Source organism: Rhodococcus koreensis (genome assembly GCF_017068375.1).
GTDB lineage: Bacteria > Actinomycetota > Actinomycetes > Mycobacteriales > Mycobacteriaceae > Rhodococcus_F > Rhodococcus_F koreensis.
This window is the reverse complement of sequence record NZ_CP070609.1, coordinates 1,632,501-1,746,347: the sequence shown is the minus strand read 5'-3', so window position 1 is coordinate 1,746,347 and position 113,847 is coordinate 1,632,501. Positions and strand designations below refer to the sequence as shown.

The 113,847-nt window shown below is 67.9% G+C and carries 105 protein-coding genes, 2 tRNA genes, 1 rRNA gene and 4 pseudogenes (2 of these 112 running past the window's edge); 75 read left to right on the top strand and 37 right to left on the bottom strand.

The window, feature by feature from the left end; all coding sequences use genetic code 11:
- Positions 1–176: the end of a multicopper oxidase family protein gene (locus tag JWS14_RS08115; protein ID WP_206012832.1), read on the top strand. It extends 1,612 nt beyond the left edge of the window; 176 of the gene's 1,788 nt are visible here — the last part of the coding sequence; its start codon lies beyond the left edge, outside the window; the stop codon is at positions 174–176.
- Positions 177–179: 3 nt separating this feature from the next.
- On the opposite strand, the gene JWS14_RS08110 is transcribed toward JWS14_RS08115, so the two are convergent.
- The 5 genes from JWS14_RS08110 to JWS14_RS08090 form a co-directional block, all read right to left on the bottom strand.
- Entirely contained in the window at positions 180–1,367 is a 1,188-nt protein-coding gene (locus tag JWS14_RS08110) for an MFS transporter (protein ID WP_206012831.1), read from the bottom strand.
- Between the two features lie 19 nt (positions 1,368–1,386).
- Positions 1,387–2,631, bottom strand: a complete 1,245-nt coding sequence (locus JWS14_RS08105; protein WP_206012830.1) for a dihydrolipoamide acetyltransferase family protein — start codon at positions 2,629–2,631, stop codon at positions 1,387–1,389.
- 30 nt (positions 2,632–2,661) lie between these two features.
- The gene (locus tag JWS14_RS08100) at positions 2,662–3,645 is read right to left on the bottom strand and encodes an alpha-ketoacid dehydrogenase subunit beta (RefSeq protein WP_206012829.1); all 984 of its coding nucleotides are present in this window, start codon (positions 3,643–3,645) and stop codon (positions 2,662–2,664) included.
- Positions 3,642–4,739, bottom strand: coding sequence for a pyruvate dehydrogenase (acetyl-transferring) E1 component subunit alpha (gene pdhA / locus JWS14_RS08095; protein WP_072945967.1), 1,098 nt, complete (start codon positions 4,737–4,739; stop codon positions 3,642–3,644). The genes JWS14_RS08100 and pdhA overlap by 4 nt, the downstream gene beginning before the upstream one ends.
- A 240-nt stretch (positions 4,740–4,979) precedes the next feature.
- Complete coding sequence (locus JWS14_RS08090) at positions 4,980–5,348, bottom strand: DoxX family protein (protein ID WP_206012828.1); 369 nt, start codon at positions 5,346–5,348, stop codon at positions 4,980–4,982.
- Positions 5,349–5,463: 115 nt separating this feature from the next.
- Here JWS14_RS08090 and JWS14_RS08085 point away from each other — a divergent pair, with 115 nt between their 5' ends.
- A complete protein-coding gene (locus JWS14_RS08085; RefSeq protein WP_072945972.1) occupies positions 5,464–6,492 on the top strand; it encodes a phosphotransferase family protein in 1,029 nt (342 codons plus the stop codon).
- A 22-nt stretch (positions 6,493–6,514) separates the two neighbouring features.
- Here the strand turns inward: JWS14_RS08085 and JWS14_RS08080 are convergent, their stop codons facing one another.
- Positions 6,515–6,952: an acyl-CoA thioesterase gene (locus JWS14_RS08080; RefSeq protein ID WP_072946165.1), complete on the bottom strand. Its 438-nt coding sequence runs from the start codon at positions 6,950–6,952 to the stop codon at positions 6,515–6,517.
- An 82-nt stretch (positions 6,953–7,034) separates the two neighbouring features.
- Here JWS14_RS08080 and JWS14_RS08075 point away from each other — a divergent pair, with 82 nt between their 5' ends.
- Genes JWS14_RS08075 through JWS14_RS08065 form a run of 3 tightly spaced genes read left to right on the top strand, consistent with a single transcriptional unit; the run spans position 7,035 to position 10,016 of the window.
- Positions 7,035–8,225, top strand: coding sequence for a benzoate/H(+) symporter BenE family transporter (locus JWS14_RS08075; RefSeq protein WP_095865754.1), 1,191 nt, complete (start codon positions 7,035–7,037; stop codon positions 8,223–8,225).
- 7 nt (positions 8,226–8,232) lie between these two features.
- On the top strand, positions 8,233–8,742 hold the full coding sequence (locus JWS14_RS08070; protein ID WP_095865753.1) for an O-acetyl-ADP-ribose deacetylase: 510 nt from the start codon (positions 8,233–8,235) through the stop codon (positions 8,740–8,742).
- Positions 8,739–10,016, top strand: coding sequence for a cation:proton antiporter (locus tag JWS14_RS08065; RefSeq protein ID WP_206012827.1), 1,278 nt, complete (start codon positions 8,739–8,741; stop codon positions 10,014–10,016). Before JWS14_RS08070 ends, JWS14_RS08065 begins: the two co-directional genes overlap by 4 nt.
- Positions 10,017–10,063: 47 nt before the next feature.
- Here JWS14_RS08065 and JWS14_RS08060 read toward each other — a convergent pair whose 3' ends face one another.
- The 6 genes from JWS14_RS08060 to JWS14_RS08035 all read right to left on the bottom strand — a co-directional run bounded on the left by JWS14_RS08060 (position 10,064) and on the right by JWS14_RS08035 (position 14,787).
- Positions 10,064–11,515 (bottom strand): nucleobase:cation symporter-2 family protein, encoded by a 1,452-nt coding sequence (locus JWS14_RS08060; protein ID WP_095865751.1) that lies wholly within the window; start codon positions 11,513–11,515, stop codon positions 10,064–10,066.
- A gap of 10 nt (positions 11,516–11,525) precedes the next feature.
- Positions 11,526–12,419, bottom strand: a complete 894-nt coding sequence (gene pucL / locus JWS14_RS08055; protein ID WP_095865750.1) for a factor-independent urate hydroxylase — start codon at positions 12,417–12,419, stop codon at positions 11,526–11,528.
- Positions 12,420–12,421: 2 nt separating this feature from the next.
- Entirely contained in the window at positions 12,422–12,766 is a 345-nt protein-coding gene (uraH, locus tag JWS14_RS08050) for a hydroxyisourate hydrolase (RefSeq protein WP_072946167.1), read from the bottom strand.
- The gene (gene uraD, locus JWS14_RS08045) at positions 12,763–13,272 is read right to left on the bottom strand and encodes a 2-oxo-4-hydroxy-4-carboxy-5-ureidoimidazoline decarboxylase (protein WP_206012826.1); all 510 of its coding nucleotides are present in this window, start codon (positions 13,270–13,272) and stop codon (positions 12,763–12,765) included. Before uraD ends, uraH begins: the two co-directional genes overlap by 4 nt.
- Positions 13,273–13,502: 230 nt before the next feature.
- On the bottom strand, positions 13,503–13,970 hold the full coding sequence (locus tag JWS14_RS08040) for a DUF6328 family protein (protein WP_072945984.1): 468 nt from the start codon (positions 13,968–13,970) through the stop codon (positions 13,503–13,505).
- 1 nt (position 13,971) lies between these two features.
- Positions 13,972–14,787, bottom strand: coding sequence for a shikimate 5-dehydrogenase (locus JWS14_RS08035; RefSeq protein WP_206012825.1), 816 nt, complete (start codon positions 14,785–14,787; stop codon positions 13,972–13,974).
- 85 nt (positions 14,788–14,872) lie between these two features.
- On the opposite strand from JWS14_RS08035, the gene JWS14_RS08030 reads away from it, so the two are divergent.
- Positions 14,873–16,447: a molybdopterin-dependent oxidoreductase gene (locus JWS14_RS08030; protein WP_206012824.1), complete on the top strand. Its 1,575-nt coding sequence runs from the start codon at positions 14,873–14,875 to the stop codon at positions 16,445–16,447.
- A gap of 13 nt (positions 16,448–16,460) precedes the next feature.
- Here JWS14_RS08030 and JWS14_RS08025 read toward each other — a convergent pair.
- Positions 16,461–16,742, bottom strand: a pseudogene (locus JWS14_RS08025) (HNH endonuclease family protein); the annotation flags it as partial.
- A 422-nt stretch (positions 16,743–17,164) separates the two neighbouring features.
- On the opposite strand from JWS14_RS08025, the gene JWS14_RS08020 reads away from it, so the two are divergent.
- From JWS14_RS08020 to JWS14_RS08010, 3 genes are all read left to right on the top strand, one after another.
- Positions 17,165–18,103, top strand: coding sequence for a tyrosine-type recombinase/integrase (locus JWS14_RS08020; RefSeq protein ID WP_206012823.1), 939 nt, complete (start codon positions 17,165–17,167; stop codon positions 18,101–18,103).
- 70 nt (positions 18,104–18,173) lie between these two features.
- Complete coding sequence (locus tag JWS14_RS08015) at positions 18,174–20,261, top strand: tyrosine-type recombinase/integrase (RefSeq protein WP_181450652.1); 2,088 nt, start codon at positions 18,174–18,176, stop codon at positions 20,259–20,261.
- 11 nt (positions 20,262–20,272) lie between these two features.
- A complete protein-coding gene (locus JWS14_RS08010) occupies positions 20,273–20,674 on the top strand; it encodes a DUF6262 family protein (protein ID WP_061042815.1) in 402 nt (133 codons plus the stop codon).
- 143 nt (positions 20,675–20,817) lie between these two features.
- On the opposite strand, the pseudogene JWS14_RS08005 reads toward JWS14_RS08010, so the two are convergent.
- From JWS14_RS08005 to JWS14_RS07995, 3 genes and pseudogenes are all read right to left on the bottom strand, one after another.
- Positions 20,818–21,243: pseudogene (locus JWS14_RS08005) on the bottom strand (deoxyribonuclease); the annotation flags it as partial.
- Positions 21,244–21,308: 65 nt separating this feature from the next.
- Complete coding sequence (locus JWS14_RS08000) at positions 21,309–21,626, bottom strand: hypothetical protein (RefSeq protein ID WP_012688484.1); 318 nt, start codon at positions 21,624–21,626, stop codon at positions 21,309–21,311.
- 73 nt (positions 21,627–21,699) lie between these two features.
- Entirely contained in the window at positions 21,700–22,602 is a 903-nt protein-coding gene (locus tag JWS14_RS07995) for an NADP-dependent oxidoreductase (RefSeq protein ID WP_206015938.1), read from the bottom strand.
- A gap of 374 nt (positions 22,603–22,976) precedes the next feature.
- Between JWS14_RS07995 and JWS14_RS07990 the strand changes: the two genes are divergently transcribed.
- The 6 genes from JWS14_RS07990 to JWS14_RS07965 all read left to right on the top strand — a co-directional run bounded on the left by JWS14_RS07990 (position 22,977) and on the right by JWS14_RS07965 (position 32,539).
- Entirely contained in the window at positions 22,977–25,808 is a 2,832-nt protein-coding gene (locus JWS14_RS07990) for a DEAD/DEAH box helicase (RefSeq protein WP_206012822.1), read from the top strand.
- Complete coding sequence (locus JWS14_RS07985) at positions 25,805–26,578, top strand: SWIM zinc finger family protein (protein WP_072945990.1); 774 nt, start codon at positions 25,805–25,807, stop codon at positions 26,576–26,578. The genes JWS14_RS07990 and JWS14_RS07985 overlap by 4 nt, the downstream gene beginning before the upstream one ends.
- Before the next feature lie 60 nt (positions 26,579–26,638).
- Positions 26,639–29,650: an ATP-binding protein gene (locus JWS14_RS07980; RefSeq protein ID WP_206012821.1), complete on the top strand. Its 3,012-nt coding sequence runs from the start codon at positions 26,639–26,641 to the stop codon at positions 29,648–29,650.
- Between the two features lie 48 nt (positions 29,651–29,698).
- A complete protein-coding gene (locus JWS14_RS07975; RefSeq protein ID WP_072945994.1) occupies positions 29,699–31,123 on the top strand; it encodes an FAD-binding oxidoreductase in 1,425 nt (474 codons plus the stop codon).
- A gap of 80 nt (positions 31,124–31,203) precedes the next feature.
- Positions 31,204–31,683, top strand: a complete 480-nt coding sequence (locus JWS14_RS07970; protein WP_241031286.1) for a DUF1990 family protein — start codon at positions 31,204–31,206, stop codon at positions 31,681–31,683.
- 112 nt (positions 31,684–31,795) lie between these two features.
- The gene (locus JWS14_RS07965; RefSeq protein ID WP_072945999.1) at positions 31,796–32,539 is read left to right on the top strand and encodes a GntR family transcriptional regulator; all 744 of its coding nucleotides are present in this window, start codon (positions 31,796–31,798) and stop codon (positions 32,537–32,539) included.
- Positions 32,540–32,558: 19 nt separating this feature from the next.
- Here the strand turns inward: JWS14_RS07965 and JWS14_RS07960 are convergent, their stop codons facing one another.
- Together JWS14_RS07960 and JWS14_RS07955 are read right to left on the bottom strand one after the other, a co-directional pair.
- Positions 32,559–33,023: a PTS sugar transporter subunit IIA gene (locus JWS14_RS07960; RefSeq protein ID WP_206012820.1), complete on the bottom strand. Its 465-nt coding sequence runs from the start codon at positions 33,021–33,023 to the stop codon at positions 32,559–32,561.
- On the bottom strand, positions 33,020–33,331 hold the full coding sequence (locus JWS14_RS07955; RefSeq protein WP_143051459.1) for a PTS sugar transporter subunit IIB: 312 nt from the start codon (positions 33,329–33,331) through the stop codon (positions 33,020–33,022). The genes JWS14_RS07960 and JWS14_RS07955 overlap by 4 nt, the downstream gene beginning before the upstream one ends.
- A gap of 166 nt (positions 33,332–33,497) precedes the next feature.
- Here JWS14_RS07955 and JWS14_RS07950 point away from each other — a divergent pair, with 166 nt between their 5' ends.
- The 8 genes and pseudogenes from JWS14_RS07950 to JWS14_RS07915 all read left to right on the top strand — a co-directional run bounded on the left by JWS14_RS07950 (position 33,498) and on the right by JWS14_RS07915 (position 41,298).
- A complete protein-coding gene (locus JWS14_RS07950) occupies positions 33,498–34,745 on the top strand; it encodes a PTS transporter subunit EIIC (RefSeq protein ID WP_206012819.1) in 1,248 nt (415 codons plus the stop codon).
- Between the two features lie 2 nt (positions 34,746–34,747).
- Positions 34,748–35,017: an HPr family phosphocarrier protein gene (locus JWS14_RS07945; RefSeq protein WP_206012818.1), complete on the top strand. Its 270-nt coding sequence runs from the start codon at positions 34,748–34,750 to the stop codon at positions 35,015–35,017.
- Positions 35,017–36,696, top strand: coding sequence for a phosphoenolpyruvate--protein phosphotransferase (gene ptsP, locus JWS14_RS07940; protein ID WP_095865739.1), 1,680 nt, complete (start codon positions 35,017–35,019; stop codon positions 36,694–36,696). The genes JWS14_RS07945 and ptsP overlap by 1 nt, the downstream gene beginning before the upstream one ends.
- Positions 36,693–37,877 (top strand): N-acetylglucosamine-6-phosphate deacetylase, encoded by a 1,185-nt coding sequence (locus tag JWS14_RS07935; protein WP_095865738.1) that lies wholly within the window; start codon positions 36,693–36,695, stop codon positions 37,875–37,877. Before ptsP ends, JWS14_RS07935 begins: the two co-directional genes overlap by 4 nt.
- The gene (gene nagB, locus JWS14_RS07930) at positions 37,865–38,644 is read left to right on the top strand and encodes a glucosamine-6-phosphate deaminase (RefSeq protein WP_072946011.1); all 780 of its coding nucleotides are present in this window, start codon (positions 37,865–37,867) and stop codon (positions 38,642–38,644) included. Before JWS14_RS07935 ends, nagB begins: the two co-directional genes overlap by 13 nt.
- Positions 38,645–39,358, top strand: a complete 714-nt coding sequence (locus JWS14_RS07925) for a copper homeostasis protein CutC (protein ID WP_095865737.1) — start codon at positions 38,645–38,647, stop codon at positions 39,356–39,358. It abuts the gene before it with no gap.
- 87 nt (positions 39,359–39,445) lie between these two features.
- A pseudogene (locus JWS14_RS07920) lies at positions 39,446–40,770 on the top strand (HNH endonuclease signature motif containing protein).
- Between the two features lie 36 nt (positions 40,771–40,806).
- Positions 40,807–41,298 (top strand): pyridoxamine 5'-phosphate oxidase family protein, encoded by a 492-nt coding sequence (locus tag JWS14_RS07915; protein ID WP_072946019.1) that lies wholly within the window; start codon positions 40,807–40,809, stop codon positions 41,296–41,298.
- Positions 41,299–41,325: 27 nt separating this feature from the next.
- Here the strand turns inward: JWS14_RS07915 and JWS14_RS07910 are convergent, their stop codons facing one another.
- Positions 41,326–41,766 (bottom strand): nucleotidyltransferase family protein, encoded by a 441-nt coding sequence (locus tag JWS14_RS07910; RefSeq protein WP_241031285.1) that lies wholly within the window; start codon positions 41,764–41,766, stop codon positions 41,326–41,328.
- A 96-nt stretch (positions 41,767–41,862) separates the two neighbouring features.
- Between JWS14_RS07910 and JWS14_RS07905 the strand changes: the two genes are divergently transcribed.
- Genes JWS14_RS07905 through JWS14_RS07885 form a run of 5 tightly spaced genes read left to right on the top strand, consistent with a single transcriptional unit; the run spans position 41,863 to position 47,303 of the window.
- Positions 41,863–43,365, top strand: a complete 1,503-nt coding sequence (locus JWS14_RS07905; RefSeq protein WP_206012817.1) for a CoA-acylating methylmalonate-semialdehyde dehydrogenase — start codon at positions 41,863–41,865, stop codon at positions 43,363–43,365.
- Positions 43,366–43,375: 10 nt separating this feature from the next.
- Entirely contained in the window at positions 43,376–44,539 is a 1,164-nt protein-coding gene (locus tag JWS14_RS07900) for an isobutyryl-CoA dehydrogenase (protein WP_206012816.1), read from the top strand.
- Entirely contained in the window at positions 44,536–45,597 is a 1,062-nt protein-coding gene (locus JWS14_RS07895) for an enoyl-CoA hydratase/isomerase family protein (protein ID WP_206012815.1), read from the top strand. Before JWS14_RS07900 ends, JWS14_RS07895 begins: the two co-directional genes overlap by 4 nt.
- 33 nt (positions 45,598–45,630) lie before the next feature.
- Positions 45,631–46,530, top strand: coding sequence for a 3-hydroxyisobutyrate dehydrogenase (mmsB, locus tag JWS14_RS07890; RefSeq protein ID WP_072946029.1), 900 nt, complete (start codon positions 45,631–45,633; stop codon positions 46,528–46,530).
- Positions 46,527–47,303: an enoyl-CoA hydratase gene (locus JWS14_RS07885; protein WP_072946032.1), complete on the top strand. Its 777-nt coding sequence runs from the start codon at positions 46,527–46,529 to the stop codon at positions 47,301–47,303. The genes mmsB and JWS14_RS07885 overlap by 4 nt, the downstream gene beginning before the upstream one ends.
- A 57-nt stretch (positions 47,304–47,360) precedes the next feature.
- Here the strand turns inward: JWS14_RS07885 and JWS14_RS07880 are convergent, their stop codons facing one another.
- Entirely contained in the window at positions 47,361–47,894 is a 534-nt protein-coding gene (locus JWS14_RS07880; protein ID WP_072946034.1) for a MarR family winged helix-turn-helix transcriptional regulator, read from the bottom strand.
- 54 nt (positions 47,895–47,948) lie between these two features.
- The gene (locus tag JWS14_RS07875; protein ID WP_072946172.1) at positions 47,949–49,199 is read right to left on the bottom strand and encodes a multidrug effflux MFS transporter; all 1,251 of its coding nucleotides are present in this window, start codon (positions 49,197–49,199) and stop codon (positions 47,949–47,951) included.
- A gap of 92 nt (positions 49,200–49,291) precedes the next feature.
- On the opposite strand from JWS14_RS07875, the gene JWS14_RS07870 reads away from it, so the two are divergent.
- A tRNA-Cys gene (locus tag JWS14_RS07870) sits at positions 49,292–49,363 on the top strand.
- Positions 49,364–49,418: 55 nt separating this feature from the next.
- Here the strand turns inward: JWS14_RS07870 and JWS14_RS07865 are convergent.
- A complete protein-coding gene (locus JWS14_RS07865) occupies positions 49,419–51,365 on the bottom strand; it encodes an ArnT family glycosyltransferase (RefSeq protein WP_206012814.1) in 1,947 nt (648 codons plus the stop codon).
- Between the two features lie 113 nt (positions 51,366–51,478).
- A complete protein-coding gene (locus tag JWS14_RS07860; protein WP_095865734.1) occupies positions 51,479–52,087 on the bottom strand; it encodes a TetR/AcrR family transcriptional regulator in 609 nt (202 codons plus the stop codon).
- 99 nt (positions 52,088–52,186) lie between these two features.
- On the opposite strand from JWS14_RS07860, the gene JWS14_RS07855 reads away from it, so the two are divergent.
- From JWS14_RS07855 to JWS14_RS07845, 3 genes are all read left to right on the top strand, one after another.
- Entirely contained in the window at positions 52,187–53,974 is a 1,788-nt protein-coding gene (locus JWS14_RS07855) for an N-acyl-D-amino-acid deacylase family protein (protein ID WP_206012813.1), read from the top strand.
- Complete coding sequence (locus tag JWS14_RS07850; RefSeq protein ID WP_206012812.1) at positions 53,971–54,819, top strand: alpha/beta fold hydrolase; 849 nt, start codon at positions 53,971–53,973, stop codon at positions 54,817–54,819. The genes JWS14_RS07855 and JWS14_RS07850 overlap by 4 nt, the downstream gene beginning before the upstream one ends.
- Positions 54,820–54,883: 64 nt before the next feature.
- On the top strand, positions 54,884–55,231 hold the full coding sequence (locus JWS14_RS07845; protein WP_206012811.1) for a helix-turn-helix domain-containing protein: 348 nt from the start codon (positions 54,884–54,886) through the stop codon (positions 55,229–55,231).
- Between the two features lie 9 nt (positions 55,232–55,240).
- Here JWS14_RS07845 and JWS14_RS07840 read toward each other — a convergent pair whose 3' ends face one another.
- Entirely contained in the window at positions 55,241–55,825 is a 585-nt protein-coding gene (locus tag JWS14_RS07840; protein WP_072946042.1) for an ATP-dependent Clp protease proteolytic subunit, read from the bottom strand.
- Between the two features lie 4 nt (positions 55,826–55,829).
- Positions 55,830–56,438, bottom strand: coding sequence for a ClpP family protease (locus JWS14_RS07835; protein WP_005568279.1), 609 nt, complete (start codon positions 56,436–56,438; stop codon positions 55,830–55,832).
- A 208-nt stretch (positions 56,439–56,646) separates the two neighbouring features.
- Between JWS14_RS07835 and JWS14_RS07830 the strand changes: the two genes are divergently transcribed.
- Positions 56,647–57,330 carry an arsenate reductase/protein-tyrosine-phosphatase family protein gene (locus JWS14_RS07830; RefSeq protein WP_095865730.1) on the top strand — a complete coding sequence of 228 codons (684 nt, stop codon included), beginning with the start codon at positions 56,647–56,649 and terminating at the stop codon, positions 57,328–57,330.
- Here the strand turns inward: JWS14_RS07830 and JWS14_RS07825 are convergent.
- The 3 genes from JWS14_RS07825 to JWS14_RS07815 are packed head-to-tail and all read right to left on the bottom strand — an operon-like array spanning position 57,314 to position 60,451.
- Positions 57,314–58,471: a sulfotransferase family protein gene (locus JWS14_RS07825; protein WP_095865729.1), complete on the bottom strand. Its 1,158-nt coding sequence runs from the start codon at positions 58,469–58,471 to the stop codon at positions 57,314–57,316. The genes JWS14_RS07830 and JWS14_RS07825 overlap by 17 nt on opposite strands.
- Positions 58,472–58,490: 19 nt before the next feature.
- On the bottom strand, positions 58,491–59,288 hold the full coding sequence (locus tag JWS14_RS07820) for an SDR family oxidoreductase (protein ID WP_206012810.1): 798 nt from the start codon (positions 59,286–59,288) through the stop codon (positions 58,491–58,493).
- The gene (locus JWS14_RS07815) at positions 59,285–60,451 is read right to left on the bottom strand and encodes a hypothetical protein (RefSeq protein WP_206012809.1); all 1,167 of its coding nucleotides are present in this window, start codon (positions 60,449–60,451) and stop codon (positions 59,285–59,287) included. Before JWS14_RS07815 ends, JWS14_RS07820 begins: the two co-directional genes overlap by 4 nt.
- Before the next feature lie 91 nt (positions 60,452–60,542).
- Between JWS14_RS07815 and JWS14_RS07810 the strand changes: the two genes are divergently transcribed.
- The 7 genes from JWS14_RS07810 to JWS14_RS07780 all read left to right on the top strand — a co-directional run bounded on the left by JWS14_RS07810 (position 60,543) and on the right by JWS14_RS07780 (position 67,603).
- A complete protein-coding gene (locus JWS14_RS07810; RefSeq protein WP_206012808.1) occupies positions 60,543–61,466 on the top strand; it encodes a helix-turn-helix domain-containing protein in 924 nt (307 codons plus the stop codon).
- 124 nt (positions 61,467–61,590) lie between these two features.
- Complete coding sequence (gene cysD, locus JWS14_RS07805; protein ID WP_072946051.1) at positions 61,591–62,508, top strand: sulfate adenylyltransferase subunit CysD; 918 nt, start codon at positions 61,591–61,593, stop codon at positions 62,506–62,508.
- Complete coding sequence (gene cysC, locus JWS14_RS07800; protein WP_072946053.1) at positions 62,508–64,358, top strand: adenylyl-sulfate kinase; 1,851 nt, start codon at positions 62,508–62,510, stop codon at positions 64,356–64,358. Before cysD ends, cysC begins: the two co-directional genes overlap by 1 nt.
- Positions 64,348–65,478 (top strand): 3'(2'),5'-bisphosphate nucleotidase CysQ, encoded by a 1,131-nt coding sequence (locus JWS14_RS07795; RefSeq protein ID WP_206012807.1) that lies wholly within the window; start codon positions 64,348–64,350, stop codon positions 65,476–65,478. The genes cysC and JWS14_RS07795 overlap by 11 nt, the downstream gene beginning before the upstream one ends.
- Complete coding sequence (locus JWS14_RS07790) at positions 65,475–65,876, top strand: nuclear transport factor 2 family protein (RefSeq protein ID WP_206012806.1); 402 nt, start codon at positions 65,475–65,477, stop codon at positions 65,874–65,876. Before JWS14_RS07795 ends, JWS14_RS07790 begins: the two co-directional genes overlap by 4 nt.
- A 94-nt stretch (positions 65,877–65,970) precedes the next feature.
- The gene (locus JWS14_RS07785; protein WP_206012805.1) at positions 65,971–66,963 is read left to right on the top strand and encodes a phosphotriesterase family protein; all 993 of its coding nucleotides are present in this window, start codon (positions 65,971–65,973) and stop codon (positions 66,961–66,963) included.
- A gap of 1 nt (position 66,964) precedes the next feature.
- Positions 66,965–67,603, top strand: a complete 639-nt coding sequence (locus tag JWS14_RS07780) for a TetR/AcrR family transcriptional regulator (RefSeq protein ID WP_095865727.1) — start codon at positions 66,965–66,967, stop codon at positions 67,601–67,603.
- Positions 67,604–67,610: 7 nt separating this feature from the next.
- On the opposite strand, the gene JWS14_RS07775 is transcribed toward JWS14_RS07780, so the two are convergent.
- The gene (locus tag JWS14_RS07775; RefSeq protein WP_095865726.1) at positions 67,611–68,237 is read right to left on the bottom strand and encodes a TetR/AcrR family transcriptional regulator; all 627 of its coding nucleotides are present in this window, start codon (positions 68,235–68,237) and stop codon (positions 67,611–67,613) included.
- A 192-nt stretch (positions 68,238–68,429) separates the two neighbouring features.
- On the opposite strand from JWS14_RS07775, the gene JWS14_RS07770 reads away from it, so the two are divergent.
- Entirely contained in the window at positions 68,430–69,806 is a 1,377-nt protein-coding gene (locus tag JWS14_RS07770; protein WP_206012804.1) for an MFS transporter, read from the top strand.
- Between the two features lie 72 nt (positions 69,807–69,878).
- Here the strand turns inward: JWS14_RS07770 and JWS14_RS07765 are convergent, their stop codons facing one another.
- The 3 genes from JWS14_RS07765 to JWS14_RS07755 are packed head-to-tail and all read right to left on the bottom strand — an operon-like array spanning position 69,879 to position 72,936.
- A complete protein-coding gene (locus tag JWS14_RS07765; RefSeq protein WP_072946177.1) occupies positions 69,879–70,886 on the bottom strand; it encodes an NADP-dependent oxidoreductase in 1,008 nt (335 codons plus the stop codon).
- A gap of 5 nt (positions 70,887–70,891) precedes the next feature.
- Entirely contained in the window at positions 70,892–72,451 is a 1,560-nt protein-coding gene (locus tag JWS14_RS07760; RefSeq protein ID WP_241031284.1) for an AMP-binding protein, read from the bottom strand.
- Positions 72,452–72,456: 5 nt separating this feature from the next.
- Complete coding sequence (locus tag JWS14_RS07755; protein WP_072946070.1) at positions 72,457–72,936, bottom strand: MaoC family dehydratase; 480 nt, start codon at positions 72,934–72,936, stop codon at positions 72,457–72,459.
- Between the two features lie 160 nt (positions 72,937–73,096).
- Here JWS14_RS07755 and JWS14_RS07750 point away from each other — a divergent pair, with 160 nt between their 5' ends.
- Genes JWS14_RS07750 through JWS14_RS07705 form a run of 10 tightly spaced genes read left to right on the top strand, consistent with a single transcriptional unit; the run spans position 73,097 to position 83,624 of the window.
- Positions 73,097–73,915, top strand: coding sequence for an SDR family oxidoreductase (locus JWS14_RS07750; protein WP_072946072.1), 819 nt, complete (start codon positions 73,097–73,099; stop codon positions 73,913–73,915).
- A complete protein-coding gene (locus tag JWS14_RS07745) occupies positions 73,912–74,724 on the top strand; it encodes an enoyl-CoA hydratase-related protein (RefSeq protein WP_072946075.1) in 813 nt (270 codons plus the stop codon). The genes JWS14_RS07750 and JWS14_RS07745 overlap by 4 nt, the downstream gene beginning before the upstream one ends.
- Complete coding sequence (locus JWS14_RS07740; RefSeq protein ID WP_206012803.1) at positions 74,711–75,961, top strand: acyl-CoA dehydrogenase family protein; 1,251 nt, start codon at positions 74,711–74,713, stop codon at positions 75,959–75,961. Before JWS14_RS07745 ends, JWS14_RS07740 begins: the two co-directional genes overlap by 14 nt.
- A gap of 1 nt (position 75,962) precedes the next feature.
- Entirely contained in the window at positions 75,963–76,745 is a 783-nt protein-coding gene (locus JWS14_RS07735; RefSeq protein WP_072946080.1) for an SDR family oxidoreductase, read from the top strand.
- Positions 76,738–77,772: a phosphotransferase family protein gene (locus JWS14_RS07730; RefSeq protein ID WP_206012802.1), complete on the top strand. Its 1,035-nt coding sequence runs from the start codon at positions 76,738–76,740 to the stop codon at positions 77,770–77,772. The genes JWS14_RS07735 and JWS14_RS07730 overlap by 8 nt, the downstream gene beginning before the upstream one ends.
- Before the next feature lie 17 nt (positions 77,773–77,789).
- The gene (locus tag JWS14_RS07725; protein ID WP_206012801.1) at positions 77,790–78,980 is read left to right on the top strand and encodes an acyl-CoA dehydrogenase family protein; all 1,191 of its coding nucleotides are present in this window, start codon (positions 77,790–77,792) and stop codon (positions 78,978–78,980) included.
- A complete protein-coding gene (locus tag JWS14_RS07720; RefSeq protein ID WP_206012800.1) occupies positions 78,977–80,077 on the top strand; it encodes an acyl-CoA dehydrogenase family protein in 1,101 nt (366 codons plus the stop codon). The genes JWS14_RS07725 and JWS14_RS07720 overlap by 4 nt, the downstream gene beginning before the upstream one ends.
- Positions 80,078–80,112: 35 nt before the next feature.
- Positions 80,113–81,096, top strand: a complete 984-nt coding sequence (locus tag JWS14_RS07715) for an NADPH:quinone oxidoreductase family protein (RefSeq protein ID WP_206012799.1) — start codon at positions 80,113–80,115, stop codon at positions 81,094–81,096.
- 27 nt (positions 81,097–81,123) lie between these two features.
- Positions 81,124–81,912 carry a RhlG family 3-oxoacyl-ACP reductase gene (locus tag JWS14_RS07710; RefSeq protein WP_206012798.1) on the top strand — a complete coding sequence of 263 codons (789 nt, stop codon included), beginning with the start codon at positions 81,124–81,126 and terminating at the stop codon, positions 81,910–81,912.
- A 53-nt stretch (positions 81,913–81,965) separates the two neighbouring features.
- Positions 81,966–83,624, top strand: coding sequence for an AMP-binding protein (locus tag JWS14_RS07705; RefSeq protein ID WP_206012797.1), 1,659 nt, complete (start codon positions 81,966–81,968; stop codon positions 83,622–83,624).
- Between the two features lie 10 nt (positions 83,625–83,634).
- On the opposite strand, the gene JWS14_RS07700 is transcribed toward JWS14_RS07705, so the two are convergent.
- Positions 83,635–84,795, bottom strand: coding sequence for a N(5)-(carboxyethyl)ornithine synthase (locus JWS14_RS07700; protein WP_072946095.1), 1,161 nt, complete (start codon positions 84,793–84,795; stop codon positions 83,635–83,637).
- Positions 84,796–85,004: 209 nt separating this feature from the next.
- Positions 85,005–85,080 (bottom strand) — tRNA-Arg (locus tag JWS14_RS07695).
- Positions 85,081–85,246: 166 nt separating this feature from the next.
- On the opposite strand from JWS14_RS07695, the gene JWS14_RS07690 reads away from it, so the two are divergent.
- Positions 85,247–87,649: a phosphoketolase family protein gene (locus JWS14_RS07690; protein WP_206012796.1), complete on the top strand. Its 2,403-nt coding sequence runs from the start codon at positions 85,247–85,249 to the stop codon at positions 87,647–87,649.
- A gap of 9 nt (positions 87,650–87,658) precedes the next feature.
- Here the strand turns inward: JWS14_RS07690 and JWS14_RS07685 are convergent, their stop codons facing one another.
- Both JWS14_RS07685 and JWS14_RS07680 read right to left on the bottom strand, forming a co-directional pair.
- A complete protein-coding gene (locus JWS14_RS07685; protein WP_206012795.1) occupies positions 87,659–88,393 on the bottom strand; it encodes a DUF305 domain-containing protein in 735 nt (244 codons plus the stop codon).
- Positions 88,386–89,306, bottom strand: a complete 921-nt coding sequence (locus JWS14_RS07680) for a DUF3105 domain-containing protein (protein WP_206012794.1) — start codon at positions 89,304–89,306, stop codon at positions 88,386–88,388. Before JWS14_RS07680 ends, JWS14_RS07685 begins: the two co-directional genes overlap by 8 nt.
- A 208-nt stretch (positions 89,307–89,514) precedes the next feature.
- Here JWS14_RS07680 and argS point away from each other — a divergent pair, with 208 nt between their 5' ends.
- The 21 genes and pseudogenes from argS to JWS14_RS07575 all read left to right on the top strand — a co-directional run bounded on the left by argS (position 89,515) and on the right by JWS14_RS07575 (position 111,195).
- Complete coding sequence (gene argS, locus JWS14_RS07675; RefSeq protein WP_072946104.1) at positions 89,515–91,167, top strand: arginine--tRNA ligase; 1,653 nt, start codon at positions 89,515–89,517, stop codon at positions 91,165–91,167.
- Positions 91,164–92,585 (top strand): diaminopimelate decarboxylase, encoded by a 1,422-nt coding sequence (gene lysA, locus JWS14_RS07670; protein ID WP_206012793.1) that lies wholly within the window; start codon positions 91,164–91,166, stop codon positions 92,583–92,585. Before argS ends, lysA begins: the two co-directional genes overlap by 4 nt.
- Positions 92,582–93,894, top strand: a pseudogene (locus tag JWS14_RS07665) (homoserine dehydrogenase). The gene lysA and the pseudogene JWS14_RS07665 overlap by 4 nt, the downstream one beginning before the upstream one ends.
- Positions 93,891–94,973, top strand: coding sequence for a threonine synthase (gene thrC, locus JWS14_RS07660; protein WP_072946109.1), 1,083 nt, complete (start codon positions 93,891–93,893; stop codon positions 94,971–94,973). The pseudogene JWS14_RS07665 and the gene thrC overlap by 4 nt, the downstream one beginning before the upstream one ends.
- Before the next feature lie 44 nt (positions 94,974–95,017).
- Positions 95,018–95,962 carry a homoserine kinase gene (thrB, locus tag JWS14_RS07655; RefSeq protein WP_095865910.1) on the top strand — a complete coding sequence of 315 codons (945 nt, stop codon included), beginning with the start codon at positions 95,018–95,020 and terminating at the stop codon, positions 95,960–95,962.
- 328 nt (positions 95,963–96,290) lie between these two features.
- Positions 96,291–98,348 (top strand): transcription termination factor Rho, encoded by a 2,058-nt coding sequence (gene rho / locus JWS14_RS07650; protein ID WP_206012792.1) that lies wholly within the window; start codon positions 96,291–96,293, stop codon positions 98,346–98,348.
- A gap of 228 nt (positions 98,349–98,576) precedes the next feature.
- Positions 98,577–98,819 (top strand): 50S ribosomal protein L31, encoded by a 243-nt coding sequence (gene rpmE / locus JWS14_RS07645; protein ID WP_005252948.1) that lies wholly within the window; start codon positions 98,577–98,579, stop codon positions 98,817–98,819.
- Between the two features lie 92 nt (positions 98,820–98,911).
- Complete coding sequence (gene prfA, locus JWS14_RS07640) at positions 98,912–99,991, top strand: peptide chain release factor 1 (RefSeq protein WP_072946113.1); 1,080 nt, start codon at positions 98,912–98,914, stop codon at positions 99,989–99,991.
- A 54-nt stretch (positions 99,992–100,045) separates the two neighbouring features.
- The gene (gene prmC, locus JWS14_RS07635) at positions 100,046–100,975 is read left to right on the top strand and encodes a peptide chain release factor N(5)-glutamine methyltransferase (RefSeq protein ID WP_072946115.1); all 930 of its coding nucleotides are present in this window, start codon (positions 100,046–100,048) and stop codon (positions 100,973–100,975) included.
- Positions 100,972–101,628 carry an L-threonylcarbamoyladenylate synthase gene (locus tag JWS14_RS07630; RefSeq protein WP_072946118.1) on the top strand — a complete coding sequence of 219 codons (657 nt, stop codon included), beginning with the start codon at positions 100,972–100,974 and terminating at the stop codon, positions 101,626–101,628. Before prmC ends, JWS14_RS07630 begins: the two co-directional genes overlap by 4 nt.
- Positions 101,625–102,806, top strand: a complete 1,182-nt coding sequence (locus tag JWS14_RS07625; protein ID WP_012688415.1) for a glycosyltransferase family 4 protein — start codon at positions 101,625–101,627, stop codon at positions 102,804–102,806. The genes JWS14_RS07630 and JWS14_RS07625 overlap by 4 nt, the downstream gene beginning before the upstream one ends.
- A 38-nt stretch (positions 102,807–102,844) precedes the next feature.
- Positions 102,845–103,318, top strand: a complete 474-nt coding sequence (locus JWS14_RS07620) for a Cg1360 family ATP-synthase-associated protein (RefSeq protein ID WP_072946122.1) — start codon at positions 102,845–102,847, stop codon at positions 103,316–103,318.
- A gap of 321 nt (positions 103,319–103,639) precedes the next feature.
- Positions 103,640–104,425: a F0F1 ATP synthase subunit A gene (gene atpB, locus JWS14_RS07615; protein WP_371851572.1), complete on the top strand. Its 786-nt coding sequence runs from the start codon at positions 103,640–103,642 to the stop codon at positions 104,423–104,425.
- 85 nt (positions 104,426–104,510) lie between these two features.
- Entirely contained in the window at positions 104,511–104,756 is a 246-nt protein-coding gene (locus tag JWS14_RS07610; protein ID WP_072946125.1) for an ATP synthase F0 subunit C, read from the top strand.
- A 9-nt stretch (positions 104,757–104,765) separates the two neighbouring features.
- On the top strand, positions 104,766–105,326 hold the full coding sequence (locus tag JWS14_RS07605; protein WP_095865710.1) for a F0F1 ATP synthase subunit B: 561 nt from the start codon (positions 104,766–104,768) through the stop codon (positions 105,324–105,326).
- Between the two features lie 5 nt (positions 105,327–105,331).
- On the top strand, positions 105,332–106,159 hold the full coding sequence (locus tag JWS14_RS07600) for a F0F1 ATP synthase subunit delta (protein WP_206012791.1): 828 nt from the start codon (positions 105,332–105,334) through the stop codon (positions 106,157–106,159).
- A 62-nt stretch (positions 106,160–106,221) separates the two neighbouring features.
- Positions 106,222–107,865, top strand: a complete 1,644-nt coding sequence (atpA, locus tag JWS14_RS07595; protein WP_012688409.1) for a F0F1 ATP synthase subunit alpha — start codon at positions 106,222–106,224, stop codon at positions 107,863–107,865.
- Positions 107,866–107,913: 48 nt separating this feature from the next.
- Positions 107,914–108,894: a F0F1 ATP synthase subunit gamma gene (locus JWS14_RS07590; RefSeq protein ID WP_095865708.1), complete on the top strand. Its 981-nt coding sequence runs from the start codon at positions 107,914–107,916 to the stop codon at positions 108,892–108,894.
- 3 nt (positions 108,895–108,897) lie between these two features.
- A complete protein-coding gene (gene atpD / locus JWS14_RS07585) occupies positions 108,898–110,349 on the top strand; it encodes a F0F1 ATP synthase subunit beta (protein ID WP_005252960.1) in 1,452 nt (483 codons plus the stop codon).
- Positions 110,350–110,355: 6 nt separating this feature from the next.
- The gene (locus JWS14_RS07580) at positions 110,356–110,724 is read left to right on the top strand and encodes a F0F1 ATP synthase subunit epsilon (RefSeq protein ID WP_007300053.1); all 369 of its coding nucleotides are present in this window, start codon (positions 110,356–110,358) and stop codon (positions 110,722–110,724) included.
- 48 nt (positions 110,725–110,772) lie between these two features.
- Positions 110,773–111,195, top strand: coding sequence for a DUF2550 domain-containing protein (locus tag JWS14_RS07575; protein WP_124395819.1), 423 nt, complete (start codon positions 110,773–110,775; stop codon positions 111,193–111,195).
- On the opposite strand, the gene JWS14_RS07570 is transcribed toward JWS14_RS07575, so the two are convergent.
- Positions 111,196–111,771 carry a cob(I)yrinic acid a,c-diamide adenosyltransferase gene (locus JWS14_RS07570; protein WP_206012790.1) on the bottom strand — a complete coding sequence of 192 codons (576 nt, stop codon included), beginning with the start codon at positions 111,769–111,771 and terminating at the stop codon, positions 111,196–111,198.
- Positions 111,772–111,825: 54 nt separating this feature from the next.
- Here JWS14_RS07570 and murA point away from each other — a divergent pair, with 54 nt between their 5' ends.
- Together murA and JWS14_RS07560 are read left to right on the top strand one after the other, a co-directional pair.
- Positions 111,826–113,100 carry a UDP-N-acetylglucosamine 1-carboxyvinyltransferase gene (murA, locus tag JWS14_RS07565; protein ID WP_072946140.1) on the top strand — a complete coding sequence of 425 codons (1,275 nt, stop codon included), beginning with the start codon at positions 111,826–111,828 and terminating at the stop codon, positions 113,098–113,100.
- A gap of 615 nt (positions 113,101–113,715) precedes the next feature.
- Positions 113,716–113,847: ribosomal RNA gene (locus JWS14_RS07560) — 16S ribosomal RNA — on the top strand (it continues 1,386 nt past the right edge of the window).

Genomic DNA, 113,847 nt, shown 5'->3' with positions numbered 1-113,847 from the left:
CGACCGCGGAGTCGCTGGGCTTCGATCCTGATGCCGTGTTCGGGCACGGGGCACACGACGCCCACGGGCACGGCCCCGGTGGAGTTCCGCGATCACTGCAGGGTTACGTGTGGCACTGTCACATCCTCGATCACGAGGATCACGAGATGATGCTCAGGTACCGCACCGTCGCCTGAGGTTCAGGTGCGCCGGACCGCCCCCGCGAACGTGGCGGCCACCAGCACACAAACGAGTGGCACCACCATCGCGACGGTCAGGGGAACCACCTGGGTGATCCAGCCGATGGTGGCCGGTCCGGCGAGAAATCCGACATACCCCAGCCCGACCACGCGGGACATGTTGGTGCCGGCGGAACCCGCGCCGAGGTTGCCCGCGGCGGTGAAGATCTGCGGGACGCAGCCCGACAGTCCCAGGCCGAACAGCGCCCAGCCGAGGATCGTGAGCGGGAGCAGCGCCGAGACGAGGACGAGCAGCATGCCGAGCGCGGCGATCAGGGTGCCGTAGCGGACGACGGCGACGGGGCCGAGCGCGGCGCTCACGCGGTCTGCCGTGAACCGGCCCACCGTCATCATCACCGAGAAGGCGCCGAACGAGAGGGCGGCGACGGAATCCGACGTTCCGAGGTGTTCCTTGACCTGCAGGGTGCTCCAGTCGTTCGCGACACCCTCCGACAACATGAGGACGAAGGCGATGCCGCCGAGCGCGAGCACCCGCGCGGACAGTCGACCGTGGGCCTTCTCGGCGGGTGCCGGGTCGTGCCGTGAGCGGGGACGGTCCGCCATCAGCCGGCGGGAGCCCACGGCGACGGTGACGACCCCGATGCCGCCGGCGACCAGCAGCGCCGTCAGGGGCGCCCATCCGGCGGCGAGCGTCGCCGCGCCGAGCAGGGACCCCGCCACCCCGCCGACGGAGAACAGGGCATGGAACGCCGACATGATCGGCCGTCGATATCGCTGCTCGACTTCGACGGCCTGGGAGTTCATCGAGACGTCCAGTGCGCCGTTGGCGAAGCCGAACACGAGCAGGGTGAGACCGAGTTGCCAGGCAGTGGACGCCAGCCCCGGACCCACGGTGGCGACCGACAGCGCGAGTCCGGCGACGACCACCATCCGCCTGCTGCCGAACCGGTCGGCCAGGGGGCCGCTGACCTGCATGCCGCCGATCGCGCCGACCGCCAGCAGGAGCAGCAGCGAACCCAGCGTGGAGTGGCTGATGCCGGTCCGGTTCTCGATCGCCGGGATGTGCACGACCCACATGCCCAGCAGGAACCCGTTGATCCCGAAGATCCCGAACGTTCCCGCCCTGGCCCGGCGGAGCGGCTCCGCCGGCACACGCTTGTCGACCGGGGATGCTCGGGAAATGCTCACCGACCAAACGTACCGAGGATCAGAGGTGCGCGAGCAGTGAGGCGGGATCGTGCAGCATGGCCGCGACGGACGACAGGAACCTCGACCCCTGCTCGCCGTCGACCACCCGGTGATCGAACGACACGCTCAACGTGGTGACCCACCGCACCGCGAGTTCGTCCTCGTGCACCCACGGTCTCTTGCCGACGCTGCCGAGGCACAGGATGGCCGCCTCGCCGGGGTTGAGGATGGGTGTGCCCGCGTCGACACCGAACACCCCGACGTTGGTGATCGACACCGTGCCGCCGGTCAACTGCGCGGGATCGGCCTTGCCGCTGCGTGCGGTCGCGGTCAGTTCGGTGATCGCGCGGCACAATTCGACCAGGCTCAGCGACTGCGCCTCCTTGATGTTGGGGACCACCAGACCGCGGGGTGTGGCCGCGGCGATACCGAGATTGACGTAGTGCTTGGTGACGATCTCCTGGTTCTCCTCGTCCCACGAGGCGTTGAGGCTCGGGTTCGCCCGCAACGCGACGATCATCGCCTTCGCGACCAGGCTCAGCGGTGTCACCGACAGCCCCTCGAATTCGGGGAGGGCCCGCAGACGCCCGAGCAGTTCCACCGAGCGCGTCACGTCGACGGTCACGAATTCGGTGACGTGCGGGGCCGTGAACGCGCTGCGGACCATCGCCGCCGCCGTCTGCTTGCGGACACCGCGGATCGGGGTGCGGGTCTCGCGCTGCAGCGACTCGGAAGGCTCCGGCGAGACTGCCGGCTCAGTCGATCCCGCGTGGGATTCCACGTCGTTCCTGGTGACGGCGCCGGACGGTCCCGTTCCCGTGACGACCGCGAGGTCGATCCCGCGTTCACGGGCCGCGAGCCGGGCGCCCGGCGACGCGTCGGGGCGCCTGCGGTCCGGGCGGGCAGACTCCGGGCGGGCAGTCTCCGGGCCGACGGATCGCCGCCGGGCACGCTTGCTCTCGGCGGCGGCTTCGGGCCCGTACCCCACCAGGACGGGTGTGCGCACGGGAGCCTCCTCGATGGCCGCATCCGTCGCGATCCGGATGATCGGTGTCCCCACCGGCACCGTCGCGCCCGGGGCGACCAGCAGTTCCTCCACGACACCCGGGTACGGCGAGGGCAACTCGACGAGCGCCTTCGCCGTCTCGACTTCGCCGATCACCTGATTGAGTTCGATCGTCTGGCCCACCTCGACGGCCCAGGAGACCAGTTCGGCCTCCGTCAGTCCCTCACCGAGATCGGGTAGGCGGAATTCCTGTGCCAACGGACAACTCCTCTCCTCCGGTGAGTGCGATCAGGCCGCGAGACTGCGATCGACGGCGTCGAGCAGGCGGTCGGCGTCCGGCAGATGATGCCGTTCCAGCTTCGACGGGGGATACGGGACGTCGAATCCGCCGACCCGCAGGACCGGAGCGTCCAGTTGGTAGAAGCACCGCTCGGAGATGCGGGCCGCGATCTCCGCACCCAGCCCGAGGAATGTCGACGCCTCGTGCGCGATGACGAGTCTCCCGGTCTTGCGAACCGATTCCTCGACGGTGTCGAAGTCGATCGGGGAGAGGGAGCGCAGGTCGATCACCTCGAGGGAGTGCCCCTCGTCGGCGGCGATCGACGCGGCCGACAGGGCCGTCGGCACGACGGAGCCGTACGCGACGATGGTGGCATCCGTGCCCGCCCGGACCACCCGGGCCCGATGCAGCGGCAGGTCCGGTTCGGCGTCCACGTCGAACTCGGCCTTGTCCCAGTACCGCCGCTTCGGTTCGAAGAACACCACCGGATCGTCCGCCGCGACGGACTGCTGAATCATGTGGAACGCGTCCGCCGGGTTGCTGGGGGTGACCACGCGGAGTCCGGCGGTGTGGACGAAGTACGCCTCCGGCGACTCCGAATGGTGCTCGACTGCGCCGATGCCGCCGCCGTACGGGATCCGGATCGTCAGGGGCGCGGTGACCCGGCCCTGCGTGCGGTAGTGAATCTTGGCGACCTGCGACACGATCTGGTCGAACGCAGGGTAGACGAATCCGTCGAACTGGATCTCGCAGACCGGCCGGTAGCCGCGCAGCGCCATCCCGAACGCGGCGCCGACGATTCCCGATTCGGCGAGCGGGGTGTCGATGACCCGGTTGTCGCCGAAGTCCTTCTGCAGAGTGTCGGTGACGCGGAAGACCCCGCCGAGGCGTCCGACGTCCTCGCCCATGATCACGACCTTCCGGTCGTGTTCGAGAGCGCGCCGCAGACCTGCGTTGAGTGCGGCGCCGAGCGACAGCGTGGTGGTGGTCATGACAGTGCCTCCTCGATGCCGGCGAAGCCTGCGAGGTACGCGGCGTACTGCTCGCGTTCCTCGTCGATGAGCGGGTGGTCGGTGGAATAGACGTGGTCGAACAGATCGAGCGGCGCGGGGTCGGGCGCCTCGACGGTCCCCGAGCGCAGTCGCGCGGCAACGGCGTCGGCGGTGGCCTGCACCCGGGCGAGGAAGTCGTCGCCCAGCAGTCCCTCCCGGTCGAGGAGTCGCCTCATCCGGTCGATGGGGTCGCGGGCCTTCCAGATCTCCGTCTCGGCCGCCGCCCGGTACCGGGTGGGGTCGTCCGACGTGGTGTGGGGGCCCATCCGGTACGTGATGGCCTCGATGAACGTCGGTCCACTGCCTTCGCGGGCGCGTTGGGTGGCCTGGCGGGTGACCGCCAGGACCGCGAGAACGTCGTTGCCGTCCACCCGGAGGGCGGGCATGCCGTAACCGGCGGCGCGCTGCGCGATGGGGACGGGACTCTGCAGGTGGACCGGTTCGCTGATCGCGAACTGGTTGTTCTGGCAGAAGAATACGACCGGCGCGTTGAAACTCATCGAGAAGCCGAGGGCCTCCGCGAGGTCGCCCTGACTGGTGGCGCCGTCGCCGAAGTAGGCGATCGTCGCGATCTCCGCACCGTCGAGGTGGGCGCCCATGGCGTACCCGGTGGCGTGCAGCCCCTGCGAGCCGACGACGATCGCCGGATTCGTCACGTTCACGGAACTCGGATCCCAGGCGGAATGCGCGCATCCCCGCCACATGCGGGTCATCACACCCGGGTCCACGCCCCGGCAGTAGGCGACGGCATGTTCGCGGTAGCTGATGAACGCGTAGTCGTCGGGACGGAGGGCGCGGGCGGAGCCGACCTGGGCGGCTTCCTGACCGAGCAGCGGGGCCCAGAGTCCCAGTTCACCCTGGCGTTGCAGAGCGACCGCCTCGACATCCATCCGACGCGCGACGACGAGGTCCTCGTACAGGTCGCGCAGTTGGTCGGGTCCGATGTCGCGGACGAGGCTCGTGTAGTCGGGTCTGAAGACCCGTCGGCCGTCCGGCTGGATGAGCTGGACCGGATAGGCAATCTTGTCGACCATCGGGGTCACCTCGTGTTGTCGAGTCCGTGAACCTTGTGGGTTCGTCGGAGACGGGTACTGCGGTAGGACGGGTGTGTCCTACTTCACAGCATCCACGGGAACGCGAAGTGCGCAAGTGGCACCGGCGACGTCGAGCAGAATGCCCAGTTTCGGGGGTGCGATGGGTGTCATGCTGCGTCTAATGACCAATGCAAACGCCACCGACGCATGGTTGTCGCTGCAATTGTCCGAAACGTCCGATCACCCCGCGAACACGAACCCGATCGAGGCGAGGACGGCGAGCACTGTGAGGTAGACCGCGGGCATCGCGACGGCCCGGGTATCGGGATTGCCGTAGTCGCCGTGTCTGACGTGAAACGCGATAGCGCACAAGAGGAGAATCAGCAGCGCCACCGTCGCGATCACGCCCAGCGGAGTCCAGTAGAGGCCGACGAGAACGCCGATACCGCCGGCGAGTTCCGCCACGCCGATCAGCCGCACCTGCTGCCCGCTCAGGCCCCGGGCCTGCAACCCCGTCCACGCGGTTCCCTTCAGTCTCAGCTTGGGAATGCTCACGGCGACGGCACTCACGGCGAGGAGCACGCCACACACGATGAGGAAAACTTCCACGTCCGTCCCTCCAGTTCCGGCCGATTCGGCCTCACTGTTGCCACCCTAGGGCCGCGACCTGCGGTGCGGACCGGTTCCCTCCGCATCGGGCTTCCGAGCGGTTAGCATCGAGCGCGTGAATGCTGTGGGGCTGAACGAAGATGCCGTTTCTGCGTGGATTGCCGGACTCGGTGTGGGAGCGATCGCGCCGCTGAGCTTCGAGAGGATCGGGAACGGTCAGTCGAATCTCACGTACGCGGTCAGCGACGCGGGTGGCGGACGGTGGGTGCTGCGGCGACCACCGCTCGGACATCTGCTCGCGTCGGCGCACGACGTGGTCCGCGAACACCGGATTCTGTCCTCTCTGCAGGGATCCGACGTTCCGGTGCCGAAGATCCTCGGGCTCACCGAAGATCCGGAGGTCACGGACGCGCCGCTCGTGCTGATGAGTTACGTCGCGGGGGTGGTGATCGACAGTGTCGGCGTGGCGAAGAAGCTGACACCCGAGCAGCGGGGTGCCGTGGGGCTGGCGATGCCGAAGGCGCTCGCGAAGATCCACGCGGTCGATCTCCGGGACGCAGGGCTGGAGGACCTGGCCAGCCACAAACCTTACGCGGCAAGGCAGTTGAAGCGCTGGACGGATCAGTGGGAGAAATCCCGCACCCGCGAGGTCCCGGCCATCGAGGATCTGGCCGGGATCCTCGAGCGCAACATGCCGGAGCAGGCCGAACTGTCGTTGGTGCACGGTGATTTTCACCTGAGCAACGTCATCACCTCGCCGGAGGAGGGCGAGGTGGTCGCGGTGGTCGACTGGGAACTGTGCACGCTGGGAGACCCGCTCGCCGACGTGGGCGCGCTGCTGGCCTACTGGCCCGAGGCAGGCGACGAGGACGCGGGACCGTTCCCCGCCTCCACCCTCGAGGGATTCCCCACCCGGGCCGAACTCGTGGAGGCCTATGTCCACCACACCAAACGCGATGTCACTCATGTCGGGTACTGGCACGTGCTGGCGTTGTGGAAGCTGGCGATCATCGCCGAAGGCGTGCTGCGCCGCGTGATCGACGACCCCCGGAACAAGGCCGAGACCGGTGCGCCCACGGTCGCGCTGATCGACGGGATCATCGCCCGGGCGGTGGCCACCGCCGAGGCCGAGGGCCTGCACTGAACCACCCGGTGGTGCCGGACCCTCAGGGCGTGTCCGGCACCACCAGAACGGTTACGGCGCTGCGAATTTCGTCAGGGATCGGAACCGGCTTGCGGGTCTTCGCGTCCACGTAGACATGAACGAAGCGGCCGAGAGCCGCGAGGTCGAGTGCGTCGCCGTTCTCGCGGAAGATGGCGAGCGCATACACGATGCTCCGGGTGCCCAGCTTCTCGACGGACAATCCCACCTGCAGGCGGTCCGGGAACGTCAGCTCGCTGACGTACCTGCAGGACGTCTCGGCGACCACGCCGATGGCGGGCAGATCCCGGATGTCGGTGCCCGTCGACGCGATCAGCCAGCCGTTGACGGCCGTGTCGAAGTACGAGTAGTACGTGACGTTGTTGACGTGCCCGTAGTGGTCGTTGTCCGCCCAGCGGGTCGGCACCGGCCACAGCGCGGGGAAGTGTGCGGCGGTCGGCATCACGGGGGCGTCGTCGTGTTTCACCGTCCCGACCCTAATGCCACGGATCGTCTGCACCACGCGTCGGGCAGAATCGCGTCCTATGTCTGTGCCCGACAGTGATGTGCGTTCACCGGATTCCGCCGCCCAGCCGATCAGCGCCGGAATCGTCACCGCTCTGGTGGGCTTCACCAGTTCGTTCGCGGTCGTACTCACCGGGCTGACGGCGGTGGGCGCGAACTCCGCCCAGGCCGCGTCGGGACTGCTGGCGCTGTGTGTGACGCAGGCGCTGGGGATGCTGTGGATGTCGCGGCACTACCGCATGCCGATCACCCTCGCGTGGTCGACGCCGGGCGCGGCTCTGCTCGCCGGGGCGGGAACGGTGAGCGGCGGGTGGCCCGCCGCGGTCGGGGCGTTCGCCGTCGTGGGGGCGGCGGTGATCCTCACCGGGCTGTGGCCGCGGCTGGGACGGCTCATCGCGGCCATCCCCCCGGCACTGGCGCAGGCGATGCTCGCGGGAGTACTGCTGCCGCTGTGCCTGGCGCCGGTGCTGGCGTTGCGTGACGCCCCGCTCGCCGTTGCGCCCGTCGTCCTCGTGTGGCTGGTTCTGCAGCGGTATTCGCCGCGGTGGGCGGTCCCGGCCGCGTTCGCGGCTGCCGCGGTGGTGATCGCGGTCGGTCTCGTCTCCGGCAGCGACACCCTCGACACGAGCGCGCTCCTGCCGAGGCTCGACGTCACGGCACCGGCGTGGACGTGGCAGGCGATGGTCGGGATCGCGATCCCGCTGTACATCGTGACGATGGCGTCCCAAAACATTCCCGGCACCGCCGTCATGAATTCCTTCGGATACCGGGTGCCGTGGCGGCCGGCCATGCTGGTGACCGGTGTCGGGACCCTCGTCGGCGCCCCCGCGGGTGGGCACGCCATCAACCTCGCCGCCATCAGCGCCGCCCTCGCCGCCGCGCCGTCCGCGCATCCCGACCCGCGGAAACGCTGGGTCGCGGCGTTCACGGCGGGCTGGGCGTACCTCGTGCTCGCGGTGTGTTCCGCCGCGGTCGCCGCACTCATCGCGGCGGCGCCCGAGGGCGTCGTGGAGGCCGTCGCCGGACTCGCCCTCCTCGGCACCCTCGGCGGCGCTCTGGCCTCCGCCCTCGACGACGTCCGCGAACGGGAAGGCGCCGTCGTCACGTTCCTGATCGCCGCCTCGGGGGTGAGCATCCTCGGCATCGGGTCCGCGTTCTGGGCGCTGGTCGCCGGACTGATCGTGCGGGTCGCGGTGGGTTCGCGGCGATAATGGGCACATGACCACCATCGAGGTAGTGCAGGGTGACATCACGACGGTCGAGGTCGACGCGATCGTCAACGCCGCCAACTCCGGACTGCTCGGCGGCGGTGGCGTGGACGGCGCCATCCACCGGGCCGGTGGCCCCGAGATCCTCGCCGAATGCCGGCAACTGCGGGCCACCACATTGCAGGACGGACTGCCGGCGGGACAGGCGGTCGCGACGACGGCGGGCCGGTTGCCCGCCCGATGGGTGATCCACACGGTCGGCCCCGTCTATTCCGCTTCGGACGATCGGTCGGCCACCCTGCGCAGCGCGTACACCGCGAGCCTGGCGGTGGCCGCCGACCTCGGCGCGCAGTCCGTCGCGTTCCCGCTGATCTCGTCCGGGGTGTACGGCTGGCCCGCGGACGACGCCGTCCGGCAGGCGGTCGGCGCCGTCCGGGACTCGGACTCCGGGATTCCGCGGGTGCTGTTCGTGGCGTTCGACGCACGGATGGCGTCCCTGCTGCGCGGCGAGGTGGGGTGACTGCGCTGAACACCGATCTCGTGTATCTGACAGCAGGACTGGCTCTTCTGCTGGCCGCGACCGTTCCAGGCCTGTTCCAGGACCGTGCCGTCTCGGCGCCGCTGATCGTCCTGGCGGTCGGAGCGGGGGCCGGCCTGTTTCTCGGCAAGTCGGGCACCGACACCCTGTCGCCGGCACTGCATCCCGCTGTGACGGAACACCTGAGCGAAACCTGCGTCATCGTCGCCTTGATGGGTGTGGGACTGGCGATCGACAGGCCACTGGGCTGGCGGACGTGGAATTCGACGTGGCGTCTGCTGCTGATCGCGATGCCCTTCGGTATCGCCGCTGTCGCGCTGCTCGGCTGGTGGGTGGCGGCATTGACCCCCGCCGTCGCGATCCTGCTCGGGGCCGTCCTCGCGCCCACGGACCCGGTTCTGGCGTCCGACGTGCAGGTGGAAGGTCCCACGTCGGGCGGCGAGTCCCATCGGGAGGACGACGAGGTCCGGTTCGCGCTCACCTCGGAGGCCGGGCTCAACGACGCTCTCGCGTTCCCGTTCGTGTATCTGGCACTGTTCATGATCGGCAAGGGGCCGATCGAGCAGTGGATCGTGCAGTGGGTGGCCTGGGAGCTGATCGGCAAGGTCGTGATCGGCGCGGCCCTGGGGTGGATTGCCGGTGACCTGTTCGGTCGCGCGGTCTTCCGCTTCCCGATCGCACACATGCGCCTAGCCGAACGCAGCGAACCCATCTTCGCGCTCGCCGCCACATTCGCCGTCTACGGACTCACCGAACTGGCCGGAGGATACGGGTTTCTCGCCGTCTTCGCCTGTGCCGTCGCCATCCGTCGGACGGAGCGGGCCCACGAGTATCACGCCGAGATGCACAGCCTGATCGAGCAACTCGAACACGTGCTCACCCTCGCCGTCCTGCTCCTGCTGGGCGTGGCACTCACGTCCGGACTGCTGGCCGAACTGACGTGGGGCGGGGTTCTCGTCGCGGCGGCCCTCGTGTTCGTCATCCGGCCGGTGGTGGCATGGCTTTCGCTGCTGGGCTGCGAGGAGATGTCCGGCCCCGAGCGCCGGGTCACCGCATTCTTCGGGGTTCGCGGAATCGGGTCGATCTACTATCTCGCCTACGCCGCCGCGGAGGCCGGCGTGGAGAACGAGAAATGGTTGTGGTCGACGGTGGCCTTCACGGTCGTCCTCTCCGTCCTCGTCCACGGGGTGAGCGCGACGCGCGTGATGCGCCTGCTCGATCTTCGTCGGGAAGGCGGTGCAGTCGCGGACCGATAGCGTCGCGACTGCACCGCCCGACCAGCGTGTTGCGGTGGTGCGATCCTTCACTCGTTGCGCACGGCGGAGGTGCGCGCCGTGTCTGCGGGATGCCCCGTGTCTGCCGGGTGCGCCGTGTCCTCGGCGCGGTGGACGGCGACGGGAGGCGCCGCCGACACCACCGACGGCGTGGGCCGGTTGCCCGCCTTGATCTCGTTGAACAGGATGTTCAGTAGCACCGCGACGATGCTCGCCGCGCTGATTCCCGAGTCGAAGACGATGTGCACCCACTCCGGGAAGGCCGAGTAGAACTCGGGCACCGCGATCGGGATGACGCCGAATCCGAGGGCCACCGCGACGATCACCAGGTTCAGGTTGCCGTCGTACGACACCTTGGACAGGGTGCGGATTCCGCTCGCGGCCACCGAGCCGAAGAGCACGATCCCGGCGCCGCCGAGGACGGGCAGCGGCACGGACGCCACCAGCCGACCGAGGATGGGGAACAGCCCGAGAGCGAACAGGACCGAACCGCCGGCCGCGACGACGTACCGGCTCTTGATCCCGGTGATCGCGACGAGTCCGACGTTCTGGGCGAACGCGCTGGCCGGGAACGTCCCGAACACCGGCGCCACGGTGGTGGCGAGCATGTCGGCGCGGAGTCCGTCGCCGACCCGGCGAGCATCTACCTTCGTCCCCACGATCTCGCCGACCGCGAGGATGTCCGCCGTCGTCTCGGTCATGATCACCAGGATCACGACGGTCATCGAGATGATCGCGCCGATCTGGAACAGCGGGGTGCCGAACGAGAACACCTGCGGCAGTTCGAAGATCGCGCCCTTCCCGACCGCACTGAAGTCGGCCTTGCCGATCAGGGCGGCGAACAGGGTGCCTACCACGATGCCGATCAGGATGGACAACCGCGACAGGGTGCCCTGGACCAGTCGGCTCACCAGCAACACGACGAACAGGCTGAACCCGGCGAGTCCGATGTTGGACATCGATCCCCAGTCCGGGGCCTTGGCGTTGCCGCCCATCGCCCACCGCACCGCGACCGGCAGGAGGGAGATGCCGATGACCGTGATGATCGACCCGGTGACGACGGGTGGGAAGTAGCGGACGATCTTGCAGAAGAAGGGGCTGATCAGCAACCCGATGACGCCTGCGACCATGATGGCCCCGAACACGGAGCGCAGCCCGCCCGGACCGGCGGCCACCGCCACCATCGTCGACACCGAGGCGAAGGAAATGCCCTGCACCAGGGGGAGTTTGGCGCCGAAGAAGGGAACGCCGAGGGTCTGCAGCAAGGTGGCGGCGCCGCTGACGAACAAGGCCGCCGACACCAGCAGGCCGATCTCGACGCCGGTCAGTCCGGCGGCGCCGCCGACGATCAGGGGAGGCGCGATCACGCCGCCGTACATGGTCAGGATGTGCTGCAACCCGTAGATGTACGACTTTCCGAGCGGCAAACGCTCGTCTTCGGGTCCGGTCGTTCCGGCGACCCGATGTCCGATCCGCTTCATCGCCGCGCTCCTAGCAGAATCCGGGAACGGAATCCCAGGCGCGGCCGGCGTCGGGCGCGCCCTCACGCTCGACGGTCGCCTCGATCAACCCGTAGGGGCGGTCGGCGGCGAAGAACACCTCGCCGGGGTTGTCGAGTCCGAACGGTTCCAGGTCGACCAGGAAATGGTGCTTGTTCGGCATCGAGAACTTCACCTCGGCGATCTCCGGATGCGCCTCGAGGACCGCCGAACCCATCTGGAACAGCGACTGCTGCAGCGCGAGCGAATGGGTTGTGGCGAACGCCTCCAACATGATTGCGCGCACGTTCTCGAACGTCTTGTCGAAGTCGACGTCGGTGGTGAGGTACCGCCATCGGGCGCTCACCGACGTCGCGAGGATCCGGTCGGACGTCTCCTGCAGGGTCGTGTACCTGTCCTTCGGGTATCCGCGGAACTCCGAACCCGTCGACTTCAACACCACCATGTTGCTGAGACCGGACACGATCCACGTCCGGTCGCCGTCGACGGTGACCACGGTGTTCCGTCGTTCGTCGCTGGATCGGACGAAGGAGTGGTCGTGGCCCTCGCCGTCGACCGGGATCCGAGCCCACGAGTACTGCTCGATCTCCCACCGCCCGCCGGTGATCCACTCGAACTCGCCGGTGAAGTGCTTCCCGAGTCGCATCGCGAACGACTCGATCGCGCCGACGCCGTCGCGAGCGAACGCGTACACCGTGTTCTTCTGGGTGTCCGTGGCCACGACGTGCGCGTTGTCGCCTTCGGTGTGTACCGCGTCGAGGTCTCCGCGCAGTTGCGAAGTGACGGTGACGTCTTCGATCTCGTGTCGCTTTGTGTCCCGGGTGATCTTGACCAACCGGACTTCCGCCTTGCCGTACTGGTTCTGGCCGAGCACGATCTTGCTCATGATTAGCTCCCTCGGTAGGTCGAGTATGCGAATGGACTGAGAAGGACAGGTACGTGGTAGTGCTGTTCGCTGTCGGTGAGGGCGAACGTGATGGTGATGTCGGGGTAGAACGTCGGACGTCCCTTCGCGGCGAAGTAGCGTCCGGTGTCGAACACGATCCGGTAGGTGCCCGGCTCGAGACGGGCAGGTCCCAGAGCTGCGGCGCGCCCGTCGTCGTCGGTGACGGCGTCGGCGACGGTGACCCAGGCGGACTCTCTCAGGACCGCCAGCGTGACCGGCACCTCCCGCGCGGGCATGCCTTCGGCCGCGTCCAGCACGTGGGTGGTGACCTGGCTGACGTCGCTCATGCGTCCAGCATCCCGGCGAGCCGGAGTGCGGCGATGTCGCGCAGTTCCTCTGCGACAACGGCCAATTCGCCGGCCTCGTCGTTGACCAGCCTGCGGTCGAGGGCGGTGAGGACGTCGGACGTGCTGCGCCCGGCGGCGCGGATCAGGAAGACCCGTCCGAACTTGTCCTCGTAGGCACGGTTGCCGTCGGTGAGCCGCTTCCTGGCGGCAGCGTCGGACGAATCGACGTTCGACTGTTCCGAGCGGGCCAGGTGCGCCTCGGCGCCGTCGCCGCCCGGGGGTTCACCGATTCGGGGGTGGCGGGCGAGGGCCAGTTCAATCTCCTCCGCGGAGAGCGGGCCGGCCCCCGTCCTGGCCGCGGTGAGCAACGAGGCGCGATCGGGGTACGGCCGGGCGGAGACGAGTTCGTCTGCCCACCGGGGGATGTCCAGGCAGATCCGCGCCCATTCCGTCGCCTCGGACTGTGACGCCTCGTTGAATCGTTGGAGTCCTGCATCGAAAACCATGCGACCCTTCTTCCACAATGCGAAATAATGATTCCGTATAGAGAAGCGTGACAGGGGTCACAATTCGTGTCAAGACCCAAAATTGAATTAATCCAGATTCGGACATGGGTGGGGTTTACGGCCGACCGGGGGAGTGACGGGTCCCGGGTGCGGTGGTGGGGGAACCACCTGCGATGAGAAAACGTTGTCGGGCAACAGCTCACGGACAACGGGACGCGGTACGGCGGGACCTACTCCTCGCCGTCGGCGTGGTGATTGAAAAGACGGGGCAACACGAACCACAGCGTCGCGAACATCAGCGCGGCCGCCACGCCGATCACGATCGCGCCCGGACCGCCCACTGCCACTTCGGCAATCAGGATCACGGTGCCGGTCATGGCGGCGGCCAGAAATCCGATACCCCACAGCGCGAACAGGTTGGCCTTGCGCAGGATGTCGGCCCGGCGGCCCTGACGGAACAGCACGCGATGCCAGACCGCCGGGGCGATGAGGAGCGCCGAGGACACCGTCGTCAGGAGCACCGTGACGAGGTGCAGCATGCGGAGGCCGAACGACTGCTCCTCGTACGCCTCGGTGAAGGCGACCGCCAGGAGGAAGGCGAACAGGATCTGCACACCGGCCTGCGCGACACGGAGTTCCTGCAGCAGCTCGCTGAAATTGCGGGCGAGCCGCTGCGCGGGTGTCTCGGCGGTGCTCACCTCACGACCGTGAATACTCGGAGGCCCTGCGGATCTCTTCGGGAGACGGGCGCACGCCGGTGTAGAGGACGAACTGTTCCGCGGCCTGCAGCGCGATCACCTCGGCGCCCGTGATGACGGTCTTGTGGCGTTCGGCCGCAGCCCGGATCAGTGGCGTTGCGGCGGGCATCGCCACCACGTCGAATACGGCCTCCGCCGCGTCGATCGCGTCGAGTTCGAATGCCAGATCCTCGGCCTCGGGACCACCGGCCATTCCGATGGGGGTGGCATTGATCAGCAGCCCCGGTCGCGCCGCGCCCAGTTCGGGCTGCCAAGCGAATCCGTACTGCTTCGCGACGGCGCCGCCGGTCGTCTCGTTGCGGGCGATCACGGTGACGTCGGTGAACCCGTAGTCGCGCACGGCGGCGACGACGGCCTTGGCCATGCCGCCGCTCCCGGCCACCGCCACCGAGAGCGAGTGGGGCAACGCGTTGTCGCGCAACAGGTTCGCGATGGCCTGGTAGTCGGTGTTGTAGGCGTGCAACGCCCCGTCCTCGTTGACGACCGTGTTGACGGACTCGATGACCGACGCCGATTCGTGCATCACGTCGACGTAGTCGATGATCTGCTCCTTGAACGGCATGGAGACACCGGCGCCGCGGATCCCCAGCGCCCGGATGCCGCCGACCGCAGCCTGGAGGTCGTTGGTGGTGAAGGCTTTGTACACGAAATTGAGGCCCAGCTCGCCGTACAGATAATTGTGAAACCGGGTGCCGATGTTGCTCGGCCGGCCGGAGAGCGAGATGCAGAGAAGAGTGTCTTTGTCGAGCTGGTTCATCCGGTAAATACTAGTGGTGGGCTCCCATCCGTGCGCGTTCTCAGCTCCGAATACACGGTGACGACCGCAAAGGAGCAAGGCTGCGATGACTACCACGATCGGTGACCGGCACGAGGCGGCGCGGACGCCACGGAGACGGCGGCACCTGTTCTCGCGCGCGCTCGCCGGAGTGATCGCCGCCGGCATGGTACTCGGAGTGGGCGAACTGCTGGCGGCGCTGATCGACCCGAATGCGTCGCCGTTCTACGCGGTCGGATCGACGACGGTGGACCGCAGCCCCGCCTGGGCCCGCGAGTTCGCGATACACACGTTCGGCACCAACGACAAACCCGCGTTGTTCGTGGGCATGACGATCCTCATCGTGCTCCTCGCCGCAGTCGCGGGGATCGTCGAGCGCCCCCGCGCCCCGTTCGGCAGCGCAATCCTCGCGGTGCTCGGGCTGGTGGGAATCGTGGCCGCGACCCAGCGTCCCGGCGCCACCTGGATGTATGCGCTGCCGACAGTGGTGGGCGTCGTCGCCGGTATCGCGGTCCTGCGGGTGCTGACGGCCACCGCGCGGGCTCCCGAGAACTCGGATTCCGAGGATTCGTGGTTGCCGCGCCGCACTTTTCTCCTGTTGGCGGCGGGAGCCGCCGCGACGGCCGCGGCCGCGGGAGCCGCGGGCCGGTACCTCGGGCAGCAGGTCGCGGGCGCCGTGGACAACCGCCGCGCCTTCGCGGTTCCCGGGGTGACGGACCGGGCGGCCGCGATCGTTCCGGGCACCGACATCGGCGTGCCGGGCGGCACCCCGTTCGTCACGTCGAACGAGGACTTCTACCGGATCGACACCGCCCTCCGGGTGCCGCGGCTGACGACGGACGACTGGCAACTGCGCATCCACGGCATGGTGGACCGCGAACTCACCCTCTCGTGGGACGACCTGATCGCACGCACACCCGTGGAACGGCTGATCACGTTGACGTGCGTGTCGAACGAGGTCGGCGGAAACCTCGCAGGCAACGCCACGTGGATCGGCTACCCCATCAAGGACATCCTCGACGAGGCAGGCGTGCACCCCGACGCCGACATGCTGCTCTCCACGAGCAGCGACCACTTCACGGCGGGCACCCCGGTCGCGGCGCTGCGGGACGGACGCGACGCGATTCTCGCGGTGGCGATGAACGGTCAGCCGCTGCCGTTCGAACACGGTTACCCCGTGCGGCAGGTCGTCCCCGGTCTCTACGGCTACGTGTCGGCCACCAAATGGGTGGTGGAGTGGGAACTCACACGATTCGACAAGGCCGAGGCCTACTGGACGAAGCGCGGATGGTCCGCGGAAGGTCCGATCAAGACCGCATCCCGGATCGACGTGCCAGCCCCGTTCGCACCCACCGCGCCCGGCCCGGTACTCGTCGCCGGAACCGCATGGGCGCAGCACCGCGGCATCGAGAAGGTGGAGGTACGGGTCGACAACGGAGCATGGCAGACCGCGACCCTCGCCCCGCAGTACAGCATCGACACCTGGCGGCAGTGGACGTGGGAGTGGGAGGCCGCGTCCGGCCTGCACACACTTCAGGTGCGCGCCACCGATCTGGACGGCAACGTGCAGGTGGAGGAGCGGACGCCGCCGGTCCCGAGCGGCGCCACCGGCTGGCACACCCGGTCGTTCACCGTGGCCTGAGGCGCCGGGACGATCACGGACACCGCTCCGCCACCTCGGCGAGCGCGTCGCGGTCCGCCTGCGTCACCGGAAGTCCGTACTCCACCGCCACCGAGAGGTACTTGCCCGCGTAGAAGCAGCGGTACGCCGGGTTCGGTGGCAGCCAGTCCTGCGGGGTCTGGTCGCCCTTGTCCTGATTGTCGGCGCCGTTGACGGCCAGCAGGTTGAACGTGACGTCGTTGGCGAACCGGAGCCGGCGCTCGGGCGGCCACGTCGACGCGCCCATGTCCCACGCCGCTGCCAGCGGGTAGACGTGGTATCCGGTACTAGGAGTGTTGTGCCGTTCACATCATCGACATGGGTGTAGTTCATTGGCCATCCTCGTCACTGGTACGCGTATCGGACATTGGCATGCGATGCCGACGACATCGCTGACACACCGGACGGCAATCCCGAGACCGAGGCGTTGAGCGCGTTAGCGTGGTCACGTCGAAGGAGACCAGATGGCGTCCACTCAACGTGTGATGACCGGTGGAGAGACGACGTGGACGGTGGTGTCCGATTCCCACACACTCGTCGAACCGATCGAGCAGTATCTGGAATTCGCTCGTCAATCGGAGTTCTCTCCCAAACACCATCAAAACGTACGCGCGTGGTCTAGCGCTCTGGTGGTCCTACCTGGAGAAGTCCGATCGGCAGTGGGATACGGTCCAGCTCAGCGACTTCGGCCATTTCCTGATGGCCGTGCGCACCGGCCAGTTCGACCCGTTCGTCCGGCAACTTCATCCGGAAGCGACTGTCACAGAAGCGACCGTGGCGATCCGCATACGACCGGTGATGAGCTTCTACCGATACCATGCCGCGTTCGGCGTCGATGCCGCATCGTTCCTCTACGAGCACGTGCGATCACGACCGGCTAGGTATATGCCGATTCTCGAACATATTGCTCGTCGAAATGCTCAGCGACGGACAGCTATCCGCGTGAGACTCCGAAACCGGCAGACTCCACTGCTGGAGCCGGACTCCATCGATGCCCTGATCGCAGCCGAGGCATCTTGCGCGCCGACCGGCGACTGGTCAGGAGATCTGCGGTACCGATTTCTCTGGACCTTGCTGGCCGAGACCGGCATGCGAATCGGTGAAGCACTCTCACTTCAGCATCGAGACTGGAACACCAGCCGTGGAGACACGGCATCGGTTGCCATCGTGCCACGACCACACCCCCACGGACTGATACCGAAATCCGGCTACCGCAAGGTCTTCGTCGGCAGCCGCCTCGACCGCCTCTACGGCGATTTCGTGTGGTGGCTCTGCGAGCACGGCGCAGACGGTGTAATCGACGACTGGGACAGTGGATACATCTTTTGCAACACCCGACGCGAACCGCTCTACGCACCGCTGCGCGGCGAAAGTGTGTATGCGCACCTGCGGGCGATGAAACGGAAGGTGCCGCAGCTACCGGAGGCGATGACGCCGCATTGGTTCCGTCATTCCCACGCCACCGCACTGCTGCTCGCGGGAACACCTCTGCATGTGGTCAGCAGGCGCCTTGGGCACCGAGACGTGCAAACCACGATCAACAGGTATGGGCACGTCACCGAGGACGCTGAGCTGGAAGCGCTGGCGAACTGGCGCGACGTCGTATCGGGATGGGAGACGAAAACCGATGTCCCGTAGCCCAAGACGCGAGCCCAGGCCAGAACCTAAACGTCTCGAAGGCCGCGACCTGCGGCTGCCTGTCTCGGAGATGTTCGACCCCCTTCGGGCACGGCAGCTGTGGGATTCACTGCCCGAGCCATGCCGCAGCGATCATTTCGACAAGAAGAACATGCCCGACATCTACGCCCCCGCGGTCGCCGAGCGCAGTGTGGGAGGAGGACCATGGACGTCGGTAGCCCTGAACTTTCGCTCGCTGCCGGAACCGATGACCTGGGAGCTGGCCTGGCTGATCCACCGGGAGGTGGAATTGGGCAGAATTATCCACCCGACGCACTTCAACGCCACCACAGGAATCCTGCGCGCCGCTACTGGCTATGGCGGGAAGACTGCCCGGTCAGCGGAGTCATTGCTGCACCTCACCCCCGAACAGTGGCTGAGAGAGGCGCAGCGGGCGCAGTTGCGCGGCCTGCAGCGCGGGACCAGCAACGACAGCAAGGCTCTCCACCGTTTGCGTCGCCTGCAGGACATTCTCGTCTACCCCTACCATCAGGGCCCGTGGTGGCAGCTGAACCTGTGGAATCCACAACTCGACCCCCGCGTTCCCCAGCGTGAACACGAACCGATGAGCCACCACACCGCCAACTTCAGTCGACTGAGCAGTGACTGGCTCCGTGAGGGAGCCAAACTATGGCTCTCGGAGAACCTCGAGAACGGCCGCTACAGCTGGAGCACGATCAAATCGCGTCTCGACGCACTCAAATGGCTTCAACGCCATCTCGACACGGTCGGCGACGCCGGCCCCACCCTGACCAGCGACCCCTCCGCTTTCCGGCCGTTCGTGCGGGGATTCTGCGAGATGCTACGCACGCACACCGTCACCACCGGAAAGAACAAGAACCAGCTCCTGGGCAAGAATCCGCGCCGAAACATCATGACCGCAATCGAGCAGTTCTACCAATGGATGTTTGACCATCGCGACGAAGCGTCCCACACGCTGGGCCAACCCGAATGGCGGCTGCTGCGCCCCGAGCACTGCGTGTTGTTCCGGCCCGAAGACAAACCACGCCTGACCAACAAGCGACACGACGATGACATGGTCCTCGAAGACGCGGTGGTCACCAGAATCGCCGCCGGCGCCGAACTGCTCGCGAAGCCACGCACCGAGGGTGGCCTCGGTGACATTCAGGCCTTTCACATATTGATGCTCCTCATTCGCACCGGACGCCGAGTCAACGAGATCCTCATGATGGACTTTGACCCCTTGATCCCACTCCAGAGGACATCGAAGTCGCCTCCCGACACGGTCGACAGCGCAGACTTCGTGGCCCGCCTGCGCTACCAACAGACGAAGATCGAATCCGCACACCCCGCCTCGATCCCGGTCGACGCCGAAATCGTCACCGTCATCAGGGCTCAACAACAGGTCGCGCGAGAGCACATGGCGCGAGTCGGCAGACCAGATCAGACCCCCAGATACCTTTTCCTGAGACGTATTCAGAACCGCAACGGCACCGCGTCCTACCCGATGCCCACGTTGCATACGCACCTGGCCGCACTCGCGGATCGCTTGGCGATCACCGACAGTGCCGGACACCCGGTAATGATCAGTAAGACACACCGCTTCCGACACACGGCCGCCACCAACCTGCTCAACGCGGGCGTTCCATTGCACGTGGTGATGAGATACTTCGGACACGTCAGCCCGGAAATGACCATGCATTATGCGGTGACGCTGTCGGAAACCCAGGAGCGTGAATTCCTGCGCTACAAGAAGGTCACCAGCGACGGCCGAACCCCGGGGATCGACACCTCGGATCTCTACGACTTCCTCAAGCTCGACAGCCGGGCCGATCGCGTTCTGCCGAACGGTTGGTGCACCCTCCCACCGAGGCAATCCTGCGACAAGGGAAACGCGTGCTTGACCTGCCCGAAGTTCGTCACTGATGCCACCCACGCCGCCGAACTCTCCCGGCAACTCGAGGAAACCCAGCGGCTCATCGAGATCCGCAAGGAGACATTTGCGGCCCGCTACGGAACGCAGATGAGCGAGGACAACGTCTGGCTACAAGGCCGCACCGACGAGGTCACCTCACTCAACCAGATCCTGCTCGCGATCACCGACACCGCCGACCAACACGGAATCCGCGGCGCCGGAGTCCGAGACCAGACCGCCTGATAGGAGTCGACATGTCCGAACACCTCCAGCGAGCCGCGCGCCTCCGACACGACCAGGCCATGGCACGCGCCACCGACGCACTCCGCGAGCTCTCCGCCGCGGGCCAGCAAATCACCTTCGTGAGTGTCGCCCGCAGGGCCCATCTCTCGACCGACTTCCTCTACAAGCACAGCGACCTCCGCCGAAAGATCGAAGACCTTCGCACCTCGACCGGTCACCGCAGCACGGGCCCCGACGCAGCACCCGACGAGCAACCGACCACATCCTCCGCAGTCCGCGCACTGGCCACCCAGCTGAAGGAAATCCGCAGCCGCCACCACGCAGAAGTGCTAGCGCTCCGCCAAGCCCTCGCCGCCGCCCACGGCGAGAATCTCACACTCCGCCGCGAAATAGCCCAGCTCAGACCGCTCTAACTACACGGCGGTCATACGGCCCCCATCGGCCAGGGCAATGCCTCGATGCCGCGCTTACCTACGACCGGTTCCGGCGTCATCGGCATGTCGATGACACTATGACCTGGGCTTATTCGGGGATATATCGTCGAAGTGACGGATACGACGTGGTCGATCTGGACGGCTTTCGCGTCCGCCCGGTCGAACGGGAGCACCTCACCGGAGTACGGATCGGCGAGGACCCCGCTGAGCACTACGCAGTCGCGGGTGCCGTCGCGGAAGATCACCGAGCGGAGATCGATCGCCAGAACGTTGTTGCGGGTGTCGCACCCGTCGTGGCCGCCCGCGGCGTCCTGGTCGTCGGTCCAGGCCGGTCCGAAGACGCACAGCTCCCGGCCGGAACACCCGCGCTGGTATCCGCCGGGGTGCGGACGGGATTCGACCGTGGCGACCCGCCCGAGCAACTCCTCGATGTGCGCGCGCGGCGGGCTGCCCGGTGCGGGACTGTCGCCCAGGTCGAGCAGCGACACTCCGCAGCCACCGGCCGACAGGATCACGGCCAGCCACGCCGTCACGTACAGAAGTCTCATGCGTCCCCCGGCGCTCGAAAACTCTTCCCCTACCGTCCAGGAGTATGCACCGGGCCCCCGACAGGTCAGCTGAAGGGCAGGCGCACCGCGGCGATCGACGACACGTGCGTGCCGTCGTGACCGATGACCCAGGAACCGCCGCTCTGCCGGCATTCGGCCAGCAGGTCGAGCGTGCGCAGGAGGAAGAAGATCGCCTCGCTGGCGACGGGGGTGACCGCAAGCCGGTGCGCCTCACCGTGTTTCATTCCGTCGAGCCACACACCCGACTGCCCGTCCAGGCGAATGGTGACGATGTGGGTGGCATCGACGAAGGCGTACTTCCGTTGCTCCCACGGGGTGGTGAGCGCGTACCCCTGTTCGAGAACCTGGATCAGGATGCTCATGGCCGACTCCCGAGAGTTTCCGGCAGCTACGTCTCTCCAGCATCTACCTCGGGCCGGGTGAAAGCCAGACCCGCTAACCGAACTCGATCACGACCTTGCCGCTCGTGTGACCGGATTCGACCGTCGCGAGAGCGTCACCGGCGTGCGCGAACGGGAACCGGTGGGCCACCCGCGGGTCGAGGGTTCCGTCGGCCACCAGCGCGGCCACCTCCGCGAACACCGCGGACGTGCGGCGCCGTTCCACTCCCGAGCCGCCGAGATCCCGTGCCGCGAGTGGGTCGCCGACACTGATGATCGCCGCCGGATCCGTCACCACCCGCGCCGCCTCGGCCAGCGCGGCACCGCCGACGAGATCGAAGACGGCGTCCACCGGGCCGGGCACCCGTTCGGCGAGTCCGTCCCCGGACGCCACCCACGTGGCGCCGAGCGATTCGACGACCTCCCGTTTGCCCTCGCTCGCGACCCCGATCACGGTGACGTCCCGGGCCGCGGCCAACTGCAGCGCCGCCACCCCCACGCCACCGCCCGCACCGACGACGAGCAATCGGCTGCCGGGAGCCAGGTCCAGGGTCGTCAGCGCGTCGTACGCGGTCCCCGCCGCGACGGGTAGCGTGGCCGCGTCGGCGAACGAGACCGCGTCGGGCCTGTGTGCCGCTGCGGCCGTGTTGACCAGGGTGTACTCGGTGTATCCGCCGAAACCGGTGGCGGTCGCCCCGAACACGGCGTCGCCGACCGCGAACCCGGTCACCCGGGGGCCGACGTCGGCCACCACACCCGCGACCTCCCGGCCGAGAACCGCGGGAAGGGTGACCGGGACCGTGTCCTTCCGCGTTCCCGCCCGCACCTTCCAATCGGCGGGATTCACGCCTGCCGCGTGGACGGCGACCAGCAGCTGTCCGGGGCCGGGGGAGGGAACGGGGACGTCGAAGAACTGCTGCGTCTCGGGGCCGCCATATTCGCTGAAGCCGTATGCCATGCTCACGCCCACAGTCCTATCACGAACTTCGTGCCCGGATCCGGGCACGAAGTAGGCCCGCCGAACGGAGTCGGCGGGCCTACTTCGTGAGAACTCAGGAGCCGAACAGGCTACCCAGGGAGCCTGTGCCTCCGCCGCCTCCTCCGCCGCCCATCAACGGTCCGAGGACCTGGATGAGTTGAACGAGAACCTGCAACATCTGTGTCGCGTCCATTGTGTCTTCCTCCGATCACTGCGATCTACCAACGGCAGCGATCCCGGTCGATACCGGCGTGGACAGCCGCCACCTCGTTCATCGGTGGAATCTCGTCGAGGGTTACAGCCGCCGAGCAGGGATTTCTCCGACTGTCGGTTGTGCCTGATTGGATGGGTGCATGCTGCACGGCCTCTGGACACCCGGTTCGGGTCTCATGCTGTGGGTCGAGGACCGGAATCCGGCCGCCGCGGAGCCGACCGACGCGGTCGGGCGGGTGCTCGCCCGGAAGTTCCGCCATCACGTGAAGGTGCCGATGCCGACGCCGTCGGGTCCGGAGATGCTCGAGTGGGCGGCGGTCGCCCTCGCGCCGCCGGACGCGACCGACTTCCTGCTGTCGGTGTCGGCCCGCGACCCCCGGATCGCCGGGGATCTGCGCTACCTCGCCCACGTGGCGCGCGGCGTCGAGCGCTGGGTGCGTGCGGGACGCGTGGTGCCGGAGGTGCATCGGGCGGAGGGCGGATGGTGGCCGCGATGGCGGCTCCTCGGCGGCGAACGGCAGCGTGCGTGGCTCACGGAACTGTCGGTCGCGATGCCCCCGGTGCAGCGCCACGGAACCACCCCGCGGGCGGTGCTCGACGACATGGTGACCGAGTTGACCGACCCCGTTGCCCGGCGGGTCCTGGGCGGCAGGCACCCGGACGATTCCGGCACCGCACCGGAGCATCCGCTGATCGACGCGCTGGTTCGGGGTGAGGACTTCGCCGAGGGCACCGCCCAGCTGGCGGGTTCCCTCGACGGGTGGCGGGACAGCCTGAAGGTGGACGAACCCGAACTGGTGCTGCGACTGCTCGAGCCGGAAGACGTGGACGTGGAGGGCGATTGGGACCCGGACACGGTGTTGTGGCGGCTACAGGTGTGCCTGCGCCCGGAAGGTGAAGCGCCGGTGCCGATTCCGCTGCACCGGACGGAGGCGAGCCGCCTGCAGACCGGTGTTCGCAAACTGACCGAGGCCGTCGCCGCCTACCCGCGGCTGCAGGACGTCCCGAGCGACCCCGACAGTCTCGACCTGATGCTGCCCACCGCGGTGGTCATCGACCTCGTCGGGCACGGTGCGGTGGCGTTGAAGGAGAAGGGCATCAGCCTGCTGCTGCCGCGGGCCTGGAGTGTGGCGTCGCCGTCGATGCGACTGCGGGTGAGCTCGCCCAGCACCCCGGCGAGCGCGGAGAACCGGTCCGTCGGCAAAGACCAGTTGGTGCAGTACAACTGGGAACTGGCACTCGGCGACACGGTGCTCACCGCCGCGGAGATGAACCGGCTGGTCAATGCGAAGAGCGATCTCGTGCGGCTGCGCGGTGAGTGGGTCCGGGCCGATCAGGACGTGCTCTCCCGCGCCGCGCGGTACGTCGCGGAGCGGCACGGCAGCGGCGACCGCGCCATCGTGGACCTGCTGAAAGATTTGATCGCGGACGATCTGTCCGATCTCCCCGTCGAGGAGGTCACCGCCACCGGCTGGGCGGCCGCGCTGCTCGACGGCGACATCAAGCCGCAGGACGTGCCGACCCCGGACGGGTTGGACGCCACGCTGCGGCCGTACCAGAAGCGGGGGCTCGACTGGCTGGTGTTCATGAGCCGCCTCGGGCTCGGGGCGGTCCTGGCCGACGACATGGGTCTCGGCAAGACGCTGCAGTTGCTCGCCCTGCTCGCACACGAGAACGCCGCCACGCCCACCCTGCTGGTGTGCCCGATGTCGGTGGTCGGCAACTGGCAGCGTGAGGCGGCACGCTTCGTTCCCTCGCTGCGGGTGCTGGTGCACCACGGTCCGCAGCGGCTGAGCGGTGACGACCTCGCCGCCGCCGTGACACAGAGCGACCTGGTGATCACCACGTACGCGCTGCTCGCCCGCGACGTCGCGCAGCTGAAGGAGCAGGACTGGCGGCGGGTGGTGCTGGACGAGGCGCAGCACATCAAGAACGCGAAGACCGGGCAGGCGCGGGCGGCCCGCAGCATTCCGGCGGAGCATCGGGTCGCGTTGACGGGCACTCCGGTCGAGAATCGGCTGGACGAACTGCGCTCGATCCTCGATTTCGCGAATTCGGGCATCCTGGGTTCGGAGGCGATGTTCCGCAAGCGTTTCGTTGTGCCGATCGAGCGGGAGCAGGACGAGACGGCCGTCGCCCGGCTCCGCGCCGTCACGTCCCCGTTCGTGCTGCGCCGCGTCAAGACCGATCCCGCCGTCATCGCCGACCTCCCGGACAAGTTCGAGATGACCGTCCGCGCCAACCTCACCGCCGAGCAGGCCGCGCTGTACCGGGCGGTGGTCGACGACATGATGGCGCAGATCAAGGACAAGAAGGGGATGAAGCGCAAGGGCGCCGTCCTCGCCGCCCTGACCAAACTCAAACAGGTGTGCAACCATCCGGCGCATTTCCTGCGCGACGGGTCGGCGGTGATGCGGCGCGGACAGCACCGCTCCGGCAAGCTGGGGCTCGTCGAGGACATCCTCGACTCCGTCGTGGCAGACGGCGAGAAGGCGTTGCTGTTCACCCAGTTCCGTGAATTCGGTGATCTCGTCACCCCGTACCTCGCCGAACGTTTCGGTACCCCCGTACCGTTTCTGCACGGGGGTGTTCCGAAGCAGAAACGCGACGACATGGTGGCCTCGTTCCAGAGCGACGACGGGCCGCCGATCATGATGCTGTCGCTGAAGGCCGGCGGAACAGGGCTGAACCTCACCGCGGCCAATCACGTCGTCCACCTCGACCGGTGGTGGAACCCGGCCGTCGAGAACCAGGCCACGGACCGCGCGTTCCGGATCGGCCAGCGGCGGGACGTGCAGGTGCGCAAGCTCGTGTGCGTCGGCACCCTGGAGGAGCGGATCGACGCGATGATCGCCACCAAACAGGAGTTGGCGGATCTCGCCGTCGGGACGGGCGAGAACTGGGTGACGGAGATGAGCACCGAACAGCTGGGCGAACTGCTGCGGCTCGGCGACGAGGCGGTGGGCGAATGACGAATCGGCGCCCCGGACCGTACTTCGGTCAGTACGGCCGGCGACGACCCGTGACGGGCGGGCTGGAGGCACGGTCCCAGCGGGGATCGTTCGGCCGCACGTGGTGGGGTCGCGAATTCGTCGACATCATCGAATTCGTCGCCGACAAGGGCCGGATGAGCCGCGGTCGGAGTTACGCGCGCAGCGGTCAGGTGATCTCGCTCGAGATCGCAGGCGGAATGGTGACGGGGGAGGTTCAGGGCAGTCAACTCCAGCCGTTCGTCGCGACCGTCTCGATCGATCGCCTCGACGAGTCGGAGATCGCCGAACTGGTCGCGGTGGTCCGCAGGCAACCGGGCAGCCTGGCGATGCTGGCGGGCGGCGGGGTTCCGGAGGTTCTCGGCCCCCTGTTGCTGCCCGCCGGGGCGTCCGCGCTGAACTACGACTGCACCTGCCCGGACGACGGGTGGCCGTGCAAGCATGCGGCGGCGGTCGCGTACCTCGCCACCGAGCGCATCGACGAGAACCCGCTCGAGATCCTGACGTTGCGCGGCGTCGATCTGGACATGCTGATCGAGGGCGTCGGGGGCGACTCCTCCGAATCCGATGTCGACGACTGGTTCGGGGACGAGTCCTCGTTGCCCGGACTGCCCGACGCCGACTTCCGGGCAGCGATCGACGACCTCGACCCGCTCCTGCTGCGGAAGGCGATCCGCTCGGTCAGTGAGGACGAGCGTGCGGTGGACGCCGCGATCCGGGAGCTGAAAGCGCTGTACCAGCACTTCCGCTGACCGTGCGATGATGAATGACGCGGAAGCTCGCCTCGTTTCGCGACCGGGAGCTGGTCAGTCATGGTGACGGTCTACCTGCTCGGCGAGCAGCGCGTGTCGAACCCGGAGGACGACGGGGCAGGCACCGTCTCGTCACGGGCGATCGCGCTGCTGGCCTATCTCGTGCTGCACGCCGGTCTCGCCCAGTCCAGGACCCGTCTCGCCGGGCTGTTCTGGCCCGAGTCGAGCGAGCAGCAGGCTCGCACCAACCTGCGGCGGGAACTGCACAACCTCCGTGGTCTCCTGGGGTCGGATGGTGCGCCGACCGCGGACGGGCCGACGCTGACGTGGACGGACTCGCCGTCGTGCCGGGTGGACGTCGACACGTTCCGCAACGAGCGGGCGGCAGCCCTCGCCGCCCTCGCCGATTCCGACACCCCGGCATTTCTCGAACACGCGGACTGCGCGATCGACACCTATCGCGGTGACCTCATGCCTGGGGCGTACGAGGACTGGGTCCTCGACCATCGGGACGTGCTGCGCCGGGAGTGCGTCGAACTCTGCGAGGCGACGGTGCGGGTGCTGCGGGACTCGGGTGAGGTGGAGGCGGCGACGACGTGGGCGCGTCGGCGCATCCAACTCGACCCGCTGGCGGAGGCCGGGTACCGGACGCTCATGGAACTGCAAGCCGCATCGGGTGACCGGGCGGCGGCGATGACCACGTATCACCGGTGCGCGGCGGTGCTGGAGACCGAACTCGGGGTCGCGCCGGGCGCCGCGACCACCCGGCTGTTCGACAACCTGCTGGGCGAGCAACCCGCCGCGGCTCCCCGGCGCGAACGCGTTCGGACGGCGATGCCCGCCCTGATCGGGCGGGAGCGCGAATGCGCGGAATTGCAGCGGCGGTGGCGGCAGGCCCTCGACGGCAGGCAGGGGCTGGTGCTCGTCTCCGGTGACGCGGGGGTCGGCAAGACCCGGTTGACCACCGAACTCGCGGAGATCGCTCGTGCCGACGGGGCAGTGGTAGCGACGGCGCGGTGTTTCGGACTGCCGGGCCGCGTCGCGCTCGCCCCCGTCGCCGAGTGGCTGCGCAGCCCGGAGTTTCGGTCGGCGATCGGGTCGCTGGATCCGTTGTGGAGGGTCGAGGTCGAGCGGCTGGTCCCGAGCGTCGAGTCCGCGCCGCGGCCGGCGACGTCCCGGGCGATGGTCGACGCATGGCAGAGGCACCGCTTCTTCGAGGGGACGGCGCGCGCGGTGCTGTCGCCCGGCCGGCCGGTCCTGCTCGTCCTCGACGATCTGCAGTGGTGCGACGCGGAGACGACGGCGTGGCTGGCGTTCCTGCTGTCCCTCGACACCCATCTGCGGGTACTGGTCGCGGCGACCGCCCGCACGGACGAGGCGCAGTCCCGCCGCGACGTGAGGGACGCGTTGCGGGCCCTCCGGTCGGCGCGACTGGTCACGGACGTCGAGGTGGACCCGTTGACCGCGGACGGGACCGTCGAACTGGCGAGGTCCCTCGGTGGCCGGGTGCTGGATCCTGCGGAGGAGGCGGTCCTGTACGCCGCGACCGCGGGCTACCCGCTGTACGTCGTGGAGGCCGCCAGGATGGTGCCGGGCACGGATGCGACCGGGGGCGGCGGGGGCGCCGGCAACCTCGGCGAGGTGTTGGCCCGGCGACTCGGGCAGTGCTCGGAACCGGCCCGGGACGTCGCAGGCCTCGCCGCGGCCCTCGGCGCGGATTTCGATCTGGACCTGCTCAGCGAGGCGAGCGACCTGGACACCGATTCCCTCGTGCAGGCGGTGGACGAACTGTGGCGGCGCAGGATCGTCAGGCCGGCGGGCACCGGGTACGACTTCGTGCACGACCTGGTCCGGGAGGCCGCGTACCGCTCGGTCGGTCCGCCGCGACGCTGGCTCCTGCATCGGCGTCTGGCGCAGGGACTCGAACTTCTGCACACCGGCCGCACCGACGACGTGGCCGGGCAACTCGCCGAGCAGTATCGGCGCGGCGGCCGCCCCGACCGTGCCCTGCATTATCTGCAGCGCGCAGCCGAGGTAGCGGCAGGCGTGTTCGCGAACGCCGACGCCCTGCGGCTCTTCAGGGACTGCCTCGACCTTCTGGAGGCGATGCCGGTGGGCCGCAATCGGGACGCTCACGAGGTCGACGTGCGCCAGGGCATGTCGGCGCCGCTGACCACCCTGTACGGATACTCCGACCCTCAGCTCGAGCGGACGCTGGACCGCACCATGGAGTTGGGGCAGCGACTACGCAGGCCGAAGGTGGTGCTCGGTGCGCTGATCGGATTGTTCGCGGTCCACTTCGTGCAGGGGCACACCGCGCACGCCTACGGGCTCGGCGTGCGTGCCCTCGAACTGTCCGCGGCGGATCCGGAATTCGAGGGTCAGGCGCATTTCGCGGTGGCGGGCGGCGCCCTCGGTCTCGGCAGGCCGAGGGAGGCGATCGAACATTTCGACATCGCGCAGCGATCGTTCTCGGACGACTATTCGTTCATCCTCGGAACGCGGCTCGAGGTGCATTGCCACGCGTGGAAATCGCACGCGTACTGGATGATCGGCGACGAGCAGGCGGCCGTGCAGGCGTCCGCGGATGCCCTCGAGCTGGGCAGGGCCTGCGGCCACCCGTACAGTCTCGCGGTGGCGCTGGGGTACGCGTCGGTGCTGCATCAGGTCCGGGGCGACGACACCGCGCTGCTCGCCTCGCTGACGGAGTTGCGGCAGCTGTGCGAGCGCTACCACTTCGCCTACTACAGCCAGTGGTCTCAGATCCTCGAAGGCCGGCTTCTCGGCGGCGAACCGGGAATCGCGAAGATCTGCGACGGGCTCGCCGCGTTACGACGGCAGCGGGCGTTCGCGCGGATGCCGTACTGGCTCTCGTTGCTGGCGGAGGTCCAGATCGACGCCGGGTCGGTGGACGCCGCCCGCGCCACCCTCGATGCCGCCCTGATCGCCGCTGAGCAACACGACGACCGGTGGTGGTTGCCGCAGGTCCTGCGACTTCGTGCGGACGTCGGACCGTTCGCGGGTGGGGTTTCGGCGCGAACGGTGCGCGAACGCCCGATTCCTACGGTGTGAATTACCAGGCACTGCCCGTTCCGGGGCCGCCGATCCGAGGAGAAGGTCATGAGCACCACCACCAGTTCGACACCGACGACGTCACCGCCTTTCACGGAACTGGCCGCGTCTCTGCGCGGAGAGTTGATCATGCCCGGCGACGCCGGCTACGACGACGCGCGGGCCGTGTACAACGCCATGATCGACCGTCGTCCCGCGGCCATCGCGCGGTGCGCGAACGCCGCGGATGTCGTCGCGTGCGTGCGGTTCGCGCGCGAGCAGCACGTCGAGCTCGCGGTTCGCGGAGGCGGACACAACGCGGGAGGACTCGGCGTGTGGGACGACGCCCTCGTGATCGATCTGTCGGGTATGCGCGGGACCACGGTCTCGCCCGCCGACCGGACCGTCCGGGTCGACGGCGGGTGCACCTGGAGCGACGTCGACCATGCCACCGTGCCGTTCGGCATGGCCACCCCGTCCGGGTTCATCGCCTCCACCGGTGTCGGCGGGCTGACGCTGGGTGGCGGGATCGGCTACCTGACGCGCCGTTTCGGTCTCACGGTGGACAACCTGCTCTCCGCCGACGTCGTCCTCGCCGACGGCACCCTGGTGACGGCGAGCGAGCGGTCGCATCCGGACCTGTTCTGGGCGCTGCGGGGCGGCGGCGGGAACTTCGGTGTGGTCACGTCGTTCCAGTTCGCGTGTCACGAGATCGGCGACCACGGAAATGTCGTCGGCGGGCCGGTGCTGTACGACCTGGAGGACACCCCCGACGTGATGCGGTGGTACCGCGAACTCCTGCCCTCACTGCCCGAGGAACTCAACGGCTGGATCGGCCTGCTGACCATTCCGCCGGCGCCGCCGTTCCCCGAGGAACTGTGGGGCCGCAAGGCGTGCGGCATCATCTGGTGCTACACCGGCGACCCGGGCAAGGCCGACGCGGTGCTCGAACCGATCCGCGAATTCGGTAATCCACTGCTGGTAGGGGTCGGCGAAATGCCCTTCACAGCATTGCAATCGGCCTTCGACGCACTGTACCCGGCGGGATTGCAGTGGTACTGGCGCGCAGACTTCGTCCGCGAGATCTCCGACGAGGCCGTCGACATCCACCTGGAGTTCGGCCGTCGGCTGCCCACCGGCCATTCGACGATGCACATGTATCCGATCGACGGCGCGGCGACGCGGGTGGCCGAGGACGGCACGGCGTTCGCGTACCGGGACGGCGGCTGGGCGGGCGTGATCGTCGGGGTCGACCCGGATCCGGCGAACGCCGAGGTCATCACGGACTGGGCCAAGCAGTACTGGGAGGCCCTCCACCCGACGACCGCGGGCGGGGCGTACGTCAACTTCATGATGTCCGAGGGTGAGGACCGGGTGCGTGCCTCATACCTCGGCAATTACGACCGGTTGGCGCAGGTGAAGGCGAAGTACGATCCGGACAACCTCTTCCATGTGAATCAGAACATCCGTCCCGCGGCCCGGTCGGAGCAGTAGGCTGGGCGACCTCCCGACCGAGAGGATCGACCGTCATCAGTACCTCCGGAGACGACCTGCCCGCGTTCACGTACCCGGAGGTGGGTGCGAGCCGCGACGTTCCGTTCCCGGCGGGATACCACCATCTGCGTGAGCAGAAGGTGATCGGTGACGGGGCAGACGCATTCGACGCGGCCGCCGCCCACCTGTGTGCCTGGGGGATGCACCGCGGCGCGGGGCTCGAGGTGCGGGCCGAGGCTCCGACCGCCGTGCCCGGCTCGTCGGTCGAACTGCGCTGGGGGATCGGTCCGTTCCGGCTGACGTTCTCCTGCCGGGTCGTCTACGTGCTCGACGATCCGCAGCGCAAGGGCTTCGCGTACGGCACGCTGCCGGGTCATCCCGAGCGCGGCGAGGAGAGCTTCGTCGTCGAACAGCGGCCGGACGGCACCGTCGTCGCGACCGTGTCGGCGTTCTCGAAACCGGGGCGGTGGTTCACGCGGCTCGGCGGGCCCGCTGGCCGGGTCGTGCAGAAAGCGATGACGCGCAGGTATCTCGAGGCGCTGGCCGCCGCGGCACGGTAGGCCCGGGCGCCCGGATCACGTATTCTCGGTGTTGGACCGGACCGGACGGGACCTTTGGAGTCCGACCGACTGATCCGATGTGTCCGACCCTGACAGAGCTGGAGCCGCCGGCATGATGCCCGTACATCTACGCGACAGCGTGATTCCGAAGCACGAGCAACTCCGTGCCATCCTGCTGCACAAGTGCACCAAAGAACTTCAGCCCGGCGACCTGATGACCAGTGAACGAAAACTGATGCAGGACTACGGCGTCAGTCGCATCACCGTTCGCGAGGCGATCGGGCAGCTCGTCAACGAGGGGCACCTGGTCCGGGTCCGTGGCAAGGGCACGTTCGTGGCGCATCGTCCGGTGCAGTCGAAACTCCACCTGGCCTCGTTCACCGAGGAGATGCGGGCGCAGGGCCACAAGCCGACGACGGTCGTGCTGCAGAGCGAGGAGGACGCGGCGCCCGAGGCCACCGCGAAGGCCCTGCGGATCGCACCGGACACCAGCGCCTACCACGTCAAACGGCTGCGGCTGGCCGACGGCGAACCGGTCAGCGTCGACGACGGCTGGTTCAACGCTGCACTGCTTCCCGGCCTGCTGGACCTCGACCTCACCGGGTCGATCTACCGGGCCACCGCCGACCGGTACGGCATGCCGATCGACCGGGCCGAGCAGACCGTCAGCGCCGACGGCGCGAGCCAGGAGATCGCGACCCTGCTCGGCATCAAGAAGGGCGCCCCGGTGATGTACTTCGACCGGGTGTCCTTCAGCGGCCCCACGCCGGTCGAGCACACCCGCAGCTGGTACCGGTCCGATCGCTACCAACTGCAGATGGAAGTTCAGGGGGAGCGGACTCAGCGCAGCGTCTGAGCCCGGCAGCCCTCTGTTTCTACTGCGCCGCCCAGGCGAACAGGACGTCGCCGGTGGTCACGTCGGACCCGATGGTGTCGGTGCACACCGAGTCCGGCTTGGAATCCATCACCACGATCGGGCAGACGGCGGAGTACCCGGTGCCGTCGATCTCGGTCGGATCGAACCGCACCACGGGGTCGCCGGCGTCGACCTCGTCGCCCTCCGCCGCGAGCAGGGTGAACCCCTCGCCCTTCAGCTTCACGGTGTCGATTCCCAGGTGCACCAGCACGCCGCCGCCCGCCGAGCCCAGGATGACGAACGCGTGCGGGTGCAGTTTGAGGATCTTGCCCGAGATCGGCGCGAGCACGTCGAGGGCGCCGCGGTCGCGTGCCGGCTCGATCGCGACTCCGGAACCCACCATCTGTCCGGCGAACACGGGGTCGGGCACGTCGGCCAGGGCGAGCACCCGGCCGGGCAGCGGTGCCTGCACGGACAGGCTCACAGGATGTCCTCGATGTCCTCGGCCAGGGTGTCCGCCTCGGGACCGACGATGACCTGGACGACGCTGCCCGCCTTCAACACCCCGTGGGCGCCTGCGGCCTTGAGCGCGGCCTCGTCGACCTTGGCGCCGTCCTTGACCTCGGTGCGCAGCCGGGTGATGCAGGCCTCGATCTCGACGATGTTGTCGGCACCGCCGAGGCCGCTGATGATTGCGTCCGCTTTGGACATCGGTTCTCCCTCGTAGTTCGTGTTTGCGCTGCAGGTGATGGTGAGGAATGAGTTAGCTGGATCACATTTGCCTGTTGACATCCTGTGCTCACCTGGTCAAACTAGCAACTGGTTATGACCGGACAGTACCCGTTGGGGGTGCTGGTCCACAATAGTTTTCCCGAAGCCGTACGACGCGCTCGCCGCCACCGGTTTCGGGACTCACCAGACGCCGATTCGGCGACCGACGCGCACAGAGAAGGCCGATATGACTGTCGTAGACAGCCCGAAAAAGGAATCAGCGGTGTTTGCCGGGTTACAGCGCCTCGGGCGCAGCCTGATGCTGCCGATCGCGGTACTACCCGCGGCAGGCATCCTGCTGCGACTCGGCCAGGACGACCTCCTCGGACGATTCGACTCGATGCACACCGCCGCGTCCGTCATCTCCGCGGCCGGCCAGGCCGTATTCACCTGGCTGCCCCTCATCTTCGCTGTGGGCATCGCCATCGGCTGGGCCAAGAAGGCCGACGGTTCCACCGCCCTGGCCGCCGTGGTCGGATACATGGTCATCAACGGCGTGTTCGAGGCCATGTCCCCGGTCGTCCTGGAAGGCAAGACCGATCCGAACGGCGACCAGGCGCTGATCAACTACGGTGTCCTCGCGGGCATCGTGATGGGTCTGCTGTCCGCCATTCTGTGGCAGCGGTTCTACCGCACCAAACTGCCCGACTACCTCGGATTCTTCAACGGCCGCAGGCTCGTTCCCATCCTCACCGCCGTCACCGGTCTCGTCGTCGGCGTCCTCATGGCGTTCCTGTACCCGGCGTTCAACTCCGCCCTGACGTGGGTGGGCGAGACGGTCGCCGAGAACTCGGTGATCGGTGGCGGCGTCTACGGCATGGCCAACCGCCTGCTCATCCCGACCGGACTGCACCACATCCTGAACTCCACCGTGTGGTTCCTCGTCGGCGACTACCAGAACGCGAGCGGAGAACTCGTCCGCGGCGACCTCAACCGGTTCTTCGCCGGCGACCCGAGCGCCGGCATCTTCATGACCGGCTTCTTCCCGATCATGATGTTCGCGCTTCCCGCTGCAGCACTGGCGATCTGGCGCAACGCCCGGCCCTCGCAGAAGAAGGTCGTGGGCGGCATCATGCTGTCCACCGCGCTGACGGCGTTCCTCACCGGGATCACCGAGCCCCTCGAATTCGCGTTCATGTTCGTCGCCTGGCCGCTGTACCTGATCCACGCGTTCCTCACCGGCACCTCGATGGCCCTGGTCAACGCGCTCGGCATCCATGACGGATTCACGTTCTCCGCAGGCTTCTTCGACTACGTCCTCAACTTCGGCAAGGCCACCAACGCGTGGATGCTGATCCCCATCGGGCTCGGGTACGCGGTGATCTATTACGTCCTGTTCAGCTTCGTCATCAAGAAATGGAACCTGCGCACTCCCGGCCGGGAGGACGACGCGGACACCAACACCGACACCGACACGGAAAAGGCAGGTCAGTGAGCATGGCTTCACGAACGGTCCTCATCGGTTCGAAGGTGGGCCTGCACGCCCGCCCCGCCGCGAAGTTCACCCAGGCCGCCGCGGCCGTGCCGGTCCCGGTGCAGATCGCCGTCGGCGAGTCGGCGCCGGTGGACGCGGGCAGCATGCTCGCGGTCATGACCCTCGGCGCCGCATTCGGTACCGAGGTGACGATCACCGCGGAAGGGGAGGGCAGCGAGGACGCCCTCGACCGCCTCGCCGACCTGCTCGCCTCCGACCTCGACGCCGCCTGATGCCGACGACCACGGAACAGGTAGTGCACGGACTCGGGGTGAGTCCGGGGCTGGTCTGCGCGCCCTGGCTCGCGTTCGGGACGCCGGTCGAGACGTCCGCCGAAGACCCTGTCGGCGAATCGGTCCCAGCGGAGATCGCCCGGGTGCGGGACGCCCTCGCGACGGTGTCCGGCGACCTCGAGGCCCGCGCCGCGCAGGTGGACGGCGTCGCGTCCGAGATCCTGCTCGTGTCGGCGGCGATGGCCCGCGACCCGGGAATCGTGTCCGCCGCCGAGGAGAACCTTCGCGGCGGCATGCCGACGGCGCACGCCGTGAGCGTCGCGTTCGAGGGTTACTGCGTCACACTCGAGGCACTCGGGGGGTACATGGCCGAGCGCGTCGCGGACCTGCGCGACCTCGGACATCGTGCGGTCGCGGTGCTGTCGGGAGTGCCGATGCCCGGAATCCCCGACCCCGGATATCCGTTCGTTCTCGTTGCCCGGGACCTGTCGCCCGCGGACACCGCGATGCTCGGCGGCAGCGACGTGGTGGGCCTGCTCACTGCGGAGGGCGGGCCCACGAGCCACACTGCGATACTGGCGAAATCGCTCGGCCTGCCCGCGATCGTGAACTGCGCCGACCTCGACCGATTGATCGAGGGGAGACCGGTGGTGCTCGACGGCACCACGGGCGAGGTCGTCGTCGACCCCGGCGAACGTCGGCAGTCGGAGGTGTGGACGCGGATCGCCGAGGCCCGGGCGCGGGTCGCGGCCACGAGTGGGCCGGGCCGCACCCGGGACGGCGCACCGGTCGGGCTGCTCGTCAACATCGGCACCGTCGACGACGCCGTGCGCGCCGCCGCCGCGGATTCGGAGGGCGTCGGACTGTTCCGCACCGAGTTCCTCTACCTCGGCAGGCAGACCGCGCCCACCCTCGACGAGCAGATCGCCACGTACACCTCCGTGCTGGAGCGGTTCGCCGGACGGAAGGTGGTGGTCCGGACACTCGATTCCGGATCCGACAAACCGCTGCCGTTCCTCGATCTGGGCGCCGAGGAGAACCCGGCACTCGGTGTGCGGGGGCTGCGGGTCGGCACCGTCTTCCCGGAGGTCCTGGCCACCCAACTGGAAGCGCTCGGCGTGGCGGCCTCCGCTACCGGCGCGGACCTGTGGGTGATGGCCCCGATGGTCGCCACGGCGGGAGAGGCGGAGGGATTCGCTGCACTCGCCCGTTCCCGCGGCATCGCGAAGGTCGGGGCGATGATCGAGATCCCCTCGGCGGCACTGCGCGCCCGCGATCTGCTCGAACATCTCGACTTCGTCAGTATCGGAACCAACGACCTGAGCCAGTACACGTGCGCCGCCGACCGGATGGCCGGCGGCCTCGCCGCACTGCTCGACCCGTGGCAGCCCGCGGTCCTGGACCTGATCGGCTTGGTCGGTGCGGCCGGAGCGGAGGCGGGCACACCTGTCGGCGTCTGCGGGGAGGCCGCGTCCGATCCAGTGCTGGCGCCCGTGCTGGTCGGGTTGGGCGTCACGAGCCTGTCCATGGTGGCCCCATCGCTGGGCGCCGTCCGTGCCCGTCTGGCCGTCACCGACCTCGACCGGTGCCGGGAGATGGCCGTCGCCGCGCGCAGCGCACAGTCACCGCAGGCCGCACGGTCGGCAGTCGCGGCTCTTGCGTCCGGGGCACCCCGATGATCCTGCGGGGCAGGGCCGTCGTGGAGGACGGCGTCCTCGCCGACGGCGTGGTCGTCACCGACGGCGACCGAATCTCCTGGGTCGGTTCCGCGTCGCAGTACCGCGGGCAGGTGCCGCTGCCGGACCCGACTTCGTCGATACTGCTGCCGGGCCTGATCGACCTGCACTGCCACGGCGGCGCAGGCGCAGGCTTTCCGAACGCCGACGCCGACGGGGCGAGGCTGGCCGCGGACCATCACCGCGGGCACGGCACCACCGGACTGCTCGGGAGCCTGGTCTCGGCGGGGGAGCAGGATCTGCTCCGGCAGGCCGGAATCCTCGCCGACCTGGTGGAACGCCGTGACCTCCTCGGGATCCACCTGGAGGGCCCGTTCATCTCCGGTGCCCGCTGCGGTGCGCAGGATCCCGCGTCCGTGGTGCCCGGCGACCCCGGCCTGTTCGAGCGGATCTGCGACGCCGCGCGTGGCACCGTCCGGTCGATGACGCTCGCACCGGAGACCGCGCACTTCGGCGAGCTTCTCACCGCGATGCGCCGGCGCGGCGTGTTACCGAGCCTCGGCCACACCGACACCGATGCAGCGACGACGTCCGCACGGATCGCCGACGCCGCCGGCGGGCCGCTGACCGCCACACACCTGTTCAACGCGATGCCGCCGCTGCACCACCGCGCGCCGGGGCCGGTGGCCGCGTTTCTCGCCGCAGCCGGTCGCGGCGACATCGTCGTCGAATTGATCGCGGACGGAGTGCATCTCGCGCCCGAGACCGTGTCGATGGTGTTCGACGCCGTCGGACCGGACCAGATCGTCCTCGTCAGCGACGCCATGGCCGCCGCCGGTGTCTCGGACGGCGACTACCAACTCGGGCCACTGGACGTGCGCGTCTCGCACGGGGTGGCCCGGCTCGCGACCGCCGACGGATCCGAGGGGGCCATCGCGGGCGGCACCGCACGACTGCTGGATGTCGTGCGCACCACCGTTGTCGACAGCGGCGTCGGACTCGTCGACGCCGTCGCGTCCGCCACCAGGACCCCGGCCCGGCTGCTCGGCCTGGAATCCGAACGCGGCACCCTGGCCCCGGGCCTCCGCGCAGATATCGTCGTGACCGATCACCAACTGCGCCCGCGTGGCGTGTTTTCCGGCGGAATGCCCGCCGGAACGGAAGGACTCGCATGGAAATCGTAATCCGGCCGACGCCGTCGGAGGTGAGCACGACCGTCGCGGACATCGTCGAGAGGTACGTCCGACGCGGTCCGGCGACACTGGGCCTCGCCACCGGGTCGTCCCCGCTCGGAAGCTACCGCGAACTCGCGCGACGGCACCGCGAGTCCGGGCTGGACTTCACGGACGCGCGGGCCTTCCTCCTCGACGAGTACGTCGGGCTGCCGAAAAGTCACGATCAGTCGTACTTCTCGGTGATCCGCTCGGAGTTCGTCGACCACGTCAACCTCGATCCCGAGCGGGTGCTCAGCCCGAACGGCGAATCGCCCACCATTGCCGAGGAAGGCGCACGATACGACGCGGCCATCGCCGAGGCGGGTGGCGTCGACGTGCAACTGCTCGGCATCGGAACCGACGGCCACATCGGGTTCAACGAGCCGGGTTCCGCACTGACCTCACGCACCCGCGTCAAGACCCTCACCGAGCAGACCCGACTCGACAACGCGCGGTTCTTCGACAGCGTGGACGACGTCCCGCACCACGTCCTCACCCAGGGGCTGGGCACCATCAGCGAAGCCCGGCACCTGGTGATGATCGCGTTCGGCAAGGGCAAGGCCGAAGCGATCGCCGCCGCCGCCGAAGGTCCGCTCGCTGCGTTCTGCCCGGCGTCGGTGATGCAACTGCACCCGCACGTGACCGTCGTCATCGACGAGGCCGCGGCGAGCAAACTGCAACTCGCCGACTACTACCGGTACGCACTGGAACACAAGCCTTCCTGGCAGTTGTTCTAGATGGCACCCGTACTCGAACTGGCGGTCCAGGACGTCGCGGGCGCCCGGATCGCACGGCGCGCCGGAGCAACGCGTGTCGAGTTGTGCACCGCACTCGGCGCGACCGGCGGACTGACACCGAGCATCGGCATGATCGAAGCCGTTGTGGCCCAGGGGATCGCGGTACACCCGCTGATCCGGTGCCGGCCCGGCGGATTCGCCTACGACGCCGACGAGATCGCGGTCATGGCCCGCGACATCCGTGCCGCGGTGGGCGCGGGCGCATCCGGCGTCGTCGTCGGTGCGCTCACGCCAGGCATGGCCGTCGACCGCGACGCGCTGGCCCGCCTGCTCGACGGCATCGACCCGTACGCGGTGGAGGTGACGTTCCATCGTGCGATGGACGTCGTCGACGACAGGGCGACTGCCCTCGATGCGCTCGCGCGGTCGGGCATCATCCGCGTCCTCACCTCGGGCGGAGCGCCCCGCTGCATCGACGGCCTCGACGCCCTGTCGGCCATGGTCGCCCACGCACACGGGCGGATCCAGGTGATGGCAGGTGGCGGGATTCGCGTCGACGACATCGCCGCGGTCGCGGGGACCGGTGTCGACGCCGTACACCTGTCCGCCCGCCGCACCGTCGCCGACAGCGGCGGTCCCGGCGGTGGGACCGGCGATTACGACGCCGTCGACGAAACCCTCGCCATCGCAGCCGCTGTGGCACTGGGTATCTGAACTTTCGGCCATTGCCTGTGGTCCGGTCAGGCTGCTAGAGTCGAACAAAGTTTCGAACAACCTCGGGGGAGGCTGGTCGTGGGGGATGTGGGGGCACCGGATCTGGAGGAGTTGCGGGCGTTCACGGCGCGGTTGCGGTGTGTCGGGCCGTGTGGTGATGCCGGGTTGGGGATCGAGTGGCTCGATGCGGTGGAGTCGTTGAAGTCGGTGGGGTGTGCGGTGCAGGCGGTGGCCGCCGATGATGTCGCCACGTGCATGCGGGAGGACCGCAAGGCCCGGCGGTTGCCGCGGGCGGAGTGGGACCGCGGGCGGAGTGGGACCGCGGTATCGCCTCGCAGATTGCGTTGGCGCGCAGGGAGTCCCCGAACCGCGGCGGGCGGCATCTGGGGTTCGCTCGGGCGGTGGTGCACGAGATGCCGCACACGTTGGCGTTGTTGCGGTCGGGCCGGTTGAACGAGTGGCGTGCCACGCTGCTGGTGCGGGAGACAGCATGTCTATCGGCGGCGGATCGTGCGGTGGTGGATCGCCGGTTGTGTTCGGACCCGAACATTCTCGACGGGGTCGGGGACCGCGGCCTGGTCGCGAAGGCGAAGGCCCTGGCGGTGGAACTCGACGCCGCCGCGGTGGTGGCCCGGTACCGCAAGGCCGTCTCGGAGCGGCGGGTCACGACGCGGCCGGCGCCGGATTCGATGGCGTATCTGAGTGTGCTGCTGCCCATGGAGCAAGCAGTGTGCCTACACGCCACATTGGGGCGGGATGCGGACAGCCTCATCACCGGGGAGAGCGGTGGCCGCACCCGCAACCAGCTGATGGTGGACCTGTTGTTCGACCGCGGCACCGGGGCATCGGTCGCCAATGGTGCCGGTGGCGGTGAACCTGGTGATCTCCGACGAAGCACTGCTGGCGGGTGAGAACGAGGCGGCGGACCTGGCGGGGTTCGGGCCGGTGCCGGCGGGGATCGCCCGGAAACTGGTGGCGGACGCCCTTGATGGGGAGACCGAAACCACGTTGCGGTTGATCTACTCGTGCCCGGTGTCGGGGTCGTTGACGGCGATGGAATCGCAGGCGCGGACGTTCCCGAAAAGCCTTGCGAAGCTGATCGATCTCCGGGACCGGACGTGCCGGACGCCGTGGTGTGATGCGCCGATCCGCCATCACGATCACATTCTCTCGCGCCGCAAGAAGGGTGCCACCACGGCACACAATGGGCCGGGTTGTGCGCGGCGTGCAACTACGCGAAGGAGGGCGACGGCTGGACCGCGCGCCCCGTCAGGAGGCATGGCCGAACGCATCTCTTCGACCTCGGTACCCCGACGGGGCATCACTACCGGTCCGCGGCCCCACGACTGCCGTCCGCGGCGCGTCGGTCGGAAATCGAAGCGATCCTCATCGCACAATTGCGGGCGTCTTGACCCGGCGGCCATGGGATTCGTCGTAGGGTCGTGTGCATGGCCAGCTGGAATGAGTTCGCCGAAGCTGCTCCGCGGATTGCCGCTATCTTCTCCCGCAGGCACGCGGCGACCAAGAACCTGTGCATGCTCGGCACGCTTCGCTCCGACGGGTTTCCGCGGATCAGCCCGGTCGAGCCGAGATTTTTCGAGAATCAGTTGTGGATCGCCGGAATGCCGAACACGACGAAGTTCCGTGATCTGGCACGGGATCCGCGCTTCTGCCTGCACACGGCGACCGTCGACACCGAGGTGAAGGAGGGTGACGCAAAACTGTGGGGTGTCGTCGACGACGTCCAGGACAAGGCCCTGCATCAGCGTTTCGCGCAGGCACTGTTCGACGAGACCGGGTTCGACATCCGGGGGCAGGAATTCGATCACTGCTACCGAGCCGACCTGATTGGCGGCTCGGCGGTGGAGGTCGGCGACGGCCACATGGATATCACCATCTGGAAACCGGGCAAGCCCGAGCACGTCGTGCGAAAGCACTGACTGCTTACTCCGGCCACGGCACCACGGTCAAATGGGGCCATTCCTTCTGCCACCGGGCAGCTTTGGATTCGTACACCTCACGCGGAGCGAGGACGGGATCGTGCAGTCGGTGAAGGGTGTCGAGGGCACGCCGAAGTGGTTTTCGTACCAAATATGCACACGCGCTTCGTTTCTGACTTCGACGCGCACATCGAGGTCGCCGAACAGTGCGTCGGCTCGGCGGATGACGTCGTCTTCGGCGTCGTGGCCGAGGTCGGTGTCGTCGAAGTAGAAGAGGTCGTAGTCGTTGATCCCCGACTGCGGGTCGCGGCCGTCGAGGTGGTTCCAGACCGTCTGGAATACGGCGCCTGCGGTGAGGTACCAGTCCGAGAGGCCGAGTTGGGGTGCACGGTCCAGGATCGTGGTGATGTACGGGTTGGTCTGCAGGATGCGGAGGAAGTTCAGCTCCTCGGGAGAGTGAATCTGCATGTTCCGATCGTATGATGGACATACATGGACATCCAACTATAGGATGAGCACATATTCGGAACTCCCTCATCATCGAACAAGGAACGGGTTCGCACAATGGTTCAAGAGCTATCCCACTTCGTCGGCGGCAAGCGCGTCCCCGGTGCCTCCAACAAGTTCGGCGACGTCTACGACCCCAACACCGGTGAGGTGCAGGCGCGTGTGCCTCTCGCCGACAAGGCCGAGACGGAGGCGATCATCGCGAACGCGGTAGAAGCTCAGCGCGAATGGGCGCTGTTCAATCCGCAGAAGCGGGCACGCGTCCTGATGAAGTTCCTCCAGCTCGTGCAGGAGGAGATGGATTCGCTGGCGCGCCTCCTGTCGTCCGAGCACGGCAAGACGATCCCCGACGCGAAGGGCGACATCCAGCGCGGACTCGAGGTCATCGAGTTCGCCCTCGGCGCTCCTCACCTGCTCAAGGGCGAGTACACGGAATCCGCCGGAACCGGGATCGACGTGTACTCCATGCGTCAGCCGCTCGGCGTCGTCGCCGGCATCACACCCTTCAACTTCCCGGCCATGATCCCGCTGTGGAAGGCCGGTCCCGCGCTGGCCGCCGGCAACGCCTTCATCCTCAAGCCGTCCGAGCGCGACCCCTCGGTGCCGCTGCGCCTGGCCGAACTGTTCCTCGAGGCCGGTCTGCCCGCCGGTGTGTTCAACGTGGTCAACGGTGACAAGGAAGTGGTGGACGTCCTGCTCACCGACGACCGCGTCAAGGCTGTCGGGTTCGTCGGGTCCACCCCGATCGCGCAGTACATCTACGAGACCGCCGCGGCCCACGGCAAGCGCGCACAATGCTTCGGTGGCGCGAAGAACCACGCGATCATCATGCCCGACGCCGACCTCGACGAGGTGGCAGACGCCCTCATCGGCGCTGGTTACGGCTCCGCGGGTGAGCGGTGCATGGCCATTTCCGTCGCCGTGCCGGTGGGCGAGGAGACGGCGGATGCGCTGGTCGCGAAGCTGACCGAGCGGGTCGGCAAGCTCACGATCGGCCGCAGCGACGACGAGTCCGCCGACTTCGGTCCGCTGGTCAGCAAGGACGCCCTCGAGCGGGTGAACAACTACATCCAGATCGGCATCGATGAGGGCGCGGAGGCCGTGATCGACGGCCGCGGCTTCATCCTCGAGGGCCACGAGAACGGCTTCTTCGCCGGCGCGACCCTGTTCGACAAGGTCACCACCGACATGCGCGTCTACAAGGAAGAGATCTTCGGACCCGTCCTGCTGGTTGCCCGCGCGGCGGACTACGAGGAGGCGCTCCGCCTGCCCACCGAGCACGAGTACGGCAACGGCGTCGCCATCTTCACCCGCGACGGCGACACGGCCCGCGACTTCACGAACCGGGTGAACGTCGGCATGGTCGGCGTCAACGTGCCGATCCCGGTACCGATCGCGTACCACACGTTCGGCGGCTGGAAGCGTTCCGGCTTCGGCGACCTGAACCAGCACGGTCCTGACTCCTTCCGCTTCTACACCAAGACCAAGACCGTGACGCAGCGTTGGCCCTCGGGCAAGAAGGAAGAGACCAACCACTTCGTCATCCCCACCATGAACTGAACGGATCTCCATGTTCACCTTGACCGATGACGAGCGGGCGATCAGTGACACGGCCCGTGATTTCGCGGCCGAGCATCTGGCGCCGCATGCGGTGGAATGGGATCAGGCCAAGCATTTCCCCGTCGATGTGCTGCGGAAGGCGGCCTCGCTCGGGATGGGCGGGATCTACATCCGCGAGGACGTGGGCGGCTCCGAGCTGACCCGGGTCGATGCGGCCCGCATCTTCGAGCAGTTGGCGAAGGGCTGTCCGTCGATCGCCGCCTACATTTCCATCCACAACATGGTCACCTGGATGATCGACCGGTTCGGCACCGAGGAGCAGCGCCGCGCCTGGGTGCCGGGGTTGTGCGCGATGGATCAGCTGGGCAGTTACTGCCTCACCGAACCCGGCGCCGGCTCGGATGCGGCGGCGCTGAGCACCAGGGCGGTCCGCGACGGCGACGACTACGTGCTCAACGGGGTCAAGCAGTTCATTTCCGGGGCCGGCACCTCGGAGGTGTATGTGGTGATGGCCCGCACCGGGGAGGGCGGGCCGCGCGGGATCTCGGCGTTCATCGTCCCGAAGGACTCGGCCGGGCTGTCGTTCGGGCCGAACGAGGTGAAGATGGGCTGGAACGCCCAGCCGACCCGGCAGGTGATCTTCGAGGATGTGCGGGTGCCGGCGGGCAACCTGCTCGGCGACGAGGGCGGCGGGTTCCGGATCGCGATGGCCGGCCTGAACGGGGGCCGGCTCAACATCGCCGCCTGCTCGGTCGGTGGGGCGCAGACCGCGTTGGATAAGGCGGTGGCGTATCTGGCGGACCGGAAGGCGTTCGGGTCGTCGTTGCTCGACTCGCAGGCGTTGCAGTTCCAGCTGGCGGACATGCGCACGGAGCTGGAGGCGGCCCGCACCCTGTTGTGGCGGGCGGCGGCCGCGTTGGAGGAGGGTGCCCCGGACGTGGTGGAGTTGTGTGCGATGGCGAAGCGGTTCGCCACCGACACCGGGTTCGAGGTCGCGAACAAGGCGCTGCAGCTGCACGGCGGGTACGGCTATCTTGCCGAGTACGGGATCGAGAAGATCGTCCGCGACCTGCGGGTGCATCAGATCCTCGAGGGCAGCAACGAGATCATGCGGGTCGTGATTGCCCGCAGCGTCATCGCGGGCGCGGGACACGGGAAGCAGGGAGCGGCATGACAGACACGGTGGACGAGGTTCTGATCGGCAAGAGCGGCGGTGTGGGCCGGATCGTGTTGAACCGGCCGAAGGCGATCAACGCCCTCAACCACGCCATGGTCCAGCAGATTGCGGCGGCACTGGAGTCGTGGGCCGGGGACGACGAGGTGGCGGCGGTGCTGATCACCGGCGCCGGGGAACGCGGCCTGTGCGCGGGCGGGGACATCGTCTCGATCTACCACGACGCCAAGGACGGTGGCACCGGGTCGCGGGAGTTCTGGCGCGACGAGTACATCCTCAACGCGGCGATCGCGAACTACCGGAAGCCGTATGTGGCGATCATGGACGGCATCGTGATGGGCGGCGGGGTCGGGGTGTCGGCGCACGGGAGTGTGCGGATCGTGACCGAGCGGTCGATGATCGGGATGCCCGAGACCGGGATCGGGTTCGTTCCCGACGTCGGGGGCACGTTCCTGTTGGCCCGGTCCCCGGGAGAGTTGGGCACCCACATCGCGCTCACCACCGCCCGCCTCAGTGCGGGGGATGCGATCGCGTGCGGGTTCGCCGACCATTTCATCCCGTCGGAGAAGATCGAGCAGTTCGTGCAGAAGTTGACGGACACGTCGGTGGAGGAGGCGTTGGCGGAGTTCACCGAACCGGCCCCGGAATCGGACCTGGTGGCGCAGCGGGGCTGGATCGATGCCGCGTATTCCGCGGACAGCGTCGCCGAGATCGTGGCCCGGCTGCAGGGCAGTGGGGTGCCGGAGGCGGCGAAGGCGGCCGGGCAGGTGCTGTCGAAGTCGCCGACCGCGTGCGCGGTCACCCTGGCGTCGCTGCGCCGGGCCCGGGCGGCGAACAGTCTCGAGGAGGTCCTCAACGAGGAGTTCCGGGTGTCGGTGGCCTGCCTGGGTTCGGCCGATCTGGTCGAGGGGATCCGGGCGCAGGTCGTCGACAAGGACCGCAACCCGCACTGGTCACCCGCCTCCATCGACGACGTGACCGACGACGCCGTCGCAACATTCTTCACCCCCCTCGGCGACCTCGAACTCGGCCTCACGGCCCCGCAGCCGCAGCACTGAACCATCAGCCACACGCGTCCAGGAGGGACTGCTATGAGCACTACCGTCGGATTTCTGGGACTCGGCCACATGGGTGGCCCCATGGCGGCCAACCTCGTCAAGGCGGGACACACGGTGGTCGGCTTCGACCTCGCCCCCGCCGCACTCGAGCAGGCAGTGAAAGACGGTGTCACTGTCGCCGATTCGGCCGTCGATGCCGTACGCGAGGTGGACGTCGTGATCACGATGCTGCCGAGCGGCAAGCACGTTCTCGGGCTCTACGCGGAGATCCTGCCCGCCGCGAAACCGGGGACCCTGTTCATCGACTCGTCCACCATCGACGTGGCGGACGCCCGGGCCGCGCACGACGAGGCCGTCGAGGCCGGACACCGCTCGGTGGACGCACCCGTCTCCGGTGGCGTCGTCGGCGCCACCGCGGGAACTCTCGCGTTCATGGTCGGCGGCACGGCGGACGACTTCGAGGCCGCGAAGCCGCTGCTCGACGTGATGGGCAAGAAGGTCGTCCACTGCGGCGACCCGGGCAACGGTCAGGCCGCGAAGATCTGCAACAACATGATCCTCGGTGTGTCGATGATCGCCGTCAGCGAGGCGTTCGTCCTCGGCGAGAAGCTGGGCCTGAGCAACCAGGCCCTGTTCGACGTCGCATCCAACGCGTCGGGTCAGTGCTGGGCGCTCACCACCAACTGTCCTGTGCCCGGACCGGTTCCGACGAGCCCGGCCAACAACGACTACCAGCCGGGCTTCGCCGCGGCGCTGATGGACAAGGATCTCGGTCTCGCCGCGAACGCGCTGAAGACCAACGGCGTCGAGGCCGAACTCGGGCTCCGCGCCGCCGAACTGTACAGCCGGTTCCATGCCGCCGGCGGTGGTGGCCAGGACTTCTCGGCCATCATCAACGACATCCGCGAACGTTCCACCGAGGGAGAGCAGTGACCGACTTCGAGACCATCCTCCTGGAGCGCAAGGGCCGGGTGGGGATCATCACCCTCAACCGTCCGAAGGCGCTCAACGCATTGAACTCCGAGCTGATGCGCGAGGTCGTGTCGGCGGTCGAGGAGTTGGAGAAGGATTCGGAGATCGGAGCCATCCTGATCACCGGCTCCGACCGGGCCTTCGCGGCGGGCGCCGACATCAAGGAGATGCAGCCCAAGTCGTATATGGACGTCTACCTGGACGACTTCTTCGCCGCGTGGGATCGCCTCGCCGCGGCCCGCAAGCCCACCATCGCTGCCGTCGCGGGCTACGCCCTCGGCGGCGGGTGCGAACTGGCGATGCTCTGCGATATCCTGATCGCCGCCGACACCGCGAAGTTCGGTCAGCCGGAGATCAAACTCGGTGTCATCCCCGGCATCGGCGGCTCCCAGCGACTGACCCGCGCCGTGGGCAAGGCCAAGGCCATGGAACTGTGCCTGACCGGCCGGAACATGGACGCCGAGGAGGCTGAACGCGCCGGGCTGGTGTCGCGGATCGTGCCCGCCGCCGACCTCCTGGACGAGGCGCTGCAGACGGCGACCACCATCGCCGAGATGTCCCTCCCGGTCGCGATGATGGCGAAGGAAGCGGTGAACCGCTCCTTCGAAACCACGCTCACCGAGGGCGTCCGCTTCGAGCGCCGGGTGTTCCACTCGACGTTCGCCACCGAAGATCAGAAGGAAGGGATGGCGGCGTTCGTCGAGAAGCGTTCGCCCGTCTTCAAGCACCGCTGAAAGCCCTGAAACGACTGTCGCCCCGCACCGGACCAGGTGCGGGGCGACAGTGGTGCTTCACCACTTGGTGGGCGCGTCTCCGGTGTCGAAATCGCCTGCCTCGCGGCGCAGTTCGGCGAGGATGGCGACCAGTTGTTCCAGCTTGTCACCGGACACGCCGGGGCGGGAGAACACCTGGGCGTTGAGCCGCTCGGTGGACTCGACTGCCAGTTTCCTTCCCGCGTCGGTGATTTCGATCAGCGTCGCCCGACGGTCGCTCGGATGCGGAACACGCCGCACGAGATTCGCCGTCTCGAGCCGGTCGACGGCGTTGGTGACGCTCGTCGGGTGAACCTGAAGGCGCGCGCTGGCCTTCGCCATCGGGAGTGCGCCGGTGCGCGTGAACGTCAGCAGTGTCAGCAATTCGTACCGGGCGAACGTGAGCCCCGACGGTTTGAGCACCTCTTCCACCCGCGCGATCATGATCTGATGGGCGCGCATCACCGAGGTCACCGCGGCCATGCCGTCGGCAACGTCACCCCAGCCGTGCTTGGTCCACTGCCGGTGGGCCTCTTCGATGGGGTCGAGATGAAGTGGTGACGGTGGTGGCATGCGTCGATCATCCCATGTCGGGTGATGGGCCGTGAAAGTCTGCCGAGCGTGTCGTCAGCGCGCTTCCGCCTTCGCTGCGGCCGCCAGCGCCACCAACCCCAGTCCCGTGCACGCGGTCATGGTGACCGCAAGCGCGACGCCGGTGTTACCGAGCACCCCGACCAGGGGAGCGATCAGGGCGCCGACACCGAATTGCAGGGCGCCGAGCAGCGCGGCAGCCGTGCCCGCGGCCTCCCCGTGCCTGCCGAGGGCCAGGGCCGGGGCATTGGGCAGGACGAAGCCGACACCGCCGAGGAGGAACCACAGGGGAACGACGAACCCGACGAGCCCGCCGAACTCGAAATGCGCGGTGGTGATCAGCGCCAGCCCGGCCACTGTCGCGAAGCCGAGGGCCGACACCGTGATCTGCAGCGGTGACCAGCGCGCGAGGGCGCGGACGTTGAGTTGCGAGGCCCCGATCAGGGCGATCGCGCCGGAGCTGAACAGCAGCGCGAACTGCTGCTCGTCCAGGCCGTACTGGTCCTGGAACACGAACGACGCACCGGAGACGTACGAGAACAGCGATCCCATCGCCACGCTCGACACGAGCGCGAGCACCATGAACGCCCGGTCCCCGAGCAGGCCCCTGTAGGTGCCCAGCACGGCGACGAGGTTGCTCTTGCGACGACGCTCCGGCGGCAGCGTCTCCGTCAGACCCCACGCGCCGATCAACGCCGTCAGCGTGCCGATCACGGCGAGGACGACGAAGATCCCGCGCCAGTCGAGGGCGATGAGGAGCGCCCCGCCGATACTCGGGGCGAGCACGGGTGCGACGCCGAGGACGAGCATCAGCCGCGACATCACGACGGCGACGGTGTTCCCCGAGAACAGGTCGCGGACCACGGCGAGCGCGACCACCGCTGCGGCGGCGGCGCCGATGCCCTGGAAGACGCGGAGCACCCCCAGCACTGCCACGGTCGGCGCGAACACCGCGAGCACGGACGCGGCGACGTGCACACCGATACCGGCGATGAGGGGGCGTCTGCGCCCCAGGCTGTCCGCCAGCGGTCCGACGATCAACTGCCCCAGCGCGAGGCCGAGCAGGGTTCCCGTGATGGTCAGCTGGACTGCGGACGAGGACGCGCCGAGGTCGGTTCCGATGTCCGGTAGCGCCGGCAGATACATGTCGATGGTGAAGGGGCCGAGGGCCACCATCGCGCCGAGTACGAGGATCACCCGAAGGCTGGGCCGAGTGGTTGTCCGCTCGCCGGTCGGGGCGGCGCGTTCTTCGGTGTCGGTCATGAAGCAACACAGCAACGAGGGCACGTGGTTTGTTCCCGCCCCGGCGTGTCGGTTCAGAATCACCGTGAGCACAACCCTCGCACCCTCGGCGCCGGCCGGGCACAGTGATCATCGATGCGGGTGTGACTGAGTGGTTGAGGTACCGGCCTGCAAAGCCGTTCACACGGGTTCGAATCCCGTCACTCGCTCGACGAGAACCGGCAGGTGATGCACCTGCCGGTTCTCCGCGTGCTCGACGGGGAACTATCCGGTGTAACCGGAGAGGTCGTACACGGTCGTGCCGCCCACCGTGATGGGCGTGAAATTGGCGGCCACCCACTGCTCGATCGCGCCGGACGTGCTGTCGCCGCCGCGACCACCACCCCCACCACCACCGGCGATGTAGTAGTGCACCTGGCCGTTCTCGACGTAGGAGATGAACTGGTCGAGTGTCGGCGTGGGGTCGGAACTCCATCCGCCGATGGCCATCACCGCGGTGTCGGCGGCCAGTTCATAGGTGGCAGCGCTCTGCGAACCGTTGGTCGCGGCCGACCACGTGGTGCCTGCCTCGGCGAGCAACGTCGTGAGCTCGGAACTCGTCCCACCCTCGTTGCCGCCCATGTCACCGCCCGGTGCCTGGCCGCCGGCCATGTCACCGCCGGGTGCCCGGCCGCCGCCGCCTCCCATTCCGGTATCGGTGACTGCCCCGGACGGGCCGGCCGTGGGGATCGATCCGCTGTGCGCGGTGGCGGCGGTGGCGATCGCGTAGGACGCGGAGCCTCCGATTCCGGCGAGCGAGCCCAGCAGCACGCCGGTGACGGCGAGTTTCCGGACGCGGTTCCCGTCGCCGAGCGCGAGCAGGGCGGCGCCGAGAACGGTGCCGGCGAGCAGGACCCACTTCAGGGCGGGCATCCACTCGGTGTTGCGGTGCAACAGGACCCAGCCCCACGCACCTGCGGCCACCATCATGAATGCGAGACCGAACCGTCCGAGAATGCTGCCGCGCTTCTGCCACAGGGCGTACCCGCCGGTGCCGATCATCCCGGCGATCGCGGGGGCGAGCGCCACCGTGTAGTACGGGTGGATGGTGCCGGACATGTAGCTGAAGATCAGTCCCGTGACGAGGAACCAGCCACCCCACGCGATCAGGGAGGCCCGCACGCGGTCCGTCCGCGGAGCGCGTCCACGGGCGAGCAACCCGAAGACCAGGGCGACCAGCGCCGCCGGGATCAGCCACGAGATCTCGATGCCCATCTCGCTGCCGAACAGGCGATCCAGCCCGGTGCTCCCGCCGAAACTCGATCCCGCACTTCCGCCGGCCATTCCGCCGCCACCACCGCCGGTGTTTCCGAAGATCCGGCCGAGTCCGTTGTAGCCGAGCACCAGATCCATGACGCTGTTGTCGGTGGAACCGCCGATGTAGGGGCGCGAGTCCGCGGGCCACAGCCACACGGCGAGAACCCACCATCCGGCCGCGGCGACGACGGCGGCGACACCCCCGGCCAGGTGCAGCAGGCGAAACCGCAACCGGGCATGTCCGGCAACCAGATAGGCCAGACCGAACGCGGGCAGCACCATCAGGCCCTGCAACATCTTGGTGAGGAACGCGAAGCCGAGCGCGACCCCGGTGAGGGTGATCCACATCGCGGCGCGGCGGCCGGTCTCCGTCTCGATCGCGCGGACCACGAAATATCCGGCCGCGGTCATCAGGAGCACGAGCAAAGCGTCGGGGTTGTCGAAGCGAAACATCAAGGCGGCCGCGGGAGTTGCGGCGAGAACGGCGCCGGCGATCAACCCGGCGCCACTGTTCGTGACGCGGGTGACGGCCGCGTAGACGAGGGTGACCGACCCGACCCCCATCAGGGCCTGGGGGACGAGGAGGCTGGCGCTGGAGAACCCGAAGATCCGTCCGGACAGTCCCATCACCCACAGCGACGCGGGCGGTTTGTCGACCGTGATGAAATTCGAGGTGTCGAGCGAGCCGAAGAACCACGCCTTCCAACTCTGCGAACCAGCCTGCGCTGCCGCGGCATAGAAACTGTTGGCGTAGCCGCTCGAGGTGAGATCCCACAGGTACAGCGCCGCGGTGGCGGCGAGTAGTGCGGTGACGGCGAGTGCGGAACCGCGCCGGCGGATCCACGATTCCGACTCGGCGCGGTGGCCGGGCGATCCTGTTCTCCGTGGCGGAGCCGGAGTGAGAACGGCAGTCATCAGGTGGTCCCTTCGCGAGTTGCTGTCCTGACAACGTTCTCGCGTGGGGGCGTCACCCGGCTGGGAGGCGGCTGGAAGGTTCCTGTGAACCCGGACTCCGATCGCGATCCGGTTCAGCGTGTCGTGTCGAGTGTGTCGACGTCGACGCCTGCTGCGGGAAGCAGGTGGTAGAAGGCGCGTTCGCAGAGGTCGATCATCTCGGTGCGTTCCATGGTCGGCTCGTCGAGCCAGGACAGCACGATCTCCTCCATGAACGCCTGCCAGCCCGAGATCGCGGCCTCGAGCGCGGGCGTCGTCGGCACGCCGAACTCGGCCAGCGACACGCCGATCCACCTGGTGAACGTCCGACGCATGCCGCGGTAGATCTGCCGCATCCTCTCGTCGCCGCTCCCGGCCATCCGCATGACCGCGAGATAGATGGTGGGGTGCTCGATCACCGCGTCCGCGAACGTTTCGACGCCTGCCCGGAGTTGCCCGTATAGCGGGAGCGTCGCGTCGGGTGTCATCCGCCGCTGCAGTTCGGAGGCCGAGGCTTCGAGGACGGCGTTGCGAAAGCCCTGCTTGTTCTTGAAGTAGTGGAACAGCAGTGGTGCCGAGACGCCCGCCTCGGCCGCCACCTGGTCGATCGAGAGGTCGTCGAACGGCACCGTCTCGAGGAGTCGGACGGCCACGTCGAGGATCTGCGCGCGCCGATCTTCGGGAGAGCGGGGTGCGGCGGCCACCCCTGCACTCTATTGAGGATCGCCCGAACCGTCCATTGACTTTTACTCAACCACATACGTAACCTCGGGTTACACATACTGAGTGTGAGGAGCACAACAATGCCGGATTTCGATGTGGTCGTCAATGGTGGGCTGTGGTTCGACGGAACCGGATCCGCGCCGCTGCGACGCAATCTCGGCATCCGCGACGGAATCGTCGTCCGGGCATCGACCCGCCCGCTGCCCGTCGGACCTGACACCGAGGTCATCGACGCCGCAGGCAAGTGGGTGCTCCCCGGATTCGTCGACGTGCACACCCACTACGACGCGGAGGTGCTCGTCAGCCCCGGCCTGCCGGAGTCGGTACGACACGGCGTGACCACCGTCGTCCTCGGAAACTGCTCCCTCTCCACCGTGTATTCGACGCCGCGCGAGTGCGCCGACCTGTTCAGCAGGGTCGAGGCCGTGCCGCACGACTCCGTGCTCGGGATCCTGGAGGAAAACAAGATCTGGCAGAACCCGGCGGAGTACGTCGAGGCACTCGAGTCGTTGCCGCTCGGCCCCAACATCGCCGGGTTCATCGGGCACTCCGACATCCGCACCCACGTCCTCGGTCTCGGCCGCGGCACCGACAAGCGGATCGAGCCGACCGCGCGCGAACTCGAGCAGATGGGTGCGATGCTCACCGACGCCGTCGATGCCGGCTTCCTCGGCCTCTCCTCGATGACGAACGCACTCGACAAGATCGACGGTGACGAATACCGTTCGCGCTCATTGCCGTCCACGTACGCGCGGTGGAAGGAGTTCCGCTTCCTCAATCGCATCCTGCGCGAGCGCGGCAAGATCCTGCAGAGCGCACCGACAATCAACCTGCATCCGAACATCGCCGGATTCTTCACGGAGAGTTCGGGCCTCGGGCGGCGCAAGCCCCTCAAGACGTCGCTGCTGTCGGCCGCGGACTCGAAGGCCTACCCGCCGATCGTGTACTTCATGCTCGCCGCGGCGCCGCTGCTGAACCGCTTCGCCAAGACCGATTTCAAGTGGCAGCACCTGCCGGTGCCGTTCACCGTCTACGCGGACGGGATCGACCTCGTGGTGTTCGAGGAATTCGGCGCCGGCGCGGCGGCACTGCACCTCGAGGACCAGGTGGAGCGAAATGCCCTACTGCAGGACGAGTCCTACCGACGCCGGTTCCGCAAGGACTACGACAACAAGTTCAGCCCCCGCATCTGGCACCGCAACTTCTACGACGCCGAAATCGTCGGGTGCCCTGACGAGACGCTGATCGGCAAGACGTTCGGCGCCGTGGGTGACCTCGGCGGTGTGCACCCGGTCGACGCGTACCTCGATCTCGTCGTGAAGTACGGCACCGACCTGCGGTGGCGGACCACCATCGCCAACCATCGCCCCAGGTTCGCGAAGAAGCTCGCGGCCAGTTCCGGGGTGCAGATGGGATTCGGCGACGCCGGCGCCCACCTGCGCAACATGGCGTTCTACAACTACCCGATCCGGTTGCTGAAGAAGGTCAAGGACGCGCAGTCCGACCGCAAGCCGTTCCTGACCGTCGAGCGGGCCGTTCACCGGCTGACGGGCGAGCTGGCCGACTGGTACGGCATCGACGCCGGCCACCTCCGCGAAGGTGACCGCGCCGATCTGGTCGTCGTCGACCCGGCGGGTCTCGACTCCACGGTGGACGGATTGTTCGAGGCGGAGGTCCCCGAATACGGCGGGTTGCGGCGGATGGTGAACCGCAGCGACGGCGCCGCGGTCGCGACGGTGATCAACGGCAGGCTCGTCTACCGCGACGGCGAATTCACCGGTGGATTCGGCGTGACCAAGACCGGACGCTTCCTCCGCGCCGGAGAGTCGGCCGCAGACCGCAGCGAGCGTGAGACGATCGTCGGATGAGTCGCACGGAGCGGATCGGCACGTTCACCCGCGACGGACTGGTGTTCGACGTCCGCGACGACGGCCCGATCGACGGCACACCGGTGGTGCTGTTGCACGGGTTTCCGCAGGACTCGCGGTCGTGGGATGCGCTGGCGCCGCTGCTGCACCGGCGCGGTTTCCGCACCCTGGCCCCGGACCAGCGCGGCTATTCGCCCGGTGCCAGGCCCCGCGCCCGCCGGGCGTACCGCAGCGCGGAACTGATCGCGGACGTCGTCGCGCTCATCGACCGGGCAGGCCTCGGCCCGGCGCACGTGGTCGGACACGATTGGGGCGCGGCCGTGGCCTGGGGTCTCGCCGCAGAACGCCCGGACCGGGTCCGGACGCTGACGGCGCTGTCGGTGCCGCACCCGGCGGCGTTCGTACGCGCGATGCTCACCAGCCGTCAGATCCTGAAGTCCTGGTACATGTTCGCGTTCCAGCTGCCCTGGATCCCGGAGCGGGTGCTCACCCCGGACGGCTTCGGCTACCGGGCCCTGGTCGCCAGCGGCCAGTCGCCGGACGACGCGAAGCGCGACCTCGGGCCCATGCGCGACCGGACGCGGGCCCGGGGCGCCCTGAACTGGTATCGCGCAATGCCGTTCATCTCGCCCCGATCGGCCTCCCGGAAGGTCCGGGTGCCCACGCTGTTCGTGTGGAGCGACGGCGATACTGCGATCGGTCCGGTGGGGCCGAAGCTGACCTCCCGCTTCGTCGACGCCCCGTACACATTCGAGGTGCTCCGCGGCGTGAGCCACTGGATCCCGGACGAGGCGGCCGAACGCGTCGACGAACTACTCGGCAAGCACCTGCTCGATCAGCCGTGATCGGCTGTCCGCTGTCGGTGAACGCCGCGGCGTCAGGGTGCGTGGGCTGGAAGACTCCGGAGGTATGGAAGCTCAGCGCAGACTGACGCTGGTCACGGCCGCCCCCGAGCGTTCGCGGGAGGAGCCGCTGGTGCGTGAGCTCTACGGGCGGGTGCTCCGCGAGGCGCGCCGGGACCAGGACCGGAGTCTCGAGGACGTCGCCGCCGCCGTCGGCATGTCGAAGCAGTACCTCTCCGAGATCGAGCGCGGGAAGAAGGAGCCGTCCTCCGAAATGCTGCGCGCCGTGTGCGGCGCCCTCGGTCTCCCGGTCGAGCACCTGCTGTTCCGGTCCGGGCGCCGGCTCGGCGCGGCCAACCGGAACTCGGCGACCGGGAACCCGAACCGGCAGGTGCCCACCCTGCTCGCCGCCTAGCCTTCGCAGTCACTCCGCGACGAGCGTGTCGGCCAGGCCGTAGTCGATGGCCTCCTGAGCCGTGAGGATGCGGTCGCGGTCCGTGTCCCGGCGAAGGCGTTCGACGGTCTGCCCGGTGTGTTTGCTCAGAATCGCCTCGGTCTGCGAACGAACCCGCATGATCTCGGCGGCCTGCAGCGCCAGGTCGGAGATCGTACCGTTGCCCTGCGTCGACGGCTGGTGCAGCAGTACCCGGGAGTGCGCCAGGACGTGCCGGTGTCCCTTGGTTCCCGCTGCCAGGAGAACCGCCGCGGCGGAGGCGGCCTGCCCCATGCAGTAGGTGGCGATGGTCGGGCGCAGGAACTGCATCGTGTCGTAGATGGCGAGCATCGCGGTCGTGGAGCCGCCGGGGGAGTTGATGTACAGCCCGATCTCCTGATCGGAACTGTCCGCCTGCAGGTGGAGCAGCTGTGCCATCACGACATTGGCGACGCCGTCGTCGATCTCCGTGCCCAGGAAGACGATCCGCTCGTTCAGCAGTCGGCTGAAGATGTCGAACGACCGCTCGCCTGCCGGGGTGCGTTCGATGACGTGGGGAATGGTGTATTGGGACATGGCTTCACAATCCAATTCTCGGGGCGGTGGTGTGCGGGGCGATCTCCGCGAACGAGGACACGACGCGGTCGACGATCCCGTAGTCGCGGGCCTCGTCCGCGGTGAACCACCGATCCCGGTCGCTGTCCTCGGCGATCTGCTCGACCGGATGCCCCGTCTCCGCGGCCAGGATCTCCTGCGACTGTCGCTTCATCCGTTCGAGGCTCTCGGCTTGGATGGCGATGTCGACGGCCGTACCGCCGATCCCTGCCGAGGGCTGGTGCATCATGATGCGGCTGTGCGCCAGGCTGATCCGCTTGCCGTGGGTTCCCGAGCACAGCAGCACTTGCCCCATGCTGGCGGCGAAACCCATGGCCACGGTCACCACGTCGTTGGGGACGAGTTTCATCGTGTCGTAGATGGCCAGGCCTGCGAAGACGGAACCACCCGGCGAATTGATGTACAGCACGATGTCGCGTTTGGGGTCGGCGGCCGCGAGCAGCACCAGTTCGGAGCAGGCGCGCTCGGCCATGGCATCGTCGACCTCGCCGGTGAGGAGGATCGTGCGCTGGCGAAACAGTCTGTCCGCCAACAGGTCGCGGTAGTTCAGGTCGGGTAGTGCGGCTGTGGTCATGTCTCCAGTTCTACCGCCGCGCCGGCGCAGGACCGCCAGTTGTCTGCTGTGGGCAGATGACGGGGTGCCGGGTGTTCGTGAATCGAGGTGACCGTGAGGAGTCCAGTGGATGAACGACCCGCCACCTGTGGGTGAACTGTAAGAACAGACCGCTCGGACAGTGGAATCGGGCTCGCATGTGGGCGAAGTCGCTGGTTAGGGTTCCCTCATGCACGTTCTGTTCGTCTGTAGCGGGAACGTCTGCCGCTCGCCGATCGCAGAGCGGCTGACATACGCGTACGCACTCGCCCGCGATCTGCCGCACCTCACCGCGGAGAGCGCCGGCGTCCGCGCCCTCGTGGGCTTTCCGATCGAACCCGTCGCCGCCCGCGTCATCGAGGGCCTCGGTGCGAGCGCCGACGGCTTCCGGGCGCGCCGCCTGCAGCCCGAGATGATCAAACGCGCCGACCTCGTCCTCGCGATGACCGAGCAGATCCGGGACCGTTCGATGGAACTGCTCCTCGGGACGAGCCACTGCACGTTCACCCTGCGGGAGGCACGCAGGATCGCCGCCGCAACCGGGGCCCGCACCGTCGCCGAACTCGCGGTTGCCCGCCGGGACTACGGGACGGTCGAGGAGCCGAACATCAGCGACCCGGTGGGTCTGGCCGAGTCGGCGTTCACCGAGGTGGGCGACCGGATCGCCGCCGAGTTGATACCGCTGCTCGACGCTCTCGACCTCGACAGCGGTACGACGTGGTCGCCGGAACCGGAAGCCGAACCGGATCCCCGACCCGAGCCCGAACCCGAGCCGCTTCCCCCGGTCGTCCACCTGCCGCTGTCGCCCAGGCCGCTGATCGCGGCGCGGGCGGCGTCGTCGATCCTCGACTATCCGGTCAGCTGGACGCGCTGAACTGGTAATCGGCGAATCTCTCGTCCACCTGCTCGGCCGTCAGCCCGAACTCCTCGAGCGTGTACTTGTGCGAGGGGCGGCGGTCGCCGCTGCGGCTCTCGGCGTGCATCGCCTCCATCGCCGCCCGGGCTGGCCCACCGAGATCGAGCCCGAAGTGCGTGTAGACCCCCTCGACGGTGCCGAGCGGATCGGCCACGAAATCCCGGTAGTCGACGTCGACGAACTGGGCGGGGTCGTGCCGGGCGCGGGCCGCGGTGAACTGCTCGAGCCCCCGGGCCCACAGTTCGAGCTGACTCTCCCCGATGACGCTGCCCCGGAACTTTTCCGACCACCCTTCCGTCGCCTGTTCCGCCAGGCTGCACACCGACGGGACGATCGTGCGCGGCGGCCGGTGGGTCTGGACGATCAGGGCGTCCGGGTAGACCGCGAGCAGTTCGTCGAGCGCGAACAGGTGACTGGGGTTCTTCAGCACCCAGCGGCGGTCCCGGTCGGGCAGTCCGATCAGCTGCAGGTTCTTCTTGTGCCGCCGATAGGCGTTCGTCCAGTCCTGGCCCTCGAGCCAGCGGGAGTACGTCGGGAGCGACGCCAGGCACTCGTACGAGATCGACTTGAACGTCTGCCGCAGCAGTTGCCAGCACTCCTCGACCTCGCTCGCCGACATGTAGTGGACGCCCATGAATTCGGGGCGTTCGATGTGGTGGCGGCTGAAGCCCTCCTCGATCTTCTGGAACACCGGATTCGATTCCCAGGTCTCACGCGGCGGCCGGGGTTGCGGCATCTCGGTCAGCCACATCTCCAGGCCCTGATGGGACGGATCCGCGGTGAGCAGTCGGTGCAGCGCGGTCGTCCCCGTGCGGGGAAGGCCGGTCACGAAGATGGGCCGCTCGATCCGCACGTCCGCGTGCTCGGGGTTCTGCTTCCACGCCGCCTCGCTCAGCAGCCGGGCCACCAGGGCGCCGCGGAGGAACACCCGGGACACCTTGCTGCCGAGCGGTGTCAGTTGCTCGTCGGTGTGATACGAATCCAGCAGGACGCCGAGGGCTTCGGTGTAGTCGTCCACACCGAAGTCGGTGAGACCGGTCAGCCGGGTGGCCGAGGCGTGCAGGTCCTCGACCGTGCCGACCGTGGTGCGCTCGCTCATGATGCTCCGGTTCTGTTCGCTAGTGGTGGAATTCGCCGCAATTGACGTCGAGGCACTGGCCGGTCACGGCGCTCGCCAACGGGGAGGCCAGGAAGATCACGGCGTCGGCGACCTCCTCGGTCGTGGGGAGCCGCTTCAGATCGGTGTTCGCGGCGGTGTGCTCGTAGATCTGCTCGACGGTCGTCCCGTACTTTTCGGCCTGGTGCGTGAAATACTGTTTCAGCGTGTTTCCCCAGATGTAGCCGGGGGCAACGGAATTGACGCGGATTCCCAGCGGTCCCAACTCGGTGGCGAGCGACTGCGACGTCGCGAGCAGGGCGGATTTGGCCATCTTGTAGCTGCCGTACCGTTCCTGGGAGTGCCGGAGCACCATCGAGTTGATGTTCACCACCGCGCCGTTCGCCTCGGCGAGTGCGGGAGTGAACAGCTGAGTCAGCCGCAATGCCCCGAGCACGGTCAGCTCGAAACTGCTGCGGATGTGGTCGAACTCGGTGCGGGCCAGCGGTTTCATCGACGGAACCGAGAACGCGTTGTTGATCAGCACGTCGACCGTGCCGTACGCGTCGACGGCCGCGGACACCAGGTTCTCGGCCGAGGCATGGTCGGTGATGTCGGTCGGGACGGTCACCGCGCGCCGGCCGACGGCGATGATCTCCTTGGCCACTTCGTCGAGGCGCGACGCGGTCCGGGCGGCCAGCACCACGTCGGCGCCGGCGGCTGCGCAGCGGACGGCGAGGGTACGGCCCAGGGCCGGTCCGACGCCGGAGATGACGACGACCTTGTCCTGCAGGAGTTGTGGAGTAGTCATGGCGGTCATCCCAGCATCCGGTCGGCCACTGCGGCCTGGCGTGCGGCGATGCGTGCAGCGAAGTCCTCGGGGGAGATCTTGTTGGAGTCGTAGTACGGCAGGCTCCGGTGGATCTCGTCGAACTTCACGACCTCGACCCGGGGACCGTCGTCCGGGGTCAGTTCGCGGGAGACGCGCTGCCAGCGGAACTGCAGGTAGCCGCGGAGGTGCCCGACGGTGGCGATCCAGTTGGCGACGCCGGGATTGCGGTCGCACACGACCAGACGGATGTGGTCGTCGGGATCCACCTGCGACTGTGCGACGTTCAGCGACGTCTGGTGGTTGACGTAGTCGAGGGAGATGTACCACATGCTGCCGAGCTGAAAGCCCTGGTAGGGCACGTCGGCTTTGGGGACGGTGATGACCACGGCTTCGTCCTCGGCCAGTTCGTAGTGCCCGACCGACGAGTACTGGGTGGCGAGACCGCCCGGAGTAAGCCGTGGCTCGGTCATCGTGTTCACCGGCAGGTTCAGGTAGAACCACTCCGGGAACTGCAGCCACGTCTTCACCCGCGCGACGAGGGCCTTGCCCGCACGCGCGTACCGCTTCTCCACGGTCTCGCGGGTGAGCGGGCCCGGGGCGGTACCGACCGTATCCGCCCTGGCGATGCGAATGGTGCCGCGCCGCTGACTCCAATCGCTGTACACCTCCCGGACCACCAGTTGCGACGACCCCGGAGCGAGGGTGAAGTAGTTGCGCCGGCCCGCACTGTCGTCGGGGCCGAACCGCACCTCGAACGAGCCGTCGGGCGCGATGTCGATCTCCCGGTCGTCGAATGCCGTGACGCTGCCGGGAACGTGTGCGGCCGTGTAATTTCCGTTCAGCACCTGGAAGCTGAGGTCCGCCGTGGTGCCGCGCAGGCCGGTGACCACGTATTCGACGTCGTCGTCGATCCGCGCACCGAAGTAGAGGGTGTCCGGGTTGTCCAGGCCCATCTTCATGTACGGGCCGGTGCCCGAGATGAACGTCGGGTGCGACCGTTCGGTGGCCCAGGCCGCGTGCGTCGTGGCGAGGATTCCGCCGGCGAGGTACTGGTAGCCCTCCAGCAGGTCCTGTTCGGTGCGGATGTGGGGGGCGCTCTCGATCAGTTTCTCGGCCTCGGCCATGGCGTCGGCGAATGGGTCGGTCAGCACACCGTGCTCCTCACGAGGGGTGGTACAAATATGTACCTGCGTGGTAGAACATTGATGAACCGACAATAGAACGTGTTCTAAGGAGTGGTCAATGGGGCACGAGGACGAGATGCCCGACCGGGCGCAGGGCCGGCGGTCGCCGCCGACCGAGCGTGTGGTGCAGGTGCTGGACTTCCTGGTGGCGCGTAAGGAGCATCGCTTCGGGTTGTCGGAGCTGGCCCGGACGCTCGACATCAGCAAGCCGACGTGCCTGGGGATCCTCACCGAACTGGTCCGCGGCGGCTACCTGGTCCGGGACCCGGCCACGAAGACGTACGGCCTCGGGCCCGCCCTCATCGCGGCGGGCCGCGCGGCCCAGCAGGGGTTTGCGGCCGGGCCGGTGGCGCGCAGGCATCTCGCCGTGCTCAGCGACGAGTTCCGGACCACCTGCACTGCGTCGGCGGTGGTCGGCGACCGCATCGCCGTCCTCGAGCTGACCAGTCCGCCGGGGGTGCGGGCCGCCGCCAAGGTGGGGGAAATGTACCCGTTCGCGCCGCCCGTCGGCCTGATGTACGTGCTGTGGGACGGCGACGACGCCCTGCAGTCGTGGCTGCGCCGGGAACCGACGCTGCCGGTGCGCCTCGACCGGGACCGGTTGCGCACGGTCGTCGAGGAGTGTTCCCGCACCGGATACCTCGTCGAGACTCTCACTCCCGTCGGGCAGCGCCTGCACACGCTCATGGCGGGGGTGGCCGCGCACGACCTGCCGCCGGAGTTGCGCGACGTGCTCGGCGAGATGGTGTCCAGCCTCGGGGAGCGGGTGTACCTGGACGCCGAGCACGCGGACCCCGCGTCGCCGCACCCCGTCAGCCTCATCGCGGCGCCGACGTACGACGCCGAGGGTCACCAGGCCATGGTCCTCACCCTCTATGTGGGTACCGAACTCGCGCCGTCCGAGATCGCGCGGCGGGGCAAGGCCCTCGCCGCGGCCGCGGACGCGATCACGACGGAGGTGGGTGGCCGCCGGCCGCGGTGACGGGCGGGCAGGCATTGACCGCAATCTGAAACACGTTCTATTCTCGGAGGTGCATTCATTTTCGACCGGGCTGGTCCAAATATGGAACAGCGACCGGTAAGGAACTCGCGACGAGGAGTCGCCCATGACCGCACCGCCCGTGTACGAGTTGTCCCACCTCGGCGCGCTCGAAGCCGAAGCCGTGCACATCTTCCGAGAAGTGGCCGCCACATTCGAGCGACCGGTCCTGCTGTTCTCCGGCGGCAAGGACTCGGTGGTGATGCTCCACGTGGCCGCCAAGGCGTTCTGGCCCGCGCCTCTCCCGTTCGCCGTCATGCACGTCGACACCGGTCACAACTTCGACGAGGTCCTCGAGTTCCGCGACCGGACCGTCGACCGCCTCGGCCTGCGGATGGTGGTGTCCAGCGTGCAGGACGACATCGACGCCGGTCGCGTCAGCGAGGAGACGGGTCCGCGGGCCAGCCGCAACCGGCTCCAGACCACGGCGCTGCTGCGCGGCATCCGCGACCACGGGTTCGACGCCATCTTCGGCGGCGCCCGGCGCGACGAGGAGAAGGCCCGCGCGAAGGAGCGGGTGTTCAGCTTCCGCGACGAGTTCGGGCAGTGGGATCCGCGGGCGCAGCGCCCGGAACTGTGGAGCCTGTACAACGGCAGGCATCGCAAGGGCGAGCACATCCGGGTGTTCCCGCTGTCCAACTGGACCGAACTCGACATCTGGCAGTACATCGGCGAGGAGGGGATCGAGCTCCCGTCCCTGTACTACGCGCACCGCAGGGAGGTCGTGCTCCGCGACGGAATGCTGTTGGCGCACACACGGTTCCTGACCCTGCTCCCCGGTGACGAACCGTACGAGGCCCTCGTCCGCTTCCGGACCGTCGGCGACGCCACGTGCACGGGCTGCGTCGAATCGTCGGCAACCAGCCCCGAGGCCGTCGTCACCGAGGTCGCCGCGAGCAGGCTGACCGAGCGCGGGGCGACCCGGGCGGACGACCGGATCTCCGAGGCCGGCATGGAAGACCGCAAGAAGGAAGGCTACTTCTGATGCCGCAGTTACTCCGGGTCGCGACCGCGGGCAGCGTCGACGACGGCAAGTCCACCCTCATCGGCAGGCTGCTCTACGACTCCAAGGCGATCTTCGAGGATCAGCTCGAGGCGGTCGAACGCACCAGCCGCGAACGGGGCGACGAACACGCGAACCTGGCTCTGCTCACCGACGGCCTGCGCGCCGAACGCGAGCAGGGCATCACCATCGACGTCGCGCACCGCTATTTCGCCACGCCGCACCGCAAATTCATCATCGCGGACACCCCGGGGCACGAGCAGTACACGCGGAACATGGTGACCGGCGCGTCGACCGCCGACCTGGCCCTGATCCTGGTCGACGCCCGCAAGGGCATCCTCGAGCAGACCCGCCGCCACGCCTTCATCGCCAGCCTTCTCGGAATTCCGCACCTCGTGCTGTGCGTCAACAAGATGGATCTCGTCGGGTGGTCCGAGGAACGCTTCGAAGAGATCAAGGAGGAATTCCGGAAGTTCGCGATCAAACTCGAGGTCCACGACCTCACGTTCATCCCGGTGTCGGCACTGCGCGGCGACAACATCGCGCAACGCACCGCCAACATGCCCTGGTACGAGGGAGCGTCGCTGCTGCACTACCTCGAGCAGGTGCACGTGGCGTCCGACCGCAACCTGATCGACGCGCGGTTCCCGGTGCAGTACGTGGTCCGGCCGCAACGCCAGACCGATTCGGCGTTGCACGATTTCCGCGGCTACGCGGGGACGGTCGCCAGTGGGGTGTTCAAGCCGGGCGACGAGGTGGTGGCGCTGCCGTCGGGATTCACCTCCACCGTCAGTGCCATCTGGGGTCCCGGCGGAACCCGCCTCGACGAGGCGTTCGCACCGTCGGCGGTGTGCGTGCAACTCGCCGACCAGTTGGACGTGAGCCGCGGAGACGTGTTGTGCCGTCCCAACAACCGTCCGCTCGTCGGGCAGGAACTCGACGCGATGGTCTGCTGGTTCAGCGAACAGTCCGCGCTGACACCCGATGCCCGGTATACGCTGCTGCACACCACCCGTGCCACCAAGGCGTCGATCGCGCGGCTCGACTATCGGCTGGACGTGAACACCCTGCACCGCGACGAGTCCGCACGGTCGCTGTCGCTCAACGAGATCGGCCGTGTGCAGCTGCGAACGTCGCAGCCGTTGATGTTCGACCCGTACCGCCGCAACCACGTGACGGGCAGTTTCGTCCTCGTCGACGAGTCGACCCACAACACGGTCGCCGCCGGCATGATCACCGGGCCGACGCTGTCGCGTTCGAAGGTGGTGTGGCACGCGGCGGCCGTGTCGCGGGAGGAGCGGGCGACGCGCGGCCGCACCGTGTGGCTGACCGGACTGTCGGCGTCGGGAAAGTCGACGGTCGCGGTGGAACTCGAGCGCCGCCTGGTCGCGTCCGGGGTGCCCGCCTACCGGCTCGACGGCGACAACCTGCGGCACGGCCTCAACGCCGACCTCGGGTTCAGTGCGACGGACCGCGCCGAGAACGTCCGCCGTGTCGGCGCCGTCGCGCAACTGCTCGCCGACTCGGGGGTGGTCGCGATCGCGTCGCTGATCAGCCCGTACCGCGAGGACCGGGACCGCGTCCGGGAACAGCATCGGGCAGCCGGGCTCGACTTCGTCGAAGTGTTCGTCGACACGCCGGTGGACCAGTGCGAGGCGCGCGATCCCAAGGGCATGTACGCGAAGGCCCGCGCCGGGGAGATCACGGGATTCACCGGGGTCGACGACCCGTACGAGGCGCCCGAGAACGCCGAACTCGTGCTCCGGCCCGAGGACGGCACGCCGACCGAACAAGCCGCGAGAATTATGGAATTGTTGACACGTGATCACTGACGCACGACTCGCGGCCGACATCGCCTCCGGTGCCGGCGCCCTGCTGCTGGACATCCGCACCGCGGGACTGGGATCGGCCGACGGTCGTGAACTCGGCAGGCGCGGCGACATCGCCGCCGATGCGTTCATCCTCGGCAAACTCGCGGCGGAGCGACCCGAAGACGCGATCCTCTCCGAGGAGTCGGCCGACGACCGGTCCCGGCTGGAGCGGTCACGGGTGTGGATCATCGACCCGCTCGACGGGTCCAAGGAGTACGGACTGCCCGGGCACTCGGACTGGGCGGTGCACGTCGCGCTGTGGGAACGCGGTCGCGGCATCACGGCGGCCGCGGTCGCGCAACCGGCACTGGGCGCCGTGTACGCCAGCGACGACGACAGCCACGCGGTCCATGCCGAACAGCTGCCTGCCCGCCCGCGGATCGTCGTGTCCGCCAGCAGGCCGCCCGCGTTCGTCGACGCCGTTGCGACGGACATCGGTGCCGAGGTCTCCACCATGGGTTCGGCGGGCGCGAAGGCGATGGCGGTGCTCCGCGGAGACGTCGACGCGTACATCCATGCGGGCGGGCAGTGGGAATGGGACTCGGCGGCCCCCGTCGGCGTCGCCGTGGCCGCGGGCCTGCACTGCTCGCGGATCGACGGAACCCCGTTGGACTACAACGAATCCCACCCCTATCTCCCCGACCTGCTGATCTGCCGGCCGGAACTGGCCGCGCCCCTGCTCGCGGCGATCGCCAAACACGCCACCGACACCGCCGACAGCGGACGCGTTGCGATGGCCAGGGCCTACATCGACGCACTGGTCAGTCACGACGCCACCAAGGTGCGTCTCGCGGACAACGCGTGGCGGGTGGAGAACGGGCAGCACACGGGCGAATCGGGGGCGTTCATCCGGGACGAACTCGAGAACGGACTGCAGTACCAGGCCATCCAGGCCGTGCACGACCTCTCCTTCCACGAATGGGGCGACAACGTGGTGGCCCGGTTCGTGCTCGACCTCGGGGCCACGCCTACCGAGGTGACGTCGGTCCGGATCACGGAACATTTCGACATCCCGGCCGGGGCGATCCAGTCCGTCATGGCCATCATCGAACCGGTCGCGATCGAGAGGGAGAACCGATGACCCCGGACCAGCTGGTCACCCAATTCTGCGCCGAGTGGATCGAGCCCGATCCGGCGAAGATCGCCGAATACTTCGCGGAAGACGCCGTCTATCACAACATTCCGATGGAACCCGTCATCGGGCGTGACGCGATCCGCGAGTTCGTCGCCGGCTTCACCGCGGCCTTCGGCGGCATCGACTTCCGGGTGCACCGGCAGGTCACCGACGGCGGTCAGAGCCCCAACGCCGAGGAGTCGAGCGGGGTGGTGATGAACGAGCGGATCGACGTGTTCACCCTCAACGGCACCGTCGTCGAACTGCCCGTCGTCGGCGTCTTCGAGATCACCGGCGGCAAGATCACCACCTGGCGCGACTACTTCGACATGGCGCCGATCCAGGCCGCGACCGGTGGTGGGTGACTCACCGCAGTGAATGTTGACGTCAGGTTCAAGTTAGCCCTACGCTGAGCCCTGGGGGTATGACGACGGTCACACCCGGAGAGGGTGAATCTGCATGAGTCAGGTCAACACGGTCCGCGGACCGATCGACAGCACCGAACTCGGACGCACGTACATGCACGAGCACGTGTTCGTGCTGACACCCGACGTGCAGCAGAACTACCCGGACGAGTGGGGGAGCGAGGACGAGCGGGTCGCCGACGCCGTCACCAAGCTGCGCGCGCTGGCGGAGCAGGGGGTCCGGACCATCGTCGACCCCACCGTCGTCGGCCTCGGCCGGTACATTCCGCGCATCCAGCGGGTGGCGGAACAGCTTCCCGAACTGAACATCGTGGCGGCGACAGGGCTGTACACCTACGACGATGTGCCGTTCTTCTTCCACTACCGCGGTCCCGCGCTGGACGCGATGGTGGGGGCCGAGGTGCCCGACCCGATGGTGGACATGTTCGTCAAGGACATCGAAGAGGGGATCGCCGACACCGGGGTGCGCGCCGGACTGCTCAAGTGCGCGATCGACCACCAGGGGCCGACACCGGGTGTCGAGCGGGTGATGCGGGCCGTCGCGAAGGCGCATCGGCGCACCGGAGTGCCGATCACCGTGCACACCCACCCCGGCAGCGAGGCCGGTCTGCACGTCACACGCGTGATGTGCGACGAGGAGGGCGTGCGGCCCGACCGGATCGTGCTCGGGCACAGCGGAGACAGCACCGACGTCGACCACCTGACCAGCCTCGCCGAGGCCGGCTTCGTCCTCGGCATGGACCGGTTCGGGATCAACCTCGAAACGACGTTCGAAGCGCGCGCCGACACGCTCGTCGAGATGTGCCGCCGCGGCTTCGCAGGGCAGATGGTCCTGTCGCAGGACGCCTCCTGCTACATCGACTGGATCGACCCGAACCTGATGGCGGCGCTGCCGCAGTGGCACTACCTGCACATCGAGAACGACGTGCTGCCCTACGTCCGCGAGCGAGGCGTCACCGAGAAGATGATCACCGAGATGCTGGTCGACGTGCCCCGGCGGTACTTCGAGAACGTGGACCCGTACTGACATGTCGCGCCCGCGAACCGCACCCACACCACCGGTCACCGCCCGGGGCGTCCGCACCCGCGATCGCCTCGTCGCCGCGGCCCGGGTGGTGTTCGAGCGCGAGGGATACCTCGACGCCCGCCTCGTCGACATCAGCAAGGAGGCCGGACTCTCGACCGGCTCCTTCTACACCTACTTCGCCGGTAAGGAGGAAGTGTTCGCGGCGGTCGTGGAGGTGACGCAGAACGACCTGCTGCATCCCGGGATGGGGCGGGTCGAGGACGAGGGCGACGTGCACGCGGTCGTGGAGGCGAGCATCCGGGCATACCTGCACGCGTGCCGCCGGAATGCGCGTCTGCTGGCCCTGCTCGAGCAGGTCGCGCACGTCGACCCTGCATTCCGTGAACTGGAGCGCTCGCGGGACGAGACGTTCTACCTGCGCAACGCGCGGGCGATCGCCGATCTGCAGGCTCGGGGTCTCGCCGACGCGTCGCTCGACCCGATGCTGACGTCGAAGGCGTTGTCCGCCATGGTCGGGAGAATGGCCTACGGTTATTTCGTCGGACCGCCGAGCGAGCGGCGATCACTCACGTTCGAAGAACTGAACGCCGGGCTCGCGCGGATGTGGACGAACGCGCTGCGCGTCCCGGACCGCGTCTGAGGGGCCGTCAGTAGCCGGGGGCGTGGAGGATGCGCAGAACGAGATCGGCGTTGATGTCGCCCAGTTCCTCCGGCGTGAATTCGCCGTCGGGGCTGTACCAGCGGCAGATGTCCACCGCGAGGGACATGATCGCCAGAACGGCGACGCGGGGGTCGGGAATGAGGAACACACCCTGATCGAGCCCGTTCTGCACCTCGCGCATCGCGGCGACCCGGATCTGGAGCCGGGTCTCGGCCACCGTCTCGCGGTGTTCGGGACTGAGATGCCTGCTCTCGTACTGGGCGATGCGCGCCCGGCGAAAGTTCCGGGCGTGCATGATGCTGAACTCGCGGACCAGGGCCCGGACGCGGTCGATCGGGTCGGTGAACGGTGCGACCGCGCTGAGCACCAGCGCGAGGGCGCGCTCGTTCGACCGGCGGACCAGTTGGAAGAGCAGATCCTCCTTGGACGGGAAGTGCACATACATCGCGGAGGGGCTCATTCCCGCCGTCGTGGAGATGTCCCGCGTGCGTGTGGCTTCGAAACCCTTGTCGGAGAACAGCGTCGTCGCCGCGCGGAGCAGGCGCTCCTCGGAGGTCGGCGGACCCGGGCTGGCCTGCTCGGTCGCGAACACGTCGTCTCGCAGTTCGGTCATCGGTGGTCCTCTCCGCCGCATCGAGCTTCGTCCGTGCCGGCGGGATTCGGCAAGATCAATCCCCTCGAGTGATTGACATCACATCACTGTTCACACACACTAAGCAAGCGCTCACTGACTTGAAGTTGGCGTCATGTTCTGAAAAATCGCGATCCCACATCCACCCGTAGACCTATCTCGAGGAGTGATCGGATGACTTCATCCGCGGTGCAGCCGAGTAAGGACGCGGCAGGCGACACGGCCGTCTCGCGCACGCGTGCACATCGGAAACTGCTGGCGGCGGGACTGGTCGGCAGCTCGATTGAGTGGTACGACTTTTTCCTGTACGGAACCGCTGCGGCACTGGTCTTTCCCCACGTCTTCTTCCCTGGCGCGTCGGCGTTGGTGGGCACCCTGCTCTCGTTCAGCACGTTCTGGGCCGGCTTCGTCGCCCGCCCGCTCGGCGGCCTCGTCGCCGGTCACTTCGGTGACAAGTACGGCCGCAAACCGGCGGTCGTGACCTGCCTGCTGTTCATGGGGCTGGCGACGTTCCTGATCGGCTGCCTGCCCGGCGCCGCGACCATCGGGATCGCGGCCCCGATCCTGCTGGTGGTCCTGAGGTTCGTCCAGGGCCTCGCGTGTGGGGGTCAGTGGGGTGGGATCGTGCTGCTGCTGACCGAATCGGCCAGTCCCAAGCGCCGGGGATTCTCCGGCACCTTCGGGCAGATGGGTGTCTCGTTCGGTGTCCTGCTCGGCAACCTCGTGTTCCTCGGCGCCACCGCGGCGATCTCGAACGAGGCGTTCCTCAGCTGGGGCTGGCGGATCCCGTTCTTCGCCAGCGCGCTGCTGTTCCCGGTGGTGCTGTACATCCAGACCAAGGTCGAGGACACCCCCGAATTCCGTCACCTGCAGCAGGAGGCGGAGAAGAAGAACGGGACCGTCGTCCGCGCACCGCTGACCCAGGCGATCAGGGACCACTGGCGCAAGATCCTGCTCGGCTGCGGCCTGCTCGCGGCCACCAACTCGCTGTTCTACATTTCCATCGCCGGTGTGCTCAGTTACGGCACCGCGGAACTGGGGATGAAGCGCAACGACCTGCTCGCGATCTCGCTGCTCAGCGCGGCGCTCACGGTCGGTGTGGTGCTGTGGTCCGGGCACATGTCCGACAAGATCGGGCGCAGGCCGATGATCCTGATCGGTGCGGCGATGATCATCGTGTGGGCGTTCCCGTATTTCTGGTTGATCAACACCCGGAACCTGGTGTTGTTCTTCGTCGCCGTCACAGTCGGCAGCGTCTTTCAGTCCATGACGTACGGGCCGATCGCCGCGTACATGGGTGAGTTGTTCGCTCCCAATGTCCGGTATTCCGCCGCCTCGCTGGCGTATCAGCTGGCCGCGATCACGGTGAGCGGCGGCACCCCGTTCATCATGACCGCGCTGATCGCCAAGACCGGGACCACCACGTTCGTCGCGGTGTTCGTCGCGGTGATGGGGCTGGTCACCTTCCTTTGCGCGTGGAAGCTCCGCGAGACCAACACCGCCGAGGTCCGCAGCGATCCGGCCGCCGTGCCCGGTGCCCAGTTCTACTAGACACCCCGCCCCTTTTCACGACGATGCCCACCGCCGGATCTCGGCGGTGGGCATCGTCGCGGGAGGAGGAGTTCAGCTGATCTTCAGCACCAGCTTGCCGGTGTTGGCGCCGTCGAACAGCAGATTGAGGGTGCGGCCGAACGCCTCGACGCCCCCGGTCTCGACCTGCTCACGGGTCACGATCTCCCCGGCCCGGATCCACTCCGACATCGCCTCCATGCCCTCGGGGAACCGGTCGAGGTAGTCGAACACGATGAACCCCGTCATCGACGCACGGTTGACCAGCAGCGACAGGTACCGGGACGGCCCGGGCTGCGGGTCGGTGGCGTTGTATCCGGAGATCGCGCCGCACAGCGCGACCCGGGCGTTCTTGCGGAGCCGGGCCAGCGCGGCGTCGAGGATCTCCCCGCCGACGTTGTCGAAGTAGATGTCGATCCCGTCCGGTGCGGCGGCGCGCAGCGCCTTCCCGACCGATTCGGACTTGTAGTCGATCGCCGCGTCGAAACCCAGATCCTCGGTCAGCCACGCGCACTTCTCGGGGCCGCCTGCGACGCCGATCACCGTGGCGCCCTTCAGTTTGGCGATCTGCCCGGCGATGCTCCCGACCGCTCCCGCCGCGCCCGAGATGAGCACGGTGTCGCCCTTCTCCAGTCTGCCGACGTCGGTGAGGCCGAAATACGCGGTCATGCCGGGAAATCCGAGTGCGCCCAGCCACGTCGGTGCCGGGGCGAGCGACTCGTCGACGGCGAGCGCGCCGCGGCCGTCGGAGAGCGCGTACTCCTGCACGCCGAACTGCCCGGACACGAGCTGTCCTTCGGGGAACTTCGCGTTCTTCGACGCCACCACCCGGCCGACGGCGTGGGTGCGCATCACCTCGCCGATCGCGACCGGCGGCACGTACGACTTCACGTCGTCGAGCCACCCGCGCATCGCCGGGTCGAGGGACACGTAGTCCACCTTCACGGTGAATTCGCCGTCCGAGGGTTCGGGTATCGGTTCCGACGTGATCTCCCAGGTGGAGTCGTCGGGACGGCCGACCGGACGCTTCGCCAGTCGGACCTGCCTGTTCACGGTTGTCACGGTGTTCACCTTTCGGGTACTTCTGCGGTCAGTGCGTCGTTTCTCAGTGCGGTTCTGTCGATCGACCGTTTGAGGATCTTTCCGGTCGACCCCTTGGGAAGGGAGTCGACGATGGCGACGATCCGGGGAATCTTGTATGCGGACAGCCGTTCCCGGGCCCAGCCGGTCAGTTGGGCGCCGTCCAGCCCGGAACCGGGGACAGTGGCCACGACCGCGGCCACCTCCTCGCCGTAGTGATCGTCGGGGACGCCCACGACGGCGGCCTCGAGGATGTCGGGGTGCGTGTACAGGACCTCCTCGATCTCACTCGGGTACACGTTGTAGCCGCCCCGGATGATGAGATCCTTCACCCGATCGACGATGCGCAGATCCCCGTCCGCATCGGTCTCGCCCAGGTCCCCGGTGCGCAGCCAGCCGTCCGGGTCCAGGACGGCGGCGGTGTCGGACGGCCGGTTCCAGTAGCCCTTCATCACGGTCGCCCCCTTCACGAACACCTCGCCGACGGTCCCGGGCGGGCAGACGAGTCCGTCGTGGTCGCGTACCTCGACCGCAAGCCGGGGCACCGCGCGACCCGTGTAGCCGATCTTCCCGCCGCGGTCGATGTCGTTGAACGTGCCGAACGCGGTGGTCTCGGTGAGCCCGTAGCCCTCGAGGATGGTGCACCCGAAGCGGGACTCGAATTCGCGGGCCACCTCGCCCGGAAGTGACGCGCCTCCGGAGATGGCGATGCGCAGTTGCGTGAAGTCCTGCGAGTCAGTGCCGTCCGCGGCATGCAGCATGGCGTTCCACATCGTCGGCACACCGGCCATGATCGTCAGGCGGTCGCGGCGGAGCAGGGCGAGCATCGCCGCCGGATCGAATCGGGCCAGCAGCGTCAGCGACCCACCGCCGGTGAACGTCGCCATCATGACCGAGGCCTGGCCGAACACGTGGAACAGGGGAAGTCCGGTGCCGGTCCGGTCTTCGCTCGAACCGCGACTGCATTCGGCGCCGATCTCGCCGCCGGACAGCAGGTTCCCCACCGTCAGCTCCGCGCCCTTCGGCCGCCCGGTGGTACCGGACGTGTAGAGGATGGCGGCGGTGTCGTCGCGGTCCCGCTCGGCGACGGGAACCGGCTCGGTGTCCGGCGACACGCAGTCGGGGGTGAGCGTCCAGACCGGGATGTCCAGTGCGGCGGCCGCGTCGGCGATCGCGGGCCCGAGTTCGTGCCACACGATGGCGAGTGCGGCGCCGGCATCGGTGAGGACGTACTCGGTCTCGGGCCGGGTGGACATCGTGTTCACCGGCACCACGACGCACCCCGCCGCCTGGATGCCCAGGTACGCGACCACGAACTCGGGCACCGAGGGTGCGGCCAGAAGGATTCGGTCGCCGGGGGACAGGCCCGCTTCCGTGAGTGCTCCCGCGTACCGGGTGCTCGCGGCGCGCAACTGTCCGTAGGTCAGGGTGCTGTCCGCACCTCGTAGCGCGATGTTGTCGGGAGTGGTGTCGGCGTGGCGGGACACCGGATCGAGCACATTCGCCCGTGAGTAGTTGTCAACCGCGGGCGGTTCACAGGTGCTCACGGCTGCTAGCCGGCCTCGACGACGCGGGCGACGGACTCGGACACGACCACCGGTTTGTCGGAGCCCTCGCGCTCGACGACCTGGGACATGGTCACCTGGATGCCGCCCCCGACCTGTTCCGCGGATTGGATGGTGGCACGCATCCGGATGCGCGAACCTACCGGCACCGGCGCGGGGAAGCGGACCTTGTTGTAGCCGTAGTTCAGGCTGTGGGCGAAACCGTCGAAGCGCAGCAGGGTCGCCGACAGGGCCGGTCCGAGGGACAGGCTGTAGAGGCCGTGCGCGATGGTGCCGCCGAGCGGGCTGGCGGCGGCGCGCTCGGTATCGATGTGGATCCACTGGTGGTCGCCGGTGGCGTCGGCGAAGGCGTTGACGCGTTCCTGGGTGACGTCGTGCCAGTCGGTGGGGCCCAGCTCCTTGCCGATCAGCGCTGTGAGCTCGTCGAAGCTCGCGGGGCGAACGGGCAGTGCGGTGGTGTCGGTCATCTGTCTCCCTCGATTCCGGGTGGTGCAGGGCCTGGATGTGTCACGTTGGCTGCATCGGAAGTCGTGTGTTGCCGACCCCAGACACTTGAACTTGACGACGGATTCAACTATACAAAAGAGAGACGCGAGTCACAACGCACGGCGAAGGAGAGGACACCTCGTGAAGGTTGCACAGAAAGTCGCCATCGTGACCGGCGGTGGAGGCGGAATCGGCGGGGCGATCGCGGACCGTCTTGCCGAACAGGGCGCCAAGGTGCTGGTCGCCGATCTCGACCCGGACGCAGCCGCCGCTGTCGCGGACGGCATCAACGCCCGCCACCCGGGATCCGCCGTCGCCGAAGGTGGCGACGTCGCGGACGCCGATCAGATCCGGCGCATCATCGACCGCGCGGAGACCGAGTTCGGGCCGGTCGATCTCTACTTCGCCAACGCCGGCATCGCGGGAGCGCCCGGCCTCGACGCCGGCAACGCCGACTGGGACCTCGCGTTCGACGTCAACGTCCGCGCCCACATCCGCGCCGCCCAGCAGCTCGTGCCGAAATGGATCGCGCGCGGCGAGGGCTACTTCGTGTCGACCGCCTCCGCGGCCGGGCTCCTCACCCAGATCGGCTCGGCGACCTACGCGGTCACCAAACATGCGGCCGTCTCGTTCGCCGAATGGCTGTCGGTCACATACGGGGACGACGGGGTTCGCGTCAGCTGCCTCTGCCCGATGGGAGTCGAGACGAAGCTGATGCGCTCCGGTGAGAACTCGGGCGATCCCCTCGGCGTCGCTGCCACGAAGGCCGTCGTCTCGGCGGGGGAGGTGCTGCAGCCCGGGCAGGTCGCCGACATCGTGCTCGACGCCGTGGACCGGGAGACGTTCCTGATCCTGCCCCACGAGAGCGTCCTCACCATGTACCGGCAGAAGGGGTCCGACTACGACCGGTGGCTGCGCGGAATGCGCCGCTTCCAGAGTTCGCTGCTGGAGCACGCGTGACCGGCGAGCCCGCAGACCTGGTCCTCGCCGAGCGGCGCGGACCGGTCCTGGTGCTGACGTTCAACCGGCCCGGCAAGCTGAACGCCTGGACCGACGACCTCGAGGACCGCTACTTCACGCTGCTCGTGGACGCCGAGGACGACCCGGACGTGCGCGCGATCGTCGTGACCGGCGCCGGGCGCGGGTTCTGCGCCGGTGCCGACCTCGGCCGCCTGCAGGCCGTCGGTGACGCTTCCGACGCGGACCTCTTCCGCCCGCGCCCCCGCGACCTTCCCGCGACGCTGCGGAAACCGCTCATCGGGGCGATCAACGGGGTCGCGGCCGGACTCGGCATGGTGGAGGCCCTCTACTGCGACGTCCGGTTCGCGTCCGCATCGGCACGGTTCACGACCGCGTTCGCCAAGCGCGGGCTGATCGCCGAATACGGTATCTCCTGGCTGCTGCCCCGACTCGTGGGACGCAGCCGGGCCACCGACCTGCTGCTGTCGAGCCGCATGGTGGACGCCGAGGAGGCGCTGCGCATCGGACTCGTCGACCACCTCGTGCCGGACGGTTCGGTCGTCGACGCCGCGGTCGCGTATGCCGCGGACCTGGCGGCGCACTGCTCGCCGACGTCGATGGCCGTCATCAAGGACCAATTGCACAGCGATGCGGACGGCACCTACGCCGAGTCCGTGGCCCGAGCGGAAGGCCTGATGTTGCAGGCGTTCCGCGGGGCCGATCTCGTCGAGGGCATCCAGAGCCACCTCGACAAGCGCACACCCGTGTTTCCCTCACTACCCGTCAGGAGTTCCCATGTCCCTGTTTGACATTTCCGCACGCGCCCAGCAGTTGCAGGTCGATCTGCTCGAGTTCATGGATTCGCACGTGTATCCGGCGGAGGCGGTGTATGAGGAGCAGATGCGGGAGTCGGGGGATCCGCATTTCCAGCCGCCGGTTCTGGAGGAGCTCAAGGCGGAGGCGCGGCGCCGGGGGTTGTGGAATCTGTTCCATCCGCACCCGGGCACGGGCGCCGGGTTGACCAACCTCGAGTACGCCCCGTTGGCGGAGATCATGGGGCGCAGCCACATTGCGTCGGAGGCGTGCAACTGCAATGCGCCGGACACGGGCAACATGGAGGTGCTCGAGCTGTTCGGCACGGCCGAGCACAAGGAGAAGTACCTGAAGCCGCTTCTCGACGGGACGATGGCGTCGGCGTTCGCGATGACCGAGCCCGCGGTGGCGAGTTCGGACGCGACCAACGTGGAGTTGTCGATGGTGCGTGACGGCGACGAGTACGTGCTGAACGGCCGCAAGTGGTTCGCGTCGAATGCGTTGCACCGCAACTGCAAGGTGCTGATCGTGATGGGCAAGACGGATCCGTCGGCGGCGCCGCACCGGCAGCAGTCGATGATGGTGGTGCCGATCGATGCGCCCGGGGTGACGGTGATGCGGGGGCTGCCGGTGTTCGGGTATCAGGACCGTGAGGGGCACGCGGAGATCGACTTCGCCGATGTGCGGGTGCCGGTGACGGACGTGCTGAAGGGCGAGGGCGAGGGCTTCGCGATCTCCCAGGCCCGGCTGGGGCCGGGCCGGATCCACCACTGCATGCGGGCGATCGGGATGGCGGAGCGGGCACTCGAATTGATGTGCCGCCGGGCGTCGTCGCGGGTGACGTTCGGGAAGCCGGTCAGTGAGAACGCGAACATCCAGGACTGGATCGCGGAGGCGCGCATCGAGATCGAGATGATCCGGTTGCTGACGCTGAAGGCGGCGTATCTGATGGACACGGTGGGGAACAAGGAGGCGCGGACGGAGATCGCGGCGATCAAGGTGGCGGCTCCGAACATTGCGCTCAAGATCGTGGACCGGGCGATTCAGGTGCACGGCGGTGCGGGCGTCACCGACGACTTCCCCCTCGCCATGGCCTGGGCGCACCTGCGCACCCTGCGCCTGGCCGACGGTCCCGACGAGGTCCACAAGCGCGCCATCGCGCGGCAGGAACTGCGGCAGTACCGCGACGACGCCCACGCTTCCACCAACGGTCACAAGGTTGCGGTGAGCTGACATGGCCGGACTCGACCTCACCGGACGCACCGCGATCGTCACCGGCGCCTCGCGGGGTATCGGCCTGGCCGTCGCCCGGGCCCTCGCGGCGGCCGGTGCCGACGTGGTGCTCACCTCACGCTCCCAGGAATCGGCCGACGCCGCCGCGGCGCAGGTCGGGGGCACCGCGATCGGCGTCGCCGCGCACGCCGTCGACGAGGAGGCCGCCCGGCGCTGCGTCGACACCACCGTCGAACGCTTCGGCAGCCTGGACATCCTGGTCAACAACGCGGGAACGAACCCCGCCTTCGGACCGGTCATCGACCAGGACCACGCACGGTTCGCCAAGACCTTCGACGTGAACCTGTGGGCGCCGGTGCTGTGGACCGGCCTCGCCACGAAGGCGTGGATGGGCGAGCACGGCGGTGCCGTGGTCAACACCGCGTCCATCGGCGGCATGGCGTTCGAGGCGAACATCGGCCTGTACAACGCGTCGAAGGCCGCGCTGATCCACCTCACCAAGCAACTGGCACTGGAACTCTCACCGAACGTGCGGGTCAACGCCGTCGCTCCCGGTGTGGTGCGGACCAAGCTGGCCGAGGCGCTGTGGAAGGACCACGAGCAGGCCGTGTCGGCGTCCACGGCGCTGGGACGGATCGGCGAACCCGAGGACATCGCGTCCGCGGTCGCGTTCCTCGTGTCCGATGCCGCGAGCTGGATCACCGGCGAAACCATGGCGATCGACGGCGGGCAACTGCTCGGCGACGCAATCCCGTTCCGGCAGGGGGCTCAGCTCGGTGTCTAGCGTGGACGTCGTCGGCATCGACACCGAGGCCGTGAGCCGCTGGATCGGCACGCTCGGCATCGACACTGCCGGACCGCTGACCTTCGACCGGATCGGTCTCGGCCAGTCGAACCTCACCTACCTGGTCCAGGACCGGGCGGGTGGCAGATGGGTGCTCCGGCGCCCACCCCTCGGGCACCTGCTCGCGTCGGCCCACGACGTCGCCCGCGAGGCGCGGATCCTCTCCGCCCTCGAGGACACCGCGGTGCCCACCCCACGGGTGTTCGGGCTCACCGACGACCCGGACGTCACGGAGGTACCGCTGCTGCTGATGGAGTTCGTCGACGGACAGGTCGTCGATCGCATGTCGATCGCGGAGTCCCTGACCCCGGAACGTCGCCGGGCGATCGGCCTGTCGCTGCCGCGGACGCTGGCGAAGATCCATGCGGTGGACCTCGAGAGCACCGGTTTGACCGACCTGGCCAGCCACAAGCCGTACGCGCAGCGTCAGCTCAAGCGGTGGTCGGGTCAGTGGGAGAAGTCGAAGACCCGCGAGCTGCCCGCCCTCGACGACCTGACCGGACGGCTCACCGACTCGGTGCCGGAGCAGCGGGAACGGACCCTCGTGCACGGCGACTTCCACCTGCGCAACGTCATCACCTCCCACGCGACCGGGGAGGTGACCGCCGCCCTGGACTGGGAGTTGTGCACGCTGGGCGACCCGCTCGCCGACGTCGGCAGCCTGCTCGCGTACTGGCCGGAGCCGGGTGAGACCACCGGCGGCGACTTCCCGGCGTCCACCCTCGACGGTTTCCCGGACCGGGTGGAGATCGCCGGGGTGTACCTCGACGAGTCCGGACGCGACCCGAAAGCCCTGGCGTTCTGGCACGTCCTCGGCCTGTGGAAGGTCGCGGTCATCGCGGAGGGCGTCATGCGCCGCGCCCGGGACGAACCGCAGAACAAGGCGGCCGCGGGCACCCCGACCGTCGAGCGCATCGACGACCTCGTGGCCAAGGCGTGCGACATCGCTGCCCGGGCCGGAATCTGACCGAAGGACTGAGGACGATGAGCACTGACGAACAGGCGATCGCACGCGACCTGAGCGGCCGCATCGCGACCCTCCTGGAACAGAACGACCAGTCGGATCCGGCCCGGTTCCTCGGGGCCCGATTCGACGCCGGCCTCGCATGGGTCCACTTCCCGCCCGGGCGCGGCGGTCTGGGTCTGCCGCAGAGCTTCCAGGCGCAGGTCGACGCCGAACTCGAGGCCGCAGGGGCGCCCGGCCCGGCGAAGAGCCGCAACGGGATCGGACTGGGCATGGCCGCGCCGACCATCGCCGCGTTCGGCACCGACGAACAGCAGCAGAAGTACCTTCGGCCGATCTTCACCGGCGAGCACATCTACTGCCAGCTGTTCAGCGAACCGGGGGCGGGTTCCGACCTCGCCGCCGTCGCGACGCGAGCCGTCCGTGAGGGTGACGGCTGGACGGTCAACGGGCAGAAGGTGTGGACATCGGGGGCGCAGAACGCGCAGATGGCCATCCTCGTGGCCCGCACGGATCCGTCGGTGCCCAAGCACGCCGGGCTCACCTACTTCCTGTGCGACATGAGCGATCCCGGAATCGACGTCCGGCCGCTGCGGCAGATCACCGGTGAGGCCGAGTTCAACGAAGTGTTCCTCACCGACGTCCACATTCCCGATTCCGATCGGCTCGGCGATGAGGGACAGGGCTGGCGGGTGGCCACCGCGACCCTCAACAACGAACGGGTCGCGATCGGCGGTTCCGCGGCCGCCCGCGAGAGCGGCATGATCGGACCGGTCGCCCGCGCCTGGCGCGAACAACCCGAGCTCCGCGACCCCGCGATGCACGACGAACTGCTCCGGCTGTGGGTCGAAGCGGAAGTCGCCCGGCTGACCGGTGAACGGCTGCGGCAGCAACTCGAGGCCGGGCAGCCCGGCCCCGAGGGATCCGGCCTGAAGCTGGCCTTCGCCCGGCTCGCGCAGACCATCTCGGGTTTCGACATCGAACTCCACGCTGAGGCCGGGCTGCGCTACGACGACTGGAGCATGCGCCGCCCGGACAAGGTCGACTTCACCGGCCGCGAACCCGGATACCGGTACCTGCGCGCGAAAGGCAACTCGATCGAGGGCGGCACGTCCGAGATCCTGCGCAACGTCATCGCGGAACGCGTCCTCGGCCTCCCGCCGGAGCACCGCGTCGACAAGGACATCGCCTGGAAGGACCTGCCCCGATGAACACCGCAGATCTGCTGTACTCCGACACGGAAGATGCCCTGCGCGACAGCGTCCGCCGGCTGCTCGCCGACCGCTGCGCGCACGAGCTGGTCGTCGGGGCGTACGACGGGACGCCCGCCGACTTCTCCGGGGTGTGGAAATCGCTCGCCGTCGAACTCGGCCTGGCCGGCCTGCTCGTCCCCGAGGAACTGGGCGGCGCCGGGGCGAGCGCACGTGAGGCCGCGGTGGTCATGGAGGAGATCGGGCGCGCCGTCGCACCCGTCCCGTACCTGTCCAGCGCCGTACTCGCGACGGTCGCGCTGCTGAAGGCGGGCGACACCGAGACGGTCGGCGCACTCGCCGACGGCACCACCACCGGTGCGCTCACGGTCGGTCTCGCGACCGCACCGGGACTGTTCACCCCGACCGTGCGCCGGGAGGGCGACGCTCTGACCGGCACCGTGACCAGTGTCGCGGGCGTCTCGGAGGCCGACATCCTGATCGTGCCGGTCGAGGGTCCGGACGGACTCGAACTGCACACGGTGCCCGCCGGCACCGCCGGTGTCACGGTCACGCCCGTGCTCGCGCTCGACATGACCCGGCCACTGTCGGACGTCGCGTTCGACGCCGCCGCCGCCACCCGCATCGACGACGGCAACGCCGCGGCGGCGGTCCGTGAGGCCCTCGTTCTCGGCGCCGCACTGCTCGCCTCCGAGCAACTCGGGCTCGCGCAGTGGTGCTTCGAGACGACCCTGGCGTACGCCAAGGAGCGAACCCAGTTCGGCCGCGCCGTCGGGTCGTTCCAGGCGATCAAGCACCGCCTCGCCGACCTGTGGCTCGAAGTCACCTCCGCGGCCGCCGCTGCCCGCTACGCCGCGGACACCGCCGCCCGGGGCGACGCGGACGCCGAGGTCGCGGCTGCCGTCGCGCAGGCGTACTGCAGCGACGTCGCCGTCCACGCCGCCGAGGAGTGCATCCAGTTGCACGGCGGCATCGGCATGACGTGGGAATATCCCGCGCACCTGTATCTGAAGAGGGCGAAGAGCGATCAGCTCGCGTTCGGCACCGCCTACCGTCACCGCGCGCGCCTCGCCGACCTGGCCGACCTGCCCGCGTAACCCGAGCCCCACCACCGACAGTCAGGAAGCAATCCATGAAGGCATGGCGTGTCCACGAACTCGGCGAGCCGCGCACCGCGCTGCAACTCGAGGAGGTCCCGGACCCGACGGCAGGCCCCGGCCAGGTGCTGGTGAAAGTTCTCGCCGCCCCGGCGAACTTCCCCGACGTGCTGCTGTGCCGCGGCGAATACCAGATCAAGCCGCCGCTGCCGTTCACACCCGGAGTTGAACTGTGCGGTGAAGTAGTGGCGGCCGGGGACGGCGTGACCCGCTTCGCCGTCGGCGACCGGGTGATCGGCAACCCCAACCTGCCCGGCGGCGGATTCGCCCAGATGGCCGTGATGGACGAGACCAACACGTTCGCCGCCCCGTCCGCGCTCGACGACGCCGAGGCGTCGGCGTTGAGCATCGGCTACCAGACGAGCTGGTTCGCTCTCCACCGCCGCACCCAGCTGAAGCCGGGGGAGACGCTGCTCGTCCACGCCGCCGCGGGCGGAGTGGGCAGCGCCGCAGTGCAATTGGGCAAGGCCGCGGGAGCGAAGGTGATCGGCGTCGTCGGAGGCGCCGACAAGGTCGAGTACTGCCGCCGGCTGGGGGCGGATCTGGTGATCGACCGGCACACCGACGATTTCGTTCCGCTGGTCAAGGAATTCACCGGCGGACGCGGCGCGGACGTCGTCTACGACCCGGTCGGCGGCGACGCCTACGCGAAGTCCACCAAGTGCATCGCGTTCGAAGGCCGGATCCTGATCATCGGCTTCGCCGGCGGCACCATCCCGACCCCCGGTCTCAATCACGCCCTGATCAAGAACTACTCGATCATCGGACTGCACTGGGGTCTGTACAAGCAGTACAACCAGCAGGCGATCGCCGACTGTCACGAGGAACTGACCCGTCTCGCCGATTCCGGTGCGATCACGCCGCTCATCAGCGAGCGGCTCTCGCTCGCGGACGTGGCCGACGGCATCGGCAGGCTCGGTGACGGCAGCACCGTCGGTCGTCTCGTCTTCCAACCCTGAAGTCTTCCAACCCTGAAGGGAACGCACATGGACGTAGGTTCGCTGTTCGACGTCGCGGGCAAGACCGTGGTGGTCACCGGAGGTTCGCGGGGTATCGGCCGGATGATCGCCCAGGGATTCGTCCTGGCCGGGGCGACCGTGATCATCTCCGCCCGCAAGGCCGAGGCGTGTGAGAAGGCCGCGGCCGAACTGTCCGCCGCCGGACCGGGGACGTGCCACGCGCACCCCGCCGACCTGTCCACCGAGGAGGGGATCGAAGGCCTCGTCGCACGGGTCGCCGAGGTGTCGCCCCGGCTGGACGTCCTGGTGAACAACGCCGGAGCGACGTGGGGTGCGCCGGTCGACGATTTCCCCGCCGCCGGGTTCGACAAGATCTTCGACATCAACGTCAAGGGCGTGTTCCTGCTCACCCAGGCATTGCTGCCGAGTCTGCGGGCCGCGGCGACGGACGGTGACCCCGCCCGGGTGATCAACATCGGGTCGATCGACGGACTCGTGGTGTCGGGTACCGAGAACTTCTCGTACGGGGCGAGCAAGGCCGCGGTCCACATGCTCACCCGCAAGCTCGCCGCGGCGCTGGCCGCCGAGCGGATCACCGTCAATGCCATTGCGCCGGGACCATTTCCGAGCAAGATGATGGCGTTCATCCTCGACGACCCGGAGCGGAAGGAGGCGGTCGAGGGTTCGGTGCCGCTCGGCCGGGTCGGCACACCGGAAGACGTCGCCGGCACCGCGATCTTCCTCTCCTCGCGCGCCGGGGCCTACCTCACCGGCACCGTCGTCCCCGTCGACGGCGGGATCTCGGGAACACGCTGAAGCAGCACGTCACACAGTCGGACACGGAACGAGCGAGAGGCGGTACGGCGGCGATGAGCTGGTACGACGACAGGCCCTGGATGAACCGGTACGACGAGAACACGCGTTCGGTGGGGGAGATCCCCGCCCGGACGGCGCTCGACATGTTCTCCGCCGCGGTCGAATCCGCCCCGGGCGGGCCGGCCATCCGGTACCTCGGCGGCACCCTCGACTACCGCGAGGTCGACGAACTCAGCGACGGTGTGGCCGCCTACCTCACCGAGAACGGGTTCGGGAAGGGCGACCGGCTCGCGATCTACCTGCAGAACATCCCGCAGTTCGTGCTGGCGTTGCTCGGCACGTGGAAGGCAGGCGGTGTCGTCGTCCCGCTGAACCCGATGTACCGGGACGAGCTCTCCCACATCCTCACCGACGCCGGAGTCACCGCGATCGTGTGCAGCGAGAACGCGTGGGCCGATCGGGTGGCGGAGCGGGCGTCCGCCGCGGGAGTGCGGATCGCGCTGACCGCGAGCGAACTCGACATCCAGACGTCCGGCGACCCACGGGTCTTCGGGGGAATGACCCGGGCGCGCGCCGAGGGCGTGCCGGACCTGCTCGAGGTGGCCAAGGCGCGCGCGGGGGCCGACGTACCCGATCCCGGTCTGGTCCCGGACGACATCGCGCTCGTGTCCTACACCTCCGGAACGAGTGGAGTCCCCAAGGGAGCGACCAACACCCACCGGAATCTCACCGTCAACAGTTCGATCCTGCGCCTGTACGAGAGCAAGCCCGCCGGTTCGCCGATCTTCGCGATGGCGCCGCTGTTCCACATCACGGGCATGGTGTGCCAGTTGCTCACCGCGATCGACCTGGCGTCGCCGCTGATCCTCGCGTACCGGTTCGACGCAGGGGTCGTGCTCGACGCCCTCGAGCAGGAGCGGCCGGTGTTCATGGTCGGCCCGTCCACCGCCTACATGGCGCTGATGGCCCACCCCGACTTCTCCGGTGAGCGCTTCGCCTCGCTGGAGGCCGTGATGTCCGGTGGCGCCCCGCTGCCGCCCGCCATCGTCGAACGGTTCCGGGAGCTGACCGGAAAGTACATCCGCAACGGCTACGGGCTCACCGAGACCAGCGCGCCGTGCGTCGTCGTCCCGCCGAACATGGAGGCGCCGGTCGATCCGTCGTCGGGCACGCTGGCGATCGGCCTGCCCCTTCCCTCCGCTGTGATCCGGATAGTCGGGGAGGACGGGCAGGACGTCGATCCACTCGAAGTCGGGGAGATCGCCGTCGACGGGCCGATGGTCGTGCCCGCGTACTGGAACAAACCGGACGCCACGGCGCAGTCGCTGCCGGGCGGCCGGTTGCTCACCGGCGACGTGGGATTCATGGACGCCCAGGGCTGGGTGTACGTCGTCGATCGTAAGAAGGACATGATCAACGCGTCCGGGTTCAAGGTCTGGCCCCGCGAGGTCGAAGACGTGCTGTACCGGCACCCGGCGGTCCGGGAGGCCGCCGTCGTCGGCGAGCCGGACAGCTACCGCGGCGAGACCGTCGCAGCGTTCGTCAGCCTCCGCCCCGGGCCGACGGTCGAGACGGACGACCTCGTCGAGTACTGCCGGGAGCGGCTGGCGAGCTACAAGGCCCCGAGGCGCGTCGAAATCGTCGACGAACTACCCAAGACGGCCAGCGGAAAGATCCTCCGGCGCGAAATGCGCCGCAGCGCCCCGGCCTGAGCCCGGTCGATCAGGCGACGACAGGGTGCGGGTACTCCGCCGCGCGGTGCTGGAACGACAGGATCCTGGGGTTCTGCACCACTCCGTCGCGGATCTCGACGGCCCGCAGGATGGTGTCGCTGCGGTCCCAGGCGGCGGGTCCGTCGAGGACCGTCCCCAGGTGGGGGAGCAAGGCCTCGCTGATCTCCCAGGTCGCCGAATTCCACAGGTGGGACGGGCTGTGATCGACCGCGTAGTAGCGGACGTTCTCACCGATCATGAACGTCGGATCGGCGAACGACGTGGGCCGGGCCCAGCTGAAGCCCATTCCCTCGTCGCAGGACACATCGACGACCAGGCTGCCGGGCAGGAGGGTCTCGACGTCCGAGTCGATCAGGAACGTCAGCGGCGACTCCGTGTCCTGCAGGACGCAGTTGACGATGATGTCGTGCCGGGCGAGGAACCCGGCGAGCGGCATCCGGCCCTCGTCCGTGGTGACGTGACTGCGGCGCGGATCGGCGTCGTCGTGATCGAACTGCACGATCTCCGCGGAGTGGATCGGCGAGCTCACGGCGGTGACCCCGCGCTGGGTGACGACGTGGACGTCGTGGATGCCCAGGGCGTTCAGTGCGGTCACGGCGCCGCGGGCGGTCGCACCGAAGCCGAGTACCACCGCGCGGAGGCGGCGACCGTAGTCGCCGGTCGAACCCGCGATCGACAGCGCGTGCAACACCGAGCTGTATCCGGCGAGTTCGTTGTTCTTGTGGAAGACATGGAGCTGGAACGACCCCTCGGCGCTCCAGTGGTTCATGGCCTCGAACGCGATCAACGTGAGGTGACGATCGACGGCCACCTGGGTAAGCTCGGTGTCCTGGACGCAGTGCGGCCACCCCCACAGGATCTGGCCGTCACGCAGGTCCGCCAGATCCTTCGCGAGAGGTTTGGGCAGCAGGAGGACGTCGGAGTGCTCGATCAGCTGCTCCCGGGTGCGCAGTCCTCCCACCGACGGGGCCAGCTGCTCGTCGGACACGCCGAAGGGTTCGCCGTAGCCGTACTCGAGATGGATGCGCCCGCGGAGGTCGGCGTCGATCCGGTCGAAGTGGAGCGGATGGATCGGGAGCCGGCGTTCGTCGGTCTTACTCGAACGCGCGACGACGCCGAGGGTGAGTGGATGAGAGCGGTGTTGCTGCACAGGGGTGTCCCTTGGTCGACACTGCCGGAGAGAGTCTTCGGCAGAGAGTTGTTGCCGCGGAACCTGCAATGGAGGAGGCCAGCGTTCGATCGATGTGCGCGGCATCTGCCGGCGCGGCTGCAGCTCTCGACAAGGCCCGAGGAGATCACTCGGGGAAGACTGGTAGCACCAGAGAAAACTGCGCCGCGGCAATGCGGCGCATTTTCTCGTGGTGCCCCCGGCAGGATTCGAACCTGCGACCTTTCGCTCCGGAGGCGAACGCTCTATCCCCTGAGCTACGGGGGCGCACCGGAAAACCGGTGTGCCGATTGGGCTGGCCAATGGTAGCGCATAGGTAGGGGGATCGACCAAATCGGTCCCCCTACTTCGTGGACTCGCCCCGGTAGAGGCCCGAACACGCCTAGTGTCGGGAGGACGTGGACGCTCGCGAACTCTCGGGGAGGGGTCGAGAATGACCGATGTACGGCAGCCGGGGTCGCAGGATTCCGACAGGCACTATTCCGATGCCGACCTCGAGTCGGACCTGCGGTGGTGGGCGGCGGCCAACTACCTGACGGTCGCGCAGATCTACCTGCAGGACAACACGCTTCTGCGGGAGCCGTTGCGCCCGGACCACATCAAACCCCGGCTGCTCGGGCACTGGGGAACGAGTCCGGGGCTGTCGATGATCTACGCCCTGCTGAACCGTCTCATCCGCCGGACCGACACCGATTGTCTCTACGTGACCGGTCCCGGTCACGGTGGTCCGGCGCTCGTCGCCGCCACGTACCTGGAGGGGACGTACTCGGAGGTGTATCCGGGCGTGTCCCGCGACGCCGCCGGTATCCACCGGCTCTGCAGGCAGTTCTCGACGCCGGGCGGCATCCCGAGTCACGTCAGCGTGCAGACTCCGGGCAGCATCCACGAGGGCGGCGAACTCGGTTATGCGCTCGCACACGCCGCCGGGGCGGCGTTCGACCACCCGAATCTGTTGGTGGCGTGCGTGATCGGAGACGGAGAGGCGGAGACGGGACCACTGTCCGCGTCGTGGAAACTGCCCGCATTCCTCAATCCGGAACGCGACGGTGCGGTGTTGCCGATCCTGCACGTCAACGGCGCGAAGATCGCCGGGCCCACCGTCCACGGCCGCAGCAGCGACGCCGACGTCGAAGCGTTCCTCGGCGGTCAGGGGTGGGCGCCGGTCGTCGTCTCGGGCGACGACCCGCGGCAGGTCTTCCCCGCGCTGCATCGCGCGCTGACCGACGCACACACCGCGATCTCCGACCTTCGGCGGGAGGCGCGGGCAGGCAGGCGCAGCGCCGCCAAGTGGCCGGCGATCGTGCTGCGGACCCCCAAGGGCTGGACCGGTCCGCACACCGTCGACGGCGTGCTCGTCGAGGGCACGCACCGGGCGCACCAGGTTCCGCTGTCGGGGGTTCGCACCGACGAGGCCCATTTGCGTCAACTCGAGGAGTGGATGCGGTCGTACCGCCCGGACGAACTGTTCGACTCGTCCGGCGCACTCGTGCCGGACCTCGTGCGGCTGGCGCCGCAGGGCGACAAGAGGATGGGTTCGTCGCCGTATGCGAACGGCGGTCGCCTGCGCGCGGATCTTCCGGTACTGCCCCTGGAGAAGTACGCGCTCCCGATCGAGAAACCCGGCACCACCCACCACGAGACCACCCGGGTGCTCGGGGAACTGCTCCGCGACCTCTACGCCGCCACCACCACGCCCGACGGCGGTGGATACTTCCGGCTGTTCTGCCCGGACGAAACGTCCAGCAACCGATTGGGCGCCGTCTTCGAGGTGACGGACCGGTGCTGGCAGCTCCCGGTCACCGACTACGACGACGGACTGTCGGCCCGTGGCCGGGTGATGGAGGTGCTCAGCGAGCACCTCTGCGAGGGCTGGCTGGAGGGGTACCTGCTGTCGGGGCGGCACGGACTGTTCGCGAGCTACGAGGCGTTCGCGATGGTGAGCGTGTCGATGCTCGTCCAGCACACCAAGTGGCTGCAGCATGCGGTGGATCTGCCGTGGCGCGCGCCGGTGGCTTCGCTGAACGTCCTGCTGACCAGCACCTGCTGGCGCAACGACCACAACGGGTTCAGCCACCAGGGGCCGGGAATGATCGACGCCGTCATCCCGCTCGCACCGGACGTGGTCCGGGTGTGGCTCCCACCGGACTCGAATACCTTGCTCTCGATCGCCGACCACTGCCTCCGCAGCACCGATCACGTCAACCTCGTCGTGGTCGACAAGCAGCCGCACCTGCAGTACCTGACCCTCACGGAGGCACACGCGCACTGCGCGGCCGGGGCGTCGGTGTGGGAGTGGGCGGGAACGGAGTCTTCTGCGGGCACCGAACCGGACGTCGTGCTCGCCGCCGCCGGGGACGTCCCGACCCAGGAAGTCCTCGCCGCAGCGCAGTTGCTGCGCGAACACACCCCGGAACTGGTCACCCGGGTGGTCAACGTCGTCGACCTGATGGGGCTGCTCACACCCACCGAGCACCCGCACGGATTCGACGCGCGCACCTTCCTCGACCTCTTCACCGCGGACACCCACGTGGTGTTCGCGTTCCACGGGTACTCGCGCGCCGTCCACGAGTTGATGCACGGACGTCCCGCACCGGACCGCTTCCATGTCCGCGGCTTCAGCGAACAGGGCACCACGACCACACCGTTCGACATGGTCGTGCTCAACCGGATGAGCCGCTACCACCTCGCCCTCGCCGCGCTGCGCCGCACGCGGCGCGAACCGGCCGGTGCCACGGAGTTGGCCGACTTCTGCCTCCGGCAACTCGAACGGCACGGCGAATACGTCGTCGCGCACCTCGAGGACATGCCCGAGGTGCGCGACTGGACGTGGTCGTGACGCCGGACGTCAGTTCATCGGCAGGGGAGCGGCGCCCTTCGCGGTGAGCATGTTCGTCATCACCGTCGCTTCGCTCTGCTGGGTGTCCACCATCGTCTGAGCGAGGCTGCGGACCGCGTCTTCCGACGCGTGCTGGGCCGCGTACTCCATCATCGGGAGCCCGCCCTGGTGGTGCCGCAGCATCAGCTGGAGGTACAGGACGTCGACGGCCGGCCCGGTGGCCTGACGCAACGCGGCCATGTCCTCCGAGGACGCCATGCCGGGCATCTTCGACATCGACCCCATGTGCGTGTTCTCGGCGGTCCCGTGGGTGTGACCGTCCGAGTGCTCCGACTCCATCCAGCCCATGTAGCCGCCGGACGGCAGCGCCGGTTGATCCCACAGCGCGAGCCAGCCCTGCATCTGTCCGAGCTGGTTCTGCTGTGTGGTGAGGATGTCGTATGCGAGGCTGCGGACCGCCGGGTCGGTGGCATTGGCCAGCGCAATCGCCGACATCTCCACCGCCTGGCTGTGATGCACGCTCATGTCCTGCGCGAATCCGACATCGACGGAACCGGCCTCGGGGACCGGGGTACCGGAGTCCTCGAGCGGAAGCCGGGCGAGGAACCCGAGCGCGAATCCGAGGGCGATGGCGCCGATCAGCCCGATGACCAGGAGCGCTGTGCGCTGACTGGGCCGGGCCGGGGTCGCCTCGTCGACGGAATCGGTCTCGGGTCCGTGCCCGGTGTCGGCGGAACTAGCCATTGCCGCCCTCGGCCGGGGCCTGCTGCAGATCGGACGGCAGCTGCAGGTCGGACGGGAGCTGCATGCCGCTCGGCAGCTGCGCTCCCGCGCCGCCGGATTCCGACTGGTCGGGGTTGATACCGCCACCGTCCATCGGCACCGCGTCCGCGCCCGGCGTGGACGGGTCGAACGGCGGCGGGTTGTCCGGGTCGAAACCGGAGCCCGGGATGGACGAGCAGCTCGCGCCGACCTCGGGATACGTGTTCTTGTTGATCCGCAGCGCGGTGATGAACTGGTCGATGCGCTTGTCGTCGACGCTGTCCACCTTCAGCTGGTGGCCCCACGACTGCACGGAGACGGGGCTGTCGAGGCCCGGGTACGGCGACAGCAGCGTGTACGTCTCGCCGTCCACCTTGTCCTTCAGCGTCTCGACCTGGTCGGCGGACAGCTCGTCCGGGTTGTAGGCGATCCACACGGCGCCGTGCTCGAGCGAGTGCACCGCGTTCTCGGTGCGGATCGCGTTCGGGTAGACCGTGCCGGTGCACGTCGCCCAGATGGCGTCGTGCGGGCCGCCGAACGGCGGCGACTGGTCGTACGCGACGCGCTGCGTCGGCTGGATGTGGATGCCTGCCGGGTAGTCGACCTTCACGACGCCGTCGATGTTGACCGACGGATCGGGGTTCTCGGCGCTCGGCGCGTACTTCGCGGCCTCTTCCTTGGCCTGATACTTGGGAACCAGGTTGATCGCGAGGACCGCCACGAGTGCGAGAACGGCCGCTCCGGCACCGATCGTCAGCCACGGGATGTTCCGCGGAGCGGACGCGCCGCCCTTGACTTTCGCGCCGCCGCTCTTCTTCTTGGCGGCCTTGATGGCCTTCGCCGACTTCGCGCCCGAGTTCTTATCGGGACCGCGACTTTCCGAACCGCTTGGCATCGATTGTGATCTTTCGGTGTGTGGGTTACGGGCGCTCGACCCCCCGGTGACCGGGAGCTGAGAGCCGGGACTCAGGGCGATCCCACTGTACTTACCCACCCTGAGCGCAACCTGGGAGAGTGGCCGGGCCCACGCTCGCCGGCGGTCGCCGGGACTCGCGGGAAGCCGGATCACCGCTCGGGACGCGTTGGCCATAGGATAGATACCTGTGACTCCAGCTGACCTTGCCGAACTGCTCCGCGGAACCGCCGCGAAAGTGCTCGCCGAACGCGGACTCGACGTGTCCGTGCTTCCCGAAACTCTCACGGTCGAGCGTCCGCGCAATCCCGAGCACGGCGATTACGCCACCAACGTCGCGATGCAGGTGGCCAAGAAGGTCGGTACCAACCCGCGTGAGCTGGCCGGCTGGCTCGCCGACGCGCTGACCGCGGCCGAGGGCATCGACAGCGCCGACATCGCGGGCCCGGGCTTCCTCAACATCCGCCTGGCCGCCGACGCGCAGGGCGCGATCGTCGCGAAGATCCTCGAGGCGGGTGCCGCCTTCGGGTCCGGCCACACGCTCGACGGCAAGAAGATCAACCTCGAGTTCGTTTCCGCGAACCCCACCGGCCCCATCCACCTCGGTGGAACCCGCTGGGCCGCGGTGGGCGACGCGCTGGGCCGGATCCTGTCCACCCAGGGCGCGGCGGTCACGCGCGAGTACTACTTCAACGACCACGGCGCCCAGATCGACCGGTTCTCCCGCTCGCTGATCGCCGCCGCCAAGGGCGAACCCGCCCCCGAGGACGGATACGCGGGCGCCTACATCGCCGACATCGCCACCGCGGTGCAGCAGCAGCGCCCCGACGTGCTGGACCTGCCCGTGGGCGAGCAGCAGGAGGTCTTCCGCGCCATCGGCGTCGACCTGATGTTCGCGCACATCAAGCGCACCCTGCACGAGTTCGGCGTCGACTTCGACGTCTACTTCCACGAGAACTCGCTGTTCGAGTCCGGCGCGGTGGAGAAGGCCGTCGAGACGCTGAAGGATTCCGGCAACCTCTTCCAGGAGGACGGCGCCTGGTGGCTCAAGAGCACCGACTTCGGCGACGACAAGGACCGGGTCGTCATCAAGAGCGACGGCAACGCGGCGTACATCGCCGGTGACATCGCCTACTTCCAGGACAAGCGCTCCCGGGGCTTCGACCTGTGCATCTACATGCTCGGTGCGGACCACCACGGATACATCGGCCGGCTCAAGGCGGCCGCGGCCGCGTTCGGCGACGACCCCGACACCGTCGAGGTACTCATCGGGCAGATGGTGAACCTGGTCCGCGAAGGCGTGGCCGTGAAGATGAGCAAGCGTGCCGGCACCGTCATCACCCTGGACGACCTGGTCGAGGCGATCGGCGTCGACGCGTCGCGGTACGCCATGATCCGGTCTTCGGTGGATTCGAGCATCGACATCGACCTCGAACTGTGGACGAGCACCGGCAACGAGAACCCGGTGTACTACGTGCAGTACGCGCACGCCCGGCTGTCGGCCATCGCCCGCAACGCCGCCGACCTCGGCATCGCCGTCACGGATCCCGACTTCTCGCTGCTGATCTCGGAGCAGGAGGGCGATCTGATCCGCACCCTCGGCGAGTACCCGCGGGTCGTGACCAGCGCCGCGAATCTGCGTGAGCCGCACCGCATCGCGCGGTATCTGGAGGAACTGGCCGGTGCCTATCACCGGTTCTACGGTGCCTGCCGCATCCTGCCCCAGGGCGACGAAGAGGTCGGCCCGCTGCACATCGCGCGACTGGCGCTGTGCGACGCGTCCCGTCAGGTTCTGGCCAACGGTCTCGCCCTGCTCGGCGTCAGCGCACCGGAGCAGATGTGAACGCGCACCCCGCCGGTCCCAAGCACGCCGAGCAACTGCACGCGCCCGGTCTGCCCGAACGTCCCGCCGACGCGGCCGCATTCGCGGCGCTCTCTCCCGAGGTGTGGCCCCGCAACGCCCGCCGCGCCGCGGACGGAGTGGTGAGCCTCGCGGGCATCCCGGTCACCGAACTGGCCGAGAAGTACGGCACCCCACTGTTCGTCGTCGACGAGGACGACTTCCGGTCCCGCTGCCGCGACATGGCCCGCGCCTTCGGGCCGACGGCCAAGGTGCACTACGCGTCCAAGGCGTTCCTGTGCGGCGAGATCGCCCGCTGGGTCGCCGACGAGGGCCTGTCCCTGGACGTCGCGTCGGGCGGCGAACTCGCGGTCGCGCTGCATGCCGGATTCCCGGCGGAGCGAATCGCCATGCACGGCAACAACAAATCGGTCGCCGAGCTGACCGCCGCCGTGTCGGCCCGGGTCGGGCACATCGTGCTCGACTCCGCCACGGAGATCGACCGCCTCGACAAGGTGGCCGCCGAAGCCGGTGTGGTGCAGGACGTCCTGATCCGCGTGACGGTCGGAGTCGAGGCGCACACCCACGAGTTCATCTCCACTGCCCACGAGGATCAGAAGTTCGGGTTCTCGCTCGCCGGCGGTAAGGCGATCGACGCGGTCCGGCGGGTCTTCGCCGCCGACAACCTGCGTCTCGTCGGTCTCCACAGTCACATCGGCTCGCAGATCTTCGACGTCGACGGCTTCGAGGTGGCCGCGCACCGTGTGATCGGGCTCCTGCGGGACGCGGTCGCGGAGTTCGGCGTCGAGAAGACCGCCCAGATCTCGATCATCGACCTCGGCGGCGGCATGGGAATTTCCTACGTCCCCACCGACGACCCGCCGCCGGTCGACCAGCTCGCCGCCAAACTCGGCGACATCGTGCGCCACGAGTCGGCGCTCGTCGGTCTGCCGGAGCCGACGCTGGCCGTCGAACCCGGCCGCGCGATCGCCGGACCGGGAACGGTGACGCTGTACGAGGTCGGCACCATCAAGGACGTCACCGTCGGCAGCAACCTCACCCGCCGGTACGTTAGCGTCGACGGCGGTATGAGCGACAACATCCGCACCGCGCTGTACCAGGCGGAGTACGAGGCCAAACTGGTCTCGCGGGTCAGCGACGCGGCGCCGGTGGTGTCCCGCGTCGTCGGCAAGCACTGCGAATCCGGTGACATCGTGATCCGCGACACCTGGATGCCCGAGGACATCGACGCCGGCGACTTGCTCGCAGTCGCGGCCACCGGTGCATACTGCTATTCGATGTCGAGCAGGTACAACCTGCTCGCCCGCCCTGCCGTGGTGGCGGTGCGCGACGGACAGTCGCGCGTGATCCTGCGCAGGGAAACCGTGGAAGACCTGTTGAGCTTGGAGGTACAAGAGTGACGAGCGAATCGGCGCATCGCGCTATCGGTGTGGCCGTCCTCGGCCTCGGCAACGTCGGGAGCGAGGTCGTGCGTATCCTGCGGGAGCACAGCGAAGACCTCGAGGCTCGCGTCGGCGCCCCGTTGGAACTGCGTGGAGTGGCCGTCCGCCGCCCCGGCAAGGACCGCGGAATTCCCGAGGAGTTGCAGACCACCGACGCGGAGTCCCTTGTGGCCCGCGACGACGTCGACCTGGTCGTCGAGGTGATCGGGGGCATGGATCTGCCCCGCAAGCTGATTCTCTCGGCGCTGAACTCCGGCAAGTCTGTCGTCACCGCCAACAAGGCGCTCCTCGCCGATCACACCGGTGAACTGGCCGAGGCCGCGGAACTGCACAACGTCGACCTCTACTTCGAGGCCGCCGTGGCGGGCGCCATCCCCGTGATCCGCCCGCTGATCCAGTCGCTCGCGGGCGACCGGGTGAACAAGGTCGCCGGAATCGTGAACGGGACCACCAACTTCATCCTGTCGGCGATGGACGAGACCGGCGCGGACTACGCCGCGACCCTCGCCGAGGCCGGACGCCTGGGATACGCCGAGGCCGATCCGACCGCCGACGTGGAGGGCTACGACGCCGCGGCCAAGGCTGCCATCCTCGCGTCGATCGCGTTCCACACCCGGGTCACCGCCGCCGACGTGTACCGGAGGGGATCTCCAAGATCACCGCGGCCGACCTGACGTCGGCACGCGCACTCGACTGCACGATCAAGCTGCTGTCCATCTGCGAGCGGATCACCACCCCCGAGGGCAAGGAGCGGATCTCCGCGCGGGTCTACCCGGCTCTCGTGCCGCTGGAGCACCCGCTGGCCTCGGTCAACGGTGCGTTCAACGCGGTCGTCGTCGAGGCGGAGAACGCCGGGCGCCTGATGTTCTACGGTCAGGGCGCCGGCGGCGCCCCCACCGCGTCGGCCGTGATGGGCGACCTGGTGATGGCCGCGCGCAACAAGGTGAACGGCGGCCGCGGACCCCGCGAGTCCAAGTACGCCAAGCTGAAGATCGCGCCGATCGGCGACATCCCCACCCGCTACTACGTCAACATGCAGGTAGCGGACAAGGCCGGGGTCCTGTCGGCGGTGGCTGCCGAATTCTCGCAGCACGGCGTCAGTATCTCCACCGTGCGGCAGGAAGGCGCCGGCGACGGCGCCCGCCTCGTCGTCGTGACCCACGTCGCGACGGATTCTGCCCTGTCGGAAACCGTTGAGGCCCTGAGCAAACTCGAATTCGTCACCGCTGTGACCAGCGTGCTGCGACTGGAAGGCACCGAACAATGACCGGCACCCGTAATCCCGTTCACACCCCTTGGCCGGGGCTGATCGAGGCTTACCGCGACCGCCTCGCCATCGGACCGAACTGGAAGACGGTCACCCTGCGCGAGGGCGGCACCCCGCTGCTGCCCGCCGGGCATCTCTCGGAGATCACCGGTTGCGACGTCTACCTGAAGGTCGAGGGGCTCAACCCCACCGGTTCGTTCAAGGACCGCGGCATGACGATGGCCGTCACCGATGCGCTGGCCCGCGGTCAGCAGGCCGTCCTGTGTGCGTCCACGGGTAACACGTCGGCCTCCGCCGCCGCGTACGCCGCCAAGGCGAAGATGACCTGCGCCGTGCTGGTGCCGCAGGGCAAGATCGCGATGGGCAAGCTCGCGCAGGCCGTCATGCACGGTGCGCGGATCATCCAGGTGCAGGGCAACTTCGACGACTGCCTCGAACTGGCCCGCAAGACCACCGCGGAATTCCCCACGATCGGGCTCGTGAACTCGGTCAACCCGGTCCGCATCGAGGGGCAGAAGACCGCGGCGTTCGAGATCTGCGACGCCCTCGGCAAGGCGCCCGACGTGCACGCCCTCCCGGTCGGCAACGCCGGCAACATCACCGCCTACTGGCGCGGGTACTCCGAGTACTACGCGGACGGGCTCACCAGCGTGAAGCCCCGCATGCTCGGAGTCCAGGCCGCGGGCGCGGCGCCGCTCGTCCACGGTGCGCCGGTGAAGGACCCGGAGACCATCGCGACCGCGATCCGCATCGGTTCGCCGGCATCCTGGAACGGCGCGGTCACCGCCAAGGAAGAGTCGCACGGCGCCTTCCGGGCCGCCACCGACGACGAGATCCTCGAGGCGTACCGGCTGATCGCCAGGACCGAAGGGGTCTTCGTCGAACCGGCGTCGGCCGCGAGCGTCGCGGGCCTGCTCGCCGCCCGCAAGGAGGGCTGGCTGGACTCCGGGCTGACCGTCGTCTGCACGGTCACCGGTAACGGCCTCAAGGACCCCGACACGGCGTTGGCGGGTATGCCTGAGGTCCAACCGATCCCGGTCGACCCTGTCGCTGTCGCCTCGGCCCTCGAGCTGGCGTAGTGGGGGCGCCCACGCCCACCACGCCGCAGGACCACACTGCCACCATGACACAGACCCTCCCCGCGGGCCTCACCGTGACCGCTCGCGTGCCTGCGTCGAGCGCCAACCTCGGCCCGGGTTTCGACACGCTGGGCATCGCGCTCGGACTGTACGACGAGATCACCGTGACGACCACGGCTTCGGGGCTGAACATCCGGGTCGAGGGCGAGGGCGCCGACGACGTGCCGTGGGGTCCATCCCATCTCGTGGTCCGGGCGATCGAACGCGGCCTGGAATCGGCCGGTGTGTGGGCCGACGGCCTGGACGTGGTGTGCCGCAACGTGATACCCCATTCGCGCGGTCTGGGGTCCTCTGCCTCCGCTGTCGTCGGGGGACTGGCGGCCGCCAACGGCCTGGCGATCAAGCTCGACCCCGAACTCGGACTGTCGCTCGATCAGCTCGTCCAGCTGTCGTCGGAATTCGAAGGGCACCCCGACAACGCGTCGGCGAGCGTGCTCGGCGGCGCGGTCGTGTCGTGGAGCTGCGCGGGTGAGCAGGCCGACGGAGCCCCCGCGGCCACCGACATCTACTCGGCCGTCCCGCTGAAGGTGCACCCCGCGATCCGGGTCGTCGCACTGGTTCCGGGGGAGCGCTCGTCGACGGCCCACACGCGGGGTCTGTTGCCCGAGACGGTTCCCCACCGGGATGCCGCGTTCAACGTCAGCCGCGGGGCCCTCGCTGTGGTGGCGCTCACAGAGCGTCCCGACCTTCTGATGTCGGCCACCGAGGACCGACTGCATCAGACGCAGCGCGCTCCGGCCCTTCCTCTGACGACGCGATGGATCGCCGTCCTCCGCAAGGCGGGTATCGCCGCCACCGTCTCCGGAGCCGGACCGACCGTTCTCGCATTGACCACGGAGCCTTTCCCCGTGGATCTTCGAGCACAGGCCGAGGCCGAGGGGTTGCAGGTTCTCGAACTGGACGTAGCCGACGGCGTCCGGACCAGCTGACACGCCGTAGGGGCGTCTCCTTGCCCCTACGGTCGTTCACAGCTATCCTGGGCAATGTCCGTACATCGTGCGCATCAGACGCCGGTGCTTCACCAGGGCAATTACTCCAGGTCAATCGGGGTTGACGGCTCCTGGCACGATCCTCCGCACTATCTGTCGTGTAGGGATTGCGAGTACGCGCCTGTTTCAAGGGTGATGTGATGGCGGGCAAGCCGGCAGTTCTTCACATGCAACTACGTACGGCACATCCGAATTCGGTATTCGAAACCGAATTACGGGACGAACCCTCGACTCTGCGCAGCGCGAGTGAGGGAAGGAAAGGACCTCCGTGACCGATACGGACCTCATCGCCGCTCCTGTGCGCGCCTCCTCGGTGGATACCGTTGGCGCGCAGGCAGGCGACTCTTCACAGGCGTCATCAGTGACGGCCTCCACAAAGCGCGCCGACGCGCGCCGAGGTGCCGGGCTGTCCGGAATGGTGCTCACCGAGCTCCGCTCTCTCGCAGGTGAGCTGGGCATCAAGGGCATTTCGGGGATGCGCAAGGGCGACCTGATCGCCGCGATCAAGGAGCGTCAGGGCGGCTCTGCGGCCCCGGCCGCTGCCGCGACCGAAACCGCTCCCCGGACCCGGGCGACGCGCGCCAAGCGCGAACAGTCCGCTCAGACCGAACTCGAAGTGATTCCGCAGGCGGAACCCGCCGAGAAGGCCGCCGAGCCCAAGACGGCCGAACCTGCGACGGCCGACGGCGCTGCAGGGGACACCGACACCGCCGAAGGCGGACGTCGTGGCCGCCAGCGTCGCGGATCCGCACGTCGGGCGGGCGCTCCCGAGCAGGGTGACCAGGGCGGCAACGCCCAGGACACGGCCTCGGCGACTGCCACCGACACGCAGCAGGCCGAGCGCAAGCAGGCCGAGGACCGTCAGGATTCCGCCGAGAAGCCGGCGAAGCAGGACGGCTCCGGCGAGCAGGGCGGCGACCGCAACCGACGTGAGCGCGGCGGCGACCGTGGCGAGACCCGTGGTGATCGCGGCGAGACCCGCGGTGACCGGGGCGACCGCGACAACCGTGGCGACCGCAGCCAGGGCGGCAACGGCCCGCGCACCAGCGACAACCGCCCCGGCGACGACGAGGAAGGCGGTCGCGGACGCCGCGGACGCCGCTTCCGCGAACGTCGTCGTGGACGCGACCGCGGTGAAGGCGGCGGCGGTGACGTTCGCGAGACCGAGATCCGCGAGGACGACGTCCTGCAGCCGGTCGCGGGCATCCTGGACGTCCTCGACAACTACGCGTTCGTGCGGACCTCCGGCTACCTGGCCGGACCGAACGACGTCTACGTGTCGATGAACCTGATCCGCAAGAACGGCCTCCGTCGCGGCGACGCCATCACCGGCGCCGTCCGGATCGGACGCGAGGGTGACCAGGGCAACCAGCGGCAGAAGTTCAACCCGCTGGTCCGCATCGACACCGTCAACGGCGGCGACGTCGAAGCGGCCAAGAAGCGCCCCGAGTTCGGCAAGCTCACCCCGCTGTACCCGAATCAGCGGCTGCGTCTGGAGACGACGCCGAACATCCTGACGACGCGTGTCATCGACTTGGTGATGCCGATCGGCAAGGGACAGCGTGCGCTGATCGTGAGCCCGCCGAAGGCCGGTAAGACCAGCGTTCTGCAGGCCATCGCGAACGCCATCGCGACCAACAACCCCGAGTGCTACCTCATGGTCGTGCTGGTCGACGAGCGTCCCGAAGAGGTCACCGACATGCAGCGTTCGGTGAAGGGCGAGGTCATCTCCTCGACCTTCGACCGCCCGCCGGGAGACCACACGTCGGTCGCCGAGCTCGCCATCGAGCGTGCGAAGCGCCTGGTGGAGGCGGGTAAGGACGTCGTCGTCCTGCTCGACTCGATCACCCGCCTCGGCCGTGCGTACAACAACTCGTCGCCGGCGTCGGGACGTATCCTCTCCGGTGGTGTCGACTCGACCGCGCTGTACCCGCCGAAGCGTTTCCTCGGTGCTGCGCGCAACATCGAGAACGGCGGTTCGCTCACGATCATCGCGACGGCAATGGTCGAGACCGGTTCCACCGGCGACACCGTGATCTTCGAGGAGTTCAAGGGCACCGGTAACGCCGAGCTGAAGCTGGACCGCAAGATCGCGGAACGCCGCGTGTTCCCGGCCGTGGACGTGAACCCCTCGGGCACACGTAAGGACGAGCTGCTGCTCAGCCCGGACGAGGCGGCGGTGCTGCACAAGCTCCGGCGCGTGCTCTCCGGTCTCGATTCGCACCAGGCCATCGATCTGCTGATCGACCGGCTCAAGAAGAGCAAGAGCAACCTCGAATTCCTCATGCAGGTGTCGAAGACTGCTCCGGGCGCGATCGACGACTGATCATCGACCCGAAGCGGGGCCCGGCGACTTTAGTCGCCGGGCCCCGCTGTTTCCCCCTCCGGAATCACCGTGGAACAAAACGCGGACCACCCGCGTTGACCACACCGCAAGCACAAAATGCCGATTGGGATCGCGAACCTGCGGTCTGGCATACTGAGCGGCTGAGTCCGGTTCCGGTTCACGTCTTCGAACGGCGAAGGCGACCCGGCGACCATTGAAAGGGACACCATGAAGTCAGGCATTCACCCCAATTACGTGGCCACCACCGTGGTCTGTGGTTGCGGCAACACCTTCGAGACCCACAGCACCAAGGAGACCGGGCGTATCAACGTCGAGGTCTGCTCGCAGTGCCACCCGTTCTACACCGGCAAGCAGAAGATCCTCGACACCGGTGGACGTGTCGCCCGCTTCGAGGCTCGCTACGGCAAGCGTGCCGGCAAGGGCGCAGCCAAGGAATCTGCAGAGTCCTAGCTGTTCCGCCGACGCCCGTCCTGCGATAATTGCAGGCCGGGCGTCGGCTTTTTTGTGCCTACTTCCCGAACGAACGCAGAGCGGAGCGAATCATGGCAGGGACCACCCAGCCTTCGGCCATCGACGACATCCTGGCCGAACATGCCGGCCTGGAGCAGCAGTTGGCGGATCCGGCCCTGCACAACGACGCTTCCGCGGCCCGCAAGGCGGGCAAGCGATTCGCCGAACTCGCACCGATCATGGCGACGTACACCAGGCTCAAGTCGGCGCAGGACGATCTGGAGGCGGCGCGTGAACTCGCCGCCGACGATTCCAGCTTCGCCGCCGAGGTGCCCGCACTCGAGGAGCAGGTCCTCGAACTGGACAAGACTCTCACCGATCTCCTGGCTCCCCGCGACCCGCACGACGGTGACGACGTGGTGCTCGAGGTGAAGTCGGGGGAGGGCGGCGAGGAATCCGCGTTGTTCGCCTCCGACCTGGCCCGGATGTACGTCCGGTACGCCGAGCGTCACGGTTGGCGCGTCGAGATCCTCGACGCGACCGTGTCCGACCTCGGCGGATACAAGGACGCGACGCTGTCGATCAAGTCGAAGGGCGATGTGCGTGACGGGGTCTGGGCGCGGCTGAAGTTCGAGGGCGGCGTCCACCGTGTGCAGCGTGTGCCCGTGACGGAATCGCAGGGACGCGTCCACACGTCCGCCGCCGGTGTCCTCATCTACCCGGAACCGGAAGAGGTGGAGGAGGTGCAGATCGACGAAACCGACCTGCGCATCGACGTCTACCGCTCCTCGGGCAAGGGTGGTCAGGGTGTCAACACCACCGACTCCGCGGTCCGGATCACGCACCTGCCCACCGGCATCGTCGTGACCTGTCAGAACGAACGCTCGCAGCTGCAGAACAAGGCCCGCGCCATGCAGGTGCTCGCCGCCCGGTTGCAGGCTGCGGCGGAGGAGGCCGCGGACGCGGAGGCGTCGGCGGGCAGGCAGAGCCAGGTGCGCACCGTCGACCGTTCCGAGCGGATCCGTACGTACAACTTCCCGGAGAACCGCATCACCGATCACCGGATCGGGTTCAAGTCCCACAACCTGGATGCGGTCCTGGACGGCGAACTCGACGCCCTGCTCGACGCGCTCGGCAAGTCGGACCGTGAGGCGAGGCTCGCCGCGGAGTAACCGCGAAGCCGGGACCGCGCCACCGGGCGGCGGGCCGCGTGGCAGTCTGTACCTGTGAGTCGCCTTCCTCTTCGCCTGGCCCTGATCGACGCAACCGCGCAACTCGACGAGGCCGGGGTGCGTAGCTCCCGTGCGGACGCCGAACTGCTCGCGGCACACCTGCTGGGGGTGGAGCGAACCCGGCTCGGGCTCGTCCCGCTCGTCGACGAGTCGGTGATCGACGCCTACAAGAAGATGGTCGACCAGCGGGCCAAGCGGATTCCGTTGCAGTACATCCTCGGTACGGCCGCCATGGGAGACATCGACATCGAGGTCGGCCCCGGCGTTTTCGTGCCGCGCCCGGAGACGGAACTGCTGCTCGGGTGGGCGCTCGCATTCCTCGGAAGCTGCGATCAGCATCCGCCGGTGGTCCTCGACCTGTGCACCGGGTCGGGCGCGCTCGCGCTGGCGATCGCCAACGCCCGCCCCGACGCCGTCGTACACGCCGTCGAACTGGAACCGCATGCGCTCGCGTGGGCCCGGCGCAATGCCGACGCCCGCGAACAGGCAGGTGACGCGCCGATCAGGCTGTACCAGGGTGACGTGACGGACCGGACATTGCTCGCCGGGCTCGAGGGCGGGGTCGACCTGATCGTCGCGAATCCGCCGTACATCCCGGAGGGTGTCGAACTCGAACCCGAGGTGGCCGACCACGATCCGCACAGCGCGCTGTTCGCCGGACCTGACGGTCTGTCCGTCATCAAGCCGATGATCTCGAACGTCGCGCGCTGGCTGCGCATCGGGGGAGCGGTCGGAATCGAGCACGACGACTCGAACGGCTCCGACGTCGCGGCACTGTTCGCGTCCCGCCGGGTGTTCGGCGAGGTCGCGGAGCATCCGGACCTGGCGGGGAAGCCGCGGTTCGTCGTGGCCCGGCGCGTCGCAACGGATATCGAGGCGCAGCGTGCAGGGGCCGACGCCGAGGGTGAAAGAATGAACCGGTGAGTACCGTTTACGACTGTGGCCTTCCCGATTCACGCTCCGCCGGACTGAGTGCGGCCAAGAATGCGCTGAAGGCCGGGCGTCTCGTCGTGCTCCCCACGGACACGCTGTACGGAATCGGCGCGGACGCATTCGACAGCGAGGCCGTCGCCGCCCTCCTGCGGGCCAAGGGTCGCGGGCGGGACATGCCGGTGCCCGTGCTCGTCGGCTCGTGGAACACGATCGACGGCCTGGTGTACAGCGTGCGCCCGCAGGCGCGCGACCTCATCCGGGCGTTCTGGCCCGGCGGGCTGAGTCTCGTTGTGGAGCAAGCGCCTTCGCTGGCATGGGATCTCGGCGACACCCGGGGCACGGTCATGCTGCGCATGCCGCTGCACCCGGTCGCCCTCGAACTGCTGCGTGAGGTCGGTCCGCTCGCGGTGTCGAGCGCGAACGTCTCCGGGCGCTCGCCCGCCACGACGGTGGAGGAAGCCCGCGAGCAACTCGGCGGATCGGCGAGCGTGTACCTCGACGGTGGCCGGGCGGAACAGGGGCAGGCATCGACAATCGTCGACCTCACCGGCGCCACCCCGCGGATCCTGCGTGAAGGCGCGGTGCCCACCGGCGATGTCGCCGCCGTACTCGGAGTGACGGCGGAGAGTCTGTCCGCCCAGTGAGTGCTGCCGAATCGGCCGGCGTGGTGCTGGCTCAAGCAGGTGGGGGCGCGGGTGTCCCGCTGCGCGAACTCCTGCTCGTCCTCTTCACGGCCGCGGTGGTGACCTACCTCGCCACCGGAGCCGTGCGGCTGTTCGCGCTGCGGTTCGGGGCAGTGGCGGTGCCGCGGGACCGGGACGTCCATGTCACCCCGACGCCCCGCCTCGGCGGGGTCGGCATGTATCTCGGCATGCTCGTCGCGTTGTTGTTCGCGCAGCAGCTACCCGCGCTCACCAGGGGATTCGAGTTCACCTCCGACATTCCCGCGGCCCTGGTGTCGGGGTTTGTGATCGTGCTGGTGGGGGTGGTCGACGACCGCTGGGGCCTGGACGCGCTCACGAAGTTCGTCGGCCAGGTCACCGCGGCCGGGATCCTCGTCGTGATGGGGGTGAGCTGGTTCATCGTCTATATGCCGTTCGGGGACGGCAGCACGGTCATCCTCGACCAGCTGCAGGCCGGTCTCGTCACCGTTGGTGTCGCGGTGGTGATGGTGAACGCCATGAACTTCGTCGACGGCCTCGACGGCCTCGCCGCGGGCCTCGGCCTGATCTCGTCGCTCGCGATCTGCGTGTTCTCGGTGGGACTTCTGCACGATCAGGGCGGCGACGTCAGCGCCTATCCGCCCGCTCTGATCGCCGCCGCCCTGGCAGGTGCGTGTCTCGGTTTCCTTCCGCACAACTTCCAGCCCGCCAAGATCTTCATGGGCGACTCCGGCTCCATGCTGATCGGACTGATGCTGGCGGCCATCTCCACCAGCGCGTCCGGTCGCATTCCGTTGACCGCGTACGGCACCCGCGACCTGCTCGGTCTGCTCTCGCCGCTGCTGTTGGTCGGTGCCGTCATGTTCATTCCGATCCTCGACCTGTTGCTGGCCGTGGTCCGGCGAACCCGCGCCGGGGTGAGCCCGTTCAGCCCCGACAAGATGCACCTCCACCACCGGCTCCTGCAGATCGGGCACTCGCACCGCCGCGTCGTGCTGCTCATCTACTTGTGGGTCGGTGTGCTGGCGTTCGGCGCGGTCGGTTCGGCCCTGTTCGACCGTCGCGTCGTCGTGCTCCTGGTCGCGGGAGGCCTGGTCTTCGCATTGGTCGTGACGGCTGTCCCGTCGATTCGCGGACAGCAGCACGATCGTCGGGGCTGACGGGAGGGTTGCCGCGGACCGGCGAGGATCCACTACCCTTGGCGACCGTGACGTTCACCCCTGCCTCCGCCCCTGATCACACCGCGTCGTTGCGGGCTGCCGTGCGCTACGGAGTTCTCGGTCTGATCGTGCTGGCAGTGGTCGGTTCGATCGTCGCTTTTCTCGTCGCGGGCAAGCCGGGCCTGTACGGGGCCCTTCTCGGTGCGGCGGTCGGGGGAGGATTCATCCTGTGCACCGCACTCGGTGTGCTGTTCACCGCGAAGCTTCCGGCGCTGACGGCGGGAGCGGTACTGCTCGGTACGTGGTTGCTGAAGATGATCCTCGCGATCACGGTCCTCGCGATCCTCAAACCGCTCGACTTCTACGACAAGACGGCATTGGTGCTGGTCATGGTGCTTTCGCTGGTCATCGTGCTGGGAGCGGAAACGTTCGGAGTGCTCGGTACCAAGGCGCCGTACGTCGAACCCACGCCGTCGGACGACGCCGGATCGCCCGATTCGGACGATAAGTAGTACTACGAGATGTAGTAAAATTGAATCGACCCCGACCCCGTCTACACAACGTCGTAGATGACTTGCTAAGGTCTGGGTCAAGCGAGAGCAATGAGAGTGCGAGTCAGTTACTCGCCGGTATTGCATGCTTGTAGGTGGCCGCACTTTCAGGGCCGCCGAGTCGACGAGAGTCGCCGACACCGACAGACGCTGGACTCGAACAGTCCGCAGCAGCTGACGAATACGCGAGTCGAGCTTGTCGACTTGTTTGATCGTCAATGTCCGATCGAACCGCAGTCAACGAAGGCTGCGGACCGACTACGGGAGAGAACGCTGAGCGTCATCAACGTGGCCGCGGAAGAATTCCACGCGCCTTCCCTGAACGACTTCTTCCCGCCCGCGGTCCTGTTCGAAGGGACTCCGTTCGAACTCGACCGCCTGATGCTGGTTCGCATCCTGCTGTCCGCGCTGATGATGCTCTTCTTCGTCATCGCGATGCGCAGCCCGAAGATCATTCCTCGCGGTGTCCAGAACATCGGTGAGATCGCGCTCGACTTCGTCCGGATCAACATCGCGGAAGAGATTCTCGGCAAGGAGCAGGGCAAGCGCTTCCTGCCGGTCATCACCACCATCTTCTTCCTGGTGCTCGCCAGCAACCTCGGCAGCATCATCCCCTTCATCAACATCTCGCCGAACGCGCGCATCGGCATGCCGCTCGTGCTCGCCGCCCTGGCGTACATCGTGTTCAACTACGTCGGCATCAAGAAGTACGGCTTCTTCAAGTACGTGAAGAGCAGCATCGTCGTCCCGGGTGTGCCGCTTCCGCTGCACTTCCTGCTCGTGCCGATCGAGTTCATCTCGACGTTCGTCCTCCGGCCGTTCACGCTCATGGTTCGTCTCATGGCCAACATGCTGGCCGGCCACATCCTGCTGGTGCTGTTCTTCAGCGCCACCCAGTACTTCTTCTTCGTCTCCGGTGGGTTCCAGGCCGTGTTCGGTGTGGCCTCGCTTGCCGCCGGCATTGCATTCACCTTCTTCGAACTGCTGGTGATCTTCCTGCAGGCCTACGTCTTCGCGCTGCTCACGTCGGTGTACATCGATCTGGCGCTGCACGCGGATTCGCACTAGCACCACAAATTTCACGACCAGCTACACCAAGAACTGAGCCTCCCGCCGAATCCGGCGGAGGTCAACAGAAAGGGAACGGAACACCATGAGCCTCGCCTACCTCGCTCAGGAAGCTGTCCAGGAAACCCGCTCGACGGGCTTCGGAGCCATCGGCTACGGTCTCGCCGCGATCGGCCCCGGCATCGGCGTGGGCATCGTTGTCGGTAAGGCAATCGAGGGAATGGTTCGCCAGCCCGAGATGGCCGGACAGGTTCGTACCACGATGTTCCTCGGTATCGCCTTCACCGAAGCCCTCGCGCTGATCGGCCTCGTCGCCGGCTTCATTTTCTAAGACCGTCACATGGCAGCCAACATCGCATTGCTCGCGGCAGAGGAAGAGAGTCACAACCCTCTCCTCCCCGCGACGTATGACATCGTTTGGTCGATCGTCTGCCTGGTCATCGTTGGTTTCGTCTTCTGGAAGTACGTCCTTCCGATGTTCCAGAAGGTCCTTGCCGAGCGAACCGAGCAGATCGACGGCGGCATCAAGCGGGCCGAAGAGGCCCAGGCCGAAGCGAAGGCGGCGCTCGAGCAGTACCGCGCTCAGCTGGCCGAAGCTCGCACCGAAGCTGCGCAGATCCGTGAGGACGCGCGCACCCAGGGGCAGCAGATCATCGCCGAAATGAAGGCACAGGCTCAGGAAGAAAGCGACCGCATCGTGGCCGCCGGCAACAACCAGCTGGTTGCCCAGCGTCAGCAGATCGTCGCCGAACTGCGCGCCGATCTCGGCCGCACCGCGGTCGACCTCGCTGAGAAGCTCATCGGTGAGTCCCTCGCCGACGACGTCAAGCGGGCCGGCACTGTCGATCGATTCCTGAACGAGCTCGACTCCATCGGCGCAAATTCCGCAGCAGGGAAGTGAGCACCATGTACGCAGCGAGCCGTGAGGCCTTGACGCAGACCCGTGCTGCGTTGTCTTCGGCCTTGGGATCCGTCTCTGCCGGAGCAGCCACAGCGGCCGCGGCCCAGATCGGGGCCGAGCTGTTCTCGGTCGTCGAGATCCTGGACGAGCAGCGCACTCTCCGGAGTGCCCTGTCGGACACCTCGACGACCGGGAGCGTTCGCGAAGGTCTGGCCCAGCAGGTGTTCGGCGGCAAGGTCTCGGCCGAGACCCTCGCCGTCCTGAAGGCGGCGGTGGGCCAGGACTGGTCCGCCACCTCCGACCTGCTCAACTCGCTGGTGCTCCTCGGTCGGGAATCGCTGCTGAAGGCAGCGGCCGATCAGGGACAGCTCGACGCCGTCGAGGACGAGCTCTTCCGTCTCGGCCGCATCGTTGCCGGTGACCCCAAGCTCGAGCAGTCACTGTCCGACCGTTCCGTACTGGCGAAGGGCAAGCGTGACCTGCTCTCCAAGCTGCTGTACGGCAAGGTCACCGCGGTCTCCGAGGCATTGGCGACCCAGGCAGTGGGCCGGTTGAAGAACTCCGCACCCGCGGACGCCTTCGACGAACTGTCGAATCTGGCAGCAGCGCAGCGGAAGGCCGTTGTCGCCAAGGTGCGCAGCGCTGCTCCGCTGTCCAGTGAGCAGTCGGATCGGCTGACCGCCACCCTCACCCGTACCTACGGGAAGCCGGTGACGGTTCACGTGGAGGTCGATCCTGAACTCCTCAGCGGCTTGGTCGTCCGGGTGGGCGACGAGGTGATCGACGGCAGCGGAGCGGGACGTCTCGCAGCGTTGCGGAAGTCCCTCAAGTAGTCCGCAACCGAACCCCATACCCCAGATCTTTTCGAAGACCAGACACCGAGAGCAGGAAAAACATGGCGGAGCTGACGATCTCCTCCGACGAGATCCGTAGCGCGATCGAGAACTACACCGCGAGCTACTCCCCGGAGGCCTCCCGCGAAGAGGTCGGCGTCGTGACCGACACCAGCGACGGCATCGCGCACGTCAGTGGCCTGCCTTCGGCGATGGCCAACGAACTGCTGGAGTTCCCCGGCGGAATTCTGGGCGTCGCGCTCAACCTGGATGCCACCGAGATCGGTGCCGTCATCCTGGGCGATTACGAGAACATCCAGGAAGGCCAGGAAGTCAAGCGGACCGGCGACGTGCTGTCGGTACCCGTCGGCGACGCCTTCCTCGGCCGCGTCATCAACCCGCTCGGCCAGCCGATCGACGGCCTGGGCGAGATCGCGAGCGACGAGACCCGCGCCCTCGAGCTGCAGGCTGCCTCGGTGCTCGAGCGTCAGCCCGTCGAGGAGCCGCTGCAGACCGGCATCAAGGCCATCGACGCGATGACCCCGATCGGCCGCGGACAGCGTCAGCTCGTCATCGGCGACCGTAAGACGGGCAAGACCGCCGTCTGCATCGACGCGATCCTGAACCAGAAGGCCAACTGGGAGACCGGCGACGAGAAGCAGCAGGTTCGCTGCATCTACGTCGCGATCGGCCAGAAGGGTTCCACCATCGCGGGCGTCAAGGCTGCCCTCGAGGAGCAGGGCGCGATGGAGTACACCACCATCGTCGCTGCCCCGGCCTCCGACTCCGCCGGTTTCAAGTGGCTCGCCCCCTACACCGGCTCCGCCATCGGTCAGCACTGGATGTACCAGGGCAAGCACGTCCTGGTCGTGTTCGACGACCTGACCAAGCAGGCCGAGGCGTACCGCGCCATCTCGCTGCTGCTGCGTCGCCCGCCGGGACGTGAGGCATACCCCGGTGACGTCTTCTACCTGCACTCCCGCCTGCTGGAGCGTTCGGCCAAGCTGTCCGACGCCCTGGGTGGAGGCTCGCTGACCGCGCTGCCGATCATCGAGACCAAGGCCAACGACGTCTCGGCCTACATCCCGACCAACGTCATCTCCATCACCGACGGTCAGGTGTTCCTCGAGTCGGACCTGTTCAACAAGGGTGTCCGTCCCGCCATCAACGTCGGCATCTCGGTGTCCCGTGTCGGTGGCGCCGCGCAGACCAAGGGCATGAAGAAGGTTTCCGGCTCGCTGCGTCTGGAGCTGGCCCAGTTCCGTGAGCTCGAGGCGTTCTCGGCCTTCGCCTCCGACCTGGACGCCGCCTCGAAGGCACAGCTCGAGCGTGGCGCCCGCCTGGTGGAGCTGCTCAAGCAGGATCAGTACAGCCCGATCCCCGTCGAGGACCAGATCGTGTCGATCTACCTCGCCGGTGAAGGTGTCTTCGACAGCGTGCCCGTCGGCGACGTCCGTCGCTTCGAGGCCGAACTGCTCGACGAGCTGCACCGCACCGCCTCCGGCGTGTACGAGAGCATCAAGGGCGGCAAGGCCCTCGACGCCGACAACGCCAAGGCACTGGTCGAGGCCACCGACAAGTTCAAGGAAACGTTCCTCGCGTCCGACGGAAGCCGGGTCGTGAACGAGGCCGAGGCTGAGGCTCTGGACGCCGGCGAGGTCGGCCACGAGCAGATCAACGTCAAGCGCACCACCGTCAGCAAGTGAGCGGCCTGCCCATGATGCTGCGAAACATGAAGGGAGAGTGATCGATCGATGGCAAGCATTCTCGAACTGAGGTCTCGCATCAAGTCGGTCAACTCGACCAAGAAGATCACCAAGGCCCAGGAACTGATCGCGACCTCGCGGATCACGAAGGCACAGTCGCGCGTCGCCGCGGCGAAGCCGTACGCCGAGGAGATCACGAAGGTTCTCTCGGAGCTGGCGAGCGCGTCCGCTTCGCTGGACCACCCGTTGCTCAACGAGCGCACCGATCCCAAGCGTGCCGCGGTCCTGGTCGTCACCAGTGACCGCGGTATGTGCGGCGGATACAACTCCAACGTCCTCAAGGAGGCCGAGGAGCTGTTCCAGCTGCTGCGCAGCGAGGGCAAGGATCCGGTGATCTACGTGCTCGGATCCAAGGGCCTGGGCTACTACACGTTCCGTGACCGCGATCTGGGGGGTGCGTGGACCGGGTTCTCCCAGAATCCGGGCTACTCCGACGCTGCCAAGGCGAGCCGGCACCTGGTCGACCTGTTCATGGCCGGATCCGGCTCCGAGGTTCCCGCGCCGAACGGTGAGGGCACCATCGAAGGCGTCGACGAGCTGCACATCGTCTACACCCGCTTCGTGTCGATGCTGACCCAGTCTCCCGAGGTTCGCCGGATGGCTCCCCTCGAGGTGATGGTCTCCGAGGAGCACGTCGAACTCGGCGAAGACATCCTGACGAACGGTCACGGGTCCAGCAACTCGGACCCGGTCGCCGGATACAACTTCGAGCCGGAACCCGACAAGCTGCTCGGTGCCCTGCTGCCGAAGTACATCAGCACCCGCATCTACTCCTCGCTGCTGGATGCTGCGGCGTCGGAGTCGGCTGCCCGTCGTACCGCCATGAAGGCCGCGACGGACAACGCAAACGAACTGGTGAACACGTTGAGCCGTCAGGCAAACCAGGCTCGCCAGGCCCAGATCACCCAGGAAATCAGCGAGATCGTCGGCGGCGCGAATGCGCTCGCCTCGAGCGCAGGAAGTGACTAAGCAATGACCGCAGCAGTAACCGAAAACAACGGGGCAGGCTCGGGTTCGTCCGTCGCCGGCCGCGTCGTGCGGGTCATCGGTCCCGTCGTGGACGTTGAATTCCCGCGTGGCGCCATTCCTGAACTGTTCAACGCCCTGCACGCCGAGATCACGCTCCCCTCGGTCGCCAAGACGCTGACCCTCGAGGTTGCACAGCACCTCGGCGACAACCTGGTGCGCACCGTCTCGATGCAGCCCACCGACGGTCTGATCCGCGGCACCTCGGTGTCCGACACGGGCAAGCCGATCTCGGTTCCCGTCGGCGACGTCGTCAAGGGCCACGTCTTCAACGCGCTGGGCGACTGCCTCGACGCTCCCGGTACGGGTCGCGACGGCGAGCAGTGGGGCATCCACCGCAAGCCACCGGCCTTCGACCAGCTCGAGGGTAAGACGGAGATCCTCGAGACCGGCATCAAGGTCATCGACCTCCTCACCCCGTACGTCAAGGGTGGAAAGATCGGTCTGTTCGGTGGTGCCGGTGTCGGCAAGACCGTTCTGATCCAGGAAATGATCACCCGTATCGCCCGCGAGTTCTCCGGCACCTCGGTGTTCGCAGGCGTCGGTGAGCGCACCCGTGAGGGCACCGACCTTCACCTCGAGATGGAAGAGATGGGCGTCCTCCAGGACACCGCCCTCGTCTTCGGCCAGATGGACGAGCCGCCGGGAACGCGTATGCGCGTCGCCCTGTCCGCGCTGACCATGGCGGAGTACTTCCGCGATGTCCAGGGTCAGGACGTGTTGCTGTTCATCGACAACATCTTCCGTTTCACCCAGGCCGGTTCCGAGGTGTCGACCCTGCTCGGTCGTATGCCTTCGGCCGTGGGTTACCAGCCGACCCTGGCTGACGAGATGGGTGAGCTGCAGGAGCGGATCACCTCGACGCGAGGCCGCTCCATCACCTCGCTGCAGGCGATCTACGTGCCCGCCGACGACTACACCGACCCGGCGCCGGCCACGACGTTCGCGCACCTCGACGCCACCACCGAGCTGTCGCGTCCGATCTCGCAGATGGGTATCTACCCCGCTGTGGACCCGCTGACCTCCACCTCCCGCATCCTGGAGCCCGGCATCGTCGGTGCCGAGCACTTCCGGGTCGCCAACGAGGTCAAGCGCATCCTGCAGAAGTACAAGGAACTGCAGGACATCATCGCCATCCTCGGTATGGACGAGCTGCAGGAAGAGGACAAGGTGCTCGTCGGCCGTGCCCGTCGTCTGCAGAAGTTCCTCGGCCAGAACTTCATCGTCGCCGAGAAGTTCACCGGTGAGCCCGGCTCCGTGGTGCCGCTCCGCGACACCATCGAGGCGTTCGACCGCATCTGCAAGGGCGAGTTCGATCACCTGCCCGAGCAGGCGTTCAACAGCTGTGGTGGACTCGATGACGTCGAGGCTGCAGCCAAGAAGATCGCCGGGAAGTAGTCGACGATGGCTGAGATGACCGTGGAACTCGTCGCCGTGGAGCGACGGTTGTGGTCTGGTTCGGCGACTCTCGTCAGCGCACAGACGACCGAGGGCGAGATCGGTGTCATGCCCGGGCATGAGCCGGTTCTCGGACAGCTGGTCGAGGGCGGAGTGGTTGCGATCACGACGGCCGACGGTGAGCGTATCGTCGCTGCTGTGCACGGCGGATTCCTGTCCGTGACCGCGAAGACAGTCACGATCCTCGCCGAGTCAGCCGACTTGGCCGAGGACATCGATGTGGAAGCGGCCAAGGCCGTGCTCGCAGAGAGTGGAGACGACCTCGAGGCGATTGCTGTCGCCAAGGGTCGGGTCCGCGCTGTCGAGCGCGCCTAGGCTGCACGAGAAAGACCGCGACGGAGCCGACGAACAGTGACAATCGGAATGACTGTGTTGATCATTCTGGTTGTGCTGCTCGCGGCCTTCGTCGCGGTTTTTCTGTATCGGCTTGCAGTACTGCGCCGCGGGGGCACCGCGGCGATCCTCCGGGTGACGCCTGCCCCGGGGGACACCGGGTGGCGCCACGGCGTCATCCGCTACGGCGAGGGCTCCCTCGTCTTCTTCAAACTGTCGAGTCTGCGACCCGGCCCCGATTCGCGTATCGAGCGCCAGGGCATCGAGGTCGCAGGTCGTCGCAGCCCCGAGGGCTCCGAATTCGACATCATGTCCGAGGAGATCATCATCCTGTCGGTCAAGGACCGCGGGAGCTCGTACGAGATCGCACTGGACGGGGGAGCGTTGACCGCGTTCCTGTCCTGGGTCGAATCGCGACCGTCCGGCCGATCGGTTCGCGGTCGCCGACTCTGATCAGGACTTCCCGGCGCCCGGCTTCCAGAGCACGTCGCCCTCGGGGTTCGCGAGCCTGCTGACGATGAACAGCAGATCCGACAGCCGGTTGAGGTATTTCGCCGGAAGAGCGTTGGTGGTCTCCGGGCTGGTGTCGACGGCCGCCCACGCGGACCGCTCGGCGCGACGGGTCACGGTCCGCGCCACGTGCAGCAGAGCGCCCAGCGCCGTCCCGCCCGGGAGAATGAAGGAGTTCAGCGGCTCCAGGCGTTCGTTCAGTTCGTCGCACCAGCCTTCGAGACGATCGATGTATTCGCCGGTGATGCGCAGCGGCGGGTATTTCGGTTCCGCCTCCACCGGGGTGGAGAGGTCGGCGCCGGCATCGAACAGGTCGTTCTGGATCTGCCGCAGGATCGACCGGATCTCCTCCGGCGGGTCGCCCAGCGCGACCGCAACCCCGATCGAGGCGTTCGCCTCGTCGCAGTCGGCGTACGCGATCAGCCGCGGATCGTTCTTCGACACACGGGAGAAATCGCTGAGTCCGGTGGTCCCGTCGTCGCCGGTCCGGGTATAGATCTTGGTGAGGTGTACGGCCATAGCGTTACGGTACCGGCCTCCGGTGCCGGCATCCCTGGCTCTAGGCTGTGTTCTGTGAGCGAACGCTTCCTTGTCACCGGCGGTAACCGCCTCGTAGGTGAAGTGTCTGTCGGGGGCGCGAAGAACAGCGTTCTCAAGCTGATGGCGGCAGCGCTGTTGGCTGAGGGCACCACAACCGTCACCAATTGTCCGGACATCCTGGATGTTCCTTTGATGGCCGACGTCCTGCGCGGCCTCGGCTGCGAGGTGGACCTCGATGATTCCGTCGTCCGGATCACGACACCCGCCGAACCCAAACACCACGCCGATTTCGCGGCGGTACGACAGTTCCGCGCCTCGGTGTGTGTGCTCGGACCGCTCGTCGCGCGGTGCCGTCGCGCCGTGGTCGCGCTGCCCGGTGGCGACGCCATCGGTTCGAGGCCCCTCGACATGCATCAGTCGGGGCTGCGGTTGCTCGGTGCGCACAGCACGATCGAGCACGGCTGCGTGGTCGCGCAGGCCGAGGACCTGCACGGTGCGAACATCCGGCTCGCGTTCCCGTCGGTGGGGGCGACCGAGAACATCCTGATGGCCGCCGTCCTCGCCAAGGGCGAGACGGTGATCGACAACGCGGCCCGCGAACCCGAGATCGTCGACCTGTGCAACATGCTGATCCAGATGGGCGCGAAGATCCAGGGTGCCGGCACATCCACGCTGACCATCCAGGGCGTCCCCAAGCTCGAGCCGACCACGCACCGCGTCATCGGCGACCGGATCGTCGCGGCGACGTGGGGGATCGCGGCGTCGATGACGCGCGGTGACGTGCGCGTGCGCGGGGTCAACCCGAAGCACCTCGGCCTGGTGCTCGACAAGCTGCGGGTGGCCGGCGCCGAGGTTACGGCCGAGGCGGACGGATTCCGGGTGGTCCAGGAAGCGCGGCCGACAGCCGTCAACTTCGCGACGCTGCCCTATCCGGGTTTCCCCACCGACCTGCAGCCGATGGCGATCGGCCTCGCGGCGGTCGCGGAGGGAACATCGATGATCACGGAGAACGTCTTCGAGGCGCGGTTCCGGTTCGTCGAAGAGATGATCCGGTTGGGCGCCGATGCGCGGACGGACGGTCATCACGCAGTGATCCGGGGAATCGCGCAGTTGTCGAGTGCGCCGGTGTGGTCGTCGGACATCCGGGCGGGAGCCGGCCTCGTGCTGGCGGGTCTCGTCGCCGACGGGGTGACCGAAGTGCACGACGTCTTCCACATCGACCGCGGCTATCCCCGCTTCGTCGAGATCCTGCAGGAACTCGGTGGCCGCATCGAACGAGTGGACGCGGAACCCGGTTCTTCACGGTGAGTCCGGCGTCACAGCAACCGGTACGAGCGGCGAGGCCCCGGATCCGAAGGGGCGCACCGGCTCTGACCAGCGGAATCCTGCAACGACGAACACCGTGACCTGGCGATTTGGCAAGCAGTTTCCCTTCGCGTAACTTATTCCAGGTCAGAGCGACACGGACACCGACCCCGGCCGGAAGGCGGGGGACACGAGGTTGGACGAAGGCGCCTGGTAAATCGGAAGTTCACCGCCGTGTATGGTGGTGCTTCAATCCCGGTTTGATCTTGATCAGCGTCACGGCTTGCGCCGGTGAGGCTGGTAGGATAAGATGGAACGGTTGCCCCGGAGAGGCTGAAGTTGTTACTTCGGCAGTGATGGTGTGCGCGTGTTCTTTGAGAACTCAACAGTGTGTCGATGAATGTCAGTGCCAAATGTTTTTGGTACTCCGCATCACGAGTGTTCAACCGCCTCTTGGGGTTTGGTTGATGTTGTGGTGTGGGTATTTGCTGGCTTCCCTCCTTCTTCCGTCGGTGGGGGGTCAGTGTTTGATTGAAGCTAGTTTGAGTTTTTGATCGCTAGTGATTTGACTCGATGTCTATGACTGATTAACGGGTTCGCCTGTGAAATCTAGAGTCTTCAACGGAGAGTTTGATCCTGGCTCAGGACGAACGCTGGCGGCGTGCTTAACACATGCAAGTCGAGCGGTAAGGCCCTTCGGGGTACACGAGCGGCGAACGGGTGAGTAACACGTGGGTGATCTGCCCTGCA

What these genes read in the sequence shown, in the direction of transcription:
- JWS14_RS08100 (WP_206012829.1), bottom strand. Translation starts at nt 3,645, where the DNA reads ATGACCACCACCACGCTGTCGCTCGGCGCCGCACTCAACGCAGGTCTG.
- pdhA (WP_072945967.1), bottom strand. Translation starts at nt 4,739, where the DNA reads ATGGTCGACAAGATTGCCTATCCGGTCCAGCTCATCCAGCCGGACGGC.
- JWS14_RS08080 (WP_072946165.1), bottom strand. Translation starts at nt 6,952, where the DNA reads ATGCCGACCGCCGCACACTTCCCCGCGCTGTGGCCGGTGCCGACCCGC.
- JWS14_RS08075 (WP_095865754.1), top strand. Translation starts at nt 7,035, where the DNA reads ATGTCTGTGCCCGACAGTGATGTGCGTTCACCGGATTCCGCCGCCCAG.
- JWS14_RS08070 (WP_095865753.1), top strand. Translation starts at nt 8,233, where the DNA reads ATGACCACCATCGAGGTAGTGCAGGGTGACATCACGACGGTCGAGGTC.
- JWS14_RS08060 (WP_095865751.1), bottom strand. Translation starts at nt 11,515, where the DNA reads ATGAAGCGGATCGGACATCGGGTCGCCGGAACGACCGGACCCGAAGAC.
- pucL (WP_095865750.1), bottom strand. Translation starts at nt 12,419, where the DNA reads ATGAGCAAGATCGTGCTCGGCCAGAACCAGTACGGCAAGGCGGAAGTC.
- uraH (WP_072946167.1), bottom strand. Translation starts at nt 12,766, where the DNA reads ATGAGCGACGTCAGCCAGGTCACCACCCACGTGCTGGACGCGGCCGAA.
- uraD (WP_206012826.1), bottom strand. Translation starts at nt 13,272, where the DNA reads ATGGTTTTCGATGCAGGACTCCAACGATTCAACGAGGCGTCACAGTCC.
- JWS14_RS08035 (WP_206012825.1), bottom strand. Translation starts at nt 14,787, where the DNA reads ATGAACCAGCTCGACAAAGACACTCTTCTCTGCATCTCGCTCTCCGGC.
- JWS14_RS08030 (WP_206012824.1), top strand. Translation starts at nt 14,873, where the DNA reads ATGACTACCACGATCGGTGACCGGCACGAGGCGGCGCGGACGCCACGG.
- JWS14_RS08020 (WP_206012823.1), top strand. Translation starts at nt 17,165, where the DNA reads ATGGCCGTGCGCACCGGCCAGTTCGACCCGTTCGTCCGGCAACTTCAT.
- JWS14_RS08015 (WP_181450652.1), top strand. Translation starts at nt 18,174, where the DNA reads ATGTTCGACCCCCTTCGGGCACGGCAGCTGTGGGATTCACTGCCCGAG.
- JWS14_RS08010 (WP_061042815.1), top strand. Translation starts at nt 20,273, where the DNA reads ATGTCCGAACACCTCCAGCGAGCCGCGCGCCTCCGACACGACCAGGCC.
- JWS14_RS08000 (WP_012688484.1), bottom strand. Translation starts at nt 21,626, where the DNA reads ATGAGCATCCTGATCCAGGTTCTCGAACAGGGGTACGCGCTCACCACC.
- JWS14_RS07995 (WP_206015938.1), bottom strand. Translation starts at nt 22,602, where the DNA reads ATGGCATACGGCTTCAGCGAATATGGCGGCCCCGAGACGCAGCAGTTC.
- JWS14_RS07990 (WP_206012822.1), top strand. Translation starts at nt 22,977, where the DNA reads ATGCTGCACGGCCTCTGGACACCCGGTTCGGGTCTCATGCTGTGGGTC.
- JWS14_RS07985 (WP_072945990.1), top strand. Translation starts at nt 25,805, where the DNA reads ATGACGAATCGGCGCCCCGGACCGTACTTCGGTCAGTACGGCCGGCGA.
- JWS14_RS07980 (WP_206012821.1), top strand. Translation starts at nt 26,639, where the DNA reads ATGGTGACGGTCTACCTGCTCGGCGAGCAGCGCGTGTCGAACCCGGAG.
- JWS14_RS07975 (WP_072945994.1), top strand. Translation starts at nt 29,699, where the DNA reads ATGAGCACCACCACCAGTTCGACACCGACGACGTCACCGCCTTTCACG.
- JWS14_RS07965 (WP_072945999.1), top strand. Translation starts at nt 31,796, where the DNA reads ATGATGCCCGTACATCTACGCGACAGCGTGATTCCGAAGCACGAGCAA.
- JWS14_RS07955 (WP_143051459.1), bottom strand. Translation starts at nt 33,331, where the DNA reads ATGTCAACAGGCAAATGTGATCCAGCTAACTCATTCCTCACCATCACC.
- JWS14_RS07950 (WP_206012819.1), top strand. Translation starts at nt 33,498, where the DNA reads ATGACTGTCGTAGACAGCCCGAAAAAGGAATCAGCGGTGTTTGCCGGG.
- JWS14_RS07945 (WP_206012818.1), top strand. Translation starts at nt 34,748, where the DNA reads ATGGCTTCACGAACGGTCCTCATCGGTTCGAAGGTGGGCCTGCACGCC.
- ptsP (WP_095865739.1), top strand. Translation starts at nt 35,017, where the DNA reads ATGCCGACGACCACGGAACAGGTAGTGCACGGACTCGGGGTGAGTCCG.
- JWS14_RS07935 (WP_095865738.1), top strand. Translation starts at nt 36,693, where the DNA reads ATGATCCTGCGGGGCAGGGCCGTCGTGGAGGACGGCGTCCTCGCCGAC.
- nagB (WP_072946011.1), top strand. Translation starts at nt 37,865, where the DNA reads ATGGAAATCGTAATCCGGCCGACGCCGTCGGAGGTGAGCACGACCGTC.
- JWS14_RS07925 (WP_095865737.1), top strand. Translation starts at nt 38,645, where the DNA reads ATGGCACCCGTACTCGAACTGGCGGTCCAGGACGTCGCGGGCGCCCGG.
- JWS14_RS07915 (WP_072946019.1), top strand. Translation starts at nt 40,807, where the DNA reads ATGGCCAGCTGGAATGAGTTCGCCGAAGCTGCTCCGCGGATTGCCGCT.
- JWS14_RS07910 (WP_241031285.1), bottom strand. Translation starts at nt 41,766, where the DNA reads ATGCAGATTCACTCTCCCGAGGAGCTGAACTTCCTCCGCATCCTGCAG.
- JWS14_RS07905 (WP_206012817.1), top strand. Translation starts at nt 41,863, where the DNA reads ATGGTTCAAGAGCTATCCCACTTCGTCGGCGGCAAGCGCGTCCCCGGT.
- JWS14_RS07900 (WP_206012816.1), top strand. Translation starts at nt 43,376, where the DNA reads ATGTTCACCTTGACCGATGACGAGCGGGCGATCAGTGACACGGCCCGT.
- JWS14_RS07895 (WP_206012815.1), top strand. Translation starts at nt 44,536, where the DNA reads ATGACAGACACGGTGGACGAGGTTCTGATCGGCAAGAGCGGCGGTGTG.
- mmsB (WP_072946029.1), top strand. Translation starts at nt 45,631, where the DNA reads ATGAGCACTACCGTCGGATTTCTGGGACTCGGCCACATGGGTGGCCCC.
- JWS14_RS07880 (WP_072946034.1), bottom strand. Translation starts at nt 47,894, where the DNA reads ATGCCACCACCGTCACCACTTCATCTCGACCCCATCGAAGAGGCCCAC.
- JWS14_RS07865 (WP_206012814.1), bottom strand. Translation starts at nt 51,365, where the DNA reads ATGACTGCCGTTCTCACTCCGGCTCCGCCACGGAGAACAGGATCGCCC.
- JWS14_RS07855 (WP_206012813.1), top strand. Translation starts at nt 52,187, where the DNA reads ATGCCGGATTTCGATGTGGTCGTCAATGGTGGGCTGTGGTTCGACGGA.
- JWS14_RS07850 (WP_206012812.1), top strand. Translation starts at nt 53,971, where the DNA reads ATGAGTCGCACGGAGCGGATCGGCACGTTCACCCGCGACGGACTGGTG.
- JWS14_RS07845 (WP_206012811.1), top strand. Translation starts at nt 54,884, where the DNA reads ATGGAAGCTCAGCGCAGACTGACGCTGGTCACGGCCGCCCCCGAGCGT.
- JWS14_RS07840 (WP_072946042.1), bottom strand. Translation starts at nt 55,825, where the DNA reads ATGTCCCAATACACCATTCCCCACGTCATCGAACGCACCCCGGCAGGC.
- JWS14_RS07835 (WP_005568279.1), bottom strand. Translation starts at nt 56,438, where the DNA reads ATGACCACAGCCGCACTACCCGACCTGAACTACCGCGACCTGTTGGCG.
- JWS14_RS07830 (WP_095865730.1), top strand. Translation starts at nt 56,647, where the DNA reads ATGCACGTTCTGTTCGTCTGTAGCGGGAACGTCTGCCGCTCGCCGATC.
- JWS14_RS07825 (WP_095865729.1), bottom strand. Translation starts at nt 58,471, where the DNA reads ATGAGCGAGCGCACCACGGTCGGCACGGTCGAGGACCTGCACGCCTCG.
- JWS14_RS07820 (WP_206012810.1), bottom strand. Translation starts at nt 59,288, where the DNA reads ATGACCGCCATGACTACTCCACAACTCCTGCAGGACAAGGTCGTCGTC.
- JWS14_RS07810 (WP_206012808.1), top strand. Translation starts at nt 60,543, where the DNA reads ATGGGGCACGAGGACGAGATGCCCGACCGGGCGCAGGGCCGGCGGTCG.
- cysD (WP_072946051.1), top strand. Translation starts at nt 61,591, where the DNA reads ATGACCGCACCGCCCGTGTACGAGTTGTCCCACCTCGGCGCGCTCGAA.
- cysC (WP_072946053.1), top strand. Translation starts at nt 62,508, where the DNA reads ATGCCGCAGTTACTCCGGGTCGCGACCGCGGGCAGCGTCGACGACGGC.
- JWS14_RS07790 (WP_206012806.1), top strand. Translation starts at nt 65,475, where the DNA reads ATGACCCCGGACCAGCTGGTCACCCAATTCTGCGCCGAGTGGATCGAG.
- JWS14_RS07785 (WP_206012805.1), top strand. Translation starts at nt 65,971, where the DNA reads ATGAGTCAGGTCAACACGGTCCGCGGACCGATCGACAGCACCGAACTC.
- JWS14_RS07780 (WP_095865727.1), top strand. Translation starts at nt 66,965, where the DNA reads ATGTCGCGCCCGCGAACCGCACCCACACCACCGGTCACCGCCCGGGGC.
- JWS14_RS07775 (WP_095865726.1), bottom strand. Translation starts at nt 68,237, where the DNA reads ATGACCGAACTGCGAGACGACGTGTTCGCGACCGAGCAGGCCAGCCCG.
- JWS14_RS07770 (WP_206012804.1), top strand. Translation starts at nt 68,430, where the DNA reads ATGACTTCATCCGCGGTGCAGCCGAGTAAGGACGCGGCAGGCGACACG.
- JWS14_RS07755 (WP_072946070.1), bottom strand. Translation starts at nt 72,936, where the DNA reads ATGACCGACACCACCGCACTGCCCGTTCGCCCCGCGAGCTTCGACGAG.
- JWS14_RS07740 (WP_206012803.1), top strand. Translation starts at nt 74,711, where the DNA reads ATGTCCCTGTTTGACATTTCCGCACGCGCCCAGCAGTTGCAGGTCGAT.
- JWS14_RS07735 (WP_072946080.1), top strand. Translation starts at nt 75,963, where the DNA reads ATGGCCGGACTCGACCTCACCGGACGCACCGCGATCGTCACCGGCGCC.
- JWS14_RS07725 (WP_206012801.1), top strand. Translation starts at nt 77,790, where the DNA reads ATGAGCACTGACGAACAGGCGATCGCACGCGACCTGAGCGGCCGCATC.
- JWS14_RS07720 (WP_206012800.1), top strand. Translation starts at nt 78,977, where the DNA reads ATGAACACCGCAGATCTGCTGTACTCCGACACGGAAGATGCCCTGCGC.
- JWS14_RS07715 (WP_206012799.1), top strand. Translation starts at nt 80,113, where the DNA reads ATGAAGGCATGGCGTGTCCACGAACTCGGCGAGCCGCGCACCGCGCTG.
- JWS14_RS07710 (WP_206012798.1), top strand. Translation starts at nt 81,124, where the DNA reads ATGGACGTAGGTTCGCTGTTCGACGTCGCGGGCAAGACCGTGGTGGTC.
- JWS14_RS07705 (WP_206012797.1), top strand. Translation starts at nt 81,966, where the DNA reads ATGAGCTGGTACGACGACAGGCCCTGGATGAACCGGTACGACGAGAAC.
- JWS14_RS07690 (WP_206012796.1), top strand. Translation starts at nt 85,247, where the DNA reads ATGACCGATGTACGGCAGCCGGGGTCGCAGGATTCCGACAGGCACTAT.
- JWS14_RS07685 (WP_206012795.1), bottom strand. Translation starts at nt 88,393, where the DNA reads ATGGCTAGTTCCGCCGACACCGGGCACGGACCCGAGACCGATTCCGTC.
- JWS14_RS07680 (WP_206012794.1), bottom strand. Translation starts at nt 89,306, where the DNA reads ATGCCAAGCGGTTCGGAAAGTCGCGGTCCCGATAAGAACTCGGGCGCG.
- thrC (WP_072946109.1), top strand. Translation starts at nt 93,891, where the DNA reads ATGACCGGCACCCGTAATCCCGTTCACACCCCTTGGCCGGGGCTGATC.
- thrB (WP_095865910.1), top strand. Translation starts at nt 95,018, where the DNA reads ATGACACAGACCCTCCCCGCGGGCCTCACCGTGACCGCTCGCGTGCCT.
- rpmE (WP_005252948.1), top strand. Translation starts at nt 98,577, where the DNA reads ATGAAGTCAGGCATTCACCCCAATTACGTGGCCACCACCGTGGTCTGT.
- prfA (WP_072946113.1), top strand. Translation starts at nt 98,912, where the DNA reads ATGGCAGGGACCACCCAGCCTTCGGCCATCGACGACATCCTGGCCGAA.
- JWS14_RS07610 (WP_072946125.1), top strand. Translation starts at nt 104,511, where the DNA reads ATGAGCCTCGCCTACCTCGCTCAGGAAGCTGTCCAGGAAACCCGCTCG.
- JWS14_RS07605 (WP_095865710.1), top strand. Translation starts at nt 104,766, where the DNA reads ATGGCAGCCAACATCGCATTGCTCGCGGCAGAGGAAGAGAGTCACAAC.
- JWS14_RS07600 (WP_206012791.1), top strand. Translation starts at nt 105,332, where the DNA reads ATGTACGCAGCGAGCCGTGAGGCCTTGACGCAGACCCGTGCTGCGTTG.
- atpA (WP_012688409.1), top strand. Translation starts at nt 106,222, where the DNA reads ATGGCGGAGCTGACGATCTCCTCCGACGAGATCCGTAGCGCGATCGAG.
- JWS14_RS07590 (WP_095865708.1), top strand. Translation starts at nt 107,914, where the DNA reads ATGGCAAGCATTCTCGAACTGAGGTCTCGCATCAAGTCGGTCAACTCG.
- atpD (WP_005252960.1), top strand. Translation starts at nt 108,898, where the DNA reads ATGACCGCAGCAGTAACCGAAAACAACGGGGCAGGCTCGGGTTCGTCC.
- JWS14_RS07580 (WP_007300053.1), top strand. Translation starts at nt 110,356, where the DNA reads ATGGCTGAGATGACCGTGGAACTCGTCGCCGTGGAGCGACGGTTGTGG.
- JWS14_RS07575 (WP_124395819.1), top strand. Translation starts at nt 110,773, where the DNA reads ATGACTGTGTTGATCATTCTGGTTGTGCTGCTCGCGGCCTTCGTCGCG.
- JWS14_RS07570 (WP_206012790.1), bottom strand. Translation starts at nt 111,771, where the DNA reads ATGGCCGTACACCTCACCAAGATCTATACCCGGACCGGCGACGACGGG.